This window comes from Herbaspirillum robiniae (assembly GCF_002213415.1).
Lineage (GTDB): Bacteria > Pseudomonadota > Gammaproteobacteria > Burkholderiales > Burkholderiaceae_D > Herbaspirillum > Herbaspirillum robiniae.
Genome location: NZ_NJGU01000018.1, coordinates 1 through 89,666 on the forward strand (window position 1 = coordinate 1; position 89,666 = coordinate 89,666).

An 89,666-nucleotide genomic window follows, 5' to 3' on the forward strand; every position below is an offset into this window, starting at 1 on the left:
AAACGACACTGGGTCCTGACTTTCGTCAGGACGACGGGCTGGTTGCAAGCCTTGACCATTGCGGGTTCAAGCTGCCTCCTTTTGCCTTGATTGACCGCCGTCGAGGCGCGGCAGACGACACTGGGTCCTGACTTTCGTCAGGACGACAGGCTGGTTGCAAGCCTTGACCATTGCGGGTTCAAGCTGCCTCCTTTTGCCTTGATTGACCGCCGTCGAGGCGCGGCAGACGACGCTGGGTCCTGACTTTCGTCAGGACGACAGGTTGCTTGCAAGCCTTGACCATTGCGGGTTCAAGCTGCCTCCTTTTGCCTTGATTGACCGCCGTCGAGGCGCGGCAGACGACACTGGGTCCTGACTTTCGTCAGGACGACGGGCTGGTTGCAAGCCTAGCCCTGCCCATTGCAGGCTCAAGCCCGCCCTTTCCGGTCCCCGGCGCGCTCCTGCCCCCTCCCGCAGCCCCAACCTCCAGCAGCCCAGGCTCCTCCTACCCGTCGTCCTGACGAAAGTCAGGACCCAGCGTCGTTCGTCGTGCATACGCACCAGCCTGCACGGGCAAAAACGGCGCACGCCTCCCCATTTTGTCTCGCCGCCCACCGCGGCGACAGTCTTCCCAGCCAGCAACGCATCCCGCAAACCCGCATCCCGCCTGCTACAGCGCCCAAGCACATGGCGCCACGATCCGCTGGCACGCCTCCTGCTTAAAGATATTCATTCTTGTATTCAAGATTGAATATAACCATGCCAGCCACCTCTACCCTGCTCCAAGACCCCGCTGCGGCGGTTGCCCCCCTCACCATCGGCTCCCTGCTGGCCGCCTATCGCAGCGGCGCCGTCACGCCCGGCAAGATGGCCGCCGACCTGCTGGCGCGCATCGATGCCGCCGGTCGCGACGAAGTCTGGATCAGCCGCGTCCCGGCCAAGCAATTGAAACAACAGGCCGCCGCGCTCGACCTGATGCTGCAGATCAAGGGCGAGGCCGTGTTCGAGAGCATGCCGCTGTTCGGCATCCCCTTCGCGGTCAAGGACAACATCGACGTGGCCGACATGCCGACCACCGGCGCCTGCGCCGAATTCAGCCATGTCGCGCCGACCAGCGCCACCGTGGTGCAGCGCCTGCAGGCGGCCGGCGCGCTGCTGGTGGGCAAGACCAATCTCGACCAGTTCGCCACCGGCCTGGTGGGCGTGCGCTCGCCCTACGGCGCGGTGCGCAACGCGATCAAGCCGGAATACGTCTCCGGCGGCTCCAGCTCCGGTTCGGCCGTGGCCGTGGCGCTGGGCCAGGTGCTGTTCTCGCTGGGCACCGACACCGCCGGCTCGGGCCGCGTGCCGGCCGCGTTCAACCACCTGGTGGGCCTGAAGCCGACCAGGGGCCTGATCAGCGCCCATGGCCTGTTCCCGGCCTGTCGCACGCTGGATTGCATCTCCATCTTCGCCCATGACGTCGCCGACGCCTGGCGCGTGCTGCAGAGCGCGGCCGGCTACGACGACGCCGACGCCTATTCGCGCAAGCCGGCCATGCTGGGCGTGAAGCGCCGCGGCTACCGCATCGCCGTGCCCGACGCGCCGGAGTTCTACGGCGACGCCGCCGCGCGCGACGCTTACGAACGCACGCTGTCGCAGATCGCGGCCATGCCGGGCGTGACGCTGAAGAAGATTCCCTTCGATGCCTTCACCGACGCCGCCCAGTTGCTTTATCAGGGCCCATGGGTGGGCGAGCGCCGCGCCGCGCTGGGCGAGTTCTTCACGCGCCACGGCGCCGACATGGATCCGGTGGTGCGCCAGATCACCGCCCAGGCCGACAACTACGACGCCGTCGACGCCTTCAACGCCCAGTACCGCCTGGCCGACCTGCGGCGCGAAGCCGAGACCCTGCTCGAAGGCAGCGACCTGCTGCTGGTGCCGACCACCACCACCTTCCCCACCATCGCCGAGGTCCAGGCCGATCCGGTGGTGCGCAATTCGCAGCTGGGCTACTACACCAACTTCGTCAACCTGATGGACATGGCGGCGCTGGCCATTCCCGGAGCCTGGCGCGGCGACGGCCTGCCGGCCGGCGTCACGCTGATCGGCCCGGCCGGCTCCGACCACCTGCTGGCCGAGGCCGGCGCGCAGTTCCAGCGCGTGCTGGGCGGCGCCGCGCAGGCCGACGCCATCGCCGCCGCGCCGCTGCCCTTCAACGAGGCCACGGTGCAGGTCTGCGTGGTCGGCGCCCATCTCAGCGGCCAGCCGCTGAACTGGCAGTTGCTGGAAGCCGGCGCGCGCCGTGTGGCCGTGACCAGCACCGCCGCGCGCTATCGCCTGTATGCGCTGGCCGGCACCACGCCGCCCAAGCCGGGACTGGCGCGCACCGCCGATGGCAACGGCGCCGCCATCGCGGTGGAAGTCTGGGAAATGCCGCTGCGCCAGTTCGGCGGCTTCGTCGCCGCGATCCCCGCGCCGCTGGGCATAGGCACGGTGGAGCTGGCCGACGGCCGCGCGGTCAAGGGCTTCATCTGCGAGCCGGCCGGCATCGCCGGCGCCGCCGACATCACCCATCACGGCGGCTGGGCGGCCTACCTGGCTTCGCTGGCCTGAATCTTCACGACATCTTTCGCACCGCATCTGAACCTCTCACCACGGAGCCCGCAATGAAAAAGATTTCCAACGCAGCCAACCCGTCGCGCCGCAGCTTCATCGCCAAAACCGGCGCGGTCGCCGCCACGGCCGCCATCGCCGGTGCGCCTGCGATCCTGCGCGCGCAAAGCGTGCCCATCCGCATCGGCTACTGGCCGGTGGCGGCCGGCCTGCCCTTCTACGCCGCGGTGGAAGCGGGCTACTTCAAGGAAGCCGGGCTCGACGTGCAGGCGCTCAAGTTCGCCGGCGCCCAGCAGGTGATGGAGGCCATGCTCTCCGGCCGCGCCGACGGTTCGGCCAACGGCACCGGCGCCGGCAACCTGGCCATCGGCGAAATCGCCCAGCCCGGCCTGTTCAAGATCTTCGCCACCAACCCGAGCAACGCCAAGTACGTGCTCGACGAGTTCCTGGTGCCCAAGGACAGCCCGGTCAAGTCCATCGCCGAACTCAAGGGCAAGAAGGTCGCCTCCGGCCCCGGCATCCAGAACGTGACGCTGGCCAAGACCGTGCTGGAACGCGCGGGCGCTGCCGGCGCCACGGTGGTGGAGCTGCCCATCGGCCAGCACGTCGCCTCGCTGGCGGCCGGCCAGGTGGATGCCGCCTACACGCTGGAGCCGACCGGCACGGTGGGCCGCATGAACAACACCACCCGCGTGCTGGAAGCCGGCGTCATCGCCAAATACATCCTGGGCGACCCGATGGCGCCGTGGCATGGCGGCGCCGCCGCGCTGACCACCGAGTTCATCAAGAAGCATCCGGCCGAAGCCAAAAAGTACATCGCCGCCTACGCGCGCGGCATCGAGCTGGTGCGCACCAACCCCGACAAGGCCCGCACCTACCTCAAGGGCTACACCGCCATCGAAGGCTCGCTGACCAACGAAGTACCGCTGGCGGCCTACATGCTCTACAACGAATTCAAGGCCAGCGATATCGCCTACTTCCAGAAGTTCTATGACCTGTTCGTGGACAAGGGCGTGTTCTCGCAACGCATCCTGGTCGACAACCTGATCTACAAAGGCTGAGCGCCATGAGCGATTCCGCCATCACCGCCCGCGAGACGGGCCAGGCCAGGGAAAACGCCACCCCTGCCGCCGCGCCGGCGCGCACCGCCCGGCCCAAGGCGAAACGCAAGTCGCCCTCGCTGCGCGGGCTCCTGCCCTTCATCGGCCCCATCGCGCTGTTCGTGGTGTGGGACCTGGTGGTGCGGGCGGGATGGATCAAGGCCATCCTGCTGCCGCCGCCGGGCGTCACGCTGGTGGCGATGGTCAACGGCCTGGCCGGCGGCGCGCTGCTGATCGATTTCAGCGTGACGCTGGTGCGCACGTTGGAGGCCTTCGTCATCGCCGCCGTCCTTGGCGTGCCGCTGGGCGTACTGCTGGGCAGCAACGAGCGCGCCTACCGCAGCGTGGAGTTCCTGATCGACTTCTTCCGCTCCACGCCGTCGTCGGCGCTGATCCCGCTGTTCCTGCTGATCTTCGGCGTGTCCGACATCAACAAGGTCGCCATCGCCGCCTTCGGCGCCTTCCTGATCGTGCTCTTCAACAGCGCCTACGGCGTGCTCAACGCGCGCAAGCAGCGCGTGATGGCGGCCAAGGTGATGGGCGCCTCGCGCTGGCGCATCTTCTGCGACGTGCTGCTCTGGGAAAGCCTGCAACCCACCTTCGTCGGCCTGCGCAGCGCGGTGTCGATGGCGCTGGTGATCGTGATCGTGGCCGAGATGTTCATCGGCTCCGAGAACGGCCTGGGCCACCGCATCATCGACGCCCAGCAGGTGTTGAACGTGCGCGAGATGTATGCCGCCATCCTCTCGGCCGGCGCGCTGGGCTATGTGTTGAACGTGGTCTTCATCGTCATTGAAAAACGTATCGTCCACTGGAGCGGAAGATGAGCGTCGTGATCAGCCCCAAAGTCGACCTGCCCCCGGAAACCCCGTTCGTGCCGGGGCCGCCGGGCACCCACATCACCATCCGCGGCCTGACCAAGCATTTCGCCGGCTGGCCGCTGTATGAGGACTTCGACCTCGACATCCCGAAAAACAAGATCGTCTCCGTGTTCGGCCCCAACGGTTGCGGCAAGTCCACCCTGATCAACATGATCGCGGGACTGATCCCGATCGACTCGGGCCAGATCCTGTTCGACGGCAAGTCGCTGGCCGACACCAAGATCGGCTACGTCTTCCAGAACTACCGCGAGGCCATGTTCCCGTGGCTGCGCACCATCGACAACATCGCCTATCCGCTGAAGCTGGAGGGCAAGTCCAGGGCCGAGATCCGCAATCGCGTCGACGAGCTGGTCGCCTCCTTCGACGTCAAGTTCGACCTGATGCGCTATCCCTACGAGCTCTCCGGCGGCCAGCAGCAGACCGCCTCCATCATGCGCGCGCTGGCCCCGGGGCCGGAGGTGCTGTTCCTCGACGAGCCGTTCTCGGCGCTGGATTTCGAGATGACGCTGTTCATCCGCGAAAAGCTGCAGGAGGTCTTCATGCAGACCGGCACCACCATGGTGCTGGTGTCGCACGACCTGGAGGAAGCGGTCTACCTGGCCGACGAGATCCTGCTGCTGACCAAGCGTCCCACCGCCGTGGCCGACATCCTGCGTTACGACGATCCGCGCCCGCGCACGGTGGATACGCTGTCGCAGCCCAGTTTCATCTCGGCCAAGAAACTGTCGATGGAAATCTTCCAGCGCGAAGTGCGCAAGCCGGCCCGCATGCAGGCGCCGGGCAAGCTGGCGCTGTCCTGAACCCGAGTCCATTCACCCACCACGAACGTCACGACCAGGAGCACAACAACATGAAGAACCGCCGCGATTTTCTGAAACTGTCCGGAGCCGCCGCACTGGGCGCCGCCCTGCCGCTGGACCTGCTGGCCGCCGGCCCGCTGACGGTCGGCTTCATCTATGTCGGCGCGCGCGACGACTTCGGCTACAACCAGTCGCACGCGCAGGCCGCCGCCATCATCAAGAAGATGCCGGGTGTGAAGGTGATCGAGGAAGAAAAGGTGCCCGAGACCGTGGCCGTGCAGAAGACCATGGAGGCGATGATCCAGCAGGACGGCGCGCAGCTGATCTTCCCGACCTCCTTCGGTTACTTCGACCCGCACGTGCTGAAGATCGCCGAGAAATATCCCAAGGTGCGCATCGCCCACTGCGGCGGCCTGTGGACCGCCGGCAAGCATCCGATGAACGTGGGCAGCTTCTTCGGCTACATCGAGGAGTGCGAATACCTCTCCGGCGTGGTGGCCGGCCACATGAGCAAGAGCAAGAAGCTGGCCTTCATCGCCGCCAAGCCGATCCCGCAGGTGCTGCGCAACATCAACGCCTTCACGCTGGGCGCGCAGTCGGTGGATCCGGCCATCACCACCCACGTCATCTTCACTGGCGACTGGTCACTGCCGGTGAAGGAGGCCGAAGCCGCCAACAGCCTGATCGACCAGGGCTGCGACGTCATCACCTGCCACGTCGACGGCCCCAAGGTCATCGTCGAGACCGCCGAGAAGCGCGGCATCATGACCACCGGCTACCACGCCAGCCAGGCCGCGCTGGCGCCCAAGGGCTATCTCACCGGCGCCGAATGGAACTGGTCCACGCCCTACACCGAGATCGTCAAGGCCACGCTGGAAGGCAAGCCGATGATCAACTTCCTGCGCGGCGGACTGAAGGACAACTTCGTGAAGATGTCGCCCTACGGCGCCGCGGTCTCGGCCGCGGCCAGGAAGAAGGCCGACGACATCAAGGCGCAGATGCTGGCCGGCAAGTTCCAGATCTTCAAGGGCCCGATCAAGGACAACAAGGGCGCCACCGTGATCCCGGCCGGCACTACCCAGGCGCAGACCGACGTGGCGCTGGAGAAGATGAACTACCTGGTGGCCGGCGTCGTCGGCCAGGTCTGAGCTGCAACGCCGGCAACATCCGCCGCATCCGCCGCATCCGCAACACTCGCAACACCGGCAATACCAGACGCGGCGCGCACGGGCGCGCCGCCCCGATTTCCTTGCACGGGACATCGCCATGACTTCCGTACCTGCTCCAGAACCTGCCGCCCAGAGCGCGCCGCCCGCATCGGCGGCAGTGCCCCCTTATCTGCGACTGCGCGCCGCGCTGCTGCACGCCGCCGCGCCGGCGCTGCCCACGCTGTGCGCGCTGGCCGGCACGCTGCTGCTGTTCGTGCTGTTCCTGCTGCTGCAGGGACGTCCCGCGGGCGAGGCCTGCCTGCTGATCTACCAGGGCGCCTTCGGCACCATGTTCGCCTGGCAAAACACCTTGCAGCGCGCCGCGCCGCTGCTGCTCACCGCCTTGTGCGTGGCGCTGCCCGCGCGCGTGGGACTGATCGTCATCGGCGGCGAAGGCGCGCTGGCCCTCGGCGGGCTGGCGGCGGCGATGATGCCGCAACTGGCGCCGGCGCTGCCGCCCGTTGCCATGCTGGCGCTGATGGCGGTGGCCGCGATGATCACCGGCGGCCTGTGGATCGCGCTGTGCGGCAGCCTGCGCCAATGGCGCGCAGTGAACGAGACGATCTCCAGCCTGCTGATGTCCTATCTCGCCGTGGCGCTGTTCAAGCATCTGGTGGAGGGCCCGCTGCGCGACCCGGCCAGCCTGAACAAGCCCTCCACCCTGCCCCTGCCGGAGGCCGACATGCTGCAATCCATGCCCTGGCTGGATGTGCACTGGGGACTGGCCTGGGGCGCCGTCGCCTGCGTGGCCGCCTGGGTGTTCCTGCGCCACAGCGTGGCCGGCTTCGCCATGGGCATTGTCGGCGGCAACGTGCGCACCGCGCGCCTGGTGGGCCTGCCGGTCAACCGCCTGATCCTGCTGGCCTGCGGCATGGGGGGCGCCGCCGCCGGGCTGGCGGGCATGTTCGAAGTCGCGGCCGTCCACGGCAGCGCCAACAGCGCGCTGCTGGCGGGCTACGGTTTCTCCGGCATCCTGGTGGCCTTCGCGGCGCGCCAGAATCCGCTGGCCATCATCGTCTGCGCGGTGGTGATCGGCGGTGTGGAAGCCAGCGGCAGCCTGCTGCAGCGCCGCCTCGACCTGCCCGACGCCACCACGCTGGTGCTGCAGGGCCTGCTGTTCTGCAACCTGCTGGCCTGGGAAGCGGTCACCGGCCGGCTGGCCGCGCTGAAGCTGCGCTGGCAGCAGCAGGCGCACCCCGCCGCCCTTGCCAAGGAGGGCAGCCATGCATGACATCGACATCGCCACCCTGCTGCTGGCGCTGTTCGCCGGCGCGATCCGGGTCGGCACGCCTTTTCTCTTCGTCAGCCTGGGCGAATGCCTGACCGAAAAAGGCGGCCGCGTGAACCTGGGCCTGGAAGGCATCCTGGTCTGCGGCGCCATGACCGGCTATGCGGTCTCGTTCTACTCCGGCTCGGCCTGGCTGGGGGTGCTGGCCGCCGGCGGCTCCGGCCTGTTGCTGGGCACGCTGCACGGGCTGGTGTGCTCGCTGCCGCGGGTCAACGACATCGCCTTCGGCATCGCGCTGATGCTGCTGGGCACGGGGCTGGCCTTCTTCCTCGGCAAGCCCTTCATCCAGCCGCAGGCGCCGATGCTGCCGTCAATCGACCTCGGCGCCTGGAGCGCCAACGAGCGGCTGCACCATGCGCTGCAGATCAACGCGCTGTTCTTCGTCGGCGTGGCGCTGGCGCTGCTGCTGCAATGGAGCCTCTCGGCCACGCGCTGGGGGCTGGCGCTGCGGCTGGTGGGCGACCACGCGGAGACCGCGCGCGCCCTTGGCTATCGCCTCAACGCCACGCGCATCGCCGCCACCGCGGCCGGCGGCTTCCTGGCGGCGGTGGGCGGCGCCTATCTCTCGCTGTACTACCCGGGCAGCTGGAACGAAGGCCTCTCCAGCGGCCAGGGCCTGATGGCGGTGGCGCTGGTGATCTTCGCGCGCTGGCAGCCGTGGCGCTGCCTGCTGGCGGCGCTGCTGTTCGGCGCGGCCGGCGCGCTCGGCCCGGCCTTGCAGGCGGTGGGCATCACCTCCGGCTACTACCTGTTCAACGCCGCGCCCTATGCGCTGACGCTGCTGATCATGATCCTCACCTGCCGCCCCGACCGCACGCTCTCGAGCGCGCCGGGCGAACTCAGCCTGACCCGATAAATCCACGAAGGAGAAGCACATGCCCGAACTCTTCATCAAGGCCGAACCCTATGCCTGGCCCTACGACGGCGCGCTGTCGCCGGCCAACACCGCGCTGATCGTGATCGACATGCAGACCGACTTCTGCGGCATCGGCGGCTATGTGGACAAGATGGGCTACGACCTCTCGCTCACGCGCGCGCCGATCGGGCCGATCAGCAAGGTGCTGGCCGCCATGCGCGCCGGCGGCTACACCATCATCCACACCCGCGAGGGCCATCGCCCCGATCTGTCCGACCTGCCGGCCAACAAGCGCTGGCGCTCGCGCCAGATCGGCGCCAACGGCATCGGCATCGGCGACGCCGGCCCCTGCGGCAAGATCCTGGTGCGCGGCGAACCGGGCTGGGAAATCATTCCCGAGCTGGCGCCGCTGCCCGGCGAGATCATCATCGACAAACCCGGCAAGGGCTCGTTCTGCGCCACCGATCTCGAGCTGGTGCTGCATACGCGCGGCATCCGCAACATCGTGCTGACCGGCATCACCACCGACGTCTGCGTGCACACCACCATGCGCGAGGCCAACGACCGCGGCTTCGAATGCGTGATGCTGTCGGACTGCTGCGGCGCCACCGACCACGGCAACCACCTGGCCGCGCTGTCGATGATCAAGATGCAGGGCGGCGTATTCGGCGCGGTGTCGGACTCGGCCGCGCTGATCGACGTCATCGGCCGATAGGAGCCCGGACATGGCCATGCACGCGCTCGAGCTGGAGATCATCGGCGCCGGCAAATCCTTCGGGAGCTTCCGCGCGCTGGACGAGGTTTCGCTGAAGATACGCGCCGGCACCATCCACGCCCTGCTGGGCGAGAACGGCGCCGGCAAAAGCACGCTGGTCAAGGGCCTGGTGGGCTACAGCCCGCTCGACCAGGGCAGCATCCAGGCCGATCGCCGCGAGGTGGAAATCCGCGGCCCGCGCGTGCCCAACCAGCTCGGCATCGGCATGGTGTACCAGCACTTCACGCTGGCGCCCAGCCTGTCGGTGGCGGAAAACCTGCTGCTCTCGCGCGGCGACCTGCCCTGGCGCATCCGCTGGCAGGACGAGCGCGCGGCCCTGCGCGAGTTCATGGCGGCCATGCCGTTCCGGCTGGAGCTGGATCGTCCGGTCAGCGGGCTGTCCGCCGGTGAAAAGCAGAAGCTGGAAATCCTCAAGCAGCTCTACCTGCGCCGGCGCCTGCTGATCCTGGACGAGCCGACCTCGGTGCTCACGCCGCAAGAGGCCGACGAGGTGCTGGGGCTGATGCACGCGCTCACGCGCAAGCAGGAACTGACGGTGCTGATGATCACGCACAAGTTCCATGAAGTGAGCGCCTATGCCGACGACGTCACCGTATTGCGCCGCGGCCGGCTGGTCGGCAGCGCCAGGGTGGCCGACACCGGCCCGGACGAGCTGGCGCACTGGATGATGGGCCGCGCGCGCGAAGAGAAGGCCGCCGCGCCGCGCGCGCCGGTCCCGGCCGACGCGCCCGTCGGCCTGGCCGTCACCGGCCTGACGGTCAACAACGACCGCGGCGTGGCGGCGGTGCGCGATCTTTCGCTGGCGGTCAGGCGCGGCGAGATCGCCGGCCTGGCCGGCATCTCCGGCAACGGCCAGAAGGAACTGGTGGAAGCCTTGCTCGGCCAGCGCCGCCGCCTCGCCGGCGACGTGCAGGTGGACGGCGCCGCTTACGGCGCCAGTCGCGAAGAGATGCGCCGCCTGCGCGTGTTCGCGCTGCCGGAGGAACCGCTGCGCAACGCCTGTATCCCGGGCATGAGCGTGGCCGAGAACATGGCGCTGCGCAATTTCGACGTCGCGCCGTTCAGGCGCGGCGGCTGGCGCGTGGACCGCGGCGCGATGCGGCGCCAGGCGCAAAGCCTGATCGCCGCCTTCAACGTCAGGCCGCCGTTGCCCGAGCGCGCCATCGGCACGCTCTCCGGCGGCAACGTGCAGCGCGCGGTGCTGGCGCGCGAACTGGGCGACGCCGGTCAGCACGATGCGGCCAACGTACTGATCGTGGCCAACCCGGTGTTCGGGCTCGACTTCGCCTCGGTAGCCGACATCCACGCCCGACTGCTGCAGGCGCGCGCACGGGGCGCGGCGGTGCTGCTGGTGAGCGAAGACCTGGACGAGCTGCTGGAGCTGTCCGACCGCATCCTGGTGATGACCGAGGGCCGCATCGTGCATGCCGCTGAAGAAATCGCCGCCAAAGGCGCCGACCGCGCCGCGCTGGGCCGCTGGATGGCCGGCCACCATGGCGCAACACCACAACAGGAGGCCGCATGAACAGCGTCGCCGCACACCCCTATCCCTATCGTTTCGATCCGCGCAGCACGGCGCTGGTGGTGATCGACATGCAGCGCGACTTCGTCGAGGAAGGCGGTTTCGGCAGCGCGCTGGGCAACGACGTGCGCCCGCTCATGGCGATCGTGCCGACCGTGGCGACGCTGCTGGCCACGGCGCGCGGCGCGGGCATGCTGGTGGTCCACACGCGCGAGTCGCACCTGCCGGACCTCTCCGACTGCCCGCCGGCCAAGCGGCTGCGCGGCAATCCCGCGCTTGGCATCGGCGACATCGGCCCGATGGGCCGCATCCTGGTGCGCGGCGAGCCCGGCAACCAGATCCTGCCACTGCTGGCGCCGGTCGCCGGCGAGATCGTCATCGACAAGCCCGGCAAGGGCGCCTTCTACGCCACCGACCTGCATGCGCAGCTGCAGGCGCGCGGCATCAGCCACTTGCTGTTCGCCGGCGTGACCACCGAAGTCTGCGTGCAGACCTCGATGCGCGAAGCCAACGACCGCGGCTACGAATGCCTGGTGGTGGAAGACGCCTGCGCCAGTTATTTCCCGGTATTCCACCAGGCCACGCTGGCCATGCTGACGGCCCAGGGCGGCATCGTCGGCTGGAAGGCGCCGCTGGCGGAACTGCAACGGGCATTGCCGCCGATGAACAAAGGAGAAGCCGCATGATGCAAGTGAACCTGCCGCAGGTGGTGGCCGAGATCGAACAGGCCTTCGCCGACTACGAATACGCGCTGCTGATCAACGACATCCCCGCGCTGGACCGCTGGTTCTGGTATGCGCCGCAGACGGTGCGCTACGGCGTGGCCGAGGTGCTGCTGGGCGGCGAGGCGATCCGCCAGTACCGCAAGACCTGCACGCCGGTGCCGGCTTCGCGCAAGCTGCGGCGCACCGTTGTCACGACCTTCGGCACCGACTATGCTACCGTGTCGACCGAATTCACCGACCATACGTCGGAGCGCACCGGCCGCCAGATGCAGACCTGGGTGCGCATGGATGAGGGCTGGCGCATCGTCGCCGCCCACGTCAGCCTGATGGCCTGACCCGAACGCTCCATGCATCCCATGCGCCGACCCACCGATACCGATCCACGCCAGCCATGACCGTCACCGTCGCCAACCCGCTCGCCGAACAGGTCTACAACCGGCTCAAGGACGACATCTTCAATTTTCGCCTGCTGCCGGGGGACAATTTCACCGAGACCGAAATGGCGCAACGCCAGGGCGTCTCGCGCACGCCGCTGCGCGACGCGCTGTTCCGGCTGCAGCGCGAGGGCTACCTGGAAGTGGGTTTCCGGCGCGGCTGGAAGGTCTGCGCCATCGACTTCGACCGGCTCGACAACCTCTACGACCTGCGCATCGTGCTGGAGATGGCGGCGCTGGACAAGCTGTGCCAGCAGCAGGAGCCGGCGACCGGTCTGGAGGCGCTCAACGCCATCTGGCTGGTCGCGCCGGAGGCGCGCGAGACCGATGCGGTCCGGGTGGCCGAGTTCGACGAGGCCTTCCACACCAACCTGGTGGCGGCCGCCGGCAACGAAGAGATGACCCGGGTGCATACCGAGGTCACCGAAAAGATCCGCATCGTGCGCCGCCTGGACTTCCTGAAAAAGAAACGCATCGAGGCCACCTACGAGGAGCACGCCAAGATCCTGCAGCTGGTGGCCAAGCGCCGCGCCACCGAGGCGCAGATCCTGCTGCGCGCCCACATCACGCAGAGCAAGCTGGAGGTGCGCAAGATCACCATCTGGATGCTGGCCGAGGCGCGCCAGGAGCAGGAGCCGGAGGCGCTGCAGGCGCAGCGCTGAGCCGCCGGAAAGTTGCACGAACAACATCTTTCCACAAGGAAATTCATCGCCGAACGGCTTGATTGCGCCCTTCCCGCCACCAAATCAGGGAAAGCCTCCGAAAACATTTATAATGGAAGGCTTTTGCAACAGCGCATCTTTCCAGCATTTCAAGCAGCGGCTCAATGAAGGTATTTCGCGGACTTCCCAACGCCGAATCGCGCGCGCCATGCGCGCTGACCATCGGCAATTTCGACGGTGTGCATCTGGGCCATCAGGCCCTGCTCTCGCGCGTGCGCGAGGCCGCCGACCGCCTGGGACTGGACGCCGCGGTGATGACCTTCGAGCCGCATCCGCGCGAGTTCTTCGCCCAGCTGGCCGGCACGCCCGAACGCGCCCCGGCGCGCATCGCCAACCTGCGCGACAAGCTGCAGTCGCTGGCCGACGCCGGCATCGACCGCGTGGTGGTGGAACATTTCGGCAGCCACTTCGCCGCCCTCTCGCCGCAGGACTTCATCGAGAAGATCCTGGTGCAGGGCCTGCACGTGCGCTGGTTGATGGTGGGCGACGACTTCTGCTTCGGCGCGCGCCGCGCCGGCAACCTTGACACCCTGATCGAAGCCGGCAAGAAATACGGCTTCGAAGTGCATTCGATGCCCACCGTGACCAACGCCGGCGTGCGCATCTCCTCTTCGGCCGTGCGCGCGGCGCTGGCCGAGGGCGATTTCGAACTGTCGCGCCAGTTGCTGGGCCACTCCTACGCCATCAGCGGCCACGTGGTGCACGGCAAGAAGCTGGGCCGCACCATCGGTTTCCCGACGCTGAACATGCGCGTGGGCCACAAGCGTCCGGCGCTGTCGGGCATCTTCGTGGTGCAGGTGCACGGCATGGGCGAGCAGCCGCTGCCGGCGGTGGCCAGCCTGGGCGTGCGTCCGACGGTGGACGACAGCGGCCGCGTGCTGCTGGAGACGCACCTGCTGGACTTCCAGGGCGACTGCTACGGCAAGCTCCTGCGCGTGGAATTCCTGAAGAAGCTGCGCGACGAGGAAAAGTACATCGACCTGCCCACGCTGACCGCCGCCATCGCGCGCGACGCCGACCAGGCCCGCGCCTTCTTCCGCGAAAGCGCCGGCTTCGCCGTGTCGGCGACCGACCGAATTTGAACGCTGGCCGGCGGCCGGTGCCTGGCACCGCCGTCGTCCAGCCTGCCAGTCCCGCGCGTCACGGTCAGCCTGCGGCGCATCCAGAATTCAGAATCAACCCGAATCCAAAGAGATCTTCATGTCGAACAACGAATCGTCCGCCAAGCCGGGCAAGCAGGAAAAAGCCGGCAAGGCCCCGTCCAAGTATCCGGTCAACATGACCGAGACCGCGTTCCCGATGCGCGGCGACCTGGCCAAGCGCGAGCCGCAATGGGTCAAGGACTGGCAAGAGAAGAAAGTCTACGAGCGCATCCGCAAGGCCTCCGCCGGCCGCCCGAAGTTCATCCTGCATGACGGCCCGCCGTACGCCAACGGCGAGATCCACCTGGGCCACGCCGTCAACAAGATCCTGAAGGACATGATCGTCAAGGCCCGCAACATGGCCGGCTTCGACGCGCAATACGTGCCGGGCTGGGATTGCCACGGCATGCCCATCGAGATCCAGATCGAAAAGAAGTACGGCAAGAACCTGCCGGTGGCCGAAGTGCAAGCCAAGGCGCGCGCCTATGCCGAAGAACAGATCACGCTGCAGAAGAAGGACTTCATCCGCCTGGGCGTGCTGGGCGAATGGGACAACCCGTACAAGACCATGAACTTCTCCAATGAAGCCGACGAGCTGCGCGCGCTCGGCACCATCCTGGAGAAGGGTTACGTCTACCGCGGCCTGAAACCCGTGAACTGGTGCTTCGACTGCGGCTCGGCGCTGGCCGAGGCGGAAGTGGAATACCAGGACAAGCGCGACCCGGCCATCGACGTCGGCTTCCCGTTCGCCGAACACGACAAGCTGGCCACCGCCTTCGGCCTGACCGACCTGCCCACGCGCAACGGCTACATCGTGATCTGGACCACCACGCCCTGGACCATCCCGTCCAACCAGGCGCTGAACGTGCATCCGGAGTTCGAGTACGCGCTGGTCGAAACCTCGCGCAACGGCGAACCGCTGCTGCTGATTCTGGCCCGCGATCTGGTGGAATCCTGCCTGCAGCGCTTCGGCCTGGAAGGCAAGATCATCGCCACCACCGTGGGCGAAAAGCTGTCGCTGATCCGCTTCCACCATCCGCTGGCCAAGGCCGACGCCGGCTACGACCGCCTGTCGCCGATCTACCTGGGCGACTACGTGACCGCCGACAGCGGCACCGGCATCGTGCACTCGGCGCCGGCCTACGGTATCGAAGACTTCATCTCGTGCAAGGCGCACGGCATGAAGGATGACGACTTCATCAACCCGGTCATGGGCGACGGCCGCTATGCGTCGACGCTGCCGCTGTTTGCCGGCATGACCATCTGGGAAGCCTCCAAGCCGATCTGCTCGGCGCTGGAGCAGACCGGCTCGCTGTTCAAGCTGGTCATGTTCGACCACAGCTACATGCACTGCTGGCGCCACAAGACGCCGATCATCTATCGCGCCACCTCGCAGTGGTTCGCCAGCATGGACAACCTCCCCAAGGACGGCGGCCCCAGCCTGCGCCAGACCGCGCTGCAGGGTATCGAAGACACCGCTTTCTTCCCCTCCTGGGGCAAGGCGCGCCTGCACGGCATGATCGCCAACCGTCCGGACTGGACGCTGTCGCGCCAGCGCCAGTGGGGCGTGCCGATGGCCTTCTTCGTGCACAAGGAAACCGGCGAGCTGCACCCGCGCACGCCGGAGCTGATCGAGCAGATCGCCCAGCGCATCGAGAAGGGCGGCATCGAGGCCTGGCAGGCGCTCGATCCCAAGGACCTGCTGGGCGACGAAGCCGACCTGTACCTGAAGAACCGCGACACGCTGGACGTCTGGTTCGACTCCGGCACCACGCACCAGACCGTGCTGCGCGGCTCGCACAAGCTGCAGTCACAGTTCCCGGCCGACCTGTATCTGGAAGGTTCGGACCAGCACCGCGGCTGGTTCCACTCGTCGCTGCTGACCTCGTCGATGTTGAACGGCCGCGCACCGTACAAGGCGTTGCTGACCCACGGCTTCGTGGTCGACGGCGAAGGCCGCAAGATGTCCAAGTCGCTCAAGAACGGCGTGGAGCCGCAGAAGGTGGCCGACTCCCTGGGCGCGGAAATCCTGCGCCTGTGGATCGCCTCGAGCGACTACTCGGGCGAGATCTCGATCTCGGACGAAATCCTCAAGCGCGTCACCGAAGCCTACCGCCGCATCCGCAACACGCTGCGCTTCCTGCTGGCCAACACCTCGGACTTCGACTTCGCCAAGCACGCCGTGCCGGTGGCCGACCTGCTGGAAATCGACCGCTACGCGATCGCCAACATGGCGCGCCTGCAGGCCGAGGTGCTGGCGCACTTCGAGTCCTACGAGTTCCACCCGGTGGTGGCCAAGCTGCAAGGCTACTGCTCGGAAGACCTGGGCGGCTTCTACCTCGACATCCTGAAGGACCGCCTCTACACCAGCGGCGTGGAGTCGGCCGCGCGCCGCTCGGCACAGACCGCGGTGTGGCACATCACCCAGGCGCTGCTGCGCCTGATGGCGCCGATCCTGTCGTTCACCGCGGAAGAGGCATGGAGCTTCTTCGCCAGCAAGGAAGTGTTCGAGGAAAGTCGCGAAACGATCTTCTCCCAGACCTACTACGCCCTGCCCGAAGTGGCCGACGCCGACGCGCTGCTGGCCAAGTTCGCCGTGCTGCACGAGGTGCGCGCGAGCGTCACCAAGCAGCTGGAAGAAGTGCGCATCGCCGGCAACATCGGCTCGTCGCTGCAAGCGGAAGTCGAACTGAAGGTCAGCGGCGACAAGGCGGCCTTGCTCGACAGCCTGGGCGATGACCTGAAGTTCGTGCTGATCACCTCGGATGCCCGCGTGACCAAGGTCGCCTCGGCCGAGGAAGAAGCCGTGGTCGTCACGCCGTCGGCCAACCAGAAATGCGAACGCTGCTGGCACTATCGCGCCGATGTCGGGTCTCATGCCGAGCATCCCGGCCTGTGCGGCCGCTGCTTCGCCAACCTGTTCGGCCAGGGCGAGAAGCGCCGCTTCGCCTGATCGCCGCCTGATCGCCGGCAAGCCGCTTCCCGCCCATGGCGGACGGGAAGCGGCAAACTCAAACAACAACACCCATGGCAACCAAAAAGCGTCCTTCCCGTCCCTCTTCATCCGGCTCGACCGCCACCGCGCAGGGCCTCCTGCCCTGGCTGGGCATCGCCACCATCGTGCTGCTGCTGGACCAGCTGACCAAGATCACCATCCTGAAACTGTTCCACTACGGCGAGTCGCTGCCGGTGACCGGCTTCTTCAACCTGGTGCTGGTCTACAACAAGGGCGCGGCCTTCAGCTTCCTGGCCGCCAGCAACGGCTGGCAGCGCTACCTGTTCACCGCCATTGGCATCGGCGCGGCGGTGTTCATCATCCACCTGCTGCGCAAGCATCCGGGCCAGCGCATGTTCTGCTGGGCGCTGGCGCTGATCCTGGGCGGCGCCATCGGCAATGTGATCGACCGCGTCGCCTATGGCCACGTGATCGACTTCCTCGACGTCTTCGTGGGCAACTGGCACTGGCCGGCCTTCAATGTGGCCGATAGTGCGATTTGCGTAGGTGCGGTATTGTTCGTCGTGGACGAACTGCGCCGGGTTTCCAAGAAGTAAAGACCGGTTCGCCGGTCCGCTCGCGCGAAGCTGCGCTTCGCCTCATTCCGGGAGCAAGAAGATGGATCTCGCTGGCAAGAAAATCGTACTCGGCCTGACCGGCGGCGTGGCCTGCTACAAGGCCGCGATGCTGGCGCGCGAACTGGGACGCGCCGGCGCGTCGGTGCAGGTCGTGATGACCGCCGCGGCCACCCAGTTCATCACTGCGGTGACGATGCAGGCGCTGACCGGCAATACCGTCTACACCGACCAGTGGGATGCGCGCATGGAGAACAACATGCCGCACATCAACCTCACGCGCGACGCGGATGCGGTCGTGATCGTGCCCTGCTCCACCGATTTCATTTCCAAGCTGGCGCACGGCGCCTGCGACGACCTGCTCTCCACGCTGTGCATCGCCCGTCCGGCCCACGTGCCGCTGATGGTGGCGCCGGCCATGAACGTGGAGATGTGGCAGAACCCGGCCACCCAGCGCAACGTGCGCCAGCTGCGCGCCGACGGCATCCTGCTGCTCGGCCCGGACGCCGGCGCGCAGGCCTGCGGCGAGATGGGCGAAGGCCGCATGCTGGAACCGGCGCAGTTGATGGAAGAGATCATCGCCGCCTTCCAGCCCAAGGTGCTGGCAGGCCGCCGCGTGCTGCTGACCGCCGGCCCGACGTTTGAGCCGATCGACCCGGTGCGCGGCATCACCAACCTGTCCTCCGGCAAGATGGGCTATGCCGTGGCGCGCGCCGCACGTGAAGCCGGCGCCGAGGTCACGCTGGTGTCCGGCCCGACCGCGCTGGAGACTCCCTATGGCGTGCGCCGCATCGACGTGCAGACTGCGCAGCAGATGCACGACGCGGTGATGGCCAACGTCGCCGGGCAGGACCTGTTCGTAGCCGTGGCGGCGGTGGCCGACTGGCGTGTGGCCAATGCCAGCGGACAGAAACTGAAGAAGAACGCCGACGACGACACGCTGCACCTGGAGTTCGCGCAGAACCCGGACATTCTCGCCGGCGTCGCCGCCCTGCCGCAGCGCCCCTATTGCGTGGGCTTCGCGGCGGAGTCCGAAAACCTCGAACAATACGGCGCGGCCAAGCGGGTCAAGAAGAACATCCCGCTGCTGGTGGGCAATATCGGCCACCAGACCTTCGGCCGCGACGACAACTCCCTGACGCTGTTCGACGAGCAAGGCCATACCAGCCTGCCGCGTGCGGACAAGCAAACCCTGGCGCGCCAGCTGGTGCGCGAAATCGCGCGCCGCATGGCGTCCTGAACCCGACACGGCCCGCCTCTGCGGGCCGTGCCTTTTCACCCAACCCAGCATCCATGAAGACTATCGACATCAAGATCCTCGACCCGCGCATGAAAGACCAGCTGCCCGCCTACGCGACGCCTGGCAGCGCCGGCCTCGACCTGCGCGCCTGCATCGATGCGCCGCTGACCATCGCCCCCGGCAGCACCCACCTGATCCCCACCGGCCTGGCGATCCACCTGGCCGATCCCAACTATGCCGCGGTGATCCTGCCGCGCAGCGGCATGGGCCACAAGCATGGCATCGTACTCGGCAACCTGGTCGGCCTGATCGACTCGGACTACCAGGGCCAGCTGATGGTCTCGACATGGAACCGCGGCAGTACCGAATTTGTCCTAAACCCGATGGAACGCCTGGCGCAGCTGGTGATCGTCCCGGTGCTGCAGGTCGGTTTCAATGTGGTGGAAGAATTCGACAGCAGCGAGCGCGGCGCCGGCGGTTTCGGCAGCACCGGCAAACACTGACGGAGAAAAGAATGTTCGCACCCCACATGCCCGCGTGGCAGAAGATAAGAAGTATCGCCGCCCTGGCGCCGCTGGCCGTGCTGGCCGCGTGCGCCACGCAAGAGCCGGGCGGCGTGCCCGCCGCTCCCGGCAAGGCGCCGCCGCCGGTGGCCGTGCAGGCGCCCAAGCCTGCGGAAACCGCGCAGCAGAAGCAGCTGCGCGAACTGATCGCGCAGCAGGACCGCCTCTACCGCGTCGCCGCGCCCTTGCTGACCACCAACGCCCAGCTGTGCCGCGGCAATGCGCGCAACCTGCTGGGCTTCACCGCCAAGAACAGGTATTCCTTCCCGATCGAATACGCCGAGACCGCGCGCAGCCTGGGTTATGACGACCGCCTGCAGGTCACCGGCGTGCTGCCCGGCAGCGGCGCCGAACAGGCCGGCATCCAGCGCGGCGACATCCTGACCTCGGTGGCCGGCAAGCCGATGCCGCAAGGCACCGATGCCGAGCGCCAGGCGGCGGTGCTGCTGTCCCCGCTGGTGGTCAAGAAGGCGCCGATCAGCCTGGGCGTGCAGCGCGGCAACCAGCAACGCGACCTGAATGTACCGCTGACCTTCGCCTGCGCCTTCAGCATCGAGCTGGGCAATGCCGACAACGTCAACACCTACGCCGACGGCCGTCGCGTGCTGATAACCCGCGGCATGATGAAGTTCGTCCAGAGCGATGAAGAACTGGCCTACCTGATCGCCAAGGACATGGCGCACAACATCCTCGGCCACGCGATCCGCCAGCGCATGGTGTCGACCATCGCCGAGGTGATCGACAACCTGCTGCTGCCGCATCCGGATCCGACCACGACCGCCGGCACTGCCGGCATCCGCGTCTATCCGCAGGACCTGGACGCCGCCGCCGACACCTTGTCGCTCTACCTGCTGGCGCGCGCCGGCTATGGCATCGACAATGTGCCGGCGTTCTGGAAGCGCCTGGCGGACCAGTATCCGGCCAGCGTGACCAATGGCTACACCGCGCTGCATCCGTCGATCACCTATCGCCTGGCGATGATCGACAAGGTGACGCAGATCGTGAAGGCCAAGCAGGAGGCAGGCAAGCCGCTGGTGCCCTGACGCGTTGCGGCTTGAATGAAAACGGCGCGGAAGGATGTGCTTCCGCGCCGTTTTTGTTTCTCTCGTGGGCGCCATTCACGCTCCGTCATCCCGGCGCAGGCCGGGATCCAGTGTCGTTTGCCGGCAGCGACGATGAACGGTGAACGACGCTGGATCCTGACTTTCGTCAGGATGACGGGGACGGGGATGTGAACCGGTGGTGTGCAGAACGCGTGCCATGAAGGCGACACCCACTACATGTGGATAAAAAAAAGCCGGAACAATCGTTCCGGCTTTTTCGTTGCAGCGGTCTCGCCCGAAAAGGCTTATTCCACTTCCAGCTTTTCCTGCGGCTCTTCCGGCGGGGAGGAGTCGTCGCCTTCGGGGAACTCCAGCTTGACCTGGTCCTTGTCGTCCATCTCCACGGTCACGCGTCCGCCGTTGACCAGCTTGCCGAACAGCAGTTCGTCGGCCAGCGCCTTGCGGATCATGTCCTGGATCAGGCGCGACATCGGGCGTGCGCCCATCAGCGGATCGAAGCCCTTCTTGCCCAGGAACTTGCGCAGGCTTTCCGAGAAGACGGCTTCCACCTTCTTCTCGTGCAGCTGCTCTTCCAGCTGCATCAGGAACTTGTCGACCACGCGCAGGATGATTTCCTCGTCCAGCGGGCGGAAGCTGATGATCGCATCCAGGCGGTTGCGGAACTCGGGCGTGAACATGCGCTTGATGTCCGCCATCTCGTCGCCGGCTTCCTTCTTCTCGGTGAAGCCGATGGTGCGCTTCTGCAGGCTCTCGGCGCCCGCGTTGGTGGTCATGATGATGATCACGTTGCGGAAGTCGGTCTTGCGGCCGTTGTTGTCGGTCAGCGTGCCATGGTCCATCACCTGCAACAGGATGTTGAAGATGTCGGGATGCGCCTTCTCGATTTCGTCCAGCAGCAGCACGGCGTGCGGCTTCTTGTTGACGGCTTCGGTCAGCAGGCCGCCCTGGTCGAAGCCGACGTAGCCCGGCGGCGCGCCGATCAGGCGGCTCACCGCGTGGCGCTCCATGTATTCGGACATGTCGAAACGCACCAGCTCGATGCCCAGGATGAAGGCCAGCTGCTTGGCGACTTCGGTCTTGCCCACGCCGGTCGGGCCGGAGAACAGGAAGGAGCCGATCGGCTTGTCGGTCTTGCCCAGGCCGGCGCGCGCCATCTTGATGGCGGACGACAATGCCTCGATGGCGGGATCCTGGCCGAACACGACGTTCTTCAGGTCGCGGTCGATGGTCTGCAGCTTGGCGCGGTCGTCCTGGTTGACCGACTGCGGCGGGATGCGCGCGATCTTCGAGATGATCTCTTCGATCTCGGGCTTGCCGATGGTCTTCTTCTGCTTGGACTTCGGCAGGATGCGCTGAGCGGCGCCGGCTTCGTCGATGACGTCGATCGCCTTGTCGGGCAGATGACGGTCGTTGATGAAGCGGGCCGCCAGTTCGGCCGCCGAAGTCAGCGCCGAAGCGGAATACTTCACGCCGTGGTGCTCTTCGAACTTGGACTTCAGGCCGCGCAGGATCTGCACGGTCTGCTCGACGGTCGGCTCGTTGACGTCGATCTTCTGGAAGCGACGCGACAGCGCGTGGTCTTTTTCGAAGACGCCGCGGAATTCGGTGTAGGTGGTCGCGCCGATGCACTTCAGCTGGCCGCTGGAGAGCGCCGGCTTCAACAGATTGGACGCATCCAGCGTACCGCCCGAGGCCGAACCGGCGCCGATGATGGTGTGGATCTCGTCGATGAAGAGGATGCCGTTGGGGCTGTCCTTGAGCTGCTTCAACACCGCCTTCAGGCGCTGCTCGAAGTCGCCGCGGTACTTGGTGCCGGCCAGCAGCGCGCCCATGTCGAGCGAGTACACGACGGCGTTCTTCAGGATCTCGGGCACGTCGCCCTGCGTCACGCGCCATGCCAGGCCTTCGGCGATGGCGGTCTTGCCCACGCCGGCTTCGCCGACGAGCAGCGGGTTGTTCTTGCGGCGGCGGCACAGGGTCTGGATCACGCGCTCGACTTCGGACTCGCGGCCGATCAGCGGGTCGATCTTGCCCTCGGCGGCGGCCTTGTTGAGGTTCTGGGTGAACTGGTCGAGCGGGCTTTCCTTCTGCTGGCCTTCGGCCTGCACGTCCTCGGCGCCTTCCGGGGCCTTCTGCGGATCGGCCTGCTGGTCCTTGCGCACGCCGTGCGAAATGAAATTGACCACGTCCAGGCGGGTCACGCCCTGCTGGTGCAGGTAGTACACCGCGTGCGAATCCTTCTCGCCGAAGATGGCCACCAGCACGTTGGCGCCGGTTACTTCCTTCTTGCCGTTGGAAGCCGACTGCACGTGCATGATCGCGCGCTGGATCACGCGCTGGAAGCCCAGCGTGGGCTGCGTGTCCACTTCGTTGGTGCCGGGTACGGTCGGCGTATTGTCGGTGATGAAATTGGTCAGCGTCTTGCGCAAATCGTCAATGTTCACCGAGCAGGCGCGCAGCACTTCGGCGGCGGACGGGTTGTCCAGCAGCGCGAGCAGCAGATGCTCCACGGTAATGAATTCATGACGCGATTGTCTGGCTTCGACAAAGGCCATATGCAAACTGACTTCAAGTTCCTGCGCAATCATGCTTCCTCCATCACGCATTGCAGGGGATGCCCTGCCTTTCGAGCGTGGGTTAAAACGAGTTCCACTTTTGTGGATGCGATATCTTTGGGATACACACCACACATTCCCTTCCCATCGCGGTGAACCTTGAGCATGATCTGCGTCGCAGTTTCACGGTCCTTGTTGAAATACTCCTGGATGACTGCGACGACGAATTCCATCGGCGTATAGTCATCGTTCAACAACAGAACTTGGTACATAGGGGGCGGCTTAAGTTTCGCCTCCTGTCGCTCCAGGACGGTACCGCCACCGTTTTCGTGCTTGGTTGCCATGCGTTTTATTCGACCATCAAAGCTGTGCAACGCACAATGATCACGTAACATCTAGATGAGAGAGATATTACGCGTTTTCCCGATGTTGCGCAGATGACGATGATTTATCCTAATTCAAGGGTGGCGAGGTCGATCGAGTGAACAGGCGGCCAATCTTTAAGTTGAAAACTGCTTGACTTTTGGATTTTTACCGAGAAGAATGGAATTCATTGATTAGTAGTTACTGCTTGTCAATGCTGAAGAGATGTAAAGGGGGCACGGTTTAAGGGGGGCTGCGTGACGCGCGATGCTTCTTGCTTTAACGGCTCGTGTGATAGTTTAAAATTTGAAAGATGCTTTTATGGCAACAGGTACTGTTAAGTGGTTCAACGATTCCAAAGGCTTTGGCTTTATCACTCCGGATGACGGCGGTGAGGATTTGTTTGCGCACTTCTCCGCAATCCAGATGAACGGCTTCAAGACCCTGAAAGAAGGTCAAAAAGTCCAGTTTGACGTCACGCAAGGCCCCAAGGGCAAGCAAGCTTCGAACATCCAGCAAGGCTAATTGGCCCTGCTGCTGAAAAGCCCCGCATTGCGGGGCTTTTTTCATTTCAGCGGCGCTTTCGGCGGCGGCATGATGCGCGCCCTTCCCCGATGGAGACCACCTCCCCCTGCGGGAAATGCGCAGCGCAACAAAAAACCGCGCATCGCCCGGCTTTTTGCTTTGCAGAAAACTTCCTGCCCTCACATGTTCTCGATCATCACGTCGCCGAATCCCGAGCACGACACCTGGGTCGCGCCCTCCAGCAGGCGGGCGAAGTCGTAGGTCACGCGCTTGGACGAGACCGACTTCTGCATCGCATCGATGATCAGGTCGGCGGCTTCGATCCAGCCCATGTGGCGCAGCATCATTTCGGCCGACAGGATGATCGAGCCCGGATTGACGTAGTCCTTGCCGGCGTACTTGGGTGCGGTGCCGTGGGTCGCCTCGAACATCGCGACCGAATCCGACATGTTGGCGCCCGGCGCGATGCCGATGCCGCCCACCTGCGCCGCCACGGCGTCGGAGATGTAGTCGCCGTTCAGGTTCAGCGTGGCGATCACGCTGTATTCGGCCGGACGCATCAGCACCTGCAGGAAGAAGGCGTCGGTGATGGCGTCCTTGATCAGGATCTGGCGACCGGTCTTGGGATTCTTCAGGCGCATCCACGGACCGTCGTCGATCAGCTCGGCGCCGAACTCGCGCGCCGCCAGCGCGTAGCCCCAGTCGCGGAAGGCGCCTTCGGTGAACTTCATGATGTTGCCCTTGTGGACCAGCGTCACCGAGGGCTTGTCATGGTCGATCGCGTACTGGATCGCCTGGCGCACCAAGCGCTCGGTGCCCTCGCGCGACACCGGCTTGATGCCCAGGGCCGAGGTCTCGGGGAAACGCAGCTTCTTGACGCCCATTTCCTTGGTCAGGAAATCGATCACCTTGCCCACTTCCGGCGAACCGGCCTGCCATTCGATGCCGGCGTAGATGTCTTCCGAGTTTTCGCGGAAGACCACCATGTCGGTCTTTTCGGGCTCACGCAGCGGCGAGGGAACGCCCTTGAAGTAGCGCACCGGGCGCAGGCACACATACAGGTCCAGGTGCTGGCGCAAGGTGACGTTGAGCGAACGGATGCCGCCGCCCACCGGCGTGGTCAGCGGTCCCTTGATCGAGACCAGGTAATCCTTCACCACTTCCAGCGTCTCGTCCGGCATCCACACATTCGGGCCGTAGACCTTGGTCGCCTTCTCGCCGGCGTAGATTTCCATCCAGTGGATCTTGCGCTCGCCGCCGTAGGCCTTCTCCACTGCGGCGTCGACCACCTTCAGCATCACCGGCGTGACGTCCACGCCGATGCCGTCGCCCAGGATGTAGGGAATGATCGGGTTGGTGGGGACGTTCAGGGTGTGATCGGCGTTGGCGGTGATCTTCCGTCCTTCGGCTGGCACTTGGATATGTTGGTACGACATCGTGGTCTCCGGCGATTGGGCAATATTGCTGACAAGCGGGGAATTTTAAGAGATTTCGCGAAGGTGAGCAGAAAGAATGCGCGGCGCGGCCAGCGGACACGGCCAATTTCACCCTGGATGCCCGGCAATGCGCCGCGATTTTGCCCCGATCTATGCGAGGATTTTACGTAAGCCCCTGATTTTGCGACACTAGCGCATGCCTCTCATCTTATTCAACAAGCCCTTCCAGGTCATGAGCCAGTTCTCGGCCCATGCCGAGCGCGAGACGCTCTCCGACTACATCGATATCCCCAACGTCTATCCCGCCGGCCGCCTCGACGCCGACAGCGAGGGCCTGCTGCTGCTCACCGACGACGGCAAGCTGCAGCACGAGATCAGCCACCCGCGCCGCAAGCAGCCCAAGACCTACCTGGCGCAGGTGGAAGGCAGCGCCTCGCTGCCGGCGCTGCAGCAGCTGCGCGACCCGCTGGACCTGGGCGACTTCGTCACGCAGGGCAGCCAGGCCAGGCTGATCCAGGAGCCCGAATGGATGTGGCCGCGCAATCCGCCCATCCGCGAGCGCAAGAACCAGCCGACCAGCTGGATCGCACTGACCATCAGCGAAGGCAAGAACCGCCAAGTGCGTCGCATGACCGCCGCTGTGGGCCTGCCGACGCTCAGGCTGGTGCGCATCGCCATCGGCCCGTTTTCCCTGGCCACGCATCCGGTGCTGCCGGGCGAATGGCGGGAGGTGGATCCCGCAGAACTGGAAAAATGAACGACACGGCGGGAATGATTGACAGAACGACATCATCAATTTGATCCAGCCGTTCAAATACTCACAAAAAAGATGATGAAGCCTGTCAACCTCCGACCATGGCTGCCGTTATTGTCAGTGATTCGCACGAATCATCGTTTGCCTCACATCCCTAACATGTTGAATTGAAGGACGCAAAATGAAAAAATTGATCGCCGCTCTGATCGCTGGTCTGTTCGCTACTGCCGCTTTCGCACAAGCTCCGGCCGCTCCGGAAGCTCCGAAGGCAGAAGCCGCTGCTCCGAAGGCAAAGAAGGCCAAGAAGGCCAAGAAAGCCAAGAAGGCAAAGAAGGCAGCTGAAGCTAAGTAATTAGCGTCCGCGCAATTCTAAAAAAGGCAGGCTAGTCCTGCCTTTTTTCATTTCCGCAGCAAAAAACGCCCGCGCCGCCGGGCCCGACTGCCGGTGAGGCCACTGCACCTGCCTGTCGGATCGCTATAATCCTGCTGTCCCGCATTTCCCGGATTGACCAAAAACAAACATCGATCATGCGCCAACCCATTCTTTCCCGCCTTTGCCTCAACACCGCCGCCGCCCTGCTGGCCGCCGCCTGCGCCACCAGCGCGATCGCGCAGACCCCGCAAGTGCGCCACTTCCCGACCACCCAGCTCAACATCGGCATCCACCTGATCAAGGCCGAGGTCGCGCAGACCGAGGCCGAGCGCGAACAGGGCCTGATGTTCCGCGAGAAGATGGGGGATAACGAAGGCATGCTGTTCCTGTTCGGCGCGCCGGCCGGGGTATGCATGTGGATGAAGAACACGCTGATTCCGCTGTCGGTCGCCTTCATGGACGAGAAGGGCGTGATCATCAACATCGAGGAAATGAAGGAGCAGACGCTGGATTCGCACTGCGCCAAGCGCGGCGCGACCTATGCGCTGGAGATGAACAAGGGCTGGTTCAAGCAAAAGAACATCAAGCCGGGCACCAAAATCGACGGCTTGCCCGCCAAATGAGGATGTAGTTCGCCATGCGCGCCGGGTTCAGCCCGGTGTGCGTGACGCCCGGCGACGCAGGACGCCTGTCCGGCCCGCCGAGCTGCGGCCCGCCTACCAGCGACCCGCTTGCCTGATCCACGCGCGCAAATTCATCTGGCGCAGCAAGACAGCGCAGAAATGCAAAAACCCGCCTGTTTCCAGACGGGTTTTCTTGTACTGCGAACCGGGGATCAACCCCGGCCGAAGACCGGCGAATTAGGCAGCCAGGGCCTTCAGGGCAGCAGCCAGACGGCTCTTGTGGCGAGCAGCCTTGTTCTTGTGGATGATCTTCTTGTCGGCGATGCTGTCGATGGTCGACACGGAAGCCTGGAACACGGAGGTTGCAGCAGCCTTGTCGCCGCCGGCGATTGCCTTGCGAACAGCCTTGATTGCGGTGCGCAGGGTCGAACGCTGGCTCGAGTTGTGCGCGTTTTGCTTAACTGCTTGACGTGCACGCTTGCGTGCCTGTGCGGTATTTGCCATGAAATTATCCTAAATCGAGAGTCGTAGTGCGCCGCAAACCCCGGGGACTCGCGATGCCAAATTCTGTAAAGCATCGGATTATATCCATTTTTCCCGAACAGGGCAAATACCTTGCCCGATCGGCCACGAATTCCCCGTCTTCCGTTGCTATCAGGCCAAAAGCCTCCCTTACATCCGGCTGCGGACCCGCTATCGGAACCCCCATCCCGGCAAACGACGACGACCAGGCAAGTCCACAGGCCGCATCCGTTGCAATAAAGAAATTTCATACAAGCACCGAACCGATTCGAAAACAAAGTACTCTACCGCCCCATCCGATGAGCCCGGGCTCATCGGCCGCGAACACCGATTCACCCGCAACGGACGGCCGCCTCCCGGGCCGCGCCGCTATAATGCCGCACCATGAACTTGCATAAAACGCTAGCCGCCATTTCCGGCATGACGATGCTCTCGCGCATCACCGGACTGGTCCGCGAAATCCTGTTTGCCCGCGCCTTCGGCGCCTCTGCCTACACCGACGCCTTCAACATCGCCTTCCGGATTCCCAACCTGTTGCGCCGCCTGTTCGCCGAAGGCGCGTTTTCGCAGGCCTTCGTGCCCATCCTGGCCGAATACAAGAACCAGCGCGGCGCCGAAGAAACCAAGCATCTCGTCGACCATGTCGCCACCGTGCTGATGTGGGTGATGCTGGCGACCTGCGTGGCCGGCATCGTGGCCACGCCCTTCGTGGTCTACTTCATCGCCACCGGCCTGCAATACAACCCGGACGCCTTCCACGCCTCGGTGGTGATGACGCGCATCATGTTCCCCTATATCGGCTTCATGGCGTTCGTGGCGCTGGCCGGCGGCATCCTGAACACCTGGAAGGAGTTCAAGATCCCCGCCTTCACCTCGGTGCTGCTGAACCTGGCCTTCATCGTCGCCTCGCTGTTCGTGGCGCCGTTCATGGAGCAGCCGATCTACGCCATGGCCTTCGCCGTGCTGGTGGGCGGCGTGCTGCAGGTGGCGATCCAGGTGCCGGCGCTGATGAAGATCGGCATGCTGCCGCGCCTGTACTGGAACCCGATGCTGGGCCTCTCCGACGCCGGCGTGAAGCGCGTGCTGCAAAAGATGGGGCCGGCGGTGTTCGCCGTCTCGGCCGCGCAGATCAGCCTGATGATCAATACCAACATCGCCTCCCGTCTGGAACACGGCAGCGTCTCCTGGCTCTCGTACGCCGACCGCCTGATGGAGTTCCCCACTGCGCTGCTGGGCGTGGCGCTGGGCACCATCCTGCTGCCCAGCCTGGCCAACGCGCATGCGGCCAAGGACACCGACGAATACTCGGCCCTGCTCGACTGGGGCCTGCGCCTGACCTTCATGCTGGCCATGCCGGCCGCGGTGGGCCTGGCCACGCTGTCCGAGCCGCTGACGGCCACCCTCTTCCACTATGGCAAATTCGACAACCTGTCGGTGACCATGACCGGCCACGCGCTGGTGGCCTACGGCGTCGGGCTGATCGGCCTGATCATGGTGAAGATCCTGGCGCCCGGCTTCTACGCCAAGCAGGACATCCGCACGCCGGTGATCATCGCCGTGGGCGTGCTGATCGCCACCCAGCTGATGAACAGCCTCTTCGTGCCCATGTTCGCGCATGCCGGCCTGGCGCTGTCGATCGGCCTGGGCGCATGCCTGAACGCCGGTTTCCTGTATTGGGGACTGCGCCGCCGCCAGATCTATGTGCCGCGTCCGGGCTGGGGCCTGTTCCTGGTGCGACTGGCCGGCGCGCTGTTCGTGCTGGCGGGGGTGGCGCTGTGGCTGGGCGGGAAGTTCGACTGGATCGCGTTGCGCGCCCATCCGCTGCTGCGCGTGGGCGCACTCGGACTGGTGATGGCAGTGTGCGGGCTCGCGTATTTCGGGCCGCTGTTCGCGATGGGATTCCGGCTGCGCGAATTCAAGCGCATCGCGCGCCGCTAAGAACCGACGCGGCAACAGGAGCCGAGCAACAGGAGCCGGGCGGCAAGAGCCGAAGAGGTAGAGCATAAACCGTGGCGGCGTGCGCTGCCAGAGCTGCCCGCAGGAAACAACAAGAATTTTTCCTGCGGCGTTTTCATGCGTGACGCCGCCCAAAATATTTTGATAGGATGAACGGCATGACGCTCACCTCCCTCGAATATTTTGCTTCGCTGGTGCGCCAGGACGACTCGATCCCCTTGTTCGAATCGGCCTTGACGCTAGGTCAGGACTTTTATCCCGAGATGGATTTCTCCGAGCAGGAGTTCGAGCTCGACTCTCTCGCGATGAAGCTCCGCCAGCGCCTGCCGGACGATGCATCGCAGATCCAGAAGCTGCGCATGCTCAACCATTTCTTCTTCCAGGAAATGGCCTTCGCCGGCAACATCAACAACTATTACGATCCCGACAACAGCTACCTGCACCGCGTCATCGCGACCCGGCGCGGCATCCCGATTTCGCTGGCGGTGCTCTACATCGAGCTGGCCCAGCAGGTGGGGCTGGACATGAAGGGCGTGTCCTTCCCCGGCCACTTCCTGATGAAGCTGTCGGTGCAGTCGGGCGAGATCGTGCTCGATCCGATGAACGGCTCCAGCCTCTCGCGGGAGGAGCTGGAGGAGCGCCTGGAACCCTATCTCGAGCACCAGCAGGACGAGGATTTCGGCGACGAGCTGCCGCTGGCGGCTTACCTGCGCGCGGCGCACCCGCGCGAGATCCTGGCGCGCATGCTGCGCAACCTCAAGGCCATCTTCATGGAAAGCCAGCGCTGGCAACAGGTGCTGGATGTGCAGGAGCGGCTGGTGATCCTGCTGCCCGAGGAAATCACCGAACGGCGCGATCGCGGGCTGGCCAGCGCCAACCTCGGCCTGGCCCAGGCCGCGCTGGAAGACCTCGAAGCCTACCTGGCGCTGCGCCCGCATGCGGAAGATGCGCAGAACCTGCGCGAGATGCTGCCGGACCTGCGCGAAGCGCTGCGCAAACCCAACTGAGACCGGTGATACGCTGACGCGCCGCCTCGCACATCGCGGGGCGGCGCGTCATTCATTTGCTTATTTGCGCCCGTCGATCTCTTCCCAGCGCTCCAGGCTGGTCAGCAACTCTTCATCGATCTCGGCAAAGCGCTCGTTGAGCTTCACCACTTCATCGGCGTTGCTCTTGTAGAGCTCCGGATCGGCCAGCTTGTCCGAGATGATCTTCTGCTCCGCCTCCAGCTCGGCGATGCGCTTGGGCAGCTCTTCCAGCTCGCGCTGCTCCTTGTAGCTGAGCTTCTTCTTCGGCGCCTGGGGAGCGACGGGCGCCGGGGCCGGCGCGGCCATGGTCGACTCGGCCTTCACCTCGGTCTTCTCGCCCTTCGCCGCCGGCTTGGCCGCCGCGCCCGGCGCGGGACGCACGCGCTCCCAGTCGCTGTAGCCGCCGACATATTCGCGCCACATGCCGTTGCCTTCGGAGGCGATCACCTGGGTCACCACGTTGTCCAGGAACATGCGGTCGTGGCTGACCAGGAACACGGTGCCTTCATACTCTTCCAGCAGTTCCTCCAGCAGCTCGAGGGTGTCGATGTCGAGGTCGTTGGTCGGCTCGTCCAGCACCAGCACGTTGGCCGGCTTGGCGAACAGGCGCGCCAGCAGCAGGCGGTTGCGTTCGCCGCCGGACAGTGTGCGCACCGGCGAGCGGGCGCGCTCGGGCGCGAACAGGAAGTCCGAGAGATAGGTCATCACGTGCTTGCGCTGGCCGTTGATCTCGACCCAGTCGCTGCCCGGCGCGATGGTGTCGGCCAGGCTGGTCTCTTCATTGAGCTGCGCGCGCATCTGGTCGAAGTACGCGACCTGCATCTTGGTGCCCTGCTTGACGATGCCGCTGTCGGGCGCTTCCTCGCCGAGGATGAGCTTGAGCAGCGTGGTCTTGCCGGCGCCGTTCTGGCCGATCAGGCCGACCTTGTCGCCACGCATCAGGATGGACGAGAAATCGCGCACGATGGTCTTAGGGCCGTAGGCCTTGTTGACGTTTTCCAGCTCCGCCACGATCTTGCCCGAGCGCTCGCCGGTACCCACTTCCAGCTTGACCTGGCCTTGCCGGTCGCGCCGTTCGCTGCGCTGCACGCGCAAGGCTTCGAGGCGGCGCACGCGGCCTTCGTCGCGGGTGCGGCGGGCCTGCACGCCCTTGCGGATCCAGACTTCTTCCTGCGCCAGGAATTTGTCGAACTTGGCGTTTTCCACTTCCTCGTTGGCCAGCAGTTCTGCCTTGCGCGCCTGGTAGGTGGTGAAATTGCCCGGGAAGGACAGGATCTTGCCGCGGTCGAGCTCGATGATGCGGGTCGAGACGTTGTCCAGGAAGGAACGATCGTGGGTGATGAACAGGATGCTGCCCTTGAAGTCGCGCAGCAAGCCTTCCAGCCACAGGATGGAGCCGAAATCGAGGTGGTTGGTCGGCTCGTCCAGCAACAGCACGTCGGGGTTGCCGACCAGGCCGCAGGCCAGCGCCACGCGTTTTTTCATGCCGCCGGAGAGCTCGCCGATCTTCGCGTCGCGGTTCAGGTTGAGCTTGTCCAGCGTGGTCTCGACCTTGTTGCCGATCGACCAGGCGTCCGCCGCGTCCAGCACGGTCTGGATCTGGTGCATGCGTTCCAGCAGGGCGTCGTCGTTGTCGCCGCCGAACTGGCCGGTGATGGCTTCATACTCTGCAAGCAGCCCCGGCAGTTCGCCCAGGCCCGAGGCCACCGCATCGAACACGGTCATCTCTTCCGGGAAATGCGGCTCCTGGTCGACATAGGCGATCTTCAGGCCCTGCTGCATCACCAACAGGCCGTCGTCGAGCTTGGAGCGGCCGGCGATGATCTTCAGCAGCGAGGACTTGCCGGTGCCGTTGCGGCCGATCAGGCCGATGCGTTCGCCGGTTTCCAGCGAGAATTCGGCGTGGTCGAGGAGCGCCACGTGGCCGAAGGCCAGTTGCGCGTCGGTAAGGGAAATGACTGCCATAGCGTGATCTGCGTGATGTGCGGCGGCCGGGGCCGCGCGAAGGATGCGTAAAAAGCGCCGGAAAGGCGCGCAAGAGCGGCATTGTACCGACTGCGGCCGGGAAAAGCTTCCGCAACCGCGCCAAAAGCGCCCGGCGCGCCGATTGTTTGCCCGGCGGTATCGAAATGGCGTCGACTTGCCCCGCAAAAGCAGCTCCCGGGGCCGGCCGAAACATCTTTTACATTCTGTTAAGCACTGCCCCGGGCCGCTGCGCCGGGCCGGGCGGCCCGATGCTGTAAGATAGCGCATCCAGATTCCCGCTCAATCCATGCCTCTCATCACATCCCCTGGCCCGCTGCGCCGTCAACGCGGCTTCCTCAATCCCAACATTGCCAAGTTCATCGGACTGTCCATCCTCGGCCTCGCCATCGCCGGCGCGCTGCTGGTGGTCTATGCGCTGATCTTCATCAACCCGCGCCTGCCCTCGCTGGACCTGATCACCGACTACCGGCCCAAGGTGCCGCTGCGCATCTGGTCGGAAGACAAGGTGCTGCTGGGCGAATTCGGCGAGGAAAAGCGCAGCCTGGTCAAGCTGGACGACATTCCGGCCGACATGAAGAATGCCGTGCTGGCGATCGAGGACTACCGCTTCTACCAGCACGGCGGCATCGACTACATCGGCATCGCCCGCGCGCTGGCCGCCGACGTGCTGCGCGGCAGCGCCTCCCAGGGCGCCTCCACCATCACCATGCAGGTGGCGCGCAATGTGTTCCTGACCAAGGAAAAGACCATCTCCCGCAAGCTGTATGAGGTGCTGCTGGCCAACAAGATCGAAAACGCGCTGACCAAGGACCAGATCCTCGAGGTCTACATGAACCAGATCTACCTGGGACAACGCGCCTTCGGCTTCGCCGCCGCCGCCCGCACCTATTTCGGCAAGGACCTCAAGGACGTCACCCTGGCCGAAGCCGCGATGCTGGCCGGCCTGCCCAAGGCGCCCTCGGCCTACAACCCCATCGTCAATCCCAAGCGCGCCCACATCCGCCAGCAATACATCCTGCAGCGCATGCTGGACGTCGGCTTCATCACCCAGGCGCAGTATGACCAGGCCGCCAAGGAAGAACTGAAGGTGCGCGCGCCCGGCAGCCAGTACACCGTGCACGCCGAGTACGTCAATGAAATGGTGCGCCAGATGGTGTACGCGCAGTACAAGGAAGACACCTATACCCAGGGCTTCAACGTCTACACCACCGTCAACGCGGCCGACCAGCAGGCCGCCTATCTGGCCGTGCGCAAGGGCGTGATGGACTACGACCGCCGCCACGGCTACCGCGGCCCGGAAGAGACCGTGGAGCTGCCCTCGAACGCCGAGGAGCGCGCCGCCGCCATCGACGATGTGATGGACGACCATCCCGACAACGACGACATCCTCGCCGCCGTGGTCGTGGCCGCCGGCCCCAAGCAGATCGATGCGGTGCTGCGCTCGGGCGACAAGATCACCATCAAGGGCGATGCGCTGCGCTTCGTGGCCAATGCGCTGTCCGAGAAGGCCAAGAAGGAAGTGCGCATCCAGCCCGGTTCGCTGGTGCGCGTGATGCAGGACGCCAAGCAGAACTGGCAGATCGTGCAGCTGCCGCAGGTGGAAGCGGCGCTGGTGTCGGTGGTGCCGCAGGACGGCTCCATCCGCGCGCTGGTGGGCGGTTTCGACTTCACCCAGAACAACTTCAACCATGTGACGCAGGCATGGCGCCAGCCGGGCTCGACCTTTAAGCCCTTCATCTATTCGGCGGCGCTGGAGAAGGGCTTCGCCCCGGCCTCCATCGTCAACGACGCGCCGGTCTCCTACCCGGCCGGCCCCGGCCAGCCGAACTGGGAACCCAAGGATGATGAAACGCCGGCCGGCCCGATGACGGTGCGCACGGCGCTGCAGAAGTCGGTCAACCTGGTGGCCATCCGCACGCTGGACAACATCGGCGTGCCCTATGCCAAGGACTTCATCACCGCCACCTACGGCTTCGACCCCGACAAGGTGCCGCCCTACCTGCCGATGGCGCTGGGCGCCGGCCAGACCAACCCGCTGCAACTGTCGGCGGCTTACTCGGTGTTTGCCAACGGCGGCTACCGGATCCAGCCCTACCTGATTTCGCGCATCACCGACGCGCGCGGCAAGGAGCTCTCCAAGGCGGATCCGCTGGTGGTCGGCAGCGGCGCGCCGCGCGTGATGGCCGAGCGCAACAGCTACATGATGACCAACCTGCTGAAGTCGGTGGCCCAGCGCGGCACCGGCGCGCGCAGCAACAGCATCGGCCGCACCGACCTGGCCGGCAAGACCGGCACCACCAACGAAGCCTTCGACGGCTGGTTCGCCGGTTACCAGCGCACGCTGGCGACCGTCGTGTGGATGGGTTACGACCAGCCCAAGAGCCTGGGCGGCATGGAATTCGGCGCCCAGCTGGCGCTGCCGATCTGGACCGACTACATGGCCAAGGCCCTGAAGGGCGTGCCGCAGTTCGACCAGCCGGTACCGGACGGCATCCGCTTCATCGACGGCGAGCCGTACTACGACAACTTCACGCCGGAAAACGGCCTGGTCACCAATGTCGGCGTGACGGTGGTGGACGCGATCTCCAACTTCTTCGGATGGACGCCGAGCCAGTCGCCGTCCTCGCCTGCCGGCGGCCAGCCCATGCCCAACGCCCCGGGCACGCAGTCCGGCTCGCCGCCTCCGGCCACGTCCAGCCCGGGCGCACGCGCGCCCAACGAAGCCTCGCGGCGTTTCCTGGAGAGCACGAACCAGGGGCATTGAATCCGCGCATGCGGCAACCCCGGCTGAAATGAAAAAAGCGCAGAAGATATCTTCTGCGCTTTTTTTTATGCTGGCGCCCCCGACACGGATCGAACGTGTGACCTATCCCTTAGGAGGGGATCGCTCTATCCACTGAGCTACGGGGGCAGCAAGGGCGCTATTGTATCCGCTGCGACCGGCCTTGCAAAGCCGAGCGGGCGCGCTGCGGCGGCATCCCTGTTGTTTGCGCGCGGATGTATGGGCCATGTATGGAACGGCGGCGCGGCCGCTTCCACTACAATAGGCGCGTCGCCGGGCTTCGCGGCGGCCCCGGCCCTCCCGAGAAAGGAAGACCCGCTTGAGGTCAGTACCCATCTTGTTTCGCTGGATCCAGCGCCTGCCGGCCGCGTGCAAAGCGCTGGCGCTGCTGGCCGCCTGCTGCGGCTACGGCGGACTTGCACAAGCGGCGCCGCCCACCGTGCCGCCCGGCATGGCCGAACGGGTGGCCGCCTGTACCGCCTGCCATGGCAAGGAAGGCCGCGCCACCGCCGACGGCTATTACCCGCGCATTGCCGGCAAGCCGGAAACCTACCTGTTCAACCAGCTGCAGAATTTCCGCGACGGCCGGCGCCAGTATCCGATGATGAATTATCTGCTGGCCAATCTCTCGGACGACTACCTGCACCAGATCGCCGCCTTCTTCGCCCAGGAACATCCGCCCTATCCGCCGCCGGCGCCGGTCGAGGCCTCAGCCGCCGTGCTCGAGCGCGGCCGCGCGCTGGTGCGCGAAGGCGTCAAGGAACGACGCATCCCGGCCTGCGCCGCCTGCCATGGCGCCGCGCTGACCGGCGTGCAGCCGGCGATCCCCGGCTTGCTCGGCCTGCCGCGCGACTACATCAATGCCCAGCTGGGAGCCTGGCGCAACGGCGTGCGCAAGGCGCGCGCGCCGGACTGCATGGCGTCCATCGCGCATGAATTAACGCCCGAAGACATCAATGCCGCCAGCAGCTGGCTGTCGGCGCAACCGCTGCCCGCCAACGCGGCGCCCGCCCCCACGCCGCAGGCCCAGTTGCCCATGCACTGCGGCAGCATGACGCAAACCGGAGCCGCGCGATGAGGCGCGTGCTGCGAGGCGCATTGGCAGCCATTGTCGCCGCCGTCATCGTGGTTCCCGCCGCGGTGCTGGCATGGCAGGCCTTGCGCCCGGAAGACCCCGGCTCGCCCTCCCCGGTCACGGACCGTGCGCAGCAGGTCCAGCGTGGCCAATACCTCGCCCGCGCCGGCAACTGCATGGCCTGTCATACGATGCGCGGCGGCGCCGCCTACGCCGGCGGCCGGGCGATCGCCACGCCCTACGGCGCCATCTATTCCAGCAACATCACGCCGGACAGGGAAACCGGCATCGGCCGCTGGAGCGCCGACGACTTCTGGCGCGCGCTGCATCACGGACGCTCCCGGGACGGCAGCTTCCTCTACCCGGCCTTCCCTTTCACCAGCTACACCAAACTGACGCGCGACGACACCGACGCGCTGTTCGCCTACCTGCAATCCCTTCCCGCCGTCGGCCGCCCCAACCAGGAGCACGCGCTGCGCTTCCCCTATGACCAGCGCTTCCTGCTGGCGGGCTGGCGCGCGCTGTTCTTCGAACCGGGAGAATTCCGTCCGGACGCCGGACAGAGCGCGCAGTGGAATCGCGGCGCCTACCTGACCCAGGGCATCGGCCATTGCGCGGCCTGCCACAGCGAGCGCAATGCCTTCGGCGCCAGCGTCAATGCGGCGCAGCTGGCCGGCGGCATGGTCCTCGGGCTGGACTGGTACGCGCCGCCGCTCAATTCGCACGCCGACACCGGACTGGGCAAGTGGGACCCGGCGCACCTGCAGGCGCTGCTCAAGACCGGCGTCTCGCCGCACGGCGCGGTCTTCGGTCCGATGGCTGAAGTGGTCGGGCGCAGCCTGCAATATCTGGAAGACGACGACATCGCGGCCATGGCGCTCTATCTGAAATCGCTGCCGGCCGCCGACGCGCACTCTGATTCGCCAGCCCGGCAACCGGAGGCGGCCGAAGCCGAGCGCATCATGACGCAGGGCAAGAAGCTCTACGGAGAACTCTGCGTGGATTGCCATGCCAGCCGCGGCCAGGGCGTCGCCCCGGACTACCCGCCGCTGAACGGCAACCAGGCCGTCAACGGCCCGCTGGCGGTGAATGCGATCCGCGTGGTGCTCAACGGCGGCTTCCCGCCGTCGACCGCGGGCAATCCCTATCCCTTCGGCATGCCGCCGTTCGGCCCCAGGCTTTCCGACCAGGAAGTGGCGGCGGTGGTCTCCTACATCCGCAACAGCTGGGACAACCGCGGGGGATTCGTGTCACCGTCGGACGTCAATCGCTACCGCAGCGTGCCTGCTGAGTAATGTGGCGAGTCGCGTGATGAGCAAGGTGATGAGAGCAGCCGGAACCGCTAGCGCGACGCCGACATAAAAAAAGCGATCCCGGGGATCGCTTTTTTCATGACTGCGCGGTTGCGGCTCAATCCTGCGCTTCCGCGCTCATCCGGTAACCGACGCCGCGCACCGTCTGCACGTAATGCGACAGGTCGCCCAGCGACTTGCGCAGGCGCATGATGTGCACATCCACGGTACGCTCCTCGATGAAGGTGTGGTCGCCCCACACCTTGTCCAGCAGCTGGGCGCGCGAGAAGATGCGGTCCGGATGCGCCACCAGGTAGCGCAGCAGCTTGAACTCGGCCTGGTCCAGCGCCACCGGACGGTTTGCCAGCGACACCTGGCGACGTTCCACGTCGATGCTGATGTCGCCGTACTTCAGCGCCTGGCTGCCGATTTCCGGCGTCTTCCTGCGCAGCAGCGCCTGCACGCGCGCCACCAGTTCCTTGGGCGAGAACGGCTTGGTCACGTAGTCGTCGGCGCCTTCGTTCAGGCCCTTGACCTTGTCTTCCTCCATGCCCTTGGCGGTCAGCATGATGACCGGCAGCGCCGCGGTGCGCTGGTCGCGCCGCAGCTCGGAGAGCAGCGCCAGGCCCGAGCTGTCGGGCAGCATCCAGTCCAGCAGCACGGCATGCGGCAGCGACTCGGCGATCTGCCTGCGCGCCTGCGCGACATCGGTGGCGACGATGGTCGCGAAGCCGGCGCCCTGCATCGTGAAACGCAGGAGCTCGGCAATGGCGGGCTCATCTTCCACCAGCAGGATTTGGGGTAACTCTTTTGACATCGTCCTTCTGTCTGAAAATACGAAACGGCGTTGCGCTCCGGTGCTGTTACAAGACCTTGTCGGCGATGCGCTGGGCCATGCTGCGCGCCAGTTCGGCCTCTTCGGCCTCGACCATCACCCGGATCAGCGGTTCGGTGCCCGACGGACGCAGCAGCACGCGGCCGCGCTCGCCCAGGCTCTCTTCCACCGCGGCCTTCTCGGCCTGCAGCGCGGTATTGGATTTCCAGTCATAGCCGGCCGGGATCTTGACGTTGACCAGCGCCTGCGGGAACAGCTTCAGGTCGGCGGTCATCTGCTCCAGGCTCTGGCCGCTGCGCTTCAAGGCCGAGAGTACCTGCAGCGCCGAGACGATGCCGTCGCCGGTGGTGTGCTTGTCCAGGCACAGCAGGTGGCCCGAGCCTTCGCCGCCCAGCACCCAGCCCTTCTCCTGCAGGACCTCCAGCACGTAGCGGTCGCCCACCTTGGCGCGCTCGAAGCCGACGCCCATCTTCTTGAAGGCGACCTGCAGCGCCATGTTGGTCATCAGCGTGCCGACCGCGCCGGCCACCGGGCCGGTCGCCAGGCGATCCTTCACCATCAGGTACAGCAGCTCGTCGCCATTGTAGACGCGGCCGGTGGCATCGACCATCAGCAGGCGGTCGGCGTCGCCGTCCAGGGCGATGCCCAGGTCGGCGCGGAATTCGCGCACCGACCCGGCCAGCGCCTTGGGCGACGTGGCGCCGCAGTCTTCGTTGATGTTCAGGCCGTCGGGTTGGTTGCCGATGGTGATGACCTCGGCGCCCAGCTCGTGGAACACGTGCGGCGCGATGTTGTAGGCCGCGCCATGCGCGCAGTCCACCACTAGGCGCATGCCGCGCAGGTCAAGGGCGTTGGGGAAGGTGCTCTTGCAGAATTCGATGTAGCGGCCCGGCGCATCCGACAGGCGGCGCGCCTTGCCGAGCTTTTCGGAAGAAACGCAGTCCATCGGCTGCTCCAGGGCGGCCTCGATGTCGGCCTCGACCGAGTCAGGCAGCTTGTTGCCGGTGGCCGAGAAAAACTTGATGCCGTTGTCGTGGAAGGGATTGTGCGATGCCGAGATCACCACGCCCGCGGACAGGCGCAGCGCGCGCGTGAGATAGGCCACGGCAGGCGTCGGCACCGGGCCGGCCAGCCAGACGTCCACGCCGGCGGCGGCAAAACCGGCTTCCAGCGCGGCTTCCAGCATGTAGCCGGAAATCCGGGTGTCCTTGCCGATCAGCACCGTCGGCTTGGCGACGCCATCCCTGGTCTTGGCCAGCACCTTGCCGGCCGCATAGCCCAGGCGCATCACGAAATCGGGGGTGATGGGCGCTACGCCCACGCGGCCGCGCACGCCGTCGGTGCCGAAATATTTTGCTGCCATGGTTTCCCTTTCCTCACTGGTTGCCGCGCCTGGCGGCATCGGTCCCTGAATTGTTCTGGATTGATGCTTGGCGCCGCAAGCTGCGGCGCGATGTTCTTATTGGTTCTCTTCCCGCCCGGCCTGCCACATGTTCAGGGCGTCGACCGTCTCGGCCACATCGTGCACCCGGATGATCATCGCCCCCTGCTGCGCCGCGGCCAGCGCGGCGCCGATGCTGCCGGCCATGCGCTTGTCCAGCGGTTTTCCGGTGACCGCGCCGACCATGGACTTGCGCGACATGCCCGCCAGCAGCGGCAGACCGAGCTCGCGGATCAGGCGCCGGGTGTTCTTCAGCAATGCCAGATTATGCTCTACTGTCTTGCCGAAGCCAAAACCGGGATCGATGCAGATGCGCTCGCGCGCCACGCCGGCCGAGCTCATCAGGCCGACCTGGCGGCGCAGGAAATCCTCCACCTCGGCCACGACGTCGCCGTACTGCGGCTCCTGCTGCATGGTCTGCGGCTCGCCCTGCATGTGCATCACGCACAGCCCGGCCTCGCTGTCCTTCACGGCGTCGATGGCGCCGTCGGCGCGAAAGCCGTTGATGTCGTTGATCATGTCGACCTCGGCCAGCAGCGCCTCGCGCATGACGGCCGGCTTGTAGGTATCCAGCGACAGCGGCTTGCCGCAGTCGCGCAGCGCGTAGATGACCGGCATCACGCGCTCCAGCTCCTGCTCCAGCGACAGGGGCGCGATACCCGGCCGGGTCGACTCGCCGCCGATATCGATGATGTCGACGCCGTCGGCGATCATCTGCTCGGCATGGGAGAGCGCGAATTCCAGGGAGTTGTGGCGGCCGCCGTCGGAGAAGGAATCCGGCGTGACGTTGAGGATACCCATCACCAGGGGGCGCCGGCCTTGCTGGACCGGCAGGCGGAACCTGCCGCATTTCAGGAATGCTTGTGTCATCTTGCTGTTATTGCTCGTCGTGCTGTGTTGCTCAATCCGTAATGTTGCCACTTTTCCCATGGAGCGGGCAGAAAAAAAGGTGAGGATTTCTCCTCACCTTCTTCAATTTGCTCCAGACCGGCCAATCTGGCCGATCAGGCCGGAGCGGTCGCGTTCGGCGAGATGTCGCCCGGACGGTTGTTGTCCGAGGAGGACTTCTTGGCCGGCACGCCGTTGCGCGGCGGACGCGGCTCGTCGCCGTTCATGATGTCGTTGACCTGGTCGGCGTCCAGCGTTTCCCACTCGAGCAGCGCCTTGGCCATCACATCGACCTTGTCGCGGTTCTCTTCCAGCAGCTTGCGCGCCAGTGCGTATTGCTCGTCCAGGATGCTGCGGATTTCCGCATCAACCTTCTGTTGCGTGGCTTCCGACACGGTCTTGGAAGCCATGCGGCCGAAGTAGGCGTCCTGCTCGGAATCCTCGTAGACCATGGTGCCCAGGGTCTCGGACATGCCGTAACGGGTCACCATCGCGCGGGCCAGCTTGGTGGCGCGCTCGAAGTCGTTGGAAGCGCCGGTGGACATCTGGTGCATGAAGATCTCTTCGGCGATACGGCCACCGAACAGGATCGAGATCTCTTCCAGCATCTTGTCCTTGTACATGTTCACGCGGTCGTGCTCAGGCAGCTGCCAGGTCAGGCCCAGCGCATAGCCGCGCGGCATGATGGTGACCTTGTGGACCGGATCGGCCTTGGGCAGCAGCTTGGCGACCACGGCGTGGCCGGACTCGTGGTAGGCGGTGTTGCGGCGTTCTTCTTCGCGCATCACGGCCGACTTGCGTTCCGGGCCCATCACGATCTTGTCCTTGGCGTCTTCGAAGTCCTGCATCTCGACCAGGCGCTTGTTGCGGCGCGCGGCGAACAGGGCGGCCTCGTTGACCAGGTTGGCCAGGTCGGCGCCGGAGAAGCCCGGGGTGCCGCGGGCCAGGATGTCGGCCTTGACGTCGGGAGCGATAGGCACCTTGCGCATGTGGACGTACAGGATCTGTTCGCGGCCGCGGATGTCCGGCAGGCCGACCATCACCTGGCGGTCGAAACGGCCCGGACGCAGCAGCGCCTTGTCCAGCACGTCGGCGCGGTTGGTTGCGGCGATCACGATGACGCCCGAGTTGGCCTCGAAGCCGTCCATCTCGACCAGCATCTGGTTCAGGGTCTGTTCACGTTCGTCGTTGCCGCCGCCCATGCCGGCGCCGCGATGGCGACCGACGGCGTCGATTTCGTCGATGAAGATGATGCAGGGAGCGTGCTTCTTGGCGTTCTCGAACATGTCGCGCACGCGGGATGCGCCCACGCCGACGAACATTTCAACGAAGTCCGAACCGGAGATGGTGAAGAACGGCACCTTGGCTTCGCCCGCGATGGCGCGCGCCAGCAGCGTCTTGCCGGTACCCGGGGGACCGACCATCAGCACGCCGTGGGGAATGCGGCCGCCCAGCTTCTGGAACTTGGTGGGGTCGCGCAGGAACTCGACCAGCTCCTGCACTTCTTCCTTGGCCTCGTCGCAACCGGCGACGTCGGCGAAAGTGACGGAGTTGCTGTTCTCATCGAGCATGCGCGCCTTCGATTTGCCGAAGGAGAATGCGCCGCCCTTGCCGCCGCCCTGCATCTGGCGCATGAAGAAGATCCAGACGCCGATCAGCAACAGCATCGGGAACCAGGAAATGAAGACTTGCGACAGGAAGGATTGCTCTTCCGGCTGCTTGACGTCGAACTTCACGCCGTTGTTGAGCAGGTCGCCGACCAGGCCGCGGTCCAGGTTGGTGGACGCGGTCTTGACCTTGCTGCCGTCCTGCGTGGTGGCGACGATCATCGGGCCTTCAAGGACGGCATCCTTGATGTGGCCGGCTTTCACCTCGGTGATGAAGTCGGAATACGCGATCGACTTGGCATTCGACGCCGTGCTGCGGCTGTCGAACTGTTTGAACACCATAAACAGTACGAGCGCGATGACCACCCAGATGGCGGCCTTGGAAAACATGTTGTTCACTGGAACTCCTCCGACGCCGATGCGCCACGTTGCCTTTGTACGCTCCGATTTTACCCGGATTCAAACACCCTTACTAGGAAACCACCCGTCCGCGTCCGTCACGCCGTGTCAGCCAGCAACGCGACCTTGGCGCCCTGGCCCTGGCGCCGCGTTGCCACAACGACATGAAAAGCCGCGAATCGGAAAATCGGGCGATGGAAGCAAACTACATCCATCTTGCCGAAAAGACAGCCAGCTCGGCGATATGACGATTCCCGTGAATCGATATAAGGCTGAAACCGGGCAAAACAAGACGCGAAAACGTGCAAATTCGACAGATTTTGAGCTTTAAACCGAACTTTGATTCAACTTTATCCGATTTCTCACTGAGGATTCTTCAGGATTTTCCCGAGCAGGAAAATCTCGGACGATTTGTCGCGGCTGGCCTTGGGCTTCTTGGACGCCACCTTCTTGAATTCCGCTCTGAACTTGTGCACCAGTTCGTTGTAGCCGGTGCCGTTGAAACACTTCACCAGCAAGGCGCCGGAGGGCTTCATGTGCGCCTGGGCGAACTCGATTGCCAGGTCGATAAGATATTCGACCCGCGCCGCATCGGCGATCGCCACGCCCGACAGGTTGGGCGCCATGTCGGAGAGCACCACGTCCACCTTGCGGCCGGCCAGCAGGGCCTCCAGCTGCTGCAGCGAGTCTTCCTCGCGGAAATCGCCCTGGATGTAGTGCACGTCGGCGATCGGGTCCATCGGCAGGATATCCAGGCCGATGATGGTGCCGTGGATGCCGCCGCCCTCCGCCCCGGCCAGCTTGTTGCGCACGTACTGGCACCAGCTGCCCGGCGTGCAGCCGAGGTCGACGATGATCTGCCCGGGTTTGATCAGGCGCTCTTCCTCGTCGATTTCCTTGAGCTTGTAGGCCGCGCGCGCACGATAACCCTCCTTTTGCGCGAGCTTCACGTAAGGATCGTTGATATGGTCATGCAACCAGTTTTTGTTCAGTTTGTTCTTAGCCATTCGCGTAGAATACTGGTTTTATCTCTTTCAGGGACACGTCGGCAGCCGCACAGGCAGCAGTCCCGCATCGCATTCCCATGTTTACACTTACTCCCGCCGAGCGCAGCGAACTGCGCGCACAGGCCCATGCCTTGAATCCTGTCGTCATGATCGGCGAAGGCGGCCTGTCCGAATCCGTCTTGAAGGAAATCGACAAGAGCCTCAACGCCCACGGCCTGATCAAGGTTCGCGTCTTCGGCGACGACCGCGAAGACCGCATCGCGATCTACGAGCAGATCTGCGCCGAACTCAAGGCCGCGCCGGTGCAGCATATCGGCAAGCTGCTGGTGCTGTACCGCCCGCGCAAGGAAGACCTCAAGAAGGCGGCCGCCGCAGCCAAGGGCGGCCTGCGCGAAGTCACCATCGTCAAGACCCACACCACCAAGCGTCCGACGGTCAACAAGGTCATGCTCAAGGGCAATGAACGCGTCACCGCCGGCGGCCTGGTCAAGAAAGCCAAGCCGCGCCAGCGCAGCACCAAGAAGTCGCTGGGCTGACGGCCTGCCGGATCCGGACGCGCCATGCGTATCCGGATCAACATCCGGCGCAAAAAACAGAATGCCCGCTGATGCGGGCATTTTCATTTCCAGCTCCGTGACACCACCCTCGGCGGCATCGCGTTGACCCCGCCGGCCGCGGCAGGGTCTGCGTCAATCCGGGAATCAGACGTAACGCACTTCCAGGATTTCGTACTCCTTGACGCCGGACGGCGCTTCCACCGCCACCACGTCGCCTGCGCTCTTGCCGATCAGGGCGCGCGCGATCGGCGAGGTCACCGACACCTTGGATTCCTTGATGTCGGCTTCGTCCAGGCCCACGATCTGGTAGGTCACCTTCTCGCCGCTGTCCAGGTTTTCCAGGTCGACGGTGGCGGCGAACACCACGCGGCCGTCCGCGTTCAGTTCCGCCGGGTCAACCACCTGGGCCGCGCCCAGCTTGCCTTCCAGGTCGGCGATGCGACCTTCGATGAAGGCCTGGCGCTCCTTGGCGGATTCGTATTCGGCGTTTTCGGACAGATCGCCCTGCGCGCGCGCTTCGGCGATCGCATTGATGACTTCCGGACGGTCTTTGGACTTCAAACGTTGCAATTCTTCTTTCAGAAGTTCTGCGCCACGCTTGGTAAGGGGAACTGTGCTCATAGGTCTCTTGCTCAAGGTTAGGTAATTCCGGAAAACGCAGGCAAGGTCCACCGGCCAGATTGAAAACACAAAAAGAGGGCTCTGTCGCGCATGTGGCGACCGGGCGTAATCTTCCGGGAACAATCTCACTGATGAACGGAACGCTGCTGCAGAAGTTCCGTCAGCTCTTCATCAACACGCGCGTCCGGCTCAGAGCCGCTAACAAAATACCGCCATCCGGAACGGGTACGGCGACAGGATTTTGTTAGCGGCCCCTGGACGGCACTGCCCTGCAACATTGAACATGTTGTGGCCGCAGGGAGTCGTCCTAAGAGTCGCTAACAAAATACCGCCGCAGCGTGCGCCGATCCGGCGCCGGCAGGCCGACAGCATTTTGTTAGCGACTCTAAAAGTCAGAGAGGGCATCGATTGCTCAGATGCCCTCTGCGCTTGCCAGCCTAGGTTAATTCCGGCCGGCAATCCAACGTGTTGTGGGTTTAGTGTATAGCTTTATGCAGGCCTTGTAAATCGTAGACGTCCAGCGTGTCCAGATGGCGCATGCCTTCCACCGCGGCCTCTGCGCCGGCGATGGTGGTGAAGGTGGTCACGCGCGCGGCCAGCGCCGAAGTACGGATTGCTCCGGAGTCGGCGATTGCGTTGCGCTTTTCCTCAACGGTGTTCACCACCAGGGCGATCTCGTTGTTCTTCACCATGTCGACGATGTGCGGACGACCCTCGACCACCTTGTTGACGGTGGTCACGGGAATACCGGCAGCGCTGATCGCAGCCGCAGTGCCCTTGGTCGCCACCACCGAGAAGCCCAGGGCGACCAGATCGCGGGCCACCTGCACGGCGCGCGGCTTGTCGTTGTTCTTCACCGACAGGAACACCTTGCCCGAGGTCGGCAGCTTCACGCCGGCGCCCATCTGCGATTTCACGAAGGCTTCGCCGAAGGTCTTGCCCACGCCCATGACTTCGCCGGTCGACTTCATCTCGGGGCCGAGGATGGTGTCCACGCCCGGGAACTTGACGAACGGGAACACGGCTTCCTTGACGCTGTAGTACGGCGGCACCACTTCGTTCTTGATGCCCTGGCTTTCCAGCGACTGGCCGACCATGCAGCGCGCGGCGATCTTGGCCAGCTGCAGGCCGGTGGCCTTGGACACGAACGGCACGGTACGCGAGGCGCGCGGGTTCACTTCCAGCACGAACACGGTGTCGACGGTCTTGCCGTCGACTTCGCTTTGCTGGATCGCGAACTGCACGTTCATCAGGCCGACCACGTTCAGACCCTTGGCCATGGCGGCGGTCTGGCGCTTCAGTTCCTCGATGGTGTCCTTGGACAGCGAGTACGGCGGCAGCGAGCAGGCGGAGTCACCCGAGTGCACGCCGGCTTGTTCGATGTGTTCCATCACGCCGCCGATGAAGGTGCGCTGGCCGTCGGACAGGCAGTCCACGTCGACTTCGATGGCGTCGTTCAGGAAGCGGTCCAGCAGCACCGGCGAGTCGTGCGAAACCTTGACGGCTTCACGCATGTAACGCTCCAGGTCGCGCTGCTCGTGCACGATTTCCATCGCGCGGCCGCCCAGCACGTAGGACGGGCGAACCACCAGCGGGTAACCGATTTCCTGCGCCAGACGCAGCGCGTCGGCTTCGGTACGGGCGGTGCGGTTGGGCGGCTGACGCAGGCCCAGGTCCTGCAGCAGCTTCTGGAAACGCTCGCGGTCTTCGGCCGCATCGATCATGTCGGGCGAGGTGCCGACGATGGGCACGCCATTGGCTTCCAGGTCCAGCGCCAGCTTCAGCGGGGTCTGGCCGCCGTACTGGACGATCACGCCGACCGGCTTTTCCTTGTCGACGATTTCCAGCACGTCTTCCAGCGTCACCGGCTCGAAGTACAGGCGGTCGGAGGTGTCGTAGTCGGTGGAAACGGTTTCCGGGTTGCAGTTGACCATGATGGTTTCATAGCCGTCATCGCGCATCGCCAGCGCCGCGTGCACGCAGCAGTAGTCGAACTCGATGCCCTGGCCGATGCGGTTCGGACCGCCGCCCAGCACCATGATCTTCTTCTTGTCGGTCGGGTTCGACTCGCACTCTTCGTCGTAGGTCGAATACATGTACGCGGTGTCGGTCGAGAACTCGCCCGCGCAGGTGTCGACGCGCTTGAACACCGGGCGCACGCCCAGCTTCTTGCGCTGTTCGCGCACGGCGGTGTCGGTGGTCTTCAGCAGCTTGGCCAGGCGACGGTCGGAGAAGCCCTTCTGCTTCAGCTGGAACAAGGTGGCCTTGTCCAGCGACTCCAGGGCGACGTCCTTCTCCAGCCACAGTTCGATGTCGACGATCTCCTTGATCTGCGACAGGAACCACGGGTCGATGTGGGTCAGGCCATGTACTTCTTCCAGCGAGAAGCCTTGCGCGAAGGCGTCGCCCACGTACCAGATGCGGTCCGGACCGGGTTCGCCCAGCTCTTCTTCGATGGTCTCGCGGTCGGTGGTCTTCTCGTTCATGCCGTCCACGCCGACTTCCAGGCCGCGCAGGGCCTTCTGGAAGGACTCCTGGAAGGTGCGGCCGATGGCCATCACTTCGCCCACCGACTTCATCTGGGTGGTCAGGTGCTTGTCGGCCTGCGGGAATTTCTCGAAGGTGAAGCGCGGGATCTTGGTCACGACGTAGTCGATCGACGGTTCGAACGAGGCCGGGGTCGCGCCGCCGGTGATCTCGTTGCGCAGCTCGTCGAGGGTGAAGCCCACGGCCAGCTTGGCGGCGATCTTGGCGATCGGGAAGCCGGTGGCCTTGGAAGCCAGCGCCGAGGAACGCGACACGCGCGGGTTCATTTCGATGACGATCATGCGGCCGTCGGCCGGGTTGACCGAAAACTGCACGTTGGAACCGCCGGTGTCGACGCCGATTTCACGCAGTACCGCCAGCGAGGCGTTACGCATGATCTGGTATTCCTTGTCGGTCAGCGTTTGCGCCGGTGCGACGGTGATCGAGTCCCCGGTGTGCACGCCCATCGGGTCGAGGTTTTCGATCGAGCAGACGATGATGCAGTTGTCGGCCTTGTCGCGTACGACTTCCATCTCATACTCTTTCCAGCCGATCAGCGATTCTTCGATCAGCAGTTCGGAGGTCGGCGAGGCTTCCAGGCCGCGCTTGCAGATGGTTTCGAATTCTTCGGCGTTGTAGGCGATGCCGCCGCCGGTGCCACCCATGGTGAAGGACGGACGGATGATGACCGGGAAGCCCAGCGTCTTTTGCACCGCCCACGATTCTTCCATCGTGTGGGACACGCCCGAACGCGCCGAACCCAGGCCGATCTTGGTCATCGCTTCCTTGAACTTGGAGCGGTCCTCGGCCTTGTCGATGGCTTCCGGGGTCGCGCCGATCAGCTCGACCTTGTACTTGTCCAGCACGCCGTGGCGATGCAGGTCCAGCGCGCAGTTCAGCGCGGTCTGGCCGCCCATGGTCGGCAGGATGGCGTCCGGCTTTTCCTTGGCGATGATGCGCTCGACAGCTTGCCAGGTGATCGGCTCGATGTAGGTGGCGTCGGCCATTTCCGGGTCGGTCATGATGGTGGCCGGATTGCTGTTGACCAGGATGACCTTGAAACCTTCTTCGCGCAGAGCCTTGCAGGCCTGCGCGCCGGAGTAGTCGAACTCACAGGCCTGGCCGATGATGATCGGGCCGGCGCCAATGATCAGGATGCTTTTAATGTCAGTACGCTTAGGCATTTTGTTTCTTCTCCATCATCGCCACGAATTTGTCGAACAGGGGGGCGATGTCATGCGGTCCAGGGGATGCTTCGGGGTGGCCCTGGAAGCAGAATGCAGGTTTGTCGGTGCGCTCGAAGCCTTGCAGCGAGCCGTCGAACAGCGACACGTGGGTCACGCGGCAGTTGGCCGGCAGGGTCGCCTGGTCCACGGCGAAACCGTGGTTCTGCGAGGTGATCATCACCTGCTTGCTGTCCAGGTCCTGCACCGGGTGGTTGGCGCCGTGGTGGCCGAACTTCATCTTCAGCGTCTTGGCGCCGGAGGCCAGCGCCATGATCTGGTGACCCAGGCAGATGCCGAAGGTCGGGATGCCACGCTCGATCAGCTCCTTGGAGGCGGCAATGGCGTAGTCGCACGGTTCCGGGTCGCCGGGGCCGTTGGACAGGAAGATGCCGTCCGGGTTGAGCGCCAGCGCCTCGGCGGCAGTCGCCTGCGCGGGCAGCACGGTGACCTTGCAGCCGCGCTGGGCCAGCATGCGCAGGATATTGAACTTGACGCCGTAGTCGAAGGCGACCACGTGGAATTTCGGGGTGATCTGCTGGCCGTAGCCGCGGCCCAGCTGCCACTCGGTCTCGGTCCAGTTGTAGGCCTTCTTGGTCGACACCACCTTGGCCAGGTCCATGCCTGCCAGGCCGGGGAAGGCGCGCGCCAGTTCCAGCGCTTTCGCGGTGGCGGCGGCGATGTCCGCCTCACCGGCGACGATGGCGCCATTCTGGGCGCCCTTCTCGCGCAGGATGCGGGTCAGCTTGCGGGTATCGATGCCGGCGATGGAAACGATATTGCTTTCCTTCAGGTAGTCGGACAGCGATTGCTGGCTGCGGAAGTTCGACAGCAGGCGCGGCAGGTCCTTGATGATCAGGCCGGCGGCGTGGATCTGCGAGGCTTCGACGTCTTCGCGGTTCACACCGGTGTTGCCGATGTGCGGATAAGTGAGGGTAACGATCTGGCGGCTGTAGCTGGGGTCGGTCAGGATTTCCTGGTAACCGGTCATGGCCGTGTTGAACACCACTTCGCCAGTGGTATTGCCCGCGGCGCCGATGGAAAATCCTTGGAAGACAGACCCGTCTGCGAGCGCGAGGATTGCCGGAATCGCGGGACCGGAAAGAAGAGGCAGCAAGGGTAACTCCTGAGATTGTTACCGCCGCGGCTGGATGACCGGAAGATCCTTGGCGCGCCAAACCGGCCGGCGCGAACACCCCGACTCATTCGGTACGGGAGCTGGCTTCTGGCCTGTAAGGAACGAGGTGGAGGAGTGGGTATGCGCTACGGCGGAATTAAATTGGCTAAACCGCGTAATTATAGCGCAAGAGGCTCCCTCCGGCAAATCCAAGATTGCCGAAAGTTGCCGCAAGATGCATCCAAATGGACGCAATAGGCGGGATTCGCCGGCCGGACAAGGCCCGCCGGCGAAAGGAGGGATTACAGGCCCAGGGCGGCGATGCCGGCGCGGCCGATCTGCACGTCTTCGGAGGACTTCACGCCCGACACGCCGACAGCGCCGACCACGTGGCCGTCGACCACGATGGGCACGCCGCCTTCCAGCAGGCCTTCCAGGCCAGGCGCGCTCATGAAGGAGAAGCGACCGTTGTTGATCATGTCTTCATAGATCTTGCTCTCGCGACGACCCAGCGCGGCGGTGCGAGCCTTGCCCGGAGCGATCTGCGAGGAAATCGGCGCGGTGCCGTCCAGGCGCTGCAGCCACAGCAGATGGCCGCCGTCGTCGACGATGGCGATGGCGACGTTCCAGTTGTTCGCGCGGGCTTCGGCTTCGGCGCCGGCGGCGATCTTCTTGACGTCGTCCAGCGACAGGTAGGGTTTGGTTTGCATGTTGGCTCCGGTGTGCTTAAAAAATTGAACGCTGATTGTACGGCGAGAAAGACGATTTGACATCAAACTCGTCGGTGAGAGTTTTTGATGTGAACCCGCCCGCCTCGCCCCGCCCTTCCCGCGTAAATAATTTATCTCGAAATTTTTTCCGACCCCGTGTAGGAAAAACACTTACTGGGAGATCCCCGCGAAAAGCCCGACTTTGCCCCGCAAACGATGCAATTATTACAATCTGGCACGAAATTAGCTTTTGACAAGGCGTAAGAATTCACTTACAGTCCCGCAATCCTACTTTTGAGAGGATCCTGATGACCCAGCGCCGATCTGACCGAATCCGACGACAAGCCGCACGTGCGTGCTCGCTCGCGGCCGGACTACTGATCAGCGCCTCCGCATTTTCCGCCGACCTCTCCCTGGCGGCCCAGGATCTCCCTCCCCCCCAAGCAACATCCCCGCAAGCCCAGCAGCTGATCAGCAAGACCAATCTCGCGATCGCCCGCCTGCAAGACATCACCAACCGCGCTTCCGAACTGGCCACCCAGGCCCTGGCCATGCTGGGCATCAATTACCGCTACGGCGGCAATACGCCCGACACCGGCCTGGATTGCAGCGGCCTGGTGCGCTACGTGTTCAAGGAAGCATGGGGCACCGACCTGCCGCGCACCTCGCTGGAGATCTCCCGCGTGGGCGAAAAGATCGGCAAGGATAACCTGCAGCCCGGCGACCTGGTGTTCTATAACACCCTGCGTCGCGGCTTCTCGCACGTCGGCATCTACCTGGGCGACGGCAAGTTCATCCACTCTCCCTCCTCCGGCGGCCAGGTCCGCATCGAGAGCATGGACGAGTCCTACTGGAAAAAGCGCTTCAATGGTGCGCGCCGCATCGCCGCCGATGAAGAAGAGGGCAAGTAAGCACCATACGGATGCAAGCCCCTCTATATAGAAAAGCCGCCTGATGGCGGCTTTTTCACTTCTGCCATCGCCTGCCTGTTGCTTATCGACAAGACAACTTCACCGGCTTGCGGCTCACCAAAACAAAGAAGGTATGCGCGAGTTGAACCGTCGCACCTCCGCATCGGACGACGGCAGCTCCACCGCACCGCGCGTCGCCGCCCTTTCCCGAATCAATTCCCCGCCATCGCCTTCAGCTTGCGCTTGATCTCCGGCATGGCCGCCATCGCCGCCTGTTCGCCGGCCAGGATGGCCACGTTGCGACTGGCGAAGTCGCTGCCCTTCATGGCGCCCAGTACCGGCTGCAACACGATGTCGGCATCCTTGAGCTCATACTGGTTGATGGTCTGGCCCATGATGGCGAAGGTCTGCAGCAGCACGTCCACCGAACTGGCCGAAGCCTGCGCCTCGGGCTGGGCCGAGATGTTGACGGCGATCACGAAGTCCGCGCCCATCTGCCGCGCGAAGCGCACCGGCACCGGCGCCACCAGGCCGCCGTCCACGTAATAGTGGTCACCGATCTTCACCGACTGGAACACGCCCGGCACCGCCGAAGAGGCGCGCACCGCCACGCCCGCGTTGCCGCGCTGGAACAGGATGGGCTGGCCGGTCTTCAGGTCGGTCGCCACGGCGCCGAAGGGGATCTTGAATTTCTCGATAGGCAGGTTGCCCAGCGCCTTGTTGACGTAGTTCTGCACGCCCTCGCCCTTGAGCACGCCGCTGACCTTGGCGAAGAACGGCACCGACCAGTCCGAGATCGCCGCCTCGTCCATCGCCAGCGCCAGCTTTTGCAGCGCGAAGCCGTCGTTGCCGGCGGCGTACATCGCCCCCACCAGGCTGCCGGCGCTGGTGCCGGCCACGATGTCGGCGTCGATGCCTTGCGACTCCAGCGCCTTGATCACGCCGATGTGGGCGAAGCCGCGCGCGGCGCCGCCGCCCAGGGCCAGGCCGATGCGGACCTTCTTCGGCGCCGTGGCGACCGGGGTCGGCGCGGTGGAAACAGTGTCGGCCGGCTTGGCGGCCGTCGAGCCCGGCATCCACGAGGTGGTGCCGCAGCCGGCCAGCAGGAAGGAAGTGGCGGCGGCAAGTGCCGCCAGGCGAAGCGAAATGCGCATGAAAGATGATGGTCAGGTGGAAACACGGCCGCACCGGATGCAACCCGCCGTTCGACCATGCCGGTCGCGGAAAGTGGCAGGCACCTGCGGCGTGACATTCTACTGCAAGCGCCGCCCGTGCCGGGGAGCCCGCCCTCACTGGTGTAGAATGCGCCGCCCGGCCTCACCACGCTAAACGACGCGCCATGAACATCGTCATCAACGAAGAACTGCAGAAGTACATCGATCCGCTCACCCCCAACGAATACGCCTCGCTGGAGCGCAGCATCCTCGCCGAGGGCTGCCGCGACGCGCTGGTGCTGTGGGGCGAGGTGCTGGTGGACGGCCACAACCGCTACGAGATCTGCCGCAAGTACGAGCTGCCCTTCAAGACCGTCCAGAACGAAAGCTTCAAGTCGCTCGACGACGTGCTGCTGTGGATGATCGACAACCAGCTCGGACGCCGCAGCGTGTCCGACTTCCAGCGCGGCATGCTGGCATTGCGCAAGCGCGACATCATGGCCGCCCGCACCAAGGCCCTGCCCAAACCCGTGAAGGGTGAAGACCCGGCCGACGCCGCGGTGCCTTCGCCTGAAAACGCCGCCGAAGGCGGATCGCCCGCGGATGCCGGCGACCCGCCCTGGCACGCCGACGACACCACCGGCCCGATCAAGACGCGCCAGGACATCGCGCGCGCCGCAGGCATCAGCAGCGCCACCATCGGCCAGATCGACCGCATCCGCAAGACCGCCGCGCCCGAACTGGTGGAAGCGGTGCGCAGCGGCGCCATCTCGATCAACGCCGCCGCCGCGGTAGCCTCGCTGCCCAGCGAAGACCAGGTCAGCGCGGTAGCCGGCGGCAAGAAGGAATTGCGCGAAGCCGCCAAGAAGGTGCGCGAACAAAAGGCCGCCACCCGCACCCCGCGCGCGCCCAGGGTGGAAGACGGCGAAGCCGCCGCCGACGCCATCCCGCTGGTGGAGGGACAGGAGAACGAACTCACCGCCGCGCTGCGCCGCGAAATCGCCGCGCTGCAGTCGCGCGTCTCCCGGCTGACCGAGGAGAACCAGGGCCTACGCGCCGAGATCGCCATGCTCAAGGCCGCCAACGCCTCTGAGGCCTGATCTCAGCGACGCGCGCCGTGCCCACCTACACCATCGCCGCCCGCAGCGAGATCGAACTCGATATCCGCAAGAGCCGTTTCATCGGCATCGTGATGCCGGTGGCCGGGCGCGAGGCTGCGATGCAGGAGATCGAACGCATGCGCGACGCCCACCGCGGCGCCACGCATGTGTGCTGGGCGCTGATGGCCGGCGGCCAGTCCGGCATGTCGGACGACGGCGAGCCTTCCGGCACCGCCGGCCGCCCGATGCTGGAAGTGTTGCGCCATCATGAACTCGACGGCGTGCTGGCCATGGTGGTGCGCTACTACGGCGGCATCAAACTGGGCGCCGGCGGCCTGGTGCGCGCCTATACCGACGCGGTGGCGACGGCGTTGAAGAGCGTCGAACGCACCGAGCGCGTGCCGCAGGCGGAGATAGAGATCGGCATCACCTACGCCGCCGAACCGCAACTGCGCCACTGGCTGGCCCAGCACAAATACGAACTGCTCGACAGCCGCCACGACGCCCTCGCCCACCTGCGGCTGCGCCTGCCCGAGGCACAGCTGGCTCAGGCCGAAGAGGCCATCAGGCGCGTGGCCTCGAACGCCTCGATCAAGCGCATCATCTGATCCATGCGCTCGCGGTCGCCCGGCTGCGGCGTGCGCGACCACAACTGGTCGAACTCGGCCAGCAGCAGGTGGTATTCGATCTCGTCCAGTTCTGCGTGCATCTGTGCGCTCCCTGCTCCATTCCCGTCTCAATGCATGCGCCGCAGCCTGCACGACAGCCGGCGCGCCAGCTGCACCGCCAGCGCCGGCGCGATCGCGAACACCGCGAACAGCACCATGGCGGCGTCCTGCGCGCCCACGATTCCGCCCGGCGACGTCAAGCCCGCCTCATTGGCCGTGAGCCCGACCAGCGCCGCGCCGACGGCCATCGCATACAACTGCACGGTGGTGACTGCCGCCGAGGTCAGGTTTTCCTCACCGGGGCTGGCTGCGCGCATGGCGCGCTCGATCAGGTGCGGCCAGCCCAGGCCGATGCCCGCTCCGGCCGCCGCCAGCGCCAGCACGAGCGCCGCGTCGACCATCACCCCGGCGTCCACCCAGCGCGCCGGCAACAGCACGGCCAGCACGATCAGGCCCAGCGTCATCAGCATCGGGCCGATGCGCACCATGCGGTCGACGGCGGCGCCGGCGCGCCCCGAACTGAACAGCGAAGCGACGCTCCAGCCGCCGGCCATGGCGGCCGTCATGTATCCCGCCGCCAGCGGCTGGTAGCCATGCAGCGTCTGCAGGAAATACGGCACGAAGATCTCGGTGCAGCTGCCGATCACCAGCAGCGAGACGCAGGCGAACACCTTGCCCATCACGGTGCCCAGCGCATAGCCGCTGCGCGGCAGGAGGCTCACGCGATGGCGCAGGTCGATGCGCGCCACCAGCAGGCCCAGCGCCACGCCGCCGGCCACGCCCGCCGCCGCCAGCCACCCCGTGTCGGCCTGCGCCGCCAGCGCCATCAGCAGCACCGAGGCGGCCAGCAGCAGGATGCGCCCGAACGGCATCGCCCCCTGCCCGCCGTCGACCTTCCTCACCGACCGCGGGCCGAGCTGCGCACTCACCAGCGCCGCCTGCAACAGCAGCAGCGGCACCAGTGCCCAGAACGCCAGACGCCAGTGGCCGCTGGCGGCGAACAGGCCGCCCACCGCCGGCCCCAGCAGCGTCGAAATACCCCACATGCCGGACTCCAGCGCGATCGCGCGCGACCACAGGCGCTGCTCGAACACCAGGGGAATGAGCGCATAGCCCAACCCCGCCAGCAGGCCGCCGCCCACGCCCTGCACCGCACGCCCGGCCAGCATCTGCATCATGCTGCCGGCCAGCGCGCACACCAGCGCGCCGGCGGCGAACACCGCCAGTCCCAGCAGATAGGTGCGGCGCGCGCCCAGCGCGGCCAGCAGCTTGTTGGTCAGGGTCGAGCCGATGATGGAGGTGACCACGAACAGCGTGACGTTCCAGGCGTAGTAGTCGAGCCCGCCGATGTCGCGCACCACCGATGGCAGGATGGTGGTGACGATGTGCACGTTGATCGCATGCAGCGCCACGCCGCCAGTCAGCGCCACCGCCCGCAGGCCGTTGCGCCCGCTCAGCAGCTCGCCCCAGGTGGCGCCGTCGGCCGCCATGGGCGCGGGAATGTCCGGTGAGGGGCTGTGGGTGGTCATATCGTTTTCCTTCGCTGTTTGGTTTTGGCTGGAAACCCGGTTCGACATTTGGCCGAAGCGGGGATAATATGCAAGCAATCGTTTGGTTATTTGAAGCGCAGTGTAAAACGTCCCCATGAATTTAACAAGTAAATACTTGGAAAATGAATTGCCGCCCGACCCCGGCCAGGCAGGTCCTTCCACGCCCGAGCGCATCCTGTTCCGGTTGAAAACGCGCGGCCCGGCCTCCACCGCCGAACTGGCGCGCGAGCTGGGCATGACCTCGGAAGCGGCGCGCCAGCAGGTGCAAAAGCTGGTGGCCGAAGGCCTGATCGCCGGGCATCAGTCGAGCGCGGCGCCGCGCGCCGGACGTCCGCGCCAGGACTGGGACCTGACCGCCGCCGGGCACACCCGCTTCCCCGATACCCACGCGCAGCTGACGGTGCAGCTGATCGGATCGATCCGCCAGCTGTTCGGCGAACAGGGGCTGGAAAAACTGATCGGCCAGCGCGAGGCGGAAATGCGCGCCGACTACCAGCGCCATTGCGCCGGCATTTCCTCCTTGCCGAAGAAGCTGGAGAAGCTGGCCGAGATCCGCAGCGCCGAGGGCTACATGGCACGCGTGGAGAAGGATGGAAAGGATTGGCTGCTGCTGGAAGACCACTGCCCCATCTGCGCCGCCGCGCAAAGCTGCCAGGGCTTTTGCCGCTCGGAGCTGCAGTTGTTCCGGGAAGTGGTGGGCGACAAGGCCGGCGTCACGCGCGAGGAGCACCTGCCCTCCGGCGGGCGGCGCTGCGTCTATCGCATCGTGCCGGTATGACGCGGCGGCAGGCGGCAAAGAAAAAGGAGCACCTCGGTGCTCCTTTTTTCATGCCTTCACATCCGCCGGGACCGGATCAGACCGCCCCGTACTTGCCGATGTTGGCATTGAAGCGCTCATAGCCCACGGTCTTGTTGATCAGCCCTTCGTCGAAGCAGTACTCGCGCAGCTTGCTGGCGTCGCGCCCCTCGCGGAATGCCTCGCACACCTGCTTGACCGCCTTGAACGCGGCGAAGATCGCCAGCGGCCAGTACACCGACATGTTGGCGCCGGCCTGGGTCTCGGCATCGATCGCATCCTGGAAGTCGACGCTGGTCACGATCACCGGCCCCTTGATGCGCGCGCGATACTCGGCCAGCGAAGACACCGATCCCTTGAACACCAGGAAGCCGGCATCGGCGCCGGCTTCGAGATAGGCGTTGATGCGCTCGACCGCTTCTTCCGGATCGTCCTTCAGGTAGATCGCGTCCGAACGCGCGATGATCAGGAAGTTGGGATCGCGCCGCGCGTCCACGCAGGCGCGGATGCGCTGGCACATGGCGTCCTGCTCCAGCAGCACCGGCGCGAACTCGGTGTGCTTGCCGAACACCGTGTCCTCGATGTGGATGGCGGACGCGCCGGCCGACTCGAACTCGTGCACGGTGCGCCAGATGTTGGCGGCGTGGTACCAACCGCTGTCGGCGTCGCAGATCAGCGGCAGGCTGGTCTCCTTGGCGATCTCGCGCGCCAGCGGCAGCAGGTCGCCCAGTTGCACCAGACCGACGTCGGGCAGGCCCTTGGTGGCGCCGGTGACGAAACTGCCGGTATAGAGCACCGGAAAGCCCGTCTGCTCGATGATGCGCGCCGAGAGCACGTCGTACGCGCCCATGATCGGCGTGCATTCGCTTTGGTCTTCCAGCAGCTGGCGCAGGCGCTGGCGCTTTTGATGCATGTCCATGTGAATCCTCTTGTGGATGAAAATAAATCGTGGCGGCCGCGTGTCCGGCTCAGCGCATGAAGAGTCCGCCGTTGACGTCCAGCGTGGCGCCGGTGACGTAGTTGCTGTCGTCGCTGGCGAGATAGAGCGCGGCGGCGCTGATGTCGTCCACCTCGCCGTAGCGGCCGAGCGCGATGCCCTTCTTCACCTCGGGCGAATAGTTCAGCACATCGGTCATGGCGGTCTCGATGGTGCCCGGCGCGATGGCGTTGACGTGGATGTTGTACGGCCCCAGCTGCTTGGCGGTGGCCTTGGTCAGGCACAGCACGCCGGCCTTGGTGACCGAATAGGTGACCTCGGCGGCGACGCCGCCCACCTGCCCCGCCACCGACGCCATGTAGATCACCTTGCCCGACTTGCGCGCCTTGGCGTGCGGGATGAAGGCCGAGGTCGCATGGACGTAGCCGAGCAGGTTGACGTCGATCACCTGCTGCCATTGCTCGGGCGTGATGTCTTCCAGCGGCTTGGCCGGGCGCACGATGCCGGCGTTGCACACCAGGATGTCGAGCTGGCCGAAGTGCCCGATGGCGCGCGCGATCATCTGCGCGTTGTCGCCGGCACGGCCGGTGTCGGCGCGCACGGCCAAGGTCTTCACGCCGAACTCGCCGGCGATGGCATCGGCGGCCGCGCCTGCGCCCGCTTCATCGAGATCGACGATGGCCACGTTGGCGCCTTCGCCGGCGAAACGCCGCGCGATGGCAAGACCAATGCCGCGCGCCGCCCCGGTGACGAGGGCGGTCTTTCCACTGAGTTTTTGCATGATGGTGTTCATGTGAATTGATAAGTCTTGTGCGCCTTGGCAAAGGCTTCGGCACTGAAGATCCAGGAGCCCTTCTGGCCGACCGGATCGTTGGTGCAGATCAGCAGCTGCCTGCTGTCGGGCGCCAGCATCGGATGCGTGGTCAGCAGGTGCTGTCCTTCATCGCGCCCCGGCAGCAGGAACTGCCCGATCGGGAAACCGTAGCGGTTGAACGCCATCACCCGCCCCTGGTAATACATCGCCACATACAGGTTGTCGTCGCTGTCGATGCTGCAGGAGTCCGGGCCGTGATAGCCGGTGAAGTGATACGGCACGCAGGTGCCGTAGGGCGCGATGGTCTTGCCGTCGGCCGCGAGATCAATGCGGTGCAGGCGGTTGGCGTTGGTCTCGGTGACCCACAGCACGCGCTCGTCGGTGGACAGCGCCACGCCGTTGGGGCCGGCCATGTTGCGCATCACCGGCGTCACCACCTCGTCGGCGGAAACATGAAAGACGCCGCCGGTAGGCTCGCAGGAGCTGCCGACGAAGTGCGTGAAGTAGAACCCGCCGTCGGAGGCGAACACGATGTCGTCCACCACATAATCCTGCAGGATGGTGCGCCGCCCGCTGCCGTCGGGATTGCAGATCAGCAGGCCGCCCTGCTTGAAGTCGCCCAGCAGCGAGATGTACAGCTGGCCGTTGCGGTGGATCTTCACGCTGGCCGGGTTCATGCCCGCGAGCTGGAACAGCGCCTTCGGCGTCCTGCCGCCCGGCTTGAGACTGAACACGGTGCCGCCGAACACCTCGAGGAAATACAGCGTGCCGCGGCGATCGAAGCACAGCCCTTCGAGCTGCAGGACTTCGTCCGACACCTTGCACCACGGCTCGGCCACCCGCGTGAGCAGGTTCTGTTCGGACGGCGGAATGGGCGCCGGCTTGCCCGGCGAATGCGCTGATGCGTTCATGATCTGGTCTCCGTCAAATGTGATGCGATGCTGCGCGCGCCGGCGGCCTGCCCTTGCGCATGGTTGAAGCATATCTGGCAGGGCACCAGGGGAACTGGTACAGTCCCAGACTATTTTCTCGACACCGAACCAGTCACATAACAGGTACAGTTGGAATGACCGCCGGCTCAAAAATCGAGCTCATCATGGAAGATGTGCTGGCCCGCCTGCGCAGCGGCGCGCTGCAAGCGGGCGACCGCCTGCGTTCGGTGCGCGAAGAATCCGAGCTGCAGGGCGTGGCCAAGAACACCGTGGTGGAGGCCTACCTGCGGCTGGTGGCGCAAGGCGTGGTGAACAGCAAACCCGGCGCCGGTTACTTCATCGCGCGCAACACGCCGCAGTTGAAGGCGCAGGCGATGCCCAGCTTCGCCGACGGCGCGCGCCGCGCCAAGATGATCCTCACCGAACAGCTGGAGCAGAGCCTGCCGATCCGCCCCGGCGACGGCCGCCTGCCGCCCGACTGGCTGGATCCGGCCGAGCAGCGCCGCGCCATCGCGCTGCCGCGCGTGGCCGCCTCCGACTCCTACAACAGCTCATGGGGCTTCCTGCCGCTGCGCGAACACCTGTGCGGCGTGCTGGCCGAGCGCGACATCCAGTGCCATCCCGGGCAGGTGCTGATGACCTACGGCGGCAACCACGGCACCGACCTGGTGATCCGCTGCTACGTGCGTCCCGGCGATGCGGTGCTGGTCGAAGAGCCCGGCTACTATCCGCTGTTCTGGAAGCTGGCCGCGGCCGGCGCGCGCATCGTCGGCGTGCGCCGCCTGCACGACGGCCCCGATCTGGCCGACCTGGACGAGAAGGCGCGCAGCTCCGGCGCGCGCATGTTCTTCACGCAGCCGCTGGCGCATAACCCGGTGGGCGGCTCGATCACTTCCGGCAACGCCTACGGCGTGATGAAGATCGCCGAGGCACGCAACCTGCTGCTGGTGGAGAGCGATCCCTTCGCCGACATCCTGCCCGTGACCGCGCCGCGCCTGGCCGCGCTGGACCAGCTCAAGCGCGTGATCTACGTCGGCTCCTTCTCCAAGACCCTGCCGGGCAGTTTCAGGGTCGGCTACGTGGCCGCCTCGCCCGATATCGCCGCCGAGCTCAACGAGATGAAGGTGATCACCATCATCTCCACCTCGGCCCAGAACGAGCGGCTGGTCTATTCGCTGATCCAGGACGCGCGCTACCTCAAGTACCTGCGCCGCCTGCGCGAACGCATCGCCGACGCCGCCGCGCAGACCGTGGCCGGTCTGGAGCAGGCGGGCTTTTCGGTGCCGCGACCGCTGGGCGACGGCTTCTACGTCTGGATCAGGTTCAGCGATGCCATGCGCGGCCAGGACATCTCGGCCCAGGCTGCGCGCCAGGGCATCTTCATCGCGCCGCCGGAAGCCTTCACCGTCTCACCGGACCAGGAACCGGGCACCCGCATCAACGTGGCCTACGGCTCCCATCCCGAGTTCCTGGCCTGGCTGGCGAAGCAGCGCTGAGCACGGCCGGGATGAGGAGAGTAAGACCGGAGCTCAGGGCTTCTTCGTCGCCGCGCACTTCGATTCCGCCAGCGGCGTGAAGGCGTCCTTGCCCGGGATGGTCGCCACCGTCTTCAGGTAGTCCCATGCGCCCTTGGACTCGCCCGGTTTCTTCACCTCGTAGAGATGGAAGTCGTGCACCATCTGGCCGTCGGCGCGCACCTCGCCCTTGGCGTACATGTCGTTGATGCCGGCACTGCGCAACTGCTTCATCACCTTGGCCGGCTCGTCGCTGCCGGCCGCCTTCACCGCCTTCAGGTAATTCATCGTGGCCGAGTAGTTGGCCGCCTGCAGGCTGTTGGGCATGCGCTTCATCTTGGCGAAGTAGCGCTTGGCGAAGGCGCGCGAGGCGTCGTCCTGGTCCCAGTACCACGACTCGGAGAGCAGCAGGCCCTGCGCATTCTTCAGGCCCAGGCTGTCGACGTTGTTCATGAACAGCAGGAGACCGGCCACCTTCATCGACTGGGTCAGGCCGAACTCGCGCGCGCCCTTGATGGCATTGAGCGTGTCGCTGCCCGAAGACGCCAGCGCCAGCACGTTGGCTTTGGACGACTGCGCCTGGATCAGGAAGGACGAGAAGTCCTCGGTATTGATCGGATGGCGCACGCGACCCAGCACCTTGCCGCCGTTCTCATTGACGACCTTGGTGGCCTCGCCTTCCAGCGAGTGGCCGAAGGTGTAATCGCTGGTCAGGAAGTACCAGGACTTGCCTCCCTGCTTCACCGTCGCACTGGCCAATGCACGCGCCACCGCCGTGGTGTTGTAGGCGTACTGCACCGTGTAGGGCGTGCACTCTTCATTGGTGAACTGCGGCGCGCCGGCCGACACCACCAGGAACACGAACTTCTTGCTCTCCACCAGGCGGTTCACCGCCAGCATCGCGGCCGAATTGGCGCCGCCCACCACCATGTCGACGTGCTGCACGTCGGCCCACTCGCGCACCTTGGCCGAGGCGTTGTCGGCCTTGTTCTGGTGGTCGGCCGAGAGGATCTCGATGGGCTTGCCGTTGACGTTGCCGCCGAAGTCGGCCACCGCCATGCGGATCGCCTCCAGCCCGCCGGGACCGTCGTTGTCGGCGAACGGACCGGACATGTCGGTCACGAAACCGATACGAACCTTGTCGTTGGTGATTTGCGCCTGCGCGCCGACGTGCCATGCGGCACAGACGGCCAGGCCGAGCAGAATGCGTTTCATTGTTTTTCCTGTGTGTCTTGATGATGCCCGCACTGGCGGCGGGTTGCGGTAAAGATGATGCGTGCGGCGATGACCGCGGGTCATGCCCGGTGAAGCTGGCGCTGCGTGGCCTGCATCCTGTCTCCTGTGCTTGTGTGGCAAAGACGCGCGGCGCATGGCCGGCGCTGTGTCGTTGCGCTGTGTCTTTGTTATTGCATTGCTGTTGCGTTGTTGTCGGCCAAGCATAGCCGCCCTCACCCGCGTGCGGCTGGTACAGTGGCGCGGATTTTTTTGGATGCCGTACCAGTGGGGCGACTGGCACGGCCCGCCACGGTGTTTCCGGGGCGCACGGTTGACCCGGCGCTGCTTACGTAATAATATGAGTTACATGAAACGAAGCGACCGCCTTTCCATTGCCCTGCACATCCTGCTGCACATGGGCCAGCGCACCGACGCGCCGATGACCTCGGAAGAGATCGCCGGCTGGGTCGGCACCAATCCCGTCGTCATCCGCCGCACCTTCGCCGGGCTGCGTGAAGCCGGCATCGTCACGTCCACCAAGGGCCACGGCGGCGGCTGGTCGCTGGCGCGGCCGATGGAGGAGATCAGCCTGCACCAGGTGCAGCAGGCCCTGGGCGAACGCCTGGTCACGCTGGGCGCGCGCGAGGAGTCGCCCGGCTGCCTGGTCGAGATCGCCGTCAACCGCGCGCTTGACGACGTGATGGAAGAAGCGAACCGCATCCTCGACCACCGCTTGGCCGGCATCACCCTGGCCGCACTGGCCAGGGATGTGGGCCCCCGCTTCCACGAGTGGCAACCGCCGCCGCATTGAGCGGCCTCCCGTTTTCCTTCGCCGTTTGAGTTCGCGCCTTGCCTGACAAGGCGCGCGGGTGGACTCGCGCCCGCATTTTCCACAAAGGAGCTTCCATGCAATACGATGTCATCGTCGTCGGCGCCAGCTTTGCCGGCGCATCGGCCGCCATGCAACTGGTGCGCGCCCGCCGCCAGGTCCTGATGATCGACGCCGGCCAGCCGCGCAACCGCTTCTCGCATGCCTCGCACGGTTTCCTCGGCCAGGACGGCACGCCGCCGCATGAAATCATGGCCATCGCCGTCGAACAGCTGATGGCCTACCCCAGCTTCGAACTGGTGGTGGCGCATGCCGAGCACGCCGCTGCCGACGCACAGGGCGTCAGCGTGACACTGGAAGACGGCCGCCGCTTGCGCGCCCGTCGCCTGATCCTGGCCACCGGCGTGCGCGACGAACTGCCCGCCATCCCCGGCCTGCAGGAGCGCTGGGGCCAGACGGCGATCCACTGTCCTTACTGCCACGGCTATGAAGTGCGCGACCGCAAGCTGGGCGTGATCGCCACCTCGCCGCTGTCGGCCCACCAGGGCATCATGCTGCCGGACTGGGGGCCGACCACCTACTTCACCCAAGGCCAGTTCGAGCCGGAAGAGGCCGAACTCAGGCAGATGCAAAAACGCGGCGTCGCCATCGAGCGCACGCCGGTGGTGGCCGTCATCGGCACAGCGCCCGAAATCGACGCGGTGCAACTGGCCGACGGTCGCGCGCTGGAGATCGGCGCGGTGTTCGTCGGGCCGCGCGTACACATGGCCAGCCCGCTGGCGATGCAGCTGGGCTGCGCTTTCGAGCAGGGTCCCATCGGCCCCTACATCCGCACCGATGACATGCGCCAGACCTCGGTGCCCAATGTGTTCGCCGCCGGCGACGCGGCCATGGTGTTCAGCAACGGCACCATGGCCTCGGCCTCGGGCGTGATGGCGGGCGTGAGCGCGCACCGTTCGCTGGTCATGGAATAAGTCATGACACAAACACCGTGCACATGAAAAAAAAGGGCGCCGTCATGGCGCCCTTTTTCCTTGAAGCCGCTGCGCTCCCGGATCACATGCCCATATAACGACCCGGACGATGGTTCAGCGCGATCACCAGGTTGGCCACCACCGCGCCCAGGATCGATGCCGCCAGCACCACCGGCGTCACCACGAACAGCGACGCCAGCACGATCACCACATCCACGCCCATCTGCAGCTTGCCCGCGCGCAGGCCGTAGCGGTCCTGCAGGAACAGCGTCACCACATTGACGCCGCCCAGGCTGGCGCCATGGCGAAACAGCATCACGAAGCCGCTGCCGATCAGCAGGCCGCCGAGCACCGCGCTGTAGAACAGGTTCAGCCTGTCGTAGGCGATGAACTGCGGATGCAGCAGCGAGAAGCCCGACACCAGCGCCACCGCGCAGAAGGTCTTGGCCATGAAGCGCATCCCCATGCGGCGAAACGCGAAGTAGTAGAACGGGATGTTGATGGCGAAAAACACCACGCCGAACGGCAGCCCCGACAGGTAATGGACCAGGAACGCCAGGCCCGCGGTGCTGCCGGTCAGCAGGCCGACGTGGGTGTACATGTTCACCCCCAGCGAGATGAACAGCGTGCCGGCCACCAGCGCCAGCGCGTCTTCATACACCCGGTGCCGCACATCGGGCTGCGCCTTCAGCAATGCCTCAGCCACGCAGCACCTCGGCCATGGTCTCGGCCACGCGCGCGACGTTGCCGTCGTTCAGGCCGGCCACGCAGATGCGTCCGGTGGCGATCGCGTACACGCCGAACTCGTTGCGCAGGCGCTCCACCTGCGCGGCGCTCAGGCCGGTGTAGCCGAACATGCCGTGCTGCTTCAACAGGAAGGAGAAATCCTGGTCCGGCACCGCCGTCTTCAGCTGCGCCGCCAGCTTGCTGCGCATGTCGCGCACGCGCAGGCGCATCTCCTCGACCTCGGCGCGCCACTGGGCGGCCAGCGTCGCATCCGACAGCACCCGCGCCACCAGCAGCGCGCCGTGCATCGGCGGGCTGGAGTAATTGCGGCGCACGGTCAGCTTCAGCTGGCCCAACACGTTGGCCGCCTGGTCCTTCTGCGGGCAGAACACCGACAAGGCGCCCACGCGCTCGCTGTACAGCGAGAAGATCTTGGAGAAGGAGTTGCTGAGGAAGAAGGCGATGCCGCGGCGCACGCACTCGCGCACCGGCCAGATGTCCGCCTCCAGGCTTTCGGCGAAGCCCTGGTAGGCCAGGTCGAAGAACGGCAGCAGGCCGCGCTTCTCGATCACGGCGACGATCTGCTCCCATTGCTCGCGCGTGGGATCGACGCCGGTCGGGTTGTGGCAGCACGGATGCAGCAGCACCACCGCGCCGCGCGGCAGCGAGTCGATCTTGCCCAGCATCCCATTGAAGTCCAGGCCGCGGGTGGCGGCGTCGTAGTAGGGATAACGCTCGACCTTGAAACCGGCGCCTTCGAAGATGCCGATGTGGTTGTCCCAGGTCGGATCCGGAATCCACACGGTCGGCTGCGGGAAGAAGCGCGCGATCAGGTCAGCCCCCACCTTCAGCGCGCCCGAGCCGCCCAGGGTCTGGACCACGGCCAGGTGCTCCGGCGCCGGCAGGTCGGCGCCGAACAGCAGCTGCGCCACCGCCTGGCGATAGCCGCCGTGGCCCTCCATGGGCAGGTAGACGTAGGGCTTCACCTCCTTTGCGATCTCCGCCGCCGCCGTGCGCACCGAAGGCAGCACCGGCACGATGCCGCGGCCGTCGGTATAGATGCCGATGCTGAGGTTGACCTTGTTGGCGCGCTCGTCGCGCTGGAACACCTCCATCAGGCTGAGGATGGGGTCGCCGGCATACGGGGGAAGATGGGAAAACATGATGGCCTCGTGGAAACAGAAACAAAAAGCGGATACCGGCGCAATGCCGGTAATCCGCTATGTTAGCGCGTCGCGGGCGAAATCGGGAACGGACCGCTCGGGCGGCGGTTCACGCCGTGGCCGCCGGCGCGGCGACGCTGCGGTCGTCGATCGGGAAATGCAGCAGCGCCGCCAGCACGCCCGCGGCGAAGGTCGCGCCCCACAGCAGCGAATACGATCCGGTCAGGTCCAGCACCAGCCCGCCCAGCCATACGCCGAGGAAGGATCCCAGCTGGTGGCTCAGGAAGCACACGCCGAACAGCGTGCCCATGTGGCGCGTGCCGAAGATGCGCGCCACCAGGCCGGTGGTGAGCGGCACCGTGCCCAGCCAGGCCAGCCCCATCACGGCGGCGAACAGCGTCACCGACAGCTGGCTCTTGGGCGCCAGGAAGAACAGGCCGATGGCCGCGCTGCGCAACAGGTAAAGCCAGCCGAGCACGCGCTGCTGGCGAAAGCGCCCGCCCAGCCAGCCGCATGCCCAGCTGCCGGCCATGTTGAACAGCCCGATCAGCGCCAGCGCGGTGGCCGCCAGGCCCATCGGCATATGGCACAGCTCCAGGTAGCCGGGCAGATGGGTGGCGATGAAGGCCAGCTGGAAACCGCAGGCGAAGAAGCCCACCGTCAGCAGCCGGTAGCCGCGATGGCGGCAGGCCTGCGACACCACCTCGCGCAACGAGAAGTTCAGGCCCGGGTCGGCGGCCGCGGCCAGCGCCGACGGCCGCCTGCCCAGGGCCAGCCCGAGCGGCGCGGTGGCCAGCACCAGCAATGCCAGCACCATCAGCGCCACGGTGATGCCCGACGCTGAACGCATGCCCTGCACCAGCGGCACCATCAGAACCTGGCCCAGGGATCCGCCGGCGCTGGCCAGTCCCATGGCCATGCTGCGCCGCTCGGGCGCCACGTTGCGCCCCACCGCGGTCAGCACCACCCCGAAGCTGGTGCAGCTGATGCCCACGCCGATGAACACGCCCATGCCCAGCACCAGCAGCCAGCCGCTGGAGGCCAGCGCCGTCATGGCCAGGCCGGCGGCATACGCCGCGGCGCCGAAGGCCACCACCGGCGCCGGCCCCCAGCGGTCGGTCGCGGCGCCCGCCAGCGGCTGGGCGAATCCCCAGACGAGGTTGTGCAGGGCGATGGCGAACGCGATCAGCGTGACCGGCAGGCCGTAGTCATAGGACAGCGGGCTGATGAACAGGCCGAAGGTCTGGCGCGAGCCCAGCGCCATGCTCATCACCACCGCGCCGGCGGCGACGATGAGATAGATCTTGCGACCGGGAAAGGCAGAGGCGGAGGCTGAAGTAGACATGGACATGGGCTTGGCGCGAAGGTGACGATGCCCACATTGAATCGCCGCCGCGCCGCTGGCTCAAGCGAGATTTGCGCGCGCTGGCATGCGCGGCGTGCATGCGAGATGCGCACGCAACGTGCAAGGCACACGCAAAAGAAGCGGGGCCGCCGCTTGCCGGCGGCAGCCCCGCTCTGACCTTCTTCGACCGCGCCTACTGGTCGGCGAACTTGGCCGAGATCATCCGCACCAGGATCGCCCCCAGCACCATGAAGGCGCCCACCGCATACAGGCCGATCTTGACGTTGCCGGTGGCGTCGTTGAGCCAGCCCACCATGTAGGGCGAGACGAAGCCGGCCAGGTTGCCCACGCAGTTGATGGTGGCGATGCCGGCCGCCGCCGAGGTGCCGGCCAGGAAGGCCGAGGGGATGCCCCAGAACAGCGACAGCGCCGACAGCGTGCCGGCCGTGCCGACCGACAGGCCGATCACCGCCAGCGTCGGATCGCGGCCGATGTAGCCGCTGAAGGCCAGGCCGAGGGCGCCGATCACCAGCGCCACCGAGAAGTGCATGCGGCGCGAACGGTAGCGGTCGGCGGTGATGCCGGTGATGATGATGGCCGGGATGGCGACCAGGTAGGGAATCGCCGAGAGCCAGCCGATCGTGGTGTTGTCGGTGATGCCCGAGCCCTTGATGATGGACGGCAGCCAGAAGCTCACGCCGTACAGCCCGATGATCTGGCAGAAGTACACCAGACACAGCTTCCACAGGCGACTGTCGCGCAGGAACGAGGCCGAGCTCTCATGGGTGGTCTTGGCGCTGTCTTCGCGGCGGATCTCTTCGATCACCTGGCGCTTCTCCTCGCTGGAGAGCCACTGCGCCTGCTCCGGCTTGTCCACCATCAGGAACAGCACGGCGATGCCCGCCACCAGCGAGGGAATCGCCTCGATCAGGAACAGCCACTGCCAGCCGCGCATCACCGCCGATTGCGAGAAGGCGTCCAGGATCCAGCCCGACAGCGGGCCGCCCACCACGCCCGCCAAGGGGATCGCGATGTAGTAGAAGCCCAGCGCGAAGCCGCGCTTCCTGGCCGGGAACCAGTAGGTCAGGTACAGCATGATGCCCGGCGAAAAACCGGCCTCGGCCACGCCCAGCAGGAAGCGCGCGACGTAGAACTGCGTGGGCGTCTGCACGAACAGCGTGGCCGCCGAGATCACCGCCCAGGTGATCATGATGCGGGCGATCCAGACGCGCGCGCCGACCTTGTGCAGGATCAGGTTGCTGGGCACTTCGAAGATGAAGTAGCCGATGAAGAAAATGCCCGCGCCCAGGCCGTAGATGGCATCGCTGAACTGCAGGTCGTTCATCATCTGCAGCTTGGCGAAGCCGACGTTGACGCGGTCGAGATAGGCGCACAGGTAGCACAGCACGATAAACGGCATGATGCGCCACGAGATCCTGCGGTAGACGTCGAAGCGTCCGGCATGCGCACCGGGGTGCGCCATCGTATGTTGAGTCATGTCTCCTCCGGGTGCCCTGTTTTTGCGGGCTTATCGAGGTTGGCGAATGGGAGGGACGGCATGCGCCGCGCTCCCGTGTGGGATGTGATCCTTGTTGCGGGTGATGCGAAACGGATAAAAAAATCGATGCGGGCCGACCGGGACGACCGATCCCGGCCGGTCCCGCATCAAGGGAGAAGCGATGCAGCGGGTGCAGCGGTAGAACCTCGCGCGGGCCTTGTGCTTGTTATCGATGGCGCCGGCGCGAGGCGGCCTGGCGCAAGACTCAGGCGGCCTTCTTGTGCTCGGTGACGATGCCCAGCTCGCGCGCGAAGAGGGCTTCCATCTCGCGGCGCACGCGCACGGCTTCCTTGCTGGCGTCGAAGTCGACGTCGCTCCAGCGCACCGCCTGGCCGGCCGGGATGTCGTTCTTCAACACCATGTTGTGCGCCAGGCCGATCGGCAGCGCGCCCACCCGCAGCGAATCGGCCGCCGGCATCAGCTTGCCGTAGACCGTGAAGCCGCCCTCGCCGTCCAGCTTCTCGCCGGCCTTCAGCGCGCGCTTGGCGGTGGCGGCGACGTCGCCGCTCCAGTTGGTGGTGGCGCCGGTGGCTTCGTTGCGCACGGCGATGCTGGCCACCGAGATGCCCAGCTCCAGGCCGATCAGGTGATAAGGCTTGTAGGTGGCGGCGAAGCGGCCGCTGGCGTCGGTCTTCAGGCCGTATTGGGCGAAGCAGTCCTTGACGTAGTCGCTGGGCGCCTCGAACACGGCGTACACGCCCCAGCGCAGGTCGCGGAACACCGGGCGGCCGTCGCGCTCCAGCGAGGACAGCACTTCCACCGTGCCGCGCTGTTGCAGGATGCCGCCGTCGGCCTTGGCGCGCAGCAGGGTCGGCATGTCGTCCACGCCGCAGGCCGGGAACATCAGGCCGTCGGTGGGCGGCACCAGCTCGCAGCCGTTGGAGACGGCGGCCATTTCCAGCGCCGACTTGGTGCCGTCGAGGAAGGAGTTGAACATCTGCGCGTTGAAGTCGCCGCCGGCCACCTGCTCCTCCGAGAAGCCGTAGTGGCCCCACACGGTGTCGGGCGTGGACTGGTGATAGATCGGCAGGTACTTGGTGCCCTTGCCGGCGCAGATCACTTCCATGCCGATGGTGCGGGCCCAGTCCACCAGCTCGGCGATCAGCGCCGGCTGGTCGCCCGAGGCCATCGAATAGATGATGCCGGCTTCCTCGGCACGGCGCGCCAGGTAGGGGCCGGCCAGCACGTCGGCCTCGACGTTGACCATGATGATGTGCTTCTTGTGCTCGCAGCACAGCAGCGCGTGGTGGATGCCGGCGGCCGGGCTGCCGGTGGCGTCGATGACGATGTCGACGGCGTCGCTGGCGATCATGGCGTCGGCGTCATCGGTGATGAAGGTGCCGCCGCTGCGCACCGCCTCCTGCAGCGACCTGGCCTGGTAGCGCGGTTCTTCCCAGCCCACGCGCGCCAGCGAGGCGCGGGCGCGCTGCGGTGACAGGTCGGCCACCGCCACCAGGTGGATGCCGGGCGTGCGCGGCGCCTGCGAGAGATACATGGAACCGAACTTGCCGGCGCCGATGACGCCGACGCGGACGGGTTTTCCATTGGCGGCGCGCGCCTTCAATTGCCTGATGAGCGACATGTCTTGGTCTCCGTTGATATGTTGAATGGTGGCCGGCTGGCTCGCCAGCCGGCATGGGCGGTGCTGCCGGGCGTCTCGATGCGCCCCGTGCCGCCTGCCGGAGCAAAAGATAGCACCGCCATTTTCGCAATCCAATATGTAAAATCGAAAGCAGTCTGTGCGAAAATCCACATGTCGGCGCCGTCGGGGAATGGGACCATCAACAACAGGAACGCGCGCCGGCGCCAGCCAACCAGCCACGCACGGGCAGCTGTTCACGGCCGCGCCGGGAGCAGGCTCCAAGACAAGGGGAAAGCATGACGCAAGACCTGAGCAATTTCGATACGGTGCTGTTCATCGCCGACGGCGCTTCGGCGCCGCTGCTGGACACGAAGAAATTCCCGTACATGTTCAACGACAACGGCCGCGGCCGGCAGACCGAGGACATCTGCGGCCGCCTGATCGAGCTGGCGCCGGACGCGCCGGAACTGGAACGCGGCGCCACCTACCGCGACATCGCCCACTGGCCGCGCCAAATCACGCCCAAGGATTACCCGGCCTACGAGATCACCGAATTCGATTTCCGCGTGCCCGAGGTGCGCTACGAGCCGCTGCCGGCCACCCCGGAAAACGCCCAGGCCTTCGGCGCCACGCTGCTGCGCAGCGGCGAGTGCATCCGCTTTCCGTACGACGGCCTGGTCATGTCCGACTACACCTACGGCAAATGGGCCGGCTACGAGTCGCCCTATCTCGGCGACGGCCGCAGCCGCGAGCTGCTGACCTGGAACGCCACCGACCTCGAATATCACGACTTCGCCCACATCTTCTTCTCCCAGGGGCCGCTGCCGCTGGTGATCACGGTGGCGCGCTGGCGCCCGTACGTCAACCAGATCAGCCTGGCCGACCTGTGGGTGGCGCCGGGCGACGCGCTGGTGCTGCCGCCCAAGGTGATGCCGCCGCCGCCCACGCAGCACATGGGCCCGGAAGAAAAACGCCGGCTGGTGGTGGACATGCACAACAACCGCAATTCGGCCCAGGCCTGCCGCCGCTACGACGGTCCGCCTTCGCTGGCGACGGCCACCGTGCTGGGCGACGACCAGGTGATGTCGGCGCCGCTGACGCGCCCGTACTACCACGAAGAGAAGCAACCCACCTGGCACGGCATGCTCAAGTGGCCGTGATGCAGGAATAAGGAGGAACGCGCATGGGCGACTTCAACTGGAACGACCTGCAGGCCTTCCTCACCATGGCGCGCGCCGGTCGCCTGACGGTAGCCGCGCAGCGCCTGGGCGTGGACCATTCCACGCTGAGCCGGCGCATCGCGGCGCTGGAGGCCGCCCTGGGCGTGCCGCTGTTCGAGCGGCGCGCGGTCGGCTTCGTGCTCACGCCCGAGGGCGAGCGCCTGATCGGCGACGCCGAGGCGATCGAAACGCTGGCGCTGCGCATGCGCGCCACGCTCGACGACGGCGCCGCCAGCCTGACCGGCACGGTGCGCATCGGCACGCCCGAAGGCTTCGGCACCTACTTCCTGGCGCCGCGCATCGAGCGCCTGACCGGCGCGCACCCGGGCCTGGAGATCGAACTGGTGGCCAATCCGCGCTCCTTCAGCCTGACCAAGCGCGAGGCCGACCTCGCGGTCAGCATGGCGCGCCCGGCACAAGGCCGGGTGTACGCCAAGAAGCTGGTGGACTATGCGCTGGGCCTGTATGCGGCGCCCGCCTATCTCGAGCGCAAGGCCAAGATCCGCAAGCGCGCCGACCTGGCCGGGCTGCACTGGATAGGTTATGTGGAAGACCTGATGTGGACGCCGGAGCTGGACTACCTGCCCCAGGTCTCGCGCGAGATCAGCGCCCACCTGCGGGTGTCCAATGTGATCACCCAGATGATGGCGCTGGCCGGCGGCGCCGGCATCGGCGTGCTGCCGCACTTCATGGCGCGCAACGAGCCGGGGCTGGTGCGGGTATTGCCGGACGAGGTGCGACTGACGCGCTCCTACTGGCTGGTGACCCACGCCGACACGCGCGACCTGGCGCGGGTCGAGCGGGTGACGCAGTTCATGCGGGAGCAGCTGCGCGAGGCGGGCGAAGCATTCTGGATGGCCTGAGGGCGCCTGCCGCGCGGCGGTGTTCGCGCTACGGCAGGCCGGGCCGCATTACTGCTGACCCAGTTCCCGGTACAGCTCGTTGGCCCGCGTCAGGTGCGCGCGCATGGCTTCGGCGGCGGCGTCGCCGTCATGCGCGGCGATCGCCTCGACGATGCGCAGGTGCTCGGCCAGGGTCAGTTCTTCCGCACCCGGCGCGCGCACCAGGGTGGTGTAGAACTCGCTGGCCCAGCGGAACATCGACTCGACGATGGAAGGGAAGATGGGATTGCCGCTGATGTCGGCGATCTCGCGGTGGAAGGCCATGTCGCGCTCGATGAACTCTTCCAGGTTGACCATCGAGGCGCGGTGCTCGTCGATGGCCTGGCGCAGGCGCGCGACCTGGGCCTCGGTGGCGCGCTCGGCGGCCATGCGGGCGGTGCTGGTCTCCAGGAACACGCGCGCCTCCTTCATGTGCTTCAACATGTCGGGCTTGGTGCGCAGCAGGTGCTGGGCGCCGGCGGCGATCTGGGCGATCAGGCGCTCTGCGGTCGGGTCGACCACGCGGGCGCGCTCGCCATGGGCGATCTCGACGAAGCCGGAGCGCTCCATCGCCTGCAATGCCTCGCGCACCGCGGGACGGCCCACGCCGTACTGTTCCATCAATTCGCGCTCGGACGGCAGCTGCGATCCGGGCGGAAGTTCGCCGTTGTGGATGCGTTCCATCAGGCGCTCCAGGACTTCCTGGTATAGCTTGCGTCGCTGTATCGGTTCCGGCATGGGAAAACTTGTCTCTGTGGAGGTTGTAGGTATTGGACGCGCACTCTACCACAATCCCAGTCCCAGTCTGACTTTGCGGCGATTTGCCGCAGCCCGCGCGGCAGCCTCGCCTCAGTGGCCCGCGCGCCCCTCCAGCACGTCGCCGAAGAAGCTGCGCGCGCCCACCTGGCCGCCCTTGAGCACCAGCTCCAGGCCGTCGCGGCGGGGATGCTCCGACCAGGCCCGGCACAGCGGCGCGCCCGGCGCCAGGCCCGCGCAGACCGACAGCGCCGCGATGTCCAGCGCGCCGGCCACTTCGCCGGAGCTGTCGCCGCCGGCGATGGCAATGCGTCTGAGGTCGTTGGCGTCCAGGATGCGCCGCATCACCTCCGCCAGCGCCACGCCCACGGCCCGCGCCGCCTCGTGGCGCGGCATGCCGGCCTGTTGGGCGATGGCGTCGAAGCCGGTGACCGAAGGATCGTCCGGCCCTTCGGCCGAAAACACCAGCGGGCTGCGCCCGGCGCCGATGGCCTCGCCCGCGCGCGCTACCAGCCGCGCCAGCTCCGCCTCACGCGTGCCTTGGCCCAGCACCGCCGACAGGTCCATGCGCTCGGCGGCGAAGCCATGCTCGCGCGCCCAGGCGATCTGCCCGGCCGTCACCGGCGAGCAGCTGCCGCTGACCGCGGCGATCACCGGCACGGCGCCGGCCCTGGGCAAGGACGGCTGCGGCGGGATCCAGCCGCGCGCGCGCCAGTAGGCGGCCAGCGCGTATTGCAAACCCGAGGACGAGGCGCTGAACACGCCGGCGCCCTTCTCCTGCCACACCAGCCGTCCGGCTTCGCGCAGCGTTTCTTCATCCAGCACGTCGACCAGCACCACCGGCTTGTCGCCGCCGCGCAGCGACTGCAGGCGCTCGTGGGCGACGGCGGCGCCCTCGCGCAGCTGCACCATGTCCACCAGTTCGATGCGGCGCGCGGTCTGGCACGCGAGATGACGGCGCAGGTCGGCCTCGTCCATGGGCGTGACCGGATGGCGCGCCATGGTGGGATGGCGGTCCAGCCGGTGGCCCACGCCATCCACCGCGGCGAACAGGTTGCCGAACATCTGGTAGCGCTTCAGGCGCGGCGCACCCACCACCATCGGCGACCAGTCGCCCGGCATATGGCGCGCGCCGATGTCGACCGCGCGGCCGATGGAGCCGGTGGCGGCCGACGAGTCGAAGGTGGAGCACACCTTGTATTGCATCAGCGGCGGGCGCAACGCCGCCAGCGCCTCGAAGGCCGGCGGCAGGTGCTCGTCCATCCACTGCGGCGAACGCCCGCGCGAGGAGCCGGCGATGCCGATGCAGCGCGCATCCGAAAAGCGCGCCAGCATGGCCGCGTCCGGCGTGCGCAGGAACAGCACGGTGGACAGCCCGGCCGCCGTCATCACTTCCATGGCGTCGGTGGAGCCGGTGAAGTCGTCGCCGTAGTAGGCCAGCAGCAGGCCGGCCGGCAGCGCGCTATCGGCGGGCATGCTCATTTCCAGAATCCCAGCGCCGCCTGCAGCGCCTTGTTGCCCCTGGCGTGCTGCGCCAGCGGCACGCCTTCCATGGCGGCCACCCAGGCCTCGCGCAAGGCCTCGACGCCGGCCGACACGCCTTGCGGATGGCCGAAGATGCCGCCGCCGGCGGTGTGGATCAGGTCGGCGCAACCGATGGCCGCATAAGTGTCGGCCGCCTGCAGCCCGGTCTGGCCGGAGCTGAACACCGGCATCGTGGACACCATGTCGGCGCCCTCGATCACCGGCGCCAGCACCGAGCGCGCGGCGGCGACGACGCTCTCGTCGGGCTCGCTGAATTTGTTGCTCAGGCCGTTGACGTGCATGTGGTCGGCACCGGCCAGGCGCCACAGCTGCTGCCACGGCGCGTAGTCCCAGCCCAGCTGCGGGCTGCGCGTGAGATAGCCCCAGCCGGCGCGGTGCGCGTGGATCGGCACCTGGGCGTGGCGGCGCAGCTCGCGCAGGCCGACCAGGCCGATGGAGTTCAGCACGGCCATGGCGCAGGTGCCGCCTTCGGCCACGATCAGGTCGTGGCGGCGGCGCATCTCGTCCAGGTCGCCGGTGAGGTTGAAGGCCATCATGACCTTTTTGCCGGTGCGCTCGGCGTGCTCGTTGATGACGCGCATGACGGCGCGCACCCGCTCGTCGAACGGGCAGCGGCCGCCGTCGGCCTGCAGCTCGTCATCCTTGATGAAGTCGATGCCGCCGGCCACCAGTTCGCGCACCTGCTGCACCGTCTCTTCCACCGACAGGCCGATGCTGGGCTTGATGATGGTGCCGATCAGCGGGCCGCGCTCCACGCCGGTCAGCCGACGCGTGCCTTCGATGCCGAAAGCCGGTCCGGGATAGGCGTCGGCAAAGGCCTTGGGCAGCTTCAGCCCGGTCAGGCGCAGGCCCGAGACCTGGCGCAGCTCGAACAGGTTGCCGGCAATCGTCGACATCAGGTTGGGCAGCGAGGCGCCGGTGTTCTCCAGCGGCCAGGACAGCTCCAGCTCGCACTGGGTGTAGCGCTCGGAACGCATGCCGCCCGGCAGGCTGGGCTCCTTGCTGTGGCCGAGGATGTTGATGCGCTCGACGCGGGCGCCGGAGCGCTCCTTCAATTCGGGCGTTTCGGTGGCCAGGGCGACGAAGGTGCCGCTCGATTGTTCTCCGGCGATGACCTCGGCGGCGCGCGCGGGGTCGTCGCCGGTTTCCAGCCAGTAGCTGGCGTAGATGCGTTCCATGCTGTGTCTCTTCTCTCGTGTTCGTTCTTCATGCGCCGCCGGCGCTTGTCCACGATGTGGCATGGATGAGCCGGCGGCAGCGGGGGATTCCGTCAGGTGATGCGACGGATGCTCTCCGCGATTTCATCATGATCGAACACGTTGAGCCAGTCGTCGCGCAACAGGCGCGGCAGGCCGTTCTGGATGGCCTTGTTGCAGGCGTCCGAAAACGCGCCCGGGATTTCCTTGAAAATCACCGCGCCCAGGATGTTCATGTGGCCCAGCAGGAAGTCGCGCGCGGCTTCCTCCGGCACGCCGCGGCGCACGGTCTCGTCCATGGCCTGCTTCATCGCGTACAGCAGCGTGGCGCAGACGGTCTCCGACAGGCCCGGCTCCAGGATCGCCATCTGCTCCACCGTCAGGCGGTAGCTGCGCAGGATGGGCTGGTAGATCACCTTGGCCACATCTTCGCCGAGGTCGAAGGCCGACTCCGGCCCCTGCATCAGCGCGCTGGTGATCGACTGCTTGGCCGCGCCGCCGCCGAAGAAATCGCGGCGGCCTTCCTGCGTGGTCTCGTCGTTGAAGATCGGCGGATGGCAGGGGTGGGCCACGAAGTAGACCAGGTCCGGCCGGTCCGGCAGGTGGCCGGCGAAGGGCGCGGCCGCGTCCAGCGTCATCACCATCACGCCGGCGCGCAGCTTGGGCGAGATCTCGGCGGCGATCTTGCCGATCAGGGTGTCGGGCACCGCCAGGATGACGACGTCGACATTGTCCAGCGCGGCGTCGATGCTCACGCAGTCGATGCCGACTTCATCCTTCAGGCGCTTCTGGCCGACTTCGCTCACCTCGACGTGGGCGACCTGGTAATCCGACTTCTTCAGGTTCTTGGCCAGGCGCACGCCCATCTTGCCGCCGGCGCCGAACAACGCGATTTTTTCTTTCATGATCTTTCTCCGTTCAAGACAACACTGCATGTATCCCCGCGGGCAGGCCGCCCGCGGGCTTGTTCCCGCTTGTTCCCGCTTGTTCCCTATTCCGCCACCACCCTGCCCTGCAGCTCGGCGGCTTCTTCCTTCGCGCCGGCGCCGATGGCGAAGATCACCACGGCCGACACCAGCATCAGCGCGCCGACCACGAACATCGGCGCCTGGTAGGAGCCGGTCGCGTCCTTGATGGCGCCGGTGATGAACGGCGCCATGAAGCCGGCGGCGTTGCCCACGGTATTGATCAGCGCGATGCCGGCGGCCGCGGCGGCGCCCGAGAGGAAGCGCGCCGGGATCGACCAGAAGGTCGGCAAGGCCGAGAAGATGGCGCAGGCGGTCACGGTGATGGCCAGCACGGTGGCCGCCGGGGTCTGCATGTACAGCGCGGCCGGGATGCTGACCGCGCCCAGCAGCGCCGGCAGGCCGACGTGCCAGCTGCGCACGCCGCGGCGGGTGGCGTCGCGGCTCCACAGGAACAGCGCGACGGCGGCCGGGGCGTAAGGAATGGCGGTGATCAGGCCCTTCTGGAACACGTTGAATTTGGCGCCGAACTGGCTCTCGAAACCGCCGATGATGGTCGGCAGGAAGAAGGCCAGCGCGTACAGGCCGTAGATCAGGCCGAAGTAGACCAGCGCCAGCATCCAGACGCGGCCGTTCTTCAGGGCGGCGGCGGCGTGCGGCACATGCCGGACTTCCTTGCTGTTGTGCTCGGCCTGCAGCGCCGCGGTCAGCCACTTGCGCTCGGCCTCGTCGAGCCACTTGGCCTCGGACGGCTTGTCGGCCAGGTAGAACCAGGCGATCACGCCCACCAGGATGGCCGGCAGGGCGACGCCGGCGAACATCACGCGCCAGCCTTCCAGGCCGAACAGACCGTGCGCCTCGATCAGCAGGGCCGCCACCGGCGCGCCGATGACGATGGTCAGCGGCTGGGCCAGGTAGAACAGCGCCAGGATGTGGCTGCGGTGCCGCGCCGGCACCCACATGCTCAGGTAGAGGATGGCGCCGGGGAAGAAGCCGGCCTCGGCCACGCCCAGCAGGAAGCGCAGCGCATACAGCCCCTCCACGCTGCTGACCCAGGTAAACAGCAGCGCCACGATGCCCCAGGTGACCATGATGCGCGCCAGCCAGCGGCGCGCGCCGTACTTGTGCAGGGCCAGGTTGCTGGGGATTTCCAGCAGCACGTAGCCGATGAAGAACACGCCCGCGGCGAAGCCGAACTGGGCCGCGGTCAGGGCCAGGTCCTTGGTCATGCCGTTGGGGCCGGCGAACGAGATCGCGGTGCGGTCGAGGAAATTGATGAAGAACATCAGGCCGACGAAAGGCACGAGCCTCATCGCGACCTTGCGGATGGCCGATTTCTCGACCGCGCTGGTGGTTTGCATACTGTCTCCTGGCAGGTTGCGAGGCTGGTGCCCTTCAACAACAACCTCTTTTATGGTGTCGGTCCGCCAGGATCCGCGGGGGCTGCGAACGCCTGCGCTCGCCTGGCTGCCGTCTGTTGATTGTTCTGCTTTGGTATTGCCTTTGCCGCGCTTTGCGCTTGTTATTGGCCGGTTGCACTGGCGTTCCCTTACAAAAGCCGTGTTTTCGCAACTGGTATCATCACTATACCAGTTTACTTTTTCATCGATGGTTTAATTTTTTGCATGCGAGAGATGAGCGTTGCGTGCGATGCCGGAAGGAAACAACGGGAAAGCCACCCGGTCGACCGGTGACGCGAAACCGGCCCGCCGAAGCGCGCACAGTCAGGGCCTGTGCGGCAATGACAAGTCCCGAACCGTCCGAAAAGCCGAGGCCTGAAGCGGGCTCAGCCCGGCGCGCCCCGCCCGCCGAAACGCTCCTGCAGCAACTGCACGAACGAGCGCGCCGCCGGCGACAGCTCGCCGCCCTTGCGCGTGACGATGCCAATGGTCTGCGACACCGACGTCAGCGTCACCGGCAGGATGCGCAGCACGCCGCTGTCGACGAACATCCTGGCCACGCTGGTGGGCAGGATGGCCACGGTGTCGCTGGCCTGGCGCAGCACGGCCACGGTGACGAAGGTCGAGGCGGTGGAGATGGCGCCGGCCGGCAGGTCCAGCCCGGCCAGGTCGAACTCGCGCTCCAGCACCGCGCGCAGCGGCATGTGGCTGGGATAGGTGACCCAGCGGTAGCCCTGCAGGTCGGCCAGGCTGACCGATCTGCTGCGCAGGCGCGGATGCTCGCTCGAGACCACCACCGACAGCGGCTCGTCGGACAGCGGCTGATAGTGATACTTGGCGGGGTTGTCGGACACGCTGGAGCGTCCCACCAGCAGGTCGATGTGACCGTCGTCCAGCAGGCCCAGCATGTGCACGCTGGTGTCCTCGATGATGTCGATGGACAGCTCGGGATGCGTCTTGTGCAGCGCGTTCACGGCCGGCACCACCAGCTCCGGCACCGCCCCCATCACCGCGCCGACGGCCAGCCTGCCGCCGCGGCCCGAGCGTATCTGCGCCATCTCCTCGCACAGGGCGCCGAGGTCGGTGGCCATCAGGCGCGCATAGCGGATCACGCAATGGCCGAACTGGTTGGGGATCAGCCCGGCCCGGGTGCGTTCGAACAGCTGCGCGTCCAGCACCGCCTCCAGCTCGGCCAGCGACTTGCTGGCGGCCGACTGTGTCATGGCCAGGGCGTTGGACGCCTTGTGCAGAGACTTGTGGTCGTCCAGCGCGATCAGCAGCTGGAGCTGCTTCATGCGCAGGCGCGACAGGAGGCTGTTGAGGTTCTGCAGGCTGGAGGCGGGTTTCATGGCGTCGGAAGCGGTCTGGAACGGGCTGGAACGGGCAAGATCGGTGAGTCGTAAAAGCGATCACATGATGGAAAGTCTTCACTATACAGCCCCCGCCGCCGGACGTATATTCATCGCCATCCGGAACCATGCGCGCTGCGCTGGAAGCCGGCCGGTTCCATTCCAAACACAAGCGGAGACACCATGAGCACCCCTATCTACCGCGGCGTATTCCCCGTCGCCCCGACCATCTTCGACCAGAACGGCAACCTCGACCTGGAAGGCCAGAAGCGCGCCATCGACTTCATGATCGACGCCGGCTCCAACGGCATCTGCATCCTGGCCAACTTCTCCGAGCAGTTCGTGCTCTCCGACGAAGAGCGCACCCAGGTGCAGAACACCGTGCTGGAACACGTGGCCGGCCGCATCCCGGTGATCGTCACCACCACCCACTACGGCAGCCAGATCTGCGCCGAGCGCAGCCGCGCCGCGCAGGATGCGGGCGCGGCCATGGTGATGGTGATGCCGCCGTACCACGGCGCCACCTTCCGCGTGTCCGAAAAGCAGATCTACGAGTTCTACGACCGCGTCTCGGCCGCCATCGACATCCCCATCATGATCCAGGACGCGCCGGTGGCCGGCACGCCGCTGTCGGCGCCCTTCCTGGCGAAGATGGCCAAGGAGATCGAGAACGTCTCCTACTTCAAGATCGAGACCGCCGGCGCCGCCTCCAAGCTGCGCGACCTGATCGAGCTGGGCGGCGACGCCGTGGTCGGCCCGTGGGACGGCGAAGAAGCAATCACCCTGATCCCCGACTTCGACGCCGGCGCCACCGGCGCCATGACCGGCGGCGGCTACCCGGACGGCATCCGCAAGATCGTCGACGCCTACTTCGCCGGCGACACCGAGAAGGCCGCCGAGCTGTACATGAACTGGCTGCCGCTGATCAACTACGAAAACCGCCAGTGCGGCCTGGCCGCCTGCAAGGCGCTGATGGTCGAAGGCGGCGTGATCAAGTCCGACATGCTGCGCCATCCGCAGCCGGCGATGCACCCGAAGGTGCGCGAGGGCCTGCTGCGCGTGGCGCGCCGCCTCAATCCGCTGGTGCTGACCTGGGGCAAATAAGTCCGCGGCGCAGTCGCGCGGCAAAAGAGAACGGGAGCCTGTGGCTCCCGTTTTTCATTGCGCCTCAGCGCAGGCGCGCCGGACTCAGTGCGGCCGCGTCGACGCCGAAGCGGGCGATATGCGGCGGCACCGGTTCTGCGCGTACCAGCGCGGCGTAAGCCTCGCCGGCGGCGGGCGCGGACTGGATGCCGTAGCCGCCCTGCCCGGCCGCCCAGAAGAAACCGGGCAGCTGCGCATCGTAGCCGCCGACGAAGCTGCCATCCGCCACGAACGAGCGCAGCCCCGCCCACACATGGGACGGACGGCGGATCTCCAGCGAAGTCCAGGTCTGGATGTGGTCGATCGCGATGGCGATGTCGAGCTCCTCGGCCTGCACGTCGTGCGGCGCGACCGGGTCGGCGTTGGCCGGCGAACCGAGCAGCAGGCCGGCATCGGGCTTGACGTAAAAGGACTCATCCACCCGCATGAACATCGGCCAGCGGTCGCTGTCGCTGCCGGCCGGCGCGGCAAAGGTGAAGGCCGAGCGGCGCTTGGGCACCAGGCCGATGGGCGCGGCGCCGGCCAGCCGGCCGATCTCGTCGGCCCAGGCGCCGGCGGCGTTGACGATGACCGGCGCACGCAACTCGCCCTGGCTGGTATCGATGCACCACAAGTCATCCGCAGCATCCCGCGTGATCCCCAGCACCTCGGCGTCGCACAGCACGCGCGCACCGGCCGCACGCGCGCCGCGCAGGAATCCCTGGTGCAAGGCATGCACGTCGATGTCGCTGGCGTCTTCTTCATAGACCGCGCCGACGATCTCGTCCGGCTTCAGCACCGGCACCATCGCGCAGGTCTGCGCGGCATCCAGACGCTGCACTTTATCGGAAACAGAACGCACCAGCGCCTCGTGCGCATCCAGTTCGTCCTGCTGATCGGGGGTGGCGAAGAACAGCGCGCCGCGCGGCGTGAGCAGGGGATGGTCGGTAAAGCCGGCCGGCGGCTGGTCGAAAAAGGCGCGGCTGGCGCAGGTCAGCGCGCGCACCTGCGGCGGGCCGTAGCTTTCCATGTACAGCGCGGCCGAGCGGCCGGTGCTGTGGTAGCCGGGCTGGGATTCGCGCTCGACCAGCAGCACGCTGCCGTGGCGCGCCAGCCAGTAGGCGATGGACGCGCCGGCGATGCCGGCGCCGATGATCAGGTAATCCGCGGTGCGGTGTTCGGTGTGTGTGCTCATGTCAGGTTCCCGAGGCTAGACGCCCATGTAGCGTCCCGGCCGGTGGTTCAATGCGATCAGCAGGTTGATGGTGGCCACGCCCAGCACCGATGCCGCCACCCTTTGCGGCTCGACCACCAGCAAGGCGGCCAGCACGATGGCGACGTCGGTCGCCATCAATACCCAGCCGGCGCGCCAGCCGCAACGCTGCTGCAGGTACAGCGCCACGACATTGATGCCGCCCAGGCTGGTGCGGTGCCGGAACAGCGCGATGAAGCCCATGCCCATCACCAGCCCGCCGATGACGGCAATGTAGAAGGGATTGATGCCAGCCAGGCCTTGTCCGCCGGCGCCGTGCAACAGGCGCGTGTGCAACTCGGCGAACGCCGAAATAAGCAGCACGCCGATGAAGGTGCGCAGGGTGAAGTTCCAGCCCATACGCGCCATCGAGAGCCAGTAGAACGGCAGGTTGATGACGAAGAACACCAGCCCGAATTTCCAGCCCTGCGCATACGACAACAGGAACGAGATGCCGGCGGTGCCGCCGGTGAGGATGCCGGCCTGCCTGTACAACGCCAGCCCGAAGGAAATCAGCAGCGTGCCGGACAGCACCGCGACCACATCGTCGATGCGCGAATGCGGCACCGATGCCGTGACTTGCGCGCTCGCGTTCATGAGAAACGATTCCAGCGGTAAGGCGCGCAATCGATGGCCGGCGCACGCCCGGCGACCAGGTCGCACACGATCTGCGCGCAACCGCCGGCCATGGTCCAGCCCATGGCGCCGTGGCCGCAGTTGAGCACCAAGTTGGCGTGGCGGCTGGCGCCAAGCACCGGGATGCCGTCCGGCGTCATCGGCCGCTGGCCGATCCAGCGTTGCGGCCGGCAATGCGTCAGTTGCGGATAGATGCGGCGGGCGAAGGACTCCAGCGCGGCGAAGCGTTTCTCGCCCAGCGCCTCGCTGCCGCGCGGGCCGATGTCGGCAAAACCGGTGAAGCGCACCACGCCGCGGCCGAAACCGGCCCAGGCGATCTTGTCGGCCAGCGACACCGCCCCCACGGCCGGCTCGAAATCCTCTTCATGGTGGAAAGTGATCGAATAACCGGTGACCGGATAGATCGGCAAGTCATAGCCCAGCGGCTTGAGCAAAGACGCCGAGGCCAGGCCGGCCGCCATCACCACGGTGTCGGCCTTGACCACGCCCACGCTGTGCTGCAGTTCGACACCGGCGATGCGGTCGCCCTTGACCAGCAGGCGCTGCACCGGGGCATTGAAGTGAAAATGCACGCCCAGCGCCTGCGCGCGTTGCAAGGCAGCGGCCGTGTATTCGCGGGCGTTGCCGGTGCCGTCGTTGGGGCAATACACGCCTTGCTCGAAGCGCTGGCCGGCCTGTTGCAGCAGCGGCTCGATCTGCGCCAGGCCGGCGGCATCGACCTGCCGCACCGGCTCGCCGGCTGAGGCCAGCATGTCTTTCTCGATCGCCCGCGGCGACTGGCCCTGTTGATAAAGATAGAGAATGCCGCGTGCCGCGCCGCCATACAGTGCGGGCGCAACGCCGTTACCGCGCGCGGCGGCGAAATGCACGTCGCGCGAATACGCCGACAGCGCCAGCGCGGCGCGCGAATCGCGCTCCCACTGCGCGGCTGAACTATGGCGCCAGAATTGCCAGCCCCAGCGCCACAAGGACGGACTCATCGGGCGCGTCACGCCCAGACCGTCGGCCTTGCCGAACAGGCTCTTGACGAACACGCCCAGCGCGCCGGGCTCGGCCCAGCTGAAGCAATGCCCCGGCGAGATCAGGCCGGCGTTGGCGAAGCTGGCCCCCTGAGCCGCTTCCGACGCCGCCTCGTACACCTCCACGCGATGGCCGGCCTCGGCCAGCGCCAGCGCGGTGGAAACGCCGACCACGCCGGCGCCGATCACGATCACATGCTGTGCCGCAGGCGCGGCTTCGGCCGGCCTCGCGGCCGACAAATCTGCACGCTTCATCTCAGGCATCCGTGATTCGTTGTTCCCTCAGACGGCGGCGACGACCGCCACTTCCACGTCCAGGCCCGGCAGCATCAGCAAGGCTTGCACGCAGGCGCGCGCGGGCGCGTGGCCGGACGGGATCCACTGGTCCCACACGGCATTGAAGGCGCCGAAATGGTCGGGGCTGGAGAGCCACACATTGGCGCTGACGATCTGCTCGCGCGCGATGCCTTGTGCTTTCAGTTGCGCATCGACCTTGGCCAGCACTTCTTCGGTCTGCTGGGTGATGGACGCGCCGGCGTTGTCCGGCACCTGGCCGGAGACGAAGGCGAAGCCGTTGGCCACCACCAGTTGGCTCATGCGGGTATTGGTATTGAAGCGTTGGATCTGGGTCATGAAATTCTCTGCAATGAAAATGAATTGAAAACGAAATGCGATGCCGCTTGCCTCAGACCGCCGGCCCGCCGGCCGATGCCTGCCCTTGCGCGCCCTCGCCGGGAGCTGCGGTGACGATGGACTTGAGCGGCGCGTTGACGCTCCTGAGCTTGTCCAGGTCTGGACGCGGGCGGCGCAGCTGCGCGCTGCCGGCGAAGGCGCTCTCCAGCGCGGCGGCGCAGGCCAGCACATGGGCGTCGGCACGGAAGGCGCCGGTCACCTGCAGGCCGAAGGGCATGCCGCGATGGTCGCTGCCGCAGGGCAGCGAGATCGACGGGTTGGTCGCCAGCGTCACCACGTAGGTCAGCGCCAGCCAGCGGTAGTAGTTCTGCAGCGCCACGCCGTTGACTTCCTTCAGGTACAGCTCGCTCCAGGGGAAGGGCGAGACCGGCGTGGTCGGCGACAGGATCAGGTCGTAGCGCTCGTAGAGCTGCTGGAAGCGGCGGAAGATGCGGGTCTGCTCGCCGGCGGCCCAGGCGCTGTCGGCCAGCGTCATGGCCGCGCCCATCTCGTAGTTGGCGCGGGTGTTGGGGCCCAGCGAGGACGGGTCGCGCCGGTAGGCGGCCTCGAAACCGGCCACGAAGCTCTCGGCGCGGATCACGTCGAAGCAGCGGTGGGCCTCGCCCATGTCGATCTCGACCGGCTCGCACACAGCCACCATGGCGCCGATGGCGGCCATCTTGTCGCGGAACACCTGGCGGATGCCGTCGTCGACCTCGCACACGCCGAAGTCTTCGGTGTAGCCGATGCGCAGGCGCGAGAGATCGACCTCGGGAAGTGCTGCGAACGGATCCTCGCCCAGCGGATAGCTCAACGGATCGGTCATGTGCATGCCGGCGGTGGCGCGCAGCTGCAGCACGGTGTCGGCGACGTCGCGCCCCATCGGGCCGACCACCGAGATCGGCGTCCAGCCGAGCAGCTTGCGCTCGCTGGGCACCAGGCCCGGGGACGGGCGGAAACCCACCACGCCGCACTTGGCCGCAGGAATGCGCAGCGAGCCGCCGGTGTCCGAGCCCGAGCACAGCGGCAGCAGGTCGGCCGCCAGCGCGGCGGCCGAGCCGCCTGACGAACCGCCGGCGTTGAGCATCGGATTGAACGGATTGCCGGTGGCGCCCCACACCACGTTGCGGCTGTTGGCGCCGGCGCCCATCTCGGGCACGTTGGTCTTGCCGGCGACGATGGCGCCGGCCGCGCGCAGTCGCGCCACCAGGGCGTTGTCGCGCGCCGGCACGTTGTTGCGGTAAATGGCCGAGCCGTAGGTGGTCAGCAGGCCCGCGGTTTCTTCCAGGTCCTTGATGCCGATCGGCAGGCCGTGCAGCAGGCCCAGCGGCTTGCCGTCCACCACCGCCTGCTCGGCCGCCTTCGCCTCGTCGCGGGCGCGCTCGAAGCAGGTCGCCGTCACCGCGTTGATGTGCGGATTGATGTCTTCGATGCGGGCGATGCAGGCATCGAGCAGTTCGACCGGGGAGAGCTGCTTGCCGCCGATCAGCCGGCGCAGTTCGACTGCGCTTTTTTCAACGATAGTGTCTTGCATGAAATCCTCGTGATTGAAGTCAGGCCGGCTGCACTTGCACCGACGTCTTTTGGGTGCGGATGAACAGGCTCACCAGCACCGAGAACACCGCCGCGCCGATCAGGAAACCGAACGCGTAGTCGTAGCTGGCGAAGGCGCTGACCAGGAAGCCGATCACCAGCGGCGAGATGAAGCCCGCCACCTGCCCGCCCAGGTTGACCATGCCCACGCCGCTGCCGATCAGGCTGGCCTGCAGCATCTTGGTGGGCAAGGCGATACAGGTGGCCAGCACGAAGGACTTGAAGAAATAGGCCAGGCACTGGTAGGCGATCACGCCGCCCACGCTTTGCGCGGTGTACATGCAATAGACGAAGACCGCGGTCAGCACCGAGCTGGCGATCAGCAGCACGCGCTCGCGGCCGTCGAAGAAGCGCACCATCACCCAGCCGCCGATGGCCGTCGAGATGCCGGCCATGATGTAGGGCAGCGGCAGCAGCATGCCGACCGACTTCAGGTTCAGGCCGCGCACGGTCATCAGGTAGGTCGGCATCCAGGAGTCCAGGCCCTTGTTGATGATGGACAGGCCGAACCACACCGCCACGATCTGCCACATCAGCGGCATCTTCATCAGGTCGGCGAAGGCCTTCTTGTTGATGGCGCGGTTCCCGTCGCCGGCCACCTTGGCCGGGCGCACGCAGAACCAGTACACCAGCGCGAACACCAGGCCGGCGATGCCGATGTAGTGGAACACGTTGCGCCAGCCGAACTGCAGGATCATCGGCGCGATGATCAGCGGCGCCAGCATGCTGCCGATATAGTTGGAGGACATCAGCAGCGACGACATCTTGGGCCGCTCGTCCTTGTCGAAGGTCTCGGCCACGCCCTTGACGCTGGCCGCCGGGAACGCGCCCTCGCCGATGCCGAAGATGAAGCGGATCACCACCAGGCTGGTGATGGACCAGGCCATGCCGGTCACGCCGGTGAATACCGACCACAGCAGGATGGAGATCACGATCACCGGGCGCGAGCCGTAGCGGTCGGCCAGCCAGCCGCCCGGCAACTGCAGCAGCGAATAGCCGAGGAAGAAGCTCGACAGCAGGATGCCCAGGTCGGACGGCTTGAGCTGGAATTCGCTGGCGATGTGGGTGGCGGCGAAGGTGATCGCCGCGCGGTCGATGTAGGAGACGCACCAGCCCAGGTACAGCAGGACCAGCACCATGTATTTGTATTTGCTCGTATGCAACGCAGCGTTCATGACGAATCCCTTGCTTGACGAAACGATGCCGCCCCGGATCCGTCCGGCAGCGGGCGCCTTCCCCGGCCTGTTGCGCAGGCGAGCCGGGAAGTTCGCCTGTGCCGCAACATGGATTCATCCTAAGCCCGCGCATGGTTTGCCACAAGAACAAGTTTTCGAATAATCGATTGCCGAAACGGCAAACCATTCCTACAATGCCCCTATGTCCTCCATCCATACCCGCGTGCTGCAGGAAACCGCCGTGCGCTACTTCCTCGAAGTGGTGCGGCGCGGCTCCATCACCGAGGCCGCGGCCACGCTCAACGTCGCCTCTTCGGCCATCAGCCGCCAGATCGCGCGGCTGGAGGACGAGCTCGACACCCAGCTGTTCGACCGCGTCTCGCGCGGCATGAAGCCCAACGCCGCCGGCGAGCTGCTGGCCGCGCACGCGCTGCGCATGCAGCTGGAGGCCGAGCGCATCGGCAACGAGCTGGCGGCGCTGAAGGGATTGCGGCGCGGCGAGGTGAAGCTGGCCTGCACCGAGGGCTTCGCGCTGGAATTCGTCCCCAGCGCCATCGAGCAGTTCCGCCGCCAGCACGGGGGCATCCGCTTCCAGCTGTCGGTGGGCAATGCGGTGCATGTGGCGCAGCAGATCCGCGAAGGCGCGGTCGACCTCGGGCTGACCTTCACCATGGCGCCCGATCCCGACATCAAGGTGGAGTTCGCGCAGAACGCGCCCATCCTGGCGGTGATGCGGCCCGACCACGAACTGGCGCACCGCAAGCAGGTGGTGCTGTCCGAACTGGTGGCCTATCCGCTGGCCATGCCGCAGAAGAACATCACCATGCGGCGCCTGATCGACGCCTGCTGCAGCCGCCGCAACATCCTGCTGGAACCGGTGCTGGCGGCCGACTCCATCAGCGCGCTGCTGTGCTTCGTGATGGCCGGCAACGGCATCGGCTTCTCCGCCGGGCTGCCGATCCGCAAGCTGGTGCAGGCCGGCCAGCTGGCGGCGCTGCCGATCAAGGACAAGGACATGAACACCCTGCAGCTGGAGATCCAGTCGCTGACCGGGCGCACCCTGCCGCAGGCGGCGCGCGCCTTCCTCAACGCGCTGACCACGCGCGCGATGGAAGACTACTGAGCTGCGCCGGACGGCCTCCGGCGGCGGGCGGCGAACTGTGTCATCCTGCGTGTTTTCGATTTTTCGTCAGACACAGGAGCCCGCCTTGAGCCATTTCCGTCCCGTCGAACTGCACCATGCCAGCCGCCTGATCAACCACGGCCCCACCGTGCTGGTGACCGCCGCCCACGGCGCACGCCGCAACATCATGGCGGCCGCCTGGTCGATGCCGGTCGAGTTCACGCCGCCGCGCATCGCGGTGGTGATCGACAAGAGCACCTTCACGCGCGAACTGATCACCGGCGGCGGCGGCTTCGGCATCATCGTCCCGGGCGCCGCGCTGATGGACCTGACCTATACGGTGGGCAGCAGCAGCGGACGCGAGTCCGACAAGTTCGAGCACTTCGGCATCGCCTCCGGCAACGGCCCGGTGCTGGGCATGCCGACGCTGGAGCAAGGCTGCGCGGCCTGGCTGGAATGCCGCTGGATTCCGGAGTCGCACAGCGAGAGCGCCTACGACACCTTCTTCGGCGAGGTGCTCTCGGCCGCCGCCGATGCGCGCATCTTTGCCGACGGCCACTGGAACTTCACGCCCGACAACGCCGACCTGCATACCCTGCATCACCTGGGCGCGGGTAAGTTCGTGACGGCGTCCAACCAGGTGCAGGCGCAGGAGCTGGCGGGCAAGCGCTGAGGCCGGATCGCATTCTTGCAAAGGCTTGCGAAGGCTTGCGCAGCCTTGCAACGCCAAAGTCAGGCATAGACGCAAAAACACCGCCGTCATCCTGACGAAAGTCAGGATCCAGTGTCGTTCGTCGGACATCGCTGCGCGACAAAAGACACTGGATCCCGGCCTGCGCCGGGATGACGGCGGATGAGTTTGACGCCGGAATGACGGCGGTGGAGTGATACTCCGCTGCCTTGGCGGGATGGCGCTACGCTCGAAGTGTCTAGGGCATACAGACGACGATACGTCCGCCCACCAAACAAACTGCCCAATACTGGCCACCACCGCATCAAAGTCAGGCATAGACGTAAAAACACCGCCGTCATCCTGACGAAAGTCAGGATCCAGCGTCGTTCGTCGTGCATCGCTGCGCGACAAAAGACACTGGATCCCGGCCTGCGCCGGGATGACGGCGGATGAGTTTGACGCCGGAATGACGGCGGTGGAGTGGTACTCCGCTGCCCTGGCGGGATGGCGCTACGCTCGAAGCGCGTCTAGGGCATACAGACGACGATACGTCCGCCCATCAAACAAACTGCCCAATACTGGCCACCACCGCATTGCGCACCGACCCGCTCACCACGAAGTCATGCGCGGCCTGGATGTCGTTGTGGAACCAGCGG

The 89,666-nt window shown here is 66.0% G+C and carries 78 protein-coding genes and 1 tRNA gene; 40 read left to right on the plus strand and 39 right to left on the minus strand.

Features of this window, described 5'->3' with window-relative positions; all coding sequences use genetic code 11:
• Positions 1-738: 738 nt before the first annotated feature.
• The 18 genes from atzF (at position 739) to CEJ42_RS23305 (ending at position 20,443) form a co-directional block, all read left to right on the plus strand.
• A complete protein-coding gene (gene atzF, locus CEJ42_RS23220) occupies positions 739-2,574 on the plus strand; it encodes an allophanate hydrolase (protein WP_088752712.1) in 1,836 nt (611 codons plus the stop codon).
• A 53-nt stretch (positions 2,575-2,627) separates the two neighbouring features.
• Positions 2,628-3,635, plus strand: a complete 1,008-nt coding sequence (locus tag CEJ42_RS23225; protein ID WP_088752713.1) for an ABC transporter substrate-binding protein — start codon at positions 2,628-2,630, stop codon at positions 3,633-3,635.
• A gap of 5 nt (positions 3,636-3,640) precedes the next feature.
• Positions 3,641-4,501: an ABC transporter permease gene (locus CEJ42_RS23230; RefSeq protein ID WP_243397941.1), complete on the plus strand. Its 861-nt coding sequence runs from the start codon at positions 3,641-3,643 to the stop codon at positions 4,499-4,501.
• Positions 4,498-5,355, plus strand: a complete 858-nt coding sequence (locus CEJ42_RS23235; RefSeq protein ID WP_088752714.1) for an ABC transporter ATP-binding protein — start codon at positions 4,498-4,500, stop codon at positions 5,353-5,355. Before CEJ42_RS23230 ends, CEJ42_RS23235 begins: the two co-directional genes overlap by 4 nt.
• A gap of 50 nt (positions 5,356-5,405) precedes the next feature.
• Positions 5,406-6,503 carry a BMP family ABC transporter substrate-binding protein gene (locus CEJ42_RS23240; RefSeq protein ID WP_079215834.1) on the plus strand — a complete coding sequence of 366 codons (1,098 nt, stop codon included), beginning with the start codon at positions 5,406-5,408 and terminating at the stop codon, positions 6,501-6,503.
• 118 nt (positions 6,504-6,621) lie between these two features.
• Positions 6,622-7,794 (plus strand): ABC transporter permease, encoded by a 1,173-nt coding sequence (locus tag CEJ42_RS23245; RefSeq protein WP_088752715.1) that lies wholly within the window; start codon positions 6,622-6,624, stop codon positions 7,792-7,794.
• Complete coding sequence (locus CEJ42_RS23250) at positions 7,787-8,707, plus strand: ABC transporter permease (RefSeq protein ID WP_088752716.1); 921 nt, start codon at positions 7,787-7,789, stop codon at positions 8,705-8,707. Before CEJ42_RS23245 ends, CEJ42_RS23250 begins: the two co-directional genes overlap by 8 nt.
• Positions 8,708-8,726: 19 nt before the next feature.
• Positions 8,727-9,422, plus strand: a complete 696-nt coding sequence (biuH, locus tag CEJ42_RS23255) for a biuret amidohydrolase (RefSeq protein ID WP_079215837.1) — start codon at positions 8,727-8,729, stop codon at positions 9,420-9,422.
• Positions 9,423-9,438: 16 nt separating this feature from the next.
• The gene (locus tag CEJ42_RS23260) at positions 9,439-11,007 is read left to right on the plus strand and encodes an ABC transporter ATP-binding protein (protein WP_088752748.1); all 1,569 of its coding nucleotides are present in this window, start codon (positions 9,439-9,441) and stop codon (positions 11,005-11,007) included.
• On the plus strand, positions 11,004-11,690 hold the full coding sequence (locus tag CEJ42_RS23265) for a cysteine hydrolase family protein (RefSeq protein ID WP_088752717.1): 687 nt from the start codon (positions 11,004-11,006) through the stop codon (positions 11,688-11,690). The genes CEJ42_RS23260 and CEJ42_RS23265 overlap by 4 nt, the downstream gene beginning before the upstream one ends.
• Entirely contained in the window at positions 11,687-12,064 is a 378-nt protein-coding gene (gene hpxZ, locus CEJ42_RS23270) for an oxalurate catabolism protein HpxZ (protein WP_079215839.1), read from the plus strand. The genes CEJ42_RS23265 and hpxZ overlap by 4 nt, the downstream gene beginning before the upstream one ends.
• Before the next feature lie 56 nt (positions 12,065-12,120).
• A complete protein-coding gene (locus tag CEJ42_RS23275) occupies positions 12,121-12,825 on the plus strand; it encodes a GntR family transcriptional regulator (RefSeq protein ID WP_088752718.1) in 705 nt (234 codons plus the stop codon).
• A 164-nt stretch (positions 12,826-12,989) separates the two neighbouring features.
• Positions 12,990-13,967: a bifunctional riboflavin kinase/FAD synthetase gene (locus tag CEJ42_RS23280; protein WP_079215841.1), complete on the plus strand. Its 978-nt coding sequence runs from the start codon at positions 12,990-12,992 to the stop codon at positions 13,965-13,967.
• A gap of 118 nt (positions 13,968-14,085) precedes the next feature.
• Positions 14,086-16,980: an isoleucine--tRNA ligase gene (gene ileS / locus CEJ42_RS23285; protein WP_088752719.1), complete on the plus strand. Its 2,895-nt coding sequence runs from the start codon at positions 14,086-14,088 to the stop codon at positions 16,978-16,980.
• Positions 16,981-17,054: 74 nt separating this feature from the next.
• Positions 17,055-17,579: a signal peptidase II gene (lspA, locus tag CEJ42_RS23290; protein ID WP_079215843.1), complete on the plus strand. Its 525-nt coding sequence runs from the start codon at positions 17,055-17,057 to the stop codon at positions 17,577-17,579.
• A 61-nt stretch (positions 17,580-17,640) separates the two neighbouring features.
• The gene (gene coaBC / locus CEJ42_RS23295) at positions 17,641-18,837 is read left to right on the plus strand and encodes a bifunctional phosphopantothenoylcysteine decarboxylase/phosphopantothenate--cysteine ligase CoaBC (RefSeq protein WP_088752720.1); all 1,197 of its coding nucleotides are present in this window, start codon (positions 17,641-17,643) and stop codon (positions 18,835-18,837) included.
• Between the two features lie 53 nt (positions 18,838-18,890).
• Positions 18,891-19,340, plus strand: coding sequence for a dUTP diphosphatase (dut, locus tag CEJ42_RS23300; protein ID WP_079215845.1), 450 nt, complete (start codon positions 18,891-18,893; stop codon positions 19,338-19,340).
• A gap of 11 nt (positions 19,341-19,351) precedes the next feature.
• Entirely contained in the window at positions 19,352-20,443 is a 1,092-nt protein-coding gene (locus tag CEJ42_RS23305; RefSeq protein ID WP_088752721.1) for a M48 family metallopeptidase, read from the plus strand.
• Between the two features lie 305 nt (positions 20,444-20,748).
• Here the strand turns inward: CEJ42_RS23305 and clpA are convergent, their stop codons facing one another.
• Both clpA and clpS read right to left on the minus strand, forming a co-directional pair.
• Complete coding sequence (clpA, locus tag CEJ42_RS23310) at positions 20,749-23,052, minus strand: ATP-dependent Clp protease ATP-binding subunit ClpA (RefSeq protein ID WP_079215847.1); 2,304 nt, start codon at positions 23,050-23,052, stop codon at positions 20,749-20,751.
• Entirely contained in the window at positions 23,049-23,363 is a 315-nt protein-coding gene (clpS, locus tag CEJ42_RS23315) for an ATP-dependent Clp protease adapter ClpS (RefSeq protein ID WP_079215848.1), read from the minus strand. The genes clpA and clpS overlap by 4 nt, the downstream gene beginning before the upstream one ends.
• Before the next feature lie 340 nt (positions 23,364-23,703).
• Here clpS and cspE point away from each other — a divergent pair, with 340 nt between their 5' ends.
• Positions 23,704-23,907 carry a transcription antiterminator/RNA stability regulator CspE gene (gene cspE / locus CEJ42_RS23320; RefSeq protein ID WP_079215849.1) on the plus strand — a complete coding sequence of 68 codons (204 nt, stop codon included), beginning with the start codon at positions 23,704-23,706 and terminating at the stop codon, positions 23,905-23,907.
• A gap of 179 nt (positions 23,908-24,086) precedes the next feature.
• Here the strand turns inward: cspE and icd are convergent, their stop codons facing one another.
• The gene (gene icd, locus CEJ42_RS23325) at positions 24,087-25,343 is read right to left on the minus strand and encodes an NADP-dependent isocitrate dehydrogenase (protein ID WP_079215850.1); all 1,257 of its coding nucleotides are present in this window, start codon (positions 25,341-25,343) and stop codon (positions 24,087-24,089) included.
• A 196-nt stretch (positions 25,344-25,539) separates the two neighbouring features.
• Here icd and CEJ42_RS23330 point away from each other — a divergent pair, with 196 nt between their 5' ends.
• The 3 genes from CEJ42_RS23330 (at position 25,540) to CEJ42_RS23335 (ending at position 27,093) form a co-directional block, all read left to right on the plus strand.
• A complete protein-coding gene (locus CEJ42_RS23330) occupies positions 25,540-26,100 on the plus strand; it encodes a pseudouridine synthase (RefSeq protein WP_079215851.1) in 561 nt (186 codons plus the stop codon).
• A 178-nt stretch (positions 26,101-26,278) separates the two neighbouring features.
• Positions 26,279-26,449, plus strand: coding sequence for a hypothetical protein (locus tag CEJ42_RS25105; protein ID WP_006463172.1), 171 nt, complete (start codon positions 26,279-26,281; stop codon positions 26,447-26,449).
• A 176-nt stretch (positions 26,450-26,625) separates the two neighbouring features.
• Positions 26,626-27,093 (plus strand): DUF192 domain-containing protein, encoded by a 468-nt coding sequence (locus CEJ42_RS23335; RefSeq protein WP_088752722.1) that lies wholly within the window; start codon positions 26,626-26,628, stop codon positions 27,091-27,093.
• A gap of 237 nt (positions 27,094-27,330) precedes the next feature.
• Here the strand turns inward: CEJ42_RS23335 and rpsT are convergent, their stop codons facing one another.
• Positions 27,331-27,597 (minus strand): 30S ribosomal protein S20, encoded by a 267-nt coding sequence (rpsT, locus tag CEJ42_RS23340; RefSeq protein WP_050468109.1) that lies wholly within the window; start codon positions 27,595-27,597, stop codon positions 27,331-27,333.
• A gap of 402 nt (positions 27,598-27,999) precedes the next feature.
• On the opposite strand from rpsT, the gene murJ reads away from it, so the two are divergent.
• Positions 28,000-29,553, plus strand: coding sequence for a murein biosynthesis integral membrane protein MurJ (gene murJ, locus CEJ42_RS23345; protein ID WP_079215853.1), 1,554 nt, complete (start codon positions 28,000-28,002; stop codon positions 29,551-29,553).
• Between the two features lie 176 nt (positions 29,554-29,729).
• On the plus strand, positions 29,730-30,578 hold the full coding sequence (locus CEJ42_RS23350; protein ID WP_079219165.1) for a SirB1 family protein: 849 nt from the start codon (positions 29,730-29,732) through the stop codon (positions 30,576-30,578).
• Between the two features lie 60 nt (positions 30,579-30,638).
• Here CEJ42_RS23350 and CEJ42_RS23355 read toward each other — a convergent pair whose 3' ends face one another.
• Positions 30,639-32,564, minus strand: coding sequence for an ATP-binding cassette domain-containing protein (locus CEJ42_RS23355; RefSeq protein ID WP_088752723.1), 1,926 nt, complete (start codon positions 32,562-32,564; stop codon positions 30,639-30,641).
• Between the two features lie 307 nt (positions 32,565-32,871).
• Between CEJ42_RS23355 and CEJ42_RS23360 the strand changes: the two genes are divergently transcribed.
• Positions 32,872-35,349 carry a penicillin-binding protein 1A gene (locus tag CEJ42_RS23360; protein WP_088752724.1) on the plus strand — a complete coding sequence of 826 codons (2,478 nt, stop codon included), beginning with the start codon at positions 32,872-32,874 and terminating at the stop codon, positions 35,347-35,349.
• Positions 35,350-35,420: 71 nt separating this feature from the next.
• Here CEJ42_RS23360 and CEJ42_RS23365 read toward each other — a convergent pair.
• Positions 35,421-35,496 (minus strand) — tRNA-Arg (locus CEJ42_RS23365).
• A gap of 322 nt (positions 35,497-35,818) precedes the next feature.
• On the opposite strand from CEJ42_RS23365, the gene CEJ42_RS23370 reads away from it, so the two are divergent.
• Both CEJ42_RS23370 and CEJ42_RS23375 read left to right on the plus strand, forming a co-directional pair.
• A complete protein-coding gene (locus CEJ42_RS23370; RefSeq protein WP_088752749.1) occupies positions 35,819-36,445 on the plus strand; it encodes a c-type cytochrome in 627 nt (208 codons plus the stop codon).
• Positions 36,442-37,737 (plus strand): c-type cytochrome, encoded by a 1,296-nt coding sequence (locus tag CEJ42_RS23375; RefSeq protein ID WP_088752725.1) that lies wholly within the window; start codon positions 36,442-36,444, stop codon positions 37,735-37,737. The genes CEJ42_RS23370 and CEJ42_RS23375 overlap by 4 nt, the downstream gene beginning before the upstream one ends.
• A 115-nt stretch (positions 37,738-37,852) precedes the next feature.
• Here CEJ42_RS23375 and phoB read toward each other — a convergent pair whose 3' ends face one another.
• The 5 genes from phoB to CEJ42_RS23400 all read right to left on the minus strand — a co-directional run bounded on the left by phoB (position 37,853) and on the right by CEJ42_RS23400 (position 43,911).
• Positions 37,853-38,551, minus strand: a complete 699-nt coding sequence (gene phoB / locus CEJ42_RS23380) for a phosphate regulon transcriptional regulator PhoB (RefSeq protein ID WP_079215857.1) — start codon at positions 38,549-38,551, stop codon at positions 37,853-37,855.
• Between the two features lie 46 nt (positions 38,552-38,597).
• Positions 38,598-39,932 carry a phosphoglucosamine mutase gene (gene glmM / locus CEJ42_RS23385; RefSeq protein ID WP_079215858.1) on the minus strand — a complete coding sequence of 445 codons (1,335 nt, stop codon included), beginning with the start codon at positions 39,930-39,932 and terminating at the stop codon, positions 38,598-38,600.
• 96 nt (positions 39,933-40,028) lie between these two features.
• Entirely contained in the window at positions 40,029-40,880 is an 852-nt protein-coding gene (folP, locus tag CEJ42_RS23390) for a dihydropteroate synthase (RefSeq protein ID WP_088752726.1), read from the minus strand.
• A gap of 134 nt (positions 40,881-41,014) precedes the next feature.
• Positions 41,015-42,904, minus strand: coding sequence for an ATP-dependent zinc metalloprotease FtsH (gene ftsH, locus CEJ42_RS23395; protein ID WP_079215860.1), 1,890 nt, complete (start codon positions 42,902-42,904; stop codon positions 41,015-41,017).
• Between the two features lie 362 nt (positions 42,905-43,266).
• Positions 43,267-43,911, minus strand: coding sequence for an RlmE family RNA methyltransferase (locus CEJ42_RS23400; protein WP_088752727.1), 645 nt, complete (start codon positions 43,909-43,911; stop codon positions 43,267-43,269).
• Positions 43,912-43,988: 77 nt separating this feature from the next.
• Between CEJ42_RS23400 and yhbY the strand changes: the two genes are divergently transcribed.
• Complete coding sequence (gene yhbY, locus CEJ42_RS23405) at positions 43,989-44,447, plus strand: ribosome assembly RNA-binding protein YhbY (RefSeq protein ID WP_079215862.1); 459 nt, start codon at positions 43,989-43,991, stop codon at positions 44,445-44,447.
• A gap of 165 nt (positions 44,448-44,612) precedes the next feature.
• On the opposite strand, the gene greA is transcribed toward yhbY, so the two are convergent.
• The 4 genes from greA to CEJ42_RS23425 form a co-directional block, all read right to left on the minus strand.
• On the minus strand, positions 44,613-45,089 hold the full coding sequence (gene greA / locus CEJ42_RS23410; RefSeq protein ID WP_079215863.1) for a transcription elongation factor GreA: 477 nt from the start codon (positions 45,087-45,089) through the stop codon (positions 44,613-44,615).
• Positions 45,090-45,565: 476 nt separating this feature from the next.
• Complete coding sequence (carB, locus tag CEJ42_RS23415) at positions 45,566-48,799, minus strand: carbamoyl-phosphate synthase large subunit (RefSeq protein WP_088752728.1); 3,234 nt, start codon at positions 48,797-48,799, stop codon at positions 45,566-45,568.
• Positions 48,792-49,955: a glutamine-hydrolyzing carbamoyl-phosphate synthase small subunit gene (gene carA, locus CEJ42_RS23420; RefSeq protein WP_079215865.1), complete on the minus strand. Its 1,164-nt coding sequence runs from the start codon at positions 49,953-49,955 to the stop codon at positions 48,792-48,794. The genes carB and carA overlap by 8 nt, the downstream gene beginning before the upstream one ends.
• A gap of 302 nt (positions 49,956-50,257) precedes the next feature.
• Positions 50,258-50,665 carry a heme-binding protein gene (locus CEJ42_RS23425; protein ID WP_088752729.1) on the minus strand — a complete coding sequence of 136 codons (408 nt, stop codon included), beginning with the start codon at positions 50,663-50,665 and terminating at the stop codon, positions 50,258-50,260.
• A 308-nt stretch (positions 50,666-50,973) separates the two neighbouring features.
• Here CEJ42_RS23425 and CEJ42_RS23430 point away from each other — a divergent pair, with 308 nt between their 5' ends.
• Positions 50,974-51,576, plus strand: a complete 603-nt coding sequence (locus tag CEJ42_RS23430; protein ID WP_079215867.1) for a C40 family peptidase — start codon at positions 50,974-50,976, stop codon at positions 51,574-51,576.
• A gap of 212 nt (positions 51,577-51,788) precedes the next feature.
• On the opposite strand, the gene CEJ42_RS23435 is transcribed toward CEJ42_RS23430, so the two are convergent.
• Positions 51,789-52,730 (minus strand): patatin-like phospholipase family protein, encoded by a 942-nt coding sequence (locus CEJ42_RS23435; RefSeq protein ID WP_088752730.1) that lies wholly within the window; start codon positions 52,728-52,730, stop codon positions 51,789-51,791.
• Between the two features lie 185 nt (positions 52,731-52,915).
• Here CEJ42_RS23435 and CEJ42_RS23440 point away from each other — a divergent pair, with 185 nt between their 5' ends.
• Positions 52,916-53,830, plus strand: a complete 915-nt coding sequence (locus CEJ42_RS23440) for a hypothetical protein (protein WP_088752731.1) — start codon at positions 52,916-52,918, stop codon at positions 53,828-53,830.
• A 17-nt stretch (positions 53,831-53,847) separates the two neighbouring features.
• Positions 53,848-54,438 carry an IMPACT family protein gene (locus tag CEJ42_RS23445; RefSeq protein ID WP_079215870.1) on the plus strand — a complete coding sequence of 197 codons (591 nt, stop codon included), beginning with the start codon at positions 53,848-53,850 and terminating at the stop codon, positions 54,436-54,438.
• Here CEJ42_RS23445 and CEJ42_RS25110 read toward each other — a convergent pair.
• Together CEJ42_RS25110 and CEJ42_RS23450 are read right to left on the minus strand one after the other, a co-directional pair.
• Positions 54,378-54,539 (minus strand): hypothetical protein, encoded by a 162-nt coding sequence (locus CEJ42_RS25110; RefSeq protein ID WP_165774494.1) that lies wholly within the window; start codon positions 54,537-54,539, stop codon positions 54,378-54,380. The two genes, CEJ42_RS23445 and CEJ42_RS25110, sit on opposite strands and share 61 nt — an antisense overlap.
• Positions 54,540-54,566: 27 nt before the next feature.
• Complete coding sequence (locus CEJ42_RS23450) at positions 54,567-56,027, minus strand: MFS transporter (RefSeq protein WP_088752732.1); 1,461 nt, start codon at positions 56,025-56,027, stop codon at positions 54,567-54,569.
• Positions 56,028-56,142: 115 nt separating this feature from the next.
• Here CEJ42_RS23450 and CEJ42_RS23455 point away from each other — a divergent pair, with 115 nt between their 5' ends.
• Positions 56,143-56,826 carry a helix-turn-helix transcriptional regulator gene (locus tag CEJ42_RS23455; protein WP_088752733.1) on the plus strand — a complete coding sequence of 228 codons (684 nt, stop codon included), beginning with the start codon at positions 56,143-56,145 and terminating at the stop codon, positions 56,824-56,826.
• A 76-nt stretch (positions 56,827-56,902) separates the two neighbouring features.
• On the opposite strand, the gene CEJ42_RS23460 is transcribed toward CEJ42_RS23455, so the two are convergent.
• The 3 genes from CEJ42_RS23460 to CEJ42_RS23470 are packed head-to-tail and all read right to left on the minus strand — an operon-like array spanning position 56,903 to position 59,506.
• Positions 56,903-57,763, minus strand: a complete 861-nt coding sequence (locus tag CEJ42_RS23460; protein ID WP_079215873.1) for an isocitrate lyase/PEP mutase family protein — start codon at positions 57,761-57,763, stop codon at positions 56,903-56,905.
• A gap of 49 nt (positions 57,764-57,812) precedes the next feature.
• Positions 57,813-58,574, minus strand: a complete 762-nt coding sequence (locus CEJ42_RS23465; protein ID WP_088752734.1) for an SDR family NAD(P)-dependent oxidoreductase — start codon at positions 58,572-58,574, stop codon at positions 57,813-57,815.
• Positions 58,571-59,506, minus strand: coding sequence for an SMP-30/gluconolactonase/LRE family protein (locus CEJ42_RS23470; RefSeq protein ID WP_088752735.1), 936 nt, complete (start codon positions 59,504-59,506; stop codon positions 58,571-58,573). The genes CEJ42_RS23465 and CEJ42_RS23470 overlap by 4 nt, the downstream gene beginning before the upstream one ends.
• Positions 59,507-59,691: 185 nt before the next feature.
• Here CEJ42_RS23470 and CEJ42_RS23475 point away from each other — a divergent pair, with 185 nt between their 5' ends.
• The gene (locus CEJ42_RS23475; protein WP_165774495.1) at positions 59,692-61,023 is read left to right on the plus strand and encodes an aminotransferase-like domain-containing protein; all 1,332 of its coding nucleotides are present in this window, start codon (positions 59,692-59,694) and stop codon (positions 61,021-61,023) included.
• Between the two features lie 33 nt (positions 61,024-61,056).
• Here the strand turns inward: CEJ42_RS23475 and CEJ42_RS23480 are convergent, their stop codons facing one another.
• Entirely contained in the window at positions 61,057-62,256 is a 1,200-nt protein-coding gene (locus CEJ42_RS23480) for an ABC transporter substrate-binding protein (RefSeq protein ID WP_088752737.1), read from the minus strand.
• A gap of 367 nt (positions 62,257-62,623) precedes the next feature.
• Between CEJ42_RS23480 and CEJ42_RS23485 the strand changes: the two genes are divergently transcribed.
• Both CEJ42_RS23485 and CEJ42_RS23490 read left to right on the plus strand, forming a co-directional pair.
• Positions 62,624-63,067 (plus strand): RrF2 family transcriptional regulator, encoded by a 444-nt coding sequence (locus CEJ42_RS23485; protein WP_088752750.1) that lies wholly within the window; start codon positions 62,624-62,626, stop codon positions 63,065-63,067.
• A gap of 95 nt (positions 63,068-63,162) precedes the next feature.
• Positions 63,163-64,059: an FAD-dependent oxidoreductase gene (locus tag CEJ42_RS23490; protein ID WP_088752738.1), complete on the plus strand. Its 897-nt coding sequence runs from the start codon at positions 63,163-63,165 to the stop codon at positions 64,057-64,059.
• Positions 64,060-64,141: 82 nt separating this feature from the next.
• On the opposite strand, the gene CEJ42_RS23495 is transcribed toward CEJ42_RS23490, so the two are convergent.
• The 5 genes from CEJ42_RS23495 to CEJ42_RS23515 form a co-directional block, all read right to left on the minus strand.
• Positions 64,142-64,765 (minus strand): YitT family protein, encoded by a 624-nt coding sequence (locus CEJ42_RS23495; RefSeq protein WP_079215880.1) that lies wholly within the window; start codon positions 64,763-64,765, stop codon positions 64,142-64,144.
• Positions 64,758-65,948: an amino acid aminotransferase gene (locus tag CEJ42_RS23500; RefSeq protein ID WP_079215881.1), complete on the minus strand. Its 1,191-nt coding sequence runs from the start codon at positions 65,946-65,948 to the stop codon at positions 64,758-64,760. Before CEJ42_RS23500 ends, CEJ42_RS23495 begins: the two co-directional genes overlap by 8 nt.
• Positions 65,949-66,057: 109 nt before the next feature.
• Positions 66,058-67,293, minus strand: coding sequence for an MFS transporter (locus tag CEJ42_RS23505; protein WP_088752751.1), 1,236 nt, complete (start codon positions 67,291-67,293; stop codon positions 66,058-66,060).
• A gap of 193 nt (positions 67,294-67,486) precedes the next feature.
• Entirely contained in the window at positions 67,487-68,791 is a 1,305-nt protein-coding gene (locus tag CEJ42_RS23510; RefSeq protein ID WP_207760477.1) for an MFS transporter, read from the minus strand.
• Between the two features lie 265 nt (positions 68,792-69,056).
• Entirely contained in the window at positions 69,057-70,433 is a 1,377-nt protein-coding gene (locus CEJ42_RS23515) for an NAD(P)H-dependent oxidoreductase (protein WP_079215883.1), read from the minus strand.
• Between the two features lie 296 nt (positions 70,434-70,729).
• Here CEJ42_RS23515 and CEJ42_RS23520 point away from each other — a divergent pair, with 296 nt between their 5' ends.
• Together CEJ42_RS23520 and CEJ42_RS23525 are read left to right on the plus strand one after the other, a co-directional pair.
• Complete coding sequence (locus tag CEJ42_RS23520) at positions 70,730-71,593, plus strand: hypothetical protein (protein WP_079215884.1); 864 nt, start codon at positions 70,730-70,732, stop codon at positions 71,591-71,593.
• A 23-nt stretch (positions 71,594-71,616) separates the two neighbouring features.
• Positions 71,617-72,516, plus strand: a complete 900-nt coding sequence (locus CEJ42_RS23525) for a LysR family transcriptional regulator (protein WP_079215885.1) — start codon at positions 71,617-71,619, stop codon at positions 72,514-72,516.
• Positions 72,517-72,564: 48 nt separating this feature from the next.
• On the opposite strand, the gene CEJ42_RS23530 is transcribed toward CEJ42_RS23525, so the two are convergent.
• The 6 genes from CEJ42_RS23530 to CEJ42_RS23555 form a co-directional block, all read right to left on the minus strand.
• Positions 72,565-73,272 carry a transcriptional regulator NanR gene (locus tag CEJ42_RS23530; RefSeq protein ID WP_079215886.1) on the minus strand — a complete coding sequence of 236 codons (708 nt, stop codon included), beginning with the start codon at positions 73,270-73,272 and terminating at the stop codon, positions 72,565-72,567.
• A gap of 111 nt (positions 73,273-73,383) precedes the next feature.
• Complete coding sequence (gene oiaK / locus CEJ42_RS23535; protein WP_088752740.1) at positions 73,384-74,772, minus strand: 3-oxo-isoapionate kinase OiaK; 1,389 nt, start codon at positions 74,770-74,772, stop codon at positions 73,384-73,386.
• Positions 74,769-76,013 carry a ribulose-bisphosphate carboxylase large subunit family protein gene (locus tag CEJ42_RS23540; RefSeq protein WP_088752741.1) on the minus strand — a complete coding sequence of 415 codons (1,245 nt, stop codon included), beginning with the start codon at positions 76,011-76,013 and terminating at the stop codon, positions 74,769-74,771. Before CEJ42_RS23540 ends, oiaK begins: the two co-directional genes overlap by 4 nt.
• A 92-nt stretch (positions 76,014-76,105) precedes the next feature.
• Complete coding sequence (locus tag CEJ42_RS23545; RefSeq protein ID WP_079215889.1) at positions 76,106-76,936, minus strand: phosphogluconate dehydrogenase C-terminal domain-containing protein; 831 nt, start codon at positions 76,934-76,936, stop codon at positions 76,106-76,108.
• Between the two features lie 86 nt (positions 76,937-77,022).
• Positions 77,023-78,357 (minus strand): MFS transporter, encoded by a 1,335-nt coding sequence (locus CEJ42_RS23550; RefSeq protein ID WP_079215890.1) that lies wholly within the window; start codon positions 78,355-78,357, stop codon positions 77,023-77,025.
• Positions 78,358-78,782: 425 nt separating this feature from the next.
• The gene (locus CEJ42_RS23555) at positions 78,783-79,745 is read right to left on the minus strand and encodes a LysR family transcriptional regulator (RefSeq protein ID WP_079215891.1); all 963 of its coding nucleotides are present in this window, start codon (positions 79,743-79,745) and stop codon (positions 78,783-78,785) included.
• A gap of 183 nt (positions 79,746-79,928) precedes the next feature.
• Between CEJ42_RS23555 and CEJ42_RS23560 the strand changes: the two genes are divergently transcribed.
• On the plus strand, positions 79,929-80,849 hold the full coding sequence (locus tag CEJ42_RS23560) for a dihydrodipicolinate synthase family protein (RefSeq protein ID WP_079215892.1): 921 nt from the start codon (positions 79,929-79,931) through the stop codon (positions 80,847-80,849).
• 64 nt (positions 80,850-80,913) lie between these two features.
• On the opposite strand, the gene CEJ42_RS23565 is transcribed toward CEJ42_RS23560, so the two are convergent.
• Genes CEJ42_RS23565 through CEJ42_RS23590 form a run of 6 tightly spaced genes read right to left on the minus strand, consistent with a single transcriptional unit; the run spans position 80,914 to position 87,214 of the window.
• Positions 80,914-82,062: an NAD(P)/FAD-dependent oxidoreductase gene (locus CEJ42_RS23565; RefSeq protein WP_088752742.1), complete on the minus strand. Its 1,149-nt coding sequence runs from the start codon at positions 82,060-82,062 to the stop codon at positions 80,914-80,916.
• A gap of 15 nt (positions 82,063-82,077) precedes the next feature.
• Positions 82,078-82,716: a YitT family protein gene (locus tag CEJ42_RS23570; RefSeq protein ID WP_088752743.1), complete on the minus strand. Its 639-nt coding sequence runs from the start codon at positions 82,714-82,716 to the stop codon at positions 82,078-82,080.
• Positions 82,713-84,029 carry an FAD-dependent oxidoreductase gene (locus CEJ42_RS23575; RefSeq protein WP_165774496.1) on the minus strand — a complete coding sequence of 439 codons (1,317 nt, stop codon included), beginning with the start codon at positions 84,027-84,029 and terminating at the stop codon, positions 82,713-82,715. The genes CEJ42_RS23570 and CEJ42_RS23575 overlap by 4 nt, the downstream gene beginning before the upstream one ends.
• A 27-nt stretch (positions 84,030-84,056) precedes the next feature.
• Positions 84,057-84,407 (minus strand): RidA family protein, encoded by a 351-nt coding sequence (locus CEJ42_RS23580; protein ID WP_088752745.1) that lies wholly within the window; start codon positions 84,405-84,407, stop codon positions 84,057-84,059.
• A 52-nt stretch (positions 84,408-84,459) separates the two neighbouring features.
• A complete protein-coding gene (locus CEJ42_RS23585) occupies positions 84,460-85,980 on the minus strand; it encodes an amidase (protein ID WP_088752746.1) in 1,521 nt (506 codons plus the stop codon).
• Between the two features lie 19 nt (positions 85,981-85,999).
• Positions 86,000-87,214: an MFS transporter gene (locus tag CEJ42_RS23590; protein WP_079215898.1), complete on the minus strand. Its 1,215-nt coding sequence runs from the start codon at positions 87,212-87,214 to the stop codon at positions 86,000-86,002.
• Between the two features lie 202 nt (positions 87,215-87,416).
• On the opposite strand from CEJ42_RS23590, the gene CEJ42_RS23595 reads away from it, so the two are divergent.
• Together CEJ42_RS23595 and CEJ42_RS23600 are read left to right on the plus strand one after the other, a co-directional pair.
• Complete coding sequence (locus CEJ42_RS23595; RefSeq protein ID WP_079215899.1) at positions 87,417-88,337, plus strand: LysR family transcriptional regulator; 921 nt, start codon at positions 87,417-87,419, stop codon at positions 88,335-88,337.
• An 85-nt stretch (positions 88,338-88,422) separates the two neighbouring features.
• The gene (locus tag CEJ42_RS23600) at positions 88,423-89,010 is read left to right on the plus strand and encodes a flavin reductase family protein (RefSeq protein ID WP_079215900.1); all 588 of its coding nucleotides are present in this window, start codon (positions 88,423-88,425) and stop codon (positions 89,008-89,010) included.
• Positions 89,011-89,666 lie beyond the last annotated feature (656 nt).

What these genes read in the sequence shown, in the direction of transcription:
- CEJ42_RS23520 (WP_079215884.1), top strand. Translation starts at nt 70,730, where the DNA reads ATGACGCAAGACCTGAGCAATTTCGATACGGTGCTGTTCATCGCCGAC.
- carB (WP_088752728.1), bottom strand. Translation starts at nt 48,799, where the DNA reads ATGCCTAAGCGTACTGACATTAAAAGCATCCTGATCATTGGCGCCGGC.
- CEJ42_RS23475 (WP_165774495.1), top strand. Translation starts at nt 59,692, where the DNA reads ATGGAAGATGTGCTGGCCCGCCTGCGCAGCGGCGCGCTGCAAGCGGGC.
- CEJ42_RS23350 (WP_079219165.1), top strand. Translation starts at nt 29,730, where the DNA reads ATGACGCTCACCTCCCTCGAATATTTTGCTTCGCTGGTGCGCCAGGAC.
- CEJ42_RS23585 (WP_088752746.1), bottom strand. Translation starts at nt 85,980, where the DNA reads ATGCAAGACACTATCGTTGAAAAAAGCGCAGTCGAACTGCGCCGGCTG.
- atzF (WP_088752712.1), top strand. Translation starts at nt 739, where the DNA reads ATGCCAGCCACCTCTACCCTGCTCCAAGACCCCGCTGCGGCGGTTGCC.
- yhbY (WP_079215862.1), top strand. Translation starts at nt 43,989, where the DNA reads ATGTTTACACTTACTCCCGCCGAGCGCAGCGAACTGCGCGCACAGGCC.
- CEJ42_RS23245 (WP_088752715.1), top strand. Translation starts at nt 6,622, where the DNA reads ATGACTTCCGTACCTGCTCCAGAACCTGCCGCCCAGAGCGCGCCGCCC.
- CEJ42_RS23540 (WP_088752741.1), bottom strand. Translation starts at nt 76,013, where the DNA reads ATGGAACGCATCTACGCCAGCTACTGGCTGGAAACCGGCGACGACCCC.
- CEJ42_RS23360 (WP_088752724.1), top strand. Translation starts at nt 32,872, where the DNA reads ATGCCTCTCATCACATCCCCTGGCCCGCTGCGCCGTCAACGCGGCTTC.
- CEJ42_RS23565 (WP_088752742.1), bottom strand. Translation starts at nt 82,062, where the DNA reads ATGAGCACACACACCGAACACCGCACCGCGGATTACCTGATCATCGGC.
- CEJ42_RS23430 (WP_079215867.1), top strand. Translation starts at nt 50,974, where the DNA reads ATGACCCAGCGCCGATCTGACCGAATCCGACGACAAGCCGCACGTGCG.
- CEJ42_RS23305 (WP_088752721.1), top strand. Translation starts at nt 19,352, where the DNA reads ATGTTCGCACCCCACATGCCCGCGTGGCAGAAGATAAGAAGTATCGCC.
- CEJ42_RS23375 (WP_088752725.1), top strand. Translation starts at nt 36,442, where the DNA reads ATGAGGCGCGTGCTGCGAGGCGCATTGGCAGCCATTGTCGCCGCCGTC.
- oiaK (WP_088752740.1), bottom strand. Translation starts at nt 74,772, where the DNA reads ATGAGCATGCCCGCCGATAGCGCGCTGCCGGCCGGCCTGCTGCTGGCC.
- CEJ42_RS23580 (WP_088752745.1), bottom strand. Translation starts at nt 84,407, where the DNA reads ATGACCCAGATCCAACGCTTCAATACCAATACCCGCATGAGCCAACTG.
- CEJ42_RS23230 (WP_243397941.1), top strand. Translation starts at nt 3,641, where the DNA reads ATGAGCGATTCCGCCATCACCGCCCGCGAGACGGGCCAGGCCAGGGAA.
- CEJ42_RS23470 (WP_088752735.1), bottom strand. Translation starts at nt 59,506, where the DNA reads ATGAACGCATCAGCGCATTCGCCGGGCAAGCCGGCGCCCATTCCGCCG.
- CEJ42_RS23225 (WP_088752713.1), top strand. Translation starts at nt 2,628, where the DNA reads ATGAAAAAGATTTCCAACGCAGCCAACCCGTCGCGCCGCAGCTTCATC.
- CEJ42_RS23465 (WP_088752734.1), bottom strand. Translation starts at nt 58,574, where the DNA reads ATGAACACCATCATGCAAAAACTCAGTGGAAAGACCGCCCTCGTCACC.
- CEJ42_RS23400 (WP_088752727.1), bottom strand. Translation starts at nt 43,911, where the DNA reads ATGGCTAAGAACAAACTGAACAAAAACTGGTTGCATGACCATATCAAC.
- CEJ42_RS23545 (WP_079215889.1), bottom strand. Translation starts at nt 76,936, where the DNA reads ATGAAAGAAAAAATCGCGTTGTTCGGCGCCGGCGGCAAGATGGGCGTG.
- phoB (WP_079215857.1), bottom strand. Translation starts at nt 38,551, where the DNA reads ATGTCAAAAGAGTTACCCCAAATCCTGCTGGTGGAAGATGAGCCCGCC.
- CEJ42_RS23530 (WP_079215886.1), bottom strand. Translation starts at nt 73,272, where the DNA reads ATGCCGGAACCGATACAGCGACGCAAGCTATACCAGGAAGTCCTGGAG.
- CEJ42_RS23240 (WP_079215834.1), top strand. Translation starts at nt 5,406, where the DNA reads ATGAAGAACCGCCGCGATTTTCTGAAACTGTCCGGAGCCGCCGCACTG.
- murJ (WP_079215853.1), top strand. Translation starts at nt 28,000, where the DNA reads ATGAACTTGCATAAAACGCTAGCCGCCATTTCCGGCATGACGATGCTC.
- CEJ42_RS23500 (WP_079215881.1), bottom strand. Translation starts at nt 65,948, where the DNA reads ATGTTTTCCCATCTTCCCCCGTATGCCGGCGACCCCATCCTCAGCCTG.
- CEJ42_RS23265 (WP_088752717.1), top strand. Translation starts at nt 11,004, where the DNA reads ATGAACAGCGTCGCCGCACACCCCTATCCCTATCGTTTCGATCCGCGC.
- CEJ42_RS23425 (WP_088752729.1), bottom strand. Translation starts at nt 50,665, where the DNA reads ATGCAAACCAAACCCTACCTGTCGCTGGACGACGTCAAGAAGATCGCC.
- clpS (WP_079215848.1), bottom strand. Translation starts at nt 23,363, where the DNA reads ATGGCAACCAAGCACGAAAACGGTGGCGGTACCGTCCTGGAGCGACAG.
- CEJ42_RS23550 (WP_079215890.1), bottom strand. Translation starts at nt 78,357, where the DNA reads ATGCAAACCACCAGCGCGGTCGAGAAATCGGCCATCCGCAAGGTCGCG.
- CEJ42_RS23275 (WP_088752718.1), top strand. Translation starts at nt 12,121, where the DNA reads ATGACCGTCACCGTCGCCAACCCGCTCGCCGAACAGGTCTACAACCGG.
- CEJ42_RS25110 (WP_165774494.1), bottom strand. Translation starts at nt 54,539, where the DNA reads ATGCACGCAGAACTGGACGAGATCGAATACCACCTGCTGCTGGCCGAG.
- CEJ42_RS25105 (WP_006463172.1), top strand. Translation starts at nt 26,279, where the DNA reads ATGAAAAAATTGATCGCCGCTCTGATCGCTGGTCTGTTCGCTACTGCC.
- CEJ42_RS23435 (WP_088752730.1), bottom strand. Translation starts at nt 52,730, where the DNA reads ATGCGCATTTCGCTTCGCCTGGCGGCACTTGCCGCCGCCACTTCCTTC.
- CEJ42_RS23330 (WP_079215851.1), top strand. Translation starts at nt 25,540, where the DNA reads ATGCCTCTCATCTTATTCAACAAGCCCTTCCAGGTCATGAGCCAGTTC.
- CEJ42_RS23515 (WP_079215883.1), bottom strand. Translation starts at nt 70,433, where the DNA reads ATGTCGCTCATCAGGCAATTGAAGGCGCGCGCCGCCAATGGAAAACCC.
- CEJ42_RS23485 (WP_088752750.1), top strand. Translation starts at nt 62,624, where the DNA reads ATGAAACGAAGCGACCGCCTTTCCATTGCCCTGCACATCCTGCTGCAC.
- CEJ42_RS23335 (WP_088752722.1), top strand. Translation starts at nt 26,626, where the DNA reads ATGCGCCAACCCATTCTTTCCCGCCTTTGCCTCAACACCGCCGCCGCC.
- CEJ42_RS23280 (WP_079215841.1), top strand. Translation starts at nt 12,990, where the DNA reads ATGAAGGTATTTCGCGGACTTCCCAACGCCGAATCGCGCGCGCCATGC.
- CEJ42_RS23440 (WP_088752731.1), top strand. Translation starts at nt 52,916, where the DNA reads ATGAACATCGTCATCAACGAAGAACTGCAGAAGTACATCGATCCGCTC.
- biuH (WP_079215837.1), top strand. Translation starts at nt 8,727, where the DNA reads ATGCCCGAACTCTTCATCAAGGCCGAACCCTATGCCTGGCCCTACGAC.
- CEJ42_RS23590 (WP_079215898.1), bottom strand. Translation starts at nt 87,214, where the DNA reads ATGAACGCTGCGTTGCATACGAGCAAATACAAATACATGGTGCTGGTC.
- CEJ42_RS23555 (WP_079215891.1), bottom strand. Translation starts at nt 79,745, where the DNA reads ATGAAACCCGCCTCCAGCCTGCAGAACCTCAACAGCCTCCTGTCGCGC.
- rpsT (WP_050468109.1), bottom strand. Translation starts at nt 27,597, where the DNA reads ATGGCAAATACCGCACAGGCACGCAAGCGTGCACGTCAAGCAGTTAAG.
- CEJ42_RS23355 (WP_088752723.1), bottom strand. Translation starts at nt 32,564, where the DNA reads ATGGCAGTCATTTCCCTTACCGACGCGCAACTGGCCTTCGGCCACGTG.
- CEJ42_RS23455 (WP_088752733.1), top strand. Translation starts at nt 56,143, where the DNA reads ATGAATTTAACAAGTAAATACTTGGAAAATGAATTGCCGCCCGACCCC.
- CEJ42_RS23250 (WP_088752716.1), top strand. Translation starts at nt 7,787, where the DNA reads ATGCATGACATCGACATCGCCACCCTGCTGCTGGCGCTGTTCGCCGGC.
- clpA (WP_079215847.1), bottom strand. Translation starts at nt 23,052, where the DNA reads ATGATTGCGCAGGAACTTGAAGTCAGTTTGCATATGGCCTTTGTCGAA.
- dut (WP_079215845.1), top strand. Translation starts at nt 18,891, where the DNA reads ATGAAGACTATCGACATCAAGATCCTCGACCCGCGCATGAAAGACCAG.
- CEJ42_RS23505 (WP_088752751.1), bottom strand. Translation starts at nt 67,293, where the DNA reads ATGTCTACTTCAGCCTCCGCCTCTGCCTTTCCCGGTCGCAAGATCTAT.
- CEJ42_RS23525 (WP_079215885.1), top strand. Translation starts at nt 71,617, where the DNA reads ATGGGCGACTTCAACTGGAACGACCTGCAGGCCTTCCTCACCATGGCG.
- lspA (WP_079215843.1), top strand. Translation starts at nt 17,055, where the DNA reads ATGGCAACCAAAAAGCGTCCTTCCCGTCCCTCTTCATCCGGCTCGACC.
- greA (WP_079215863.1), bottom strand. Translation starts at nt 45,089, where the DNA reads ATGAGCACAGTTCCCCTTACCAAGCGTGGCGCAGAACTTCTGAAAGAA.
- glmM (WP_079215858.1), bottom strand. Translation starts at nt 39,932, where the DNA reads ATGGCAGCAAAATATTTCGGCACCGACGGCGTGCGCGGCCGCGTGGGC.
- CEJ42_RS23490 (WP_088752738.1), top strand. Translation starts at nt 63,163, where the DNA reads ATGCAATACGATGTCATCGTCGTCGGCGCCAGCTTTGCCGGCGCATCG.
- folP (WP_088752726.1), bottom strand. Translation starts at nt 40,880, where the DNA reads ATGACACAAGCATTCCTGAAATGCGGCAGGTTCCGCCTGCCGGTCCAG.
- CEJ42_RS23480 (WP_088752737.1), bottom strand. Translation starts at nt 62,256, where the DNA reads ATGAAACGCATTCTGCTCGGCCTGGCCGTCTGTGCCGCATGGCACGTC.
- CEJ42_RS23570 (WP_088752743.1), bottom strand. Translation starts at nt 82,716, where the DNA reads ATGAACGCGAGCGCGCAAGTCACGGCATCGGTGCCGCATTCGCGCATC.
- CEJ42_RS23510 (WP_207760477.1), bottom strand. Translation starts at nt 68,791, where the DNA reads ATGACTCAACATACGATGGCGCACCCCGGTGCGCATGCCGGACGCTTC.
- CEJ42_RS23460 (WP_079215873.1), bottom strand. Translation starts at nt 57,763, where the DNA reads ATGGACATGCATCAAAAGCGCCAGCGCCTGCGCCAGCTGCTGGAAGAC.
- icd (WP_079215850.1), bottom strand. Translation starts at nt 25,343, where the DNA reads ATGTCGTACCAACATATCCAAGTGCCAGCCGAAGGACGGAAGATCACC.
- CEJ42_RS23575 (WP_165774496.1), bottom strand. Translation starts at nt 84,029, where the DNA reads ATGAAGCGTGCAGATTTGTCGGCCGCGAGGCCGGCCGAAGCCGCGCCT.
- CEJ42_RS23595 (WP_079215899.1), top strand. Translation starts at nt 87,417, where the DNA reads ATGTCCTCCATCCATACCCGCGTGCTGCAGGAAACCGCCGTGCGCTAC.
- CEJ42_RS23560 (WP_079215892.1), top strand. Translation starts at nt 79,929, where the DNA reads ATGAGCACCCCTATCTACCGCGGCGTATTCCCCGTCGCCCCGACCATC.
- CEJ42_RS23450 (WP_088752732.1), bottom strand. Translation starts at nt 56,027, where the DNA reads ATGACCACCCACAGCCCCTCACCGGACATTCCCGCGCCCATGGCGGCC.
- CEJ42_RS23260 (WP_088752748.1), top strand. Translation starts at nt 9,439, where the DNA reads ATGCACGCGCTCGAGCTGGAGATCATCGGCGCCGGCAAATCCTTCGGG.
- cspE (WP_079215849.1), top strand. Translation starts at nt 23,704, where the DNA reads ATGGCAACAGGTACTGTTAAGTGGTTCAACGATTCCAAAGGCTTTGGC.
- coaBC (WP_088752720.1), top strand. Translation starts at nt 17,641, where the DNA reads ATGGATCTCGCTGGCAAGAAAATCGTACTCGGCCTGACCGGCGGCGTG.
- CEJ42_RS23235 (WP_088752714.1), top strand. Translation starts at nt 4,498, where the DNA reads ATGAGCGTCGTGATCAGCCCCAAAGTCGACCTGCCCCCGGAAACCCCG.
- CEJ42_RS23370 (WP_088752749.1), top strand. Translation starts at nt 35,819, where the DNA reads ATGGCCGAACGGGTGGCCGCCTGTACCGCCTGCCATGGCAAGGAAGGC.
- hpxZ (WP_079215839.1), top strand. Translation starts at nt 11,687, where the DNA reads ATGATGCAAGTGAACCTGCCGCAGGTGGTGGCCGAGATCGAACAGGCC.
- ileS (WP_088752719.1), top strand. Translation starts at nt 14,086, where the DNA reads ATGTCGAACAACGAATCGTCCGCCAAGCCGGGCAAGCAGGAAAAAGCC.